Annotated in this window: 101 protein-coding genes, 1 tRNA gene, 5 pseudogenes and 1 riboswitch (1 of these 108 cut by a window edge); of the genes and pseudogenes, 53 read left to right on the top strand and 54 right to left on the bottom strand. The window is 62.3% G+C overall.

The genetic code is table 11. The annotated features are described in order from the left end of the window. Positions 1–1,955 carry the 3' portion of a ligase-associated DNA damage response DEXH box helicase gene (locus FJW08_RS15635; RefSeq protein ID WP_140811351.1) on the top strand. Its footprint begins 580 nt before the window's first position, so the window shows 1,955 of its 2,535 coding nt (coding positions 581–2,535); its start codon lies beyond the left edge, outside the window; the stop codon is at positions 1,953–1,955. Further along, entirely contained in the window at positions 1,952–2,668 is a 717-nt protein-coding gene (gene pdeM / locus FJW08_RS15630; RefSeq protein ID WP_140811350.1) for a ligase-associated DNA damage response endonuclease PdeM, read from the top strand. Before FJW08_RS15635 ends, pdeM begins: the two co-directional genes overlap by 4 nt. 3 nt (positions 2,669–2,671) lie before the next feature. On the opposite strand, the gene FJW08_RS15625 is transcribed toward pdeM, so the two are convergent. From FJW08_RS15625 to FJW08_RS15615, 3 genes are read right to left on the bottom strand one after another with little or no spacing between them, the layout of a single operon-like run. Continuing rightward, complete coding sequence (locus FJW08_RS15625) at positions 2,672–3,607, bottom strand: DmsC/YnfH family molybdoenzyme membrane anchor subunit (protein ID WP_140811349.1); 936 nt, start codon at positions 3,605–3,607, stop codon at positions 2,672–2,674. Positions 3,608–3,613: 6 nt separating this feature from the next. After that, complete coding sequence (locus FJW08_RS15620; protein ID WP_140811347.1) at positions 3,614–4,348, bottom strand: 4Fe-4S dicluster domain-containing protein; 735 nt, start codon at positions 4,346–4,348, stop codon at positions 3,614–3,616. After that, on the bottom strand, positions 4,345–7,275 hold the full coding sequence (locus FJW08_RS15615) for a molybdopterin oxidoreductase family protein (RefSeq protein WP_181182941.1): 2,931 nt from the start codon (positions 7,273–7,275) through the stop codon (positions 4,345–4,347). Before FJW08_RS15615 ends, FJW08_RS15620 begins: the two co-directional genes overlap by 4 nt. 278 nt (positions 7,276–7,553) lie before the next feature. On the opposite strand from FJW08_RS15615, the gene FJW08_RS15605 reads away from it, so the two are divergent. Next, a complete protein-coding gene (locus FJW08_RS15605; RefSeq protein ID WP_140811345.1) occupies positions 7,554–8,450 on the top strand; it encodes a LysR family transcriptional regulator in 897 nt (298 codons plus the stop codon). Between the two features lie 2 nt (positions 8,451–8,452). Here FJW08_RS15605 and FJW08_RS15600 read toward each other — a convergent pair whose 3' ends face one another. From FJW08_RS15600 to FJW08_RS15585, 4 genes are all read right to left on the bottom strand, one after another. Further along, positions 8,453–9,709 carry an Hsp70 family protein gene (locus FJW08_RS15600; protein WP_140811344.1) on the bottom strand — a complete coding sequence of 419 codons (1,257 nt, stop codon included), beginning with the start codon at positions 9,707–9,709 and terminating at the stop codon, positions 8,453–8,455. A 170-nt stretch (positions 9,710–9,879) separates the two neighbouring features. After that, complete coding sequence (locus FJW08_RS15595; protein ID WP_140757841.1) at positions 9,880–10,668, bottom strand: TIGR02186 family protein; 789 nt, start codon at positions 10,666–10,668, stop codon at positions 9,880–9,882. Then, a complete protein-coding gene (locus FJW08_RS15590) occupies positions 10,668–11,591 on the bottom strand; it encodes a sulfite exporter TauE/SafE family protein (RefSeq protein ID WP_140757840.1) in 924 nt (307 codons plus the stop codon). The genes FJW08_RS15595 and FJW08_RS15590 overlap by 1 nt, the downstream gene beginning before the upstream one ends. A 192-nt stretch (positions 11,592–11,783) precedes the next feature. Then, positions 11,784–15,803 (bottom strand): peptidoglycan-binding protein, encoded by a 4,020-nt coding sequence (locus tag FJW08_RS15585; protein WP_140811343.1) that lies wholly within the window; start codon positions 15,801–15,803, stop codon positions 11,784–11,786. Between the two features lie 455 nt (positions 15,804–16,258). On the opposite strand from FJW08_RS15585, the gene FJW08_RS15580 reads away from it, so the two are divergent. The 8 genes from FJW08_RS15580 to FJW08_RS15545 all read left to right on the top strand — a co-directional run bounded on the left by FJW08_RS15580 (position 16,259) and on the right by FJW08_RS15545 (position 25,719). After that, the gene (locus tag FJW08_RS15580; protein WP_140757838.1) at positions 16,259–16,720 is read left to right on the top strand and encodes a MerR family DNA-binding transcriptional regulator; all 462 of its coding nucleotides are present in this window, start codon (positions 16,259–16,261) and stop codon (positions 16,718–16,720) included. Between the two features lie 267 nt (positions 16,721–16,987). Then, positions 16,988–18,778, top strand: coding sequence for an acyl-CoA dehydrogenase (locus FJW08_RS15575; protein ID WP_140811342.1), 1,791 nt, complete (start codon positions 16,988–16,990; stop codon positions 18,776–18,778). Between the two features lie 46 nt (positions 18,779–18,824). Continuing rightward, positions 18,825–19,997 carry an acyl-CoA dehydrogenase family protein gene (locus FJW08_RS15570; RefSeq protein WP_140811340.1) on the top strand — a complete coding sequence of 391 codons (1,173 nt, stop codon included), beginning with the start codon at positions 18,825–18,827 and terminating at the stop codon, positions 19,995–19,997. Positions 19,998–20,029: 32 nt separating this feature from the next. After that, a complete protein-coding gene (locus tag FJW08_RS15565; protein ID WP_140811339.1) occupies positions 20,030–21,238 on the top strand; it encodes an acetyl-CoA C-acetyltransferase in 1,209 nt (402 codons plus the stop codon). Between the two features lie 13 nt (positions 21,239–21,251). Then, on the top strand, positions 21,252–23,534 hold the full coding sequence (locus tag FJW08_RS15560; RefSeq protein WP_140811338.1) for a 3-hydroxyacyl-CoA dehydrogenase NAD-binding domain-containing protein: 2,283 nt from the start codon (positions 21,252–21,254) through the stop codon (positions 23,532–23,534). 9 nt (positions 23,535–23,543) lie between these two features. Further along, positions 23,544–24,089 (top strand): thioesterase family protein, encoded by a 546-nt coding sequence (locus FJW08_RS15555; protein WP_140811337.1) that lies wholly within the window; start codon positions 23,544–23,546, stop codon positions 24,087–24,089. A 124-nt stretch (positions 24,090–24,213) separates the two neighbouring features. After that, positions 24,214–24,858 (top strand): helix-turn-helix transcriptional regulator, encoded by a 645-nt coding sequence (locus tag FJW08_RS15550; protein WP_140811336.1) that lies wholly within the window; start codon positions 24,214–24,216, stop codon positions 24,856–24,858. A 9-nt stretch (positions 24,859–24,867) separates the two neighbouring features. Continuing rightward, entirely contained in the window at positions 24,868–25,719 is an 852-nt protein-coding gene (locus FJW08_RS15545; RefSeq protein WP_348642674.1) for a thermonuclease family protein, read from the top strand. Here the strand turns inward: FJW08_RS15545 and FJW08_RS15540 are convergent. Further along, positions 25,685–27,331, bottom strand: coding sequence for a lysine--tRNA ligase (locus FJW08_RS15540; protein WP_140811335.1), 1,647 nt, complete (start codon positions 27,329–27,331; stop codon positions 25,685–25,687). The genes FJW08_RS15545 and FJW08_RS15540 overlap by 35 nt on opposite strands. A 157-nt stretch (positions 27,332–27,488) precedes the next feature. On the opposite strand from FJW08_RS15540, the gene FJW08_RS15535 reads away from it, so the two are divergent. After that, positions 27,489–27,902 carry a tellurite resistance TerB family protein gene (locus tag FJW08_RS15535; protein WP_140811334.1) on the top strand — a complete coding sequence of 138 codons (414 nt, stop codon included), beginning with the start codon at positions 27,489–27,491 and terminating at the stop codon, positions 27,900–27,902. A gap of 43 nt (positions 27,903–27,945) precedes the next feature. Here the strand turns inward: FJW08_RS15535 and FJW08_RS15530 are convergent, their stop codons facing one another. Continuing rightward, positions 27,946–28,797 carry a transporter substrate-binding domain-containing protein gene (locus FJW08_RS15530; RefSeq protein WP_140811332.1) on the bottom strand — a complete coding sequence of 284 codons (852 nt, stop codon included), beginning with the start codon at positions 28,795–28,797 and terminating at the stop codon, positions 27,946–27,948. 259 nt (positions 28,798–29,056) lie between these two features. Between FJW08_RS15530 and FJW08_RS15525 the strand changes: the two genes are divergently transcribed. The 3 genes from FJW08_RS15525 (at position 29,057) to FJW08_RS15515 (ending at position 31,271) form a co-directional block, all read left to right on the top strand. Then, entirely contained in the window at positions 29,057–29,788 is a 732-nt protein-coding gene (locus tag FJW08_RS15525; protein WP_140757830.1) for a LuxR family transcriptional regulator, read from the top strand. 98 nt (positions 29,789–29,886) lie between these two features. Continuing rightward, positions 29,887–30,525, top strand: a complete 639-nt coding sequence (locus FJW08_RS15520; RefSeq protein ID WP_140757829.1) for an acyl-homoserine-lactone synthase — start codon at positions 29,887–29,889, stop codon at positions 30,523–30,525. Continuing rightward, positions 30,522–31,271 (top strand): enoyl-CoA hydratase-related protein, encoded by a 750-nt coding sequence (locus FJW08_RS15515; RefSeq protein WP_140811331.1) that lies wholly within the window; start codon positions 30,522–30,524, stop codon positions 31,269–31,271. Before FJW08_RS15520 ends, FJW08_RS15515 begins: the two co-directional genes overlap by 4 nt. A gap of 98 nt (positions 31,272–31,369) precedes the next feature. Here FJW08_RS15515 and ppk2 read toward each other — a convergent pair whose 3' ends face one another. Continuing rightward, positions 31,370–32,275, bottom strand: coding sequence for a polyphosphate kinase 2 (gene ppk2, locus FJW08_RS15510; RefSeq protein ID WP_140811330.1), 906 nt, complete (start codon positions 32,273–32,275; stop codon positions 31,370–31,372). 156 nt (positions 32,276–32,431) lie between these two features. Between ppk2 and FJW08_RS15505 the strand changes: the two genes are divergently transcribed. The 3 genes from FJW08_RS15505 (at position 32,432) to FJW08_RS15495 (ending at position 35,645) form a co-directional block, all read left to right on the top strand. Continuing rightward, entirely contained in the window at positions 32,432–33,697 is a 1,266-nt protein-coding gene (locus tag FJW08_RS15505) for an ATP-binding protein (protein WP_140811329.1), read from the top strand. A 116-nt stretch (positions 33,698–33,813) separates the two neighbouring features. After that, on the top strand, positions 33,814–34,539 hold the full coding sequence (phoU, locus tag FJW08_RS15500) for a phosphate signaling complex protein PhoU (RefSeq protein ID WP_140757825.1): 726 nt from the start codon (positions 33,814–33,816) through the stop codon (positions 34,537–34,539). Positions 34,540–34,637: 98 nt separating this feature from the next. After that, on the top strand, positions 34,638–35,645 hold the full coding sequence (locus tag FJW08_RS15495; RefSeq protein ID WP_140811328.1) for a magnesium and cobalt transport protein CorA: 1,008 nt from the start codon (positions 34,638–34,640) through the stop codon (positions 35,643–35,645). A 64-nt stretch (positions 35,646–35,709) separates the two neighbouring features. On the opposite strand, the gene FJW08_RS15490 is transcribed toward FJW08_RS15495, so the two are convergent. After that, positions 35,710–36,228 carry a GcrA family cell cycle regulator gene (locus FJW08_RS15490; RefSeq protein WP_140614743.1) on the bottom strand — a complete coding sequence of 173 codons (519 nt, stop codon included), beginning with the start codon at positions 36,226–36,228 and terminating at the stop codon, positions 35,710–35,712. 356 nt (positions 36,229–36,584) lie between these two features. Here FJW08_RS15490 and FJW08_RS15485 point away from each other — a divergent pair, with 356 nt between their 5' ends. From FJW08_RS15485 to FJW08_RS15475, 3 genes are all read left to right on the top strand, one after another. Then, positions 36,585–37,784: an aspartate aminotransferase family protein gene (locus FJW08_RS15485; protein ID WP_140811327.1), complete on the top strand. Its 1,200-nt coding sequence runs from the start codon at positions 36,585–36,587 to the stop codon at positions 37,782–37,784. A gap of 16 nt (positions 37,785–37,800) precedes the next feature. Then, positions 37,801–38,712, top strand: coding sequence for an ornithine carbamoyltransferase (argF, locus tag FJW08_RS15480; protein ID WP_140757822.1), 912 nt, complete (start codon positions 37,801–37,803; stop codon positions 38,710–38,712). A gap of 129 nt (positions 38,713–38,841) precedes the next feature. Beyond that, positions 38,842–39,873, top strand: coding sequence for an Hsp33 family molecular chaperone (locus FJW08_RS15475; RefSeq protein ID WP_140811325.1), 1,032 nt, complete (start codon positions 38,842–38,844; stop codon positions 39,871–39,873). 75 nt (positions 39,874–39,948) lie between these two features. Here FJW08_RS15475 and apaG read toward each other — a convergent pair whose 3' ends face one another. Continuing rightward, entirely contained in the window at positions 39,949–40,341 is a 393-nt protein-coding gene (gene apaG, locus FJW08_RS15470) for a Co2+/Mg2+ efflux protein ApaG (protein ID WP_010913396.1), read from the bottom strand. Positions 40,342–40,561: 220 nt separating this feature from the next. Between apaG and FJW08_RS15465 the strand changes: the two genes are divergently transcribed. Then, positions 40,562–41,713, top strand: a complete 1,152-nt coding sequence (locus FJW08_RS15465; RefSeq protein WP_140811324.1) for a ceramide glucosyltransferase — start codon at positions 40,562–40,564, stop codon at positions 41,711–41,713. Between the two features lie 27 nt (positions 41,714–41,740). Here the strand turns inward: FJW08_RS15465 and FJW08_RS15460 are convergent, their stop codons facing one another. Next, entirely contained in the window at positions 41,741–42,931 is a 1,191-nt protein-coding gene (locus tag FJW08_RS15460; RefSeq protein WP_140811323.1) for an O-succinylhomoserine sulfhydrylase, read from the bottom strand. 57 nt (positions 42,932–42,988) lie between these two features. Continuing rightward, positions 42,989–43,066, bottom strand: a riboswitch (SAM riboswitch). Between the two features lie 78 nt (positions 43,067–43,144). On the opposite strand from FJW08_RS15460, the gene FJW08_RS15455 reads away from it, so the two are divergent. After that, complete coding sequence (locus tag FJW08_RS15455) at positions 43,145–44,239, top strand: 2'-deoxycytidine 5'-triphosphate deaminase (RefSeq protein ID WP_140811322.1); 1,095 nt, start codon at positions 43,145–43,147, stop codon at positions 44,237–44,239. An 82-nt stretch (positions 44,240–44,321) separates the two neighbouring features. Here the strand turns inward: FJW08_RS15455 and FJW08_RS15450 are convergent, their stop codons facing one another. From FJW08_RS15450 to chvE, 5 genes are all read right to left on the bottom strand, one after another. After that, on the bottom strand, positions 44,322–44,645 hold the full coding sequence (locus FJW08_RS15450; protein ID WP_140811321.1) for a hypothetical protein: 324 nt from the start codon (positions 44,643–44,645) through the stop codon (positions 44,322–44,324). 179 nt (positions 44,646–44,824) lie between these two features. Beyond that, positions 44,825–45,817, bottom strand: a complete 993-nt coding sequence (gene araD1 / locus FJW08_RS15445) for an AraD1 family protein (RefSeq protein WP_140811320.1) — start codon at positions 45,815–45,817, stop codon at positions 44,825–44,827. Positions 45,818–46,020: 203 nt separating this feature from the next. Beyond that, entirely contained in the window at positions 46,021–47,313 is a 1,293-nt protein-coding gene (mmsB, locus tag FJW08_RS15440; RefSeq protein WP_140811318.1) for a multiple monosaccharide ABC transporter permease, read from the bottom strand. Next, complete coding sequence (mmsA, locus tag FJW08_RS15435; RefSeq protein WP_140811317.1) at positions 47,310–48,842, bottom strand: multiple monosaccharide ABC transporter ATP-binding protein; 1,533 nt, start codon at positions 48,840–48,842, stop codon at positions 47,310–47,312. Before mmsA ends, mmsB begins: the two co-directional genes overlap by 4 nt. A 165-nt stretch (positions 48,843–49,007) precedes the next feature. Beyond that, on the bottom strand, positions 49,008–50,078 hold the full coding sequence (gene chvE / locus FJW08_RS15430) for a multiple monosaccharide ABC transporter substrate-binding protein (protein ID WP_140765083.1): 1,071 nt from the start codon (positions 50,076–50,078) through the stop codon (positions 49,008–49,010). A 291-nt stretch (positions 50,079–50,369) separates the two neighbouring features. Here chvE and FJW08_RS15425 point away from each other — a divergent pair, with 291 nt between their 5' ends. Beyond that, a complete protein-coding gene (locus FJW08_RS15425; RefSeq protein WP_015319281.1) occupies positions 50,370–51,359 on the top strand; it encodes a LysR family transcriptional regulator in 990 nt (329 codons plus the stop codon). Positions 51,360–51,444: 85 nt separating this feature from the next. Here FJW08_RS15425 and FJW08_RS32390 read toward each other — a convergent pair whose 3' ends face one another. Then, positions 51,445–51,711 carry a hypothetical protein gene (locus FJW08_RS32390; protein WP_181182935.1) on the bottom strand — a complete coding sequence of 89 codons (267 nt, stop codon included), beginning with the start codon at positions 51,709–51,711 and terminating at the stop codon, positions 51,445–51,447. Between the two features lie 330 nt (positions 51,712–52,041). Between FJW08_RS32390 and FJW08_RS15415 the strand changes: the two genes are divergently transcribed. Continuing rightward, positions 52,042–52,794: a Stf0 family sulfotransferase gene (locus FJW08_RS15415; RefSeq protein ID WP_246682358.1), complete on the top strand. Its 753-nt coding sequence runs from the start codon at positions 52,042–52,044 to the stop codon at positions 52,792–52,794. Positions 52,795–53,025: 231 nt separating this feature from the next. On the opposite strand, the gene FJW08_RS15410 is transcribed toward FJW08_RS15415, so the two are convergent. Then, a complete protein-coding gene (locus tag FJW08_RS15410; protein ID WP_181182934.1) occupies positions 53,026–53,859 on the bottom strand; it encodes an FkbM family methyltransferase in 834 nt (277 codons plus the stop codon). Between the two features lie 75 nt (positions 53,860–53,934). Between FJW08_RS15410 and FJW08_RS15405 the strand changes: the two genes are divergently transcribed. Further along, a complete protein-coding gene (locus FJW08_RS15405) occupies positions 53,935–54,240 on the top strand; it encodes a hypothetical protein (protein ID WP_140811314.1) in 306 nt (101 codons plus the stop codon). Between the two features lie 233 nt (positions 54,241–54,473). On the opposite strand, the gene FJW08_RS15400 is transcribed toward FJW08_RS15405, so the two are convergent. The 9 genes from FJW08_RS15400 to FJW08_RS15355 form a co-directional block, all read right to left on the bottom strand. Beyond that, positions 54,474–54,547 (bottom strand) — tRNA-Gly (locus FJW08_RS15400). A gap of 52 nt (positions 54,548–54,599) precedes the next feature. After that, the gene (locus FJW08_RS15395) at positions 54,600–56,531 is read right to left on the bottom strand and encodes an acyltransferase family protein (RefSeq protein WP_140811312.1); all 1,932 of its coding nucleotides are present in this window, start codon (positions 56,529–56,531) and stop codon (positions 54,600–54,602) included. Between the two features lie 188 nt (positions 56,532–56,719). Next, complete coding sequence (locus FJW08_RS15390; protein WP_140811311.1) at positions 56,720–58,210, bottom strand: hypothetical protein; 1,491 nt, start codon at positions 58,208–58,210, stop codon at positions 56,720–56,722. Positions 58,211–58,440: 230 nt separating this feature from the next. Next, positions 58,441–59,142 (bottom strand): class I SAM-dependent methyltransferase, encoded by a 702-nt coding sequence (locus FJW08_RS15380; RefSeq protein ID WP_140811310.1) that lies wholly within the window; start codon positions 59,140–59,142, stop codon positions 58,441–58,443. Beyond that, a complete protein-coding gene (locus FJW08_RS15375; protein ID WP_210241194.1) occupies positions 59,135–60,160 on the bottom strand; it encodes a glycosyltransferase family 2 protein in 1,026 nt (341 codons plus the stop codon). The genes FJW08_RS15380 and FJW08_RS15375 overlap by 8 nt, the downstream gene beginning before the upstream one ends. Before the next feature lie 124 nt (positions 60,161–60,284). Then, complete coding sequence (locus tag FJW08_RS15370; RefSeq protein WP_140811309.1) at positions 60,285–61,715, bottom strand: HAMP domain-containing sensor histidine kinase; 1,431 nt, start codon at positions 61,713–61,715, stop codon at positions 60,285–60,287. Beyond that, the gene (locus FJW08_RS15365; protein ID WP_140811308.1) at positions 61,712–62,386 is read right to left on the bottom strand and encodes a response regulator transcription factor; all 675 of its coding nucleotides are present in this window, start codon (positions 62,384–62,386) and stop codon (positions 61,712–61,714) included. Before FJW08_RS15365 ends, FJW08_RS15370 begins: the two co-directional genes overlap by 4 nt. Before the next feature lie 46 nt (positions 62,387–62,432). Beyond that, positions 62,433–62,828, bottom strand: a complete 396-nt coding sequence (locus FJW08_RS15360) for a hypothetical protein (RefSeq protein ID WP_140811307.1) — start codon at positions 62,826–62,828, stop codon at positions 62,433–62,435. 186 nt (positions 62,829–63,014) lie between these two features. After that, complete coding sequence (locus FJW08_RS15355) at positions 63,015–63,632, bottom strand: outer membrane protein (protein ID WP_140811305.1); 618 nt, start codon at positions 63,630–63,632, stop codon at positions 63,015–63,017. Between the two features lie 475 nt (positions 63,633–64,107). Here FJW08_RS15355 and FJW08_RS15350 point away from each other — a divergent pair, with 475 nt between their 5' ends. Further along, positions 64,108–64,371, top strand: coding sequence for a DUF6460 domain-containing protein (locus tag FJW08_RS15350; RefSeq protein ID WP_140765107.1), 264 nt, complete (start codon positions 64,108–64,110; stop codon positions 64,369–64,371). A gap of 3 nt (positions 64,372–64,374) precedes the next feature. Here the strand turns inward: FJW08_RS15350 and FJW08_RS15345 are convergent, their stop codons facing one another. Beyond that, positions 64,375–65,277 (bottom strand): histone deacetylase, encoded by a 903-nt coding sequence (locus tag FJW08_RS15345; RefSeq protein ID WP_140811304.1) that lies wholly within the window; start codon positions 65,275–65,277, stop codon positions 64,375–64,377. Positions 65,278–65,407: 130 nt separating this feature from the next. Between FJW08_RS15345 and FJW08_RS15340 the strand changes: the two genes are divergently transcribed. Both FJW08_RS15340 and FJW08_RS15335 read left to right on the top strand, forming a co-directional pair. After that, the gene (locus FJW08_RS15340) at positions 65,408–66,745 is read left to right on the top strand and encodes an MATE family efflux transporter (RefSeq protein ID WP_140811303.1); all 1,338 of its coding nucleotides are present in this window, start codon (positions 65,408–65,410) and stop codon (positions 66,743–66,745) included. 86 nt (positions 66,746–66,831) lie between these two features. Next, positions 66,832–67,650, top strand: coding sequence for an isocitrate lyase/phosphoenolpyruvate mutase family protein (locus tag FJW08_RS15335; protein WP_181182933.1), 819 nt, complete (start codon positions 66,832–66,834; stop codon positions 67,648–67,650). 29 nt (positions 67,651–67,679) lie between these two features. Here the strand turns inward: FJW08_RS15335 and FJW08_RS15330 are convergent, their stop codons facing one another. Both FJW08_RS15330 and FJW08_RS15325 read right to left on the bottom strand, forming a co-directional pair. Next, positions 67,680–68,756 (bottom strand): quinone-dependent dihydroorotate dehydrogenase, encoded by a 1,077-nt coding sequence (locus tag FJW08_RS15330; protein WP_140811301.1) that lies wholly within the window; start codon positions 68,754–68,756, stop codon positions 67,680–67,682. After that, positions 68,756–69,103 carry a DUF952 domain-containing protein gene (locus FJW08_RS15325; RefSeq protein ID WP_140811299.1) on the bottom strand — a complete coding sequence of 116 codons (348 nt, stop codon included), beginning with the start codon at positions 69,101–69,103 and terminating at the stop codon, positions 68,756–68,758. The genes FJW08_RS15330 and FJW08_RS15325 overlap by 1 nt, the downstream gene beginning before the upstream one ends. A gap of 107 nt (positions 69,104–69,210) precedes the next feature. On the opposite strand from FJW08_RS15325, the gene FJW08_RS15320 reads away from it, so the two are divergent. Further along, positions 69,211–69,642 (top strand): hypothetical protein, encoded by a 432-nt coding sequence (locus FJW08_RS15320; protein ID WP_140811298.1) that lies wholly within the window; start codon positions 69,211–69,213, stop codon positions 69,640–69,642. 123 nt (positions 69,643–69,765) lie between these two features. Continuing rightward, positions 69,766–70,425, top strand: coding sequence for a response regulator transcription factor (locus FJW08_RS15315; protein WP_140811297.1), 660 nt, complete (start codon positions 69,766–69,768; stop codon positions 70,423–70,425). 66 nt (positions 70,426–70,491) lie between these two features. On the opposite strand, the gene FJW08_RS15310 is transcribed toward FJW08_RS15315, so the two are convergent. Beyond that, on the bottom strand, positions 70,492–74,001 hold the full coding sequence (locus FJW08_RS15310) for a PAS domain-containing hybrid sensor histidine kinase/response regulator (protein WP_140811296.1): 3,510 nt from the start codon (positions 73,999–74,001) through the stop codon (positions 70,492–70,494). Between the two features lie 249 nt (positions 74,002–74,250). Here FJW08_RS15310 and mscL point away from each other — a divergent pair, with 249 nt between their 5' ends. Both mscL and FJW08_RS15300 read left to right on the top strand, forming a co-directional pair. Continuing rightward, positions 74,251–74,673, top strand: coding sequence for a large conductance mechanosensitive channel protein MscL (mscL, locus tag FJW08_RS15305; protein WP_140811295.1), 423 nt, complete (start codon positions 74,251–74,253; stop codon positions 74,671–74,673). Between the two features lie 108 nt (positions 74,674–74,781). Beyond that, positions 74,782–75,948 (top strand): pyridoxal phosphate-dependent aminotransferase, encoded by a 1,167-nt coding sequence (locus FJW08_RS15300; protein ID WP_140811294.1) that lies wholly within the window; start codon positions 74,782–74,784, stop codon positions 75,946–75,948. A gap of 13 nt (positions 75,949–75,961) precedes the next feature. Here the strand turns inward: FJW08_RS15300 and hemA are convergent, their stop codons facing one another. After that, on the bottom strand, positions 75,962–77,239 hold the full coding sequence (gene hemA / locus FJW08_RS15295; protein WP_140811292.1) for a 5-aminolevulinate synthase: 1,278 nt from the start codon (positions 77,237–77,239) through the stop codon (positions 75,962–75,964). Positions 77,240–77,517: 278 nt separating this feature from the next. Between hemA and galE the strand changes: the two genes are divergently transcribed. From galE to FJW08_RS33365, 3 genes are all read left to right on the top strand, one after another. Beyond that, positions 77,518–78,513, top strand: coding sequence for a UDP-glucose 4-epimerase GalE (gene galE, locus FJW08_RS15290; RefSeq protein ID WP_140811291.1), 996 nt, complete (start codon positions 77,518–77,520; stop codon positions 78,511–78,513). Positions 78,514–78,633: 120 nt separating this feature from the next. Beyond that, positions 78,634–79,884, top strand: a complete 1,251-nt coding sequence (locus FJW08_RS15285) for a D-amino acid dehydrogenase (protein ID WP_140811290.1) — start codon at positions 78,634–78,636, stop codon at positions 79,882–79,884. Then, on the top strand, positions 79,781–80,101 hold the full coding sequence (locus FJW08_RS33365; protein WP_348642672.1) for an alanine racemase: 321 nt from the start codon (positions 79,781–79,783) through the stop codon (positions 80,099–80,101). Before FJW08_RS15285 ends, FJW08_RS33365 begins: the two co-directional genes overlap by 104 nt. Here FJW08_RS33365 and FJW08_RS33265 read toward each other — a convergent pair. Next, entirely contained in the window at positions 80,089–80,220 is a 132-nt protein-coding gene (locus tag FJW08_RS33265) for a hypothetical protein (RefSeq protein ID WP_281408443.1), read from the bottom strand. The two genes, FJW08_RS33365 and FJW08_RS33265, sit on opposite strands and share 13 nt — an antisense overlap. Before the next feature lie 113 nt (positions 80,221–80,333). Between FJW08_RS33265 and FJW08_RS15280 the strand changes: the two genes are divergently transcribed. Further along, entirely contained in the window at positions 80,334–81,137 is an 804-nt protein-coding gene (locus FJW08_RS15280) for an arginase family protein (protein WP_246682356.1), read from the top strand. On the opposite strand, the gene FJW08_RS15275 is transcribed toward FJW08_RS15280, so the two are convergent. The 7 genes from FJW08_RS15275 to FJW08_RS15245 all read right to left on the bottom strand — a co-directional run bounded on the left by FJW08_RS15275 (position 81,138) and on the right by FJW08_RS15245 (position 88,281). Then, positions 81,138–82,514, bottom strand: coding sequence for an FGGY-family carbohydrate kinase (locus tag FJW08_RS15275; RefSeq protein WP_140811289.1), 1,377 nt, complete (start codon positions 82,512–82,514; stop codon positions 81,138–81,140). Beyond that, on the bottom strand, positions 82,511–82,828 hold the full coding sequence (locus FJW08_RS15270; protein ID WP_140811288.1) for an L-rhamnose mutarotase: 318 nt from the start codon (positions 82,826–82,828) through the stop codon (positions 82,511–82,513). Before FJW08_RS15270 ends, FJW08_RS15275 begins: the two co-directional genes overlap by 4 nt. Continuing rightward, positions 82,828–83,829 carry an ABC transporter permease gene (locus FJW08_RS15265; RefSeq protein WP_140811287.1) on the bottom strand — a complete coding sequence of 334 codons (1,002 nt, stop codon included), beginning with the start codon at positions 83,827–83,829 and terminating at the stop codon, positions 82,828–82,830. Before FJW08_RS15265 ends, FJW08_RS15270 begins: the two co-directional genes overlap by 1 nt. After that, positions 83,826–84,806: an ABC transporter permease gene (locus FJW08_RS15260; protein ID WP_140811286.1), complete on the bottom strand. Its 981-nt coding sequence runs from the start codon at positions 84,804–84,806 to the stop codon at positions 83,826–83,828. The genes FJW08_RS15265 and FJW08_RS15260 overlap by 4 nt, the downstream gene beginning before the upstream one ends. Then, positions 84,803–86,344: a sugar ABC transporter ATP-binding protein gene (locus tag FJW08_RS15255; RefSeq protein ID WP_140811285.1), complete on the bottom strand. Its 1,542-nt coding sequence runs from the start codon at positions 86,342–86,344 to the stop codon at positions 84,803–84,805. The genes FJW08_RS15260 and FJW08_RS15255 overlap by 4 nt, the downstream gene beginning before the upstream one ends. Before the next feature lie 83 nt (positions 86,345–86,427). Further along, the gene (rhaS, locus tag FJW08_RS15250) at positions 86,428–87,423 is read right to left on the bottom strand and encodes a rhamnose ABC transporter substrate-binding protein (RefSeq protein WP_140758869.1); all 996 of its coding nucleotides are present in this window, start codon (positions 87,421–87,423) and stop codon (positions 86,428–86,430) included. Positions 87,424–87,477: 54 nt separating this feature from the next. Beyond that, positions 87,478–88,281, bottom strand: coding sequence for a DeoR/GlpR family DNA-binding transcription regulator (locus tag FJW08_RS15245; RefSeq protein ID WP_140758870.1), 804 nt, complete (start codon positions 88,279–88,281; stop codon positions 87,478–87,480). A gap of 187 nt (positions 88,282–88,468) precedes the next feature. Here FJW08_RS15245 and FJW08_RS15240 point away from each other — a divergent pair, with 187 nt between their 5' ends. From FJW08_RS15240 to ggt, 3 genes are all read left to right on the top strand, one after another. Next, positions 88,469–90,571, top strand: a complete 2,103-nt coding sequence (locus FJW08_RS15240) for a bifunctional rhamnulose-1-phosphate aldolase/short-chain dehydrogenase (protein WP_140811284.1) — start codon at positions 88,469–88,471, stop codon at positions 90,569–90,571. 92 nt (positions 90,572–90,663) lie between these two features. Next, positions 90,664–91,956, top strand: a complete 1,293-nt coding sequence (gene rhaI / locus FJW08_RS15235) for an L-rhamnose catabolism isomerase (protein ID WP_140811283.1) — start codon at positions 90,664–90,666, stop codon at positions 91,954–91,956. Between the two features lie 116 nt (positions 91,957–92,072). Continuing rightward, a complete protein-coding gene (gene ggt, locus FJW08_RS15230) occupies positions 92,073–93,812 on the top strand; it encodes a gamma-glutamyltransferase (protein WP_140811281.1) in 1,740 nt (579 codons plus the stop codon). A gap of 84 nt (positions 93,813–93,896) precedes the next feature. Here the strand turns inward: ggt and FJW08_RS33360 are convergent, their stop codons facing one another. After that, the gene (locus FJW08_RS33360; protein ID WP_031240466.1) at positions 93,897–94,148 is read right to left on the bottom strand and encodes a hypothetical protein; all 252 of its coding nucleotides are present in this window, start codon (positions 94,146–94,148) and stop codon (positions 93,897–93,899) included. Between the two features lie 396 nt (positions 94,149–94,544). Between FJW08_RS33360 and FJW08_RS15220 the strand changes: the two are divergent. Beyond that, positions 94,545–94,733, top strand: a pseudogene (locus tag FJW08_RS15220) (hypothetical protein); the annotation flags it as partial. Here the strand turns inward: FJW08_RS15220 and FJW08_RS15215 are convergent. From FJW08_RS15215 to FJW08_RS15195, 5 genes and pseudogenes are all read right to left on the bottom strand, one after another. Then, complete coding sequence (locus FJW08_RS15215; protein WP_224598164.1) at positions 94,722–95,210, bottom strand: hypothetical protein; 489 nt, start codon at positions 95,208–95,210, stop codon at positions 94,722–94,724. The pseudogene FJW08_RS15220 and the gene FJW08_RS15215 overlap by 12 nt on opposite strands. 254 nt (positions 95,211–95,464) lie before the next feature. Continuing rightward, positions 95,465–95,905 (bottom strand): hypothetical protein, encoded by a 441-nt coding sequence (locus FJW08_RS15210; protein WP_140758874.1) that lies wholly within the window; start codon positions 95,903–95,905, stop codon positions 95,465–95,467. A 328-nt stretch (positions 95,906–96,233) separates the two neighbouring features. Beyond that, complete coding sequence (locus tag FJW08_RS15205) at positions 96,234–96,530, bottom strand: adenylate cyclase (RefSeq protein ID WP_140811280.1); 297 nt, start codon at positions 96,528–96,530, stop codon at positions 96,234–96,236. A gap of 533 nt (positions 96,531–97,063) precedes the next feature. Then, a pseudogene (locus FJW08_RS15200) lies at positions 97,064–97,216 on the bottom strand (L-rhamnose mutarotase); the annotation flags it as partial. Between the two features lie 35 nt (positions 97,217–97,251). After that, positions 97,252–97,926, bottom strand: coding sequence for a GntR family transcriptional regulator (locus tag FJW08_RS15195; protein ID WP_140811279.1), 675 nt, complete (start codon positions 97,924–97,926; stop codon positions 97,252–97,254). 172 nt (positions 97,927–98,098) lie between these two features. On the opposite strand from FJW08_RS15195, the gene FJW08_RS32385 reads away from it, so the two are divergent. Further along, positions 98,099–98,380: a hypothetical protein gene (locus FJW08_RS32385; protein WP_181182932.1), complete on the top strand. Its 282-nt coding sequence runs from the start codon at positions 98,099–98,101 to the stop codon at positions 98,378–98,380. Positions 98,381–98,611: 231 nt separating this feature from the next. Further along, on the top strand, positions 98,612–98,821 hold the full coding sequence (locus tag FJW08_RS15185; protein WP_181182931.1) for a hypothetical protein: 210 nt from the start codon (positions 98,612–98,614) through the stop codon (positions 98,819–98,821). 20 nt (positions 98,822–98,841) lie between these two features. Here FJW08_RS15185 and FJW08_RS15180 read toward each other — a convergent pair whose 3' ends face one another. Next, on the bottom strand, positions 98,842–101,544 hold the full coding sequence (locus FJW08_RS15180; RefSeq protein WP_140811277.1) for an EAL domain-containing protein: 2,703 nt from the start codon (positions 101,542–101,544) through the stop codon (positions 98,842–98,844). 271 nt (positions 101,545–101,815) lie between these two features. On the opposite strand from FJW08_RS15180, the pseudogene FJW08_RS15175 reads away from it, so the two are divergent. After that, positions 101,816–102,042, top strand: a pseudogene (locus tag FJW08_RS15175) (transposase); the annotation flags it as partial. A gap of 749 nt (positions 102,043–102,791) precedes the next feature. Here the strand turns inward: FJW08_RS15175 and FJW08_RS15170 are convergent. The 3 genes and pseudogenes from FJW08_RS15170 to FJW08_RS15160 form a co-directional block, all read right to left on the bottom strand. Beyond that, on the bottom strand, positions 102,792–103,562 hold the full coding sequence (locus FJW08_RS15170; protein ID WP_140811276.1) for a hypothetical protein: 771 nt from the start codon (positions 103,560–103,562) through the stop codon (positions 102,792–102,794). Beyond that, positions 103,513–103,881 (bottom strand): hypothetical protein, encoded by a 369-nt coding sequence (locus FJW08_RS15165; protein WP_140811274.1) that lies wholly within the window; start codon positions 103,879–103,881, stop codon positions 103,513–103,515. The genes FJW08_RS15170 and FJW08_RS15165 overlap by 50 nt, the downstream gene beginning before the upstream one ends. Before the next feature lie 635 nt (positions 103,882–104,516). After that, a pseudogene (locus FJW08_RS15160) lies at positions 104,517–104,627 on the bottom strand (MucR family transcriptional regulator); the annotation flags it as partial. 605 nt (positions 104,628–105,232) lie between these two features. Here FJW08_RS15160 and FJW08_RS15155 point away from each other — a divergent pair. The 6 genes and pseudogenes from FJW08_RS15155 to FJW08_RS15130 form a co-directional block, all read left to right on the top strand. After that, entirely contained in the window at positions 105,233–106,630 is a 1,398-nt protein-coding gene (locus FJW08_RS15155) for a hypothetical protein (RefSeq protein ID WP_140811273.1), read from the top strand. Between the two features lie 46 nt (positions 106,631–106,676). Further along, entirely contained in the window at positions 106,677–107,114 is a 438-nt protein-coding gene (locus FJW08_RS15150) for a hypothetical protein (RefSeq protein WP_140811272.1), read from the top strand. After that, on the top strand, positions 107,111–107,494 hold the full coding sequence (locus FJW08_RS15145) for a hypothetical protein (protein ID WP_140811271.1): 384 nt from the start codon (positions 107,111–107,113) through the stop codon (positions 107,492–107,494). Before FJW08_RS15150 ends, FJW08_RS15145 begins: the two co-directional genes overlap by 4 nt. A gap of 121 nt (positions 107,495–107,615) precedes the next feature. After that, positions 107,616–108,599, top strand: a complete 984-nt coding sequence (locus FJW08_RS15140; RefSeq protein ID WP_140811270.1) for a hypothetical protein — start codon at positions 107,616–107,618, stop codon at positions 108,597–108,599. Positions 108,600–108,736: 137 nt separating this feature from the next. Further along, positions 108,737–108,901, top strand: a complete 165-nt coding sequence (locus FJW08_RS15135) for a hypothetical protein (protein ID WP_348642670.1) — start codon at positions 108,737–108,739, stop codon at positions 108,899–108,901. Between the two features lie 108 nt (positions 108,902–109,009). Beyond that, positions 109,010–109,240 (top strand): annotated as a pseudogene (locus tag FJW08_RS15130) (hypothetical protein); the annotation flags it as partial. 22 nt (positions 109,241–109,262) lie between these two features. On the opposite strand, the gene FJW08_RS15125 reads toward FJW08_RS15130, so the two are convergent. Both FJW08_RS15125 and traA read right to left on the bottom strand, forming a co-directional pair. Then, positions 109,263–109,469: an AlpA family phage regulatory protein gene (locus FJW08_RS15125; protein ID WP_140811269.1), complete on the bottom strand. Its 207-nt coding sequence runs from the start codon at positions 109,467–109,469 to the stop codon at positions 109,263–109,265. Between the two features lie 128 nt (positions 109,470–109,597). Next, positions 109,598–112,651 (bottom strand): Ti-type conjugative transfer relaxase TraA, encoded by a 3,054-nt coding sequence (gene traA, locus FJW08_RS15120; protein ID WP_140811368.1) that lies wholly within the window; start codon positions 112,649–112,651, stop codon positions 109,598–109,600. 160 nt (positions 112,652–112,811) lie between these two features. Between traA and FJW08_RS15115 the strand changes: the two genes are divergently transcribed. The 3 genes from FJW08_RS15115 (at position 112,812) to FJW08_RS15105 (ending at position 114,486) form a co-directional block, all read left to right on the top strand. Then, positions 112,812–113,150, top strand: a complete 339-nt coding sequence (locus tag FJW08_RS15115; RefSeq protein ID WP_140811267.1) for a conjugal transfer protein TraD — start codon at positions 112,812–112,814, stop codon at positions 113,148–113,150. 1 nt (position 113,151) lies between these two features. Further along, positions 113,152–113,373: a conjugal transfer protein TraD gene (locus FJW08_RS15110; protein WP_140811266.1), complete on the top strand. Its 222-nt coding sequence runs from the start codon at positions 113,152–113,154 to the stop codon at positions 113,371–113,373. Positions 113,374–113,940: 567 nt separating this feature from the next. Then, positions 113,941–114,486 carry an MBL fold metallo-hydrolase gene (locus tag FJW08_RS15105; protein WP_140811265.1) on the top strand — a complete coding sequence of 182 codons (546 nt, stop codon included), beginning with the start codon at positions 113,941–113,943 and terminating at the stop codon, positions 114,484–114,486. The last annotated feature ends 55 nt before the right edge of the window (positions 114,487–114,541 follow it).

Here is a 114,541-nt window from a genome sequence, read left to right as displayed (position 1 = left end):
TCCCTGGCCTTCAGACGATCGGGCTGTCGGCGACTGTTGCCGAGCCGGACGAATTGCGGCGCTGGCTGGTCAGCCAGAACCCGCCGGGTGGCATGGCGGAATTGATCATTGTGACGGGCGGCGCGAAGCCCGAAATCTCGATCCTCGATTCCGAGGAGCGGGTACCTTGGGCGGGGCACTCGGCGCGCTACGCCACGCCGGAAATCTACCGCGAGATCAAGCGCCACAAGACGACCTTGCTGTTCGTCAACACACGCAGCCAGGCGGAGCTGCTGTTCCAGGAGTTGTGGCGGGTCAACGAGGACACCTTGCCGATCGCCCTGCATCACGGCTCGCTCGATGTCGCCCAGCGCCGGCGCGTCGAGAAGGCGATGGGCGAGAACGCGCTGCGCGCCATCGTCGCCACCTCGACGCTCGATCTCGGCATCGACTGGGGCGATGTCGATCTGGTCGTGCATGTCGGTGCGCCGAAGGGCGCCAGCCGGCTGGCGCAGCGCATCGGCCGTGCCAACCACCGCATGGATGAGCCGTCGAAGGCGATCCTGATCCCCGCCAACCGTTTCGAGGTGCTGGAATGCCGGGCAGCACTCGACGCCAATTATCTCGGCGCGCAGGATACGCCGCCGCTGGTCGATGGCGGGCTCGACGTGCTGGCCCAGCATGTCCTGGGTTGTGCCTGCGGGGCGCCATTCCGCGCCGATGACCTGTATGAAGAGGTGCGAACGGCGGCACCCTATACCGGCCTCGATCGTCCGACATTCGACCGCGTCGTCGATTTCGTCGCCACCGGCGGTTACGCGCTGAAGAATTACGAGCGCTATGCACGCATCCGCCTGAACAAGGATGGACTGTGGCGCGTATCCAATCCGCGTGTCGCCCAGCAATACAGGCTGAATGTCGGCACCATCATCGAGGTGCCGGCGCTCAACGTCCGTTACGTCAAGGCCGGCAGCAAAGGCTCGGCGTCGCACGGCGGCCGCGTGCTCGGCAAGATCGAGGAGGCGTTCCTCGAAACCTTGACACATGGCGATACCTTCATGTTCGCCGGCAAGGTGCTGCGCTTCGAAGGCATCCGCGAAAATGAATGCTTCGTCTCGAACGCGCCGGGCAGTGACGCCAAGGTGCCCTATTATGGCGGCGGCAAGTTTCCGCTCTCGACCTACCTTGCCGAGCAGGTCCGCATCATGCTGGACGATCCGCAGCGCTGGAAGAAGCTGCCGGAGCAGGTGGCCGACTGGCTGCGGTTCCAGTCGGACAAATCGATGCTGCCCAAGCGCGACGATTTGCTGATCGAGACCTTTCCGCGCGGCAACCGCCACTATCTGGTCGCCTATCCCTTCGAGGGCAGGCTCGCGCACCAGACGCTTGGCATGCTGCTCACCCGTCGCCTCGACAGGGCCGGCGCCAGGCCGCTCGGCTTCGTCGCCACCGACTATGCGCTCGCCATATGGTCACTGGGCGACATGGGCGCGATGTTCAAAGCGAGGAAACCGTCGCTCGGCGCGCTGTTCGACCAGGATATGCTGGGCGACGATCTCGAAGCCTGGCTGGCCGACAGCTGGCTTCTCAAGCGCACTTTCCGCAATTGCGCGCTGATCTCCGGCCTGATCGAAAAACGCCACCCCGGCCAGGAGAAGAGCGGCCGGCAGGTCACGGTGTCGACCGACCTGATCTACGATGTGCTGCGCAGCCATGAGCCGGACCACATCCTGCTTCAGGCGACGCGTGCCGACGCGGCGACCGGCCTGCTCGATGTCAGCAGACTTGCCGACATGCTCTCGCGCATCCAGGGTCGAATCATGCATAAGGCGCTCGAACAGATTTCGCCGCTTGCCGTGCCGATCATGCTCGAGATCGGCAAGATGCCGGTCAATGGCGAGGCCGATGAAACGCTGCTGATGGATGCGGCGACGCTGGTCGAAGAGGCCATGGGCCCGGGGATGGTTGACGAATGAACTTTTCGCTGGCGCGCGCATCGCTGATCGGCGAGGCCGACCTTGTCGGCATCGCGGGCGAGCGCGCGGTCTGCGATCCGCGCGGCGTGCTCTATTTTCCCGAGCTCAGGCTGCTGACAGTATCGGACCTGCATCTGGAGAAGGGGTCGTCGCTGGCAAGGCGCGGTACGCTGATCCCGCCCTACGATACCGGCGCGACCCTGCTACGGCTGCAGGCGGTCATATCAGACTATCAGCCGTCGATCGTCATCAGCTTAGGTGACTCCTTCCATGACGGCGGCGGCGCCGAGCGCATGCATCAAAGCTTCCGCGAACGGCTGGAAGCGCTGATGGCAGGCCGTGACTGGTTCTGGGTCGCCGGCAATCACGACCCGGAAGCGCCCGCGGACCTGCCCGGCGAGACCGTGCGGGAACTGGCCATAGGTTCGCTGCTGTTCCGGCACGAGCCGTCGAAGGTGCGGGTCGAGGGCGAAATATCCGGCCACCTCCATCCCTGCGCCCGCATCGTGCAGCAAGGCCGTTCGGTGCGGCGGCGCTGCTTTGCCGGCGACGGCGGCCGCATGATCATGCCGGCCTTCGGCGCCTATACCGGTTCGCTCAACGTGCTCGACCGAGCCTATGCCGGCCTGTTCCGGCTGGAATCGTTGATGGCCTACATGCTGGGTACCGACCGCATCTTCGCCATCTCCCGCTCGATGCTGCGGCCAGGCTGAGATCTATCGTCCATAATAGAGCATGACGGTGTGCTTCGCCTCGGCGAAGAACAGCCAGCGCTCGACCAGCATGCCGGCGAGCTGGACGATCGCGGCGAGCGCCGACAACACCGCCGCAAACGGCCACGGCGAGGCGAAGGCGGCGATCAGCAACAGGATCGGCAAGCCGAAGGCCAGCGCCTGCGCGATCCGACGCAGCTTCGCACTGTGCTTGCGCGCAATGCGGAAGCCCATTTCCTTGAGCAGGTAGTTTTCCTCGGTATGCGGCCATTCCAGGGATTGCACCGTGCCGCCGGAGAGCCCGGTCGCGGTGTTGGCGTTGGTCTGGATTTCAAGCTGGTCGTTATAACGCCAGGTCGCCAGCTTCCAGCCCCAGCCTAGCAAGATGAGCATTACCGAAGCTGCGAGGAGATTAGTCGAGCCGAGCGCAAAACCTTGCAGCAGGGCATTCACAAGAACGCAGCCGCTCATCGCCGAGAAGATGAGATAGCCGGGCAAGGTATAGGGACTGTGCCACTGCGCAATCGGCTTCAGCGAAGCATAGATCATGCCGGTCATGCAGACCGTAGCGATGGCGCCTAAGGTGGACAGAAGCCCCGCGGCCGCCACCCAGCCGTCGAGGCGGCCAAGGAAGACCCAGCCGATCCCGAAAAGGCCTGCGGGAACGAAGGTTGCGACCGAGGCGATGCCTTCGCGTGACAGCCATGAACTGGGCCATTGCGAGAACGCCCGCCATGCACGTTCGGGTCGGCCGAGGTGGCTGGTCGACGACAGCAGGCCGGCCGCGATCATGCCGAGCGCCAGTCCCATTCCGACGAAGCCCAACCAGAAATCGGGCGCGATGAAGCCGAGCGGGCCGAGCACGCCGAGCAGTGCGAGCAGCCCATAGCCGGCACCCGTGGCGGTGGTGAAGAAGACGACCGAAAAAGCTGGATGCATGGATGGTCAGCTCGAAAGCATGCGGTCGACCCAGCCCAGGAAACCGCCTTCGGCCCGCACCGGCTCCAATGCCTTCGCGGGCACCGATGCGGCGCGTTGCGTGTGAGCGCGCGGCGGCAGATATTTGTTGGTCGGGTGATAGCCGAGTTCGGGCATCAGGTCGACACCGCCCCGCTCCGCCACCAGTTGCGAAACGGGGGATTGGGGATCGCCGAGGTCGCCGAAATGCCGGGCGCTGGTCGGGCAGGCGGCGACGCAGGCCGGCACGCGGTCCTCTTCGGCCAGATTGTCGTTGTAGATGCGGTCGACGCAGAGCGTGCATTTCTTCATCACGCCGACATCCGTATCGAACTCGCGCGCGCCGTAAGGGCAGGCCCAGCTGCACAGTTTGCAACCGATGCACTTGTCCTCGTCGATCAGCACGATGCCGTCGGAGGCGCGTTTGTAGGAGGCGCCCGTCGGGCAGACGGTGACGCAGGCCGGCGTCTCGCAATGCAGGCAGGAGCGCGGGAAGTTCACCGTGCGCCCTCCCATCTCGGTGATGTGCTCGTAGCTGTGCACGCGGTTGAACCAGACCCCGTCGACATGGCTGCCATAAGGGTGGATGTCGGTCAGCGGCGCCATGTGGCCGCCGGTGTTCCACTCCTTGCAGGCGGTGACGCAGGCCTGGCAGCCGACACAGGTGTCGAGGTCGATGACGAGGCCAAGCTTCTTGCCGCCTGGACTGGGAAGACAGGTCATTCGGCCGCCTCTCTTGCCTGCCGGAACCCGGCGCCGAAAGTGAGCTTGTCGGGCGAGGGTTCGAAATGCGGCGGCTGGTGAAAACGCTCGAATTGCGGTTCGGTGAAGCCGGCCTCTTCAGCCGCGCATTTGACGATGCGGACGCGCAGATCGAACCACGCCGCTTGTCCCGTGACCGGATCGGAATTCGAATAGCGTTTGCCGCTGGCGTCAGCAGAAGTCTGGTCACCGATGATGTGGTTGAGCAGGAAGCCGCGATTGCTCTCGGCGGCATCGTCCTTCAGCCCCCAGCTGCCGCGCCTTTTGCCGATCGCGTTCCAGGTCCAGACCGTGCTCTCGTTCACCCCGTCGACCAGCTTGATCTGCCCCTTCACCTTGCCGTTGACGCTCTCGATCCACACCCAGTCGTCGTCGGCTAGGCCGAGGCCGGCCGCCGTCCGGTGATGTACGAACAGGCGGTTCTGGCTGGTGATCTGCCGCAACCACGCGTTCTGCGAACCCCAGGAATGGTACATGTGCATCGGCCGCTGCGTCAGCGCATGCAGCGGATATTTCTGCAGATCGACGGCCGCTTCCTCGAAGGGCACGTACCAGAACGGCAGCGGGTCCATGTAGGTCTCGATGCGGTTGCGCTCTGTCTCGGGTGGTTGCACCGGACCATGGCCGCGCGCGGCGAGGCGGAAGCGTTGCAATGGTTCGCAATAGAGCTGGAAGACGATCGGCTCGGCCTGGGGGATGAAGCCCAGTTGCACCGCGAAATCGAGATAGGAGCGGTTGGCCATCTTGTAGTAGCGCTGGTCGTCGGCGAAGTCGTGGTGCCAGAAACCGCCATTGTCGATGTAGCGTTGCAACTGGTTGGGGTTGACGTCGCCCTTGCCGATCGAGGTTTCGTCCTTGCCGCGCCAGCCGGCGAGCGGGCCGATGCCGGGCGTGCGTTCATGATTGACGATGTAGTCGGCATAGTCGCGGTACTTCGCCGAGCCGTCGTCATCGACGAAGCCGGGCAAGGCGAGCCGCGCGCCGAGTTCGATCAGCACCGACTGGAACGGCCTCACGTCGCGGTCGGGCTCGACGACAGGATGGCGAATGGCGTCGCCCGGCCCGTCGGCATGGCTGATCGGCCGGTCGAGCAGGCTGATGCAGTCGTGACGCTCGAGATACGTGGTGTCGGGCAGGACGAGGTCCGCGAACGGCACGGTCTCGGAATAATAGGCGTCGGAGTAGATGATGAAGGGGATCCTGTAGTTGCCCGCTTCGTCATGGTCCGTGAGCATGGCCATGGTCTCGACGGTGTTCATCGAGGAATTCCAGGCCATGTTCGACATGTACATCATCAGCGTGTCGATCGGGTATGGATCGCCGGCCCAGGCATTGCGGATGACCGTGTGCATCAAACCGTGCGCCGCAAGCGGCGAATCCCAGGAATAGGCCTTGTCGATGCGCAGCGGCGTGCCCGCTTCGTCGACCAGTAGATCATGGGGTCCACAGACGAAACCGAGCGGCATGCCGTCGAGCGGCGTCATCGGCCTTACGTCCTTGCCGCAGGGCTTCGGGCCCGGCGGCGCCGACCTGGGGTACGGCGGCTTGAAGCGGAAGCCGCCGGGAACATCCACCGTGCCCAGAAGAACCTGCAGCAGATGGATGGCACGGCAGGTGTGAAAGCCGTTGGAATGGGCCGAGATGCCGCGCATCGCGTGCATCGAAACGGGCCGTCCCTTGATCGTCTCATGCCGGCGCCCGGCCCAGTCGGTCCACGCGATCGGCAGTTCGATCGCCTGTTCGAAGGCGACATGGGCAAGTTCGGCGGCGATCCGGCGGATCGTTCCGGCAGAGATGCCGCAACGCTCCGCGACCGCATCTGGTGCGTATCCCTCGTCGAGGTAGCGGTCCGCAATGAGCTGGAATACAGGCACACAGCGGCGGCCATGGGCAGCGTAGGTGCCGGTCAGTGCCGGTTTGGCGTCGGCATCGGTGGCGCTCACCGGACGCTTCGCCACTCTGTCCCATGCCAGCGGATTGCCGTCGCTGTCGCGCGCGAACAGCCCGTCATCGGCCGCGCCCGGTTCCTGAATGACCAGGACATGCGCGTTGGTGTAGCGGAGCAGATAGTCGAGATCGACGCAGCCCGCCTTCAACAATTCGTGGATCAGCGCGAACACGAACAGGCCGTCCGTGCCCGGCCGGATGCCGATCCAGTCGTCGGCGATCGCATTGTAGCCGGTCCGGCACGGATTGATCGACACAACCTTGGCGCCGCGTGCCTTGAGCTTGCCCAGCCCGATCTTGATCGGGTTGGAATCATGGTCCTCGGCGACGCCGAACAGCATGAAGTATTTCGTGTTGTCCCAATCGGGCTCGCCGAACTCCCAGAACGAGCCGCCGATCGTGTAAAGGCCCCCGGCCGCCATGTTCACCGAACAAAAGCCGCCATGGGCGGCGAAGTTCGGCGTGCCGAACTGGCTCGCCCACCAGCCCGTCAAGGATTGCGACTGGTCACGACCGGTAAAGAAGGCAAGTTTTTTAGGATCGGTCCGGCGGATCTTCGACAGCCGCTCGGTGGCGATCGAGAAGGCTTCCTCCCACTCGATCTCGCGGAACTCGCCCGAGCCGCGCGGGCCGGTGCGCAGCAATGGTTTCTTCAGCCTGGCCGGGCTGTAGTGCTGCATGATGCCGGAACTGCCCTTGCCGCAGATCACGCCGCGATTGACCGGATGATCCTTGTTGCCGTTGATGTAGCGGACCTTGCCGTCCTTGATATGCACGTCGATGCCGCAGCGACAGGCGCACATGTAGCAGGTGGTCTTGGCGATGCTGTCGGAAACATCTGGCGAGGTGTCGACGCCATCGCCTTCATCGGGCGCGCGCGTGTCGGCAAGCTGGCGTTGCGAGGGGGCTGAATTGGCGCCGCGTGGCGGTCCGTGCATCATCATCCCGTGCTGCTCGCGCGGCCGGCGGATTTGGCTCGCGTCTTCGGCCCGGGGCCGCGCATGTAATGCTCTTCCGGGTGATATCGATCACCGGCCAACCGGCGCCGGATGCCGCGGGTCCAATGCGCAAGCAGGGATCTGAACCGCCCGATCATTTTGATCTCTGCGACCTGCAGGCTAATTTTTTCTAACTTCGCCCGAAAAAGTAGGATAAAGCTATCGACCGGTCTAATCAGTTGTTCTTGTAAATTCGATCGATATTGGTTCTTAATACGCGCATGACCCTGGATCAGTTGCGCATTTTCGTCGCCGTCGCCGAGCGCGGCCACATGACCAAGGCAGCCGAGCTCCTGGGCATTTCCCAGTCGGCCGCGTCGGCGGCCATTCGCGCGCTGGAAGAGCAGCACGGTGTGCATCTGTTCAACCGCGTCGGCCGCAATATCGAGCTCGCTCAGACCGGGCACCGTTTCCTGCCCGAGGCCAAGGCCGTGCTGGAGAGGGCCGCCGCCGCCCGCAATGTACTGGAACATGTTTCGCAGACGGTCGCCGGCAGCCTCTCCATCGCCGCCAGCCTGACCATTGCCAGCTACTGGCTGCCGCGCCGGCTGGCCTCCTTCCACGAGGCCTATCCGGCCGTCAGGCTGAGCGTCACCATCGGCAACACGAGGCAGGTCGAAGCCAGCGTGCTCGATGGCACCGCCGATCTCGGCCTGGTCGAAGGGCGCACCGAGTCCGACTTGTTGCGCCGGGCCAAGGTCGACACCGACCGGCTGATGCTGGTCGTCGCCAGCTCGCATCCCAAGATCGCCGAAACCGCACCGGGCCGCCCCGACATCACCGGTCTGCGCTGGATTATCCGCGAAGGCGGCTCCGGCACGCGCGAGGTGCTGGAGGACCTGGCGCGCCGCGAGGGGATTTCACTTGCCGACTTGCAGATATTTCTGGTGCTGCCCAGCAACGAGGCGGTTCGCCAGGCGGTCGAGGCGGGTGCCGGCGCGACCATCATTTCGGAGCTCGTCGTCGGGCGGGCCGTCGCCGAGGGGAGCCTGAGAGCCGTGCCGATCGAATTGCCGAAGCGCGACTTCGCCATGATCACCCATCGCGACCGTCAGGCAAGCCTGGCCCAGATGGCGCTGAAGGCGCATCTGGCTGCGGAGATGAACGGGTCAGGGTAGGATCAGCCGAACTTCCGCTGCGCATCGAGCGCCAGGCCAAGCCCGACCGATCCGAACATATCGCCTTCTATGACGGAAGCCTGCGGCACCAGCGACAGGATTTCCCGCCTTGCCAGCGGGATCGCCGTCGATCCGCCGGTCAGGAACACCGCGGTGATGTCGGATGGCTTGACTCCGGCGTCGCGGATGGTCTGCGCCACCGTCTCGGTGACCCGCTCGATTTCCCGGGCGATCGTTGCCTCCAGCCCGTCGCGCGTGATCCCGGCGGCGAACGCCGCGTCAGGCAGCTTCACCGCCACGTCCGCCGATGACCTGTCGGTCAGCTCTATCTTGGCTTTCTCGACCAACGCTGCCAGAGCGTGCCCGTAGCGGTGCTCGACGATATGGATGAAGCGGTCGACCAGGTCGGCGCGCGCGGCCTCGTAGCGGATTTGGCGCAGATGCGTCATCGCCTTGGCGGTGTAGACCAGATTGATGCGCTGCCATGTGGCGAGATCGATGAAGTAGCTGGCCGGCAGATTGCGCTTGCCGTCCTTGGTCGCGGAGAGATAGCCGAGCTGCGGCATGACATGGGCGATGCTCAGCAGCCGGTCGAAATCGGTGCCGCCGATATGGATGCCGCGGCTGGCGAGGATGTCGTCCTTGCGGTCGGTCGATCGCGAGCGCTCCGGCGAGACCCGCACGATCGAGAAGTCGGACGTGCCGCCGCCCATGTCGATGATCAGCGCCAGTTCTTCGCGCGTCACCTTCTGCTCGTAGTCGAGCGCCGCTGCGATCGGCTCGAACTGGAAAGCGATGTGCTTGAAGCCCTGGGCACGGGCAGCCTTTTCAAGCTCGCCTTGCGCCTCCGCGTCGGCTTGCGCGTCATCATCGACGAACTGCACCGGGCGGCCGAGCACCACGCTCTCCACCACGCCGCCGGCGTCCTCCTCCAGCCGCGTCCTCAGATGACCGATGAACAGGCCGATAATGTCGATGAAGCCGATCTGGCGCGCCTTGATACGCGTCTTCTCGTGGGCGAGCGAACTGCCGAGCACGCTCTTCAACGAGCGCATCAGGCGGCCTTCGATGCTGTCGGTATAATCGCCGATCGCGCGACGGCCGAAATAGGTATGGCCGTCCTCGAAATTGAAGAACACGGCACTTGGCAGAGTGGGCTGTTCGCCCTCCAGCGGGACCAGCCGCGCCTTGCCGTTCCGGATCACGCCCACCGTGGAATTGGACGTGCCGAAGTCGATGCCGCCGAATGCCTGATGCATTGCAGCCTCCTGTCATTGTTTCGTGGCGGCAAAACAGCGGCGACGCATCGCGCTGTCATCCGGATGGCCGGACCGCTTCGGCGAATTGTATGTGCGTGTTTGCCCCTGGGCTGGGAGGCGGCGGTTTATCGCATGGCCGGGAAAAGGGGAACCCCTCTTTTCCCGGAGCATCAATCTTTGCGGAACACCAGCCGGCCGAGCCAGCCCGTCACCATGGCCAGCGATATGGCGAACACGCCGTAGAGGAACGAATAGTCGTGGGCGACGCGGAAGATCGATTGTTCGAAGCCCGATTTGCGGATTTCGAGCTGCGCCGAACTCTCCTTGACGAACAGGCCGCTCTTGAACAGGAACGCGCGCGCCTTGTGCGTGCCGACCGGCACATTCGGCGCCAGCCTGACCGTGGCGCGAAACAGGTTCTGCGACAGGAATTGCACGCCGCCGACATTCTCGCTGTAGAGGCCGGTCGCCGTCTTGCGCTCGCGCAACGCCGCGGTGAATTCCTCGATCGTCGCGGGGCTGTCGCCGGCATCGGCGGGCTGCATGTAGAGGTTGGAGGCGCCGAGCGATAATTGCCTGTAGCTGTTGGGTTCGGTGATGTCCTGCAGAGGCCGCGTCGTCGCCACCGAGTAGGATACCGGCACGTTCTCGAAGGTCTCGGAGTCCAGATTGACCCAGACGCCGAGCACCCGGTCCTTGCGGCGCACCACCACCGGCTTGGGGGGCCCTTCGAGCACGACGATGACGTCGTAACGGCCCTGTCGTGCCACCAGGGGGTCGGGATTTTCCAGCGAACCGAAAATGGTCAGGTCGGCGCCGGAAAAGCCGGCGGTGATCGACACGGCGTCGGTGGAGAGACCGATCTGGATGCTTTCCGTCAGCGGCGTCTGCGCCTTCGCCGGCGCGGCGGCGGTCAGTGACAGGAGAGCGACGGCTGCGAACGCTTTCAGGCCTTTCATCAGTTGAGGCCCACGCCGGACAGCGAATAAAGGTTGGGCGGAGTGACGAACAGATCGGTGGCGAGCCGGATCGCCACCGCCAGCACCAGCAGCGCCAGCAGGGCTCTCAATTGCTCGCCGCGCAGCCGCTGCCCGGCCTTGGCGCCATATTGCGCCCCGGCTACGCCGCCTGCCATCAGAAGGAAGGCCAACATCACATCGACCGTCTGGTTGGTGGTGGCATGGACGAGCGTGGTAAAGGCCGAGGTGAAGATGATCTGGAACAGCGAGGTGCCGATGACGACATTTGTCGGCACCTTCAGCAGATAGATCAGTGCAGGGACCATGATGAAGCCGCCGCCGACACCGGTGACTGACGACAAAAAGCCGATGCTCGCGCCAAGGCCAAGCACTGGAATGACACTGACGAACAGCTTCGAGGCCCTGAACCGCATCTTCAGCGGCAGGCGATGGATCCAATTGTGCTGGCCAGACTTCTTCAGCACCGGTGCGGCGCCGCTTCGCGTGGCGCGCAGCACGCTGACGCTCTCGATCAGCATGATCGTTCCAACGGTGCCGAGCAGGGCGACGTATGAGAGCGAGATGAACAGGTCGAGTTGGCCTAGCTTGCGCAGGAAGCCGAACACGAAGATGCCGGCGGTGGAACCCACGATGCCGCCGGCCAGGAGCACGCCACCGAGCTTGAAGTCGAGCGTGCCTCGCTTCATGTGCGAAAGGACGCCGGAGACGGAAGAGGCGATGACCTGGTTGGCGCCGGTGGCGACCGCGATCGCCGGGGGGATGTTGTAGAAGATCAGCAACGGCGTGATCAGGAAGCCGCCGCCCACCCCGAACATGCCCGACAGGAAACCCACCGCGGCGCCCATGGCCAGCAGCACGAAGACGTTTACGGAAATTTCCGCGATCGGGAGATAGATGCCCACCCGTCAGTCTCGATCAGTTTGCCTGTCGGCGAATAAAGCCGTTGCGGACAGTATCGCATCGAAAAGCCAATTTTCTCTTGCGCCGACGCGGCAGCGTGGTCAACCCCGCCGCCGCGCCGAAACAAAAAGACAACTCAAGCAGTTAACAGGCAAATGTATGGCAAGAGCGTCGTGGAAACGACGCTTCTGCCGTTATTTGCGCGCCAGCAATGCCTTGACCAGTTGCTCGTCGACCGCGCCGGTCGCCGGCAGCTTGTTGGCGGTCTGGAAAGCGATGATCGCGTTCTTGGTCTTGTCGCCCATCACGCCGTCGGCGCCGCCGGCGTCATAGCCGTTCTTGTTGAGGATGAGCTGGATGTTCTTGACCGCCTTCTTCATGTCGATGCCGGCGGTCGTCTGCGGCGTGCCTTCCTGCCAGGATTCGGGAATATCCACCGAATTAGCTGTCGCGTTGAGCGGCTTGGCCTTCCACAATTCGGTCGCGGCGCGCGCCCGCTCGAGCTGCTCGGGCCGCAGCGCATTGGCGATCTCGTCGCGCTTGGCCGCGGCGTCCTTGTCGCCGGTCTTGGCGACGAGTGCGAACCATTTGTAGGATTCTTCCAGATTCTGCTTCATGCCGACGCCCTTGGCGGCGAGGATGCCGAGATTGAACTGGCTGTCCTTGACGCCGAGGTCGGCGGCCTCCTGGAACCAGTGCGCGGCCGATTCATTGTCGGTCACGCCATCCGCGGCCATGGCGAACAGCACCGCCAGATTGTGCATGGCGCTGGCGTTGCCCTGCGCGGCGGCGAGTTGGTACCAGGTCTTCGACTTCTTGATGTCGCGCGCGACGCCGATGCCCTTCTCGTAGAAATTGCCGATGCGGTATTCGGCTGGTGCGAAGCCGAGTTCCGCCGACCTCTCGTACCATTTGGCGGCAGCCGGCATGTCTTCCTTGACACCGCGCGACTCGGCGTAGCGCGAGCCCACCTCGAACAGTGCCTTGGCGTCGCCACCAGCGGCGGCGTCACGCAAGGCGGCAGGGCCGGCATCGGCCGGGATGTCGAACTTGGTCGCGGCCGTCGCCGCCGCCTTGTCCATGGGCGCAACGGCGCCAGTCGTGTCGTTGGCCGTTGCCGCTGTTGGCGCAGCAGGGGCCGGATCCGTCACGGTGGGAGCAGCGGTCATCGGAGCAACAGGCGCGGCCGATGCCATAGAGTCGGGAGCGGTTGTGCTCGGGCCGGAAGTCATGGTCGACGCAACCGGTGCCGGAGCGGGCGCGGCGGGCGCCCTATCCGGCGTCGCATCCGTATCAGACGGCATGGCCATGACGGTCTGCGCCGCCATGTCGTCCTTGCTTGCCGGCGCGGATTGTTCGGCCTGCCTGACGGCACGGGCCGGCGCGCTGTCCGTCGCCGCCGGCTGGATTTCGGTTTTCGGCTGGCTTGCGGTATCGACAGATGCCGTCTTTACCGGCTGCGAGGCGGCGATCGGGGCCCCGTCGTTATTTGCCACCTGGGCGGGATCCGAAAGAAAGGCCTTGCCGAGCTGCAGGCCGGCAAGCGCCAGCATGATCGCTGCCGCCGCCATCAGGATCGGCTTGCGCCGCGCCTTGAGGAGGTCGCCTATCCTAAGGGCCTTGACCGGGCCTTTCATCGTCGACTGGCGCTTGAGGGCGTCGGCCTCGGCCGCGGCCGCCTGCGCCGCGCGCCGGGCAGCGGCGATGAAATCCGATTTCGCTGCGTCGCTCTCCCCGAGCTTTGCCGGCTGTCCCCGCTCGTCGCGCACGCGCTTCATGATGGCGTTGAGGTCGGGCGCGCCAGAGCCGGGTTCCAGCGGGCGGTTGGCGACTTTCGGGTCGAGCGGCTCGTCGAGATCGGCACTCGGGAAATCAACGCTCGGCGCCGAGCCGGCCAGCGGCGGAACATCCGCCGCCTTCTTGCCCTTGAAGACGCGCGCCAGCCCGCCGAACATCGACTTGCGGCCTGCCGGCTGGTCCTCTCCGGCGACGATGTCGGAACCGAGTGCGGCCATCGCGGCGGCGGCGGCGGCTTCCGCGGGCGAGCGCGCGCCCGGCCGGGCAGACAAGCCCGATTCGACGTGCAGCGCCGGCTCGCCTGATGCCGGGTCGGCGCGCAATATGGCCATGGCACGCGCGTCGAGATCGGCCATGCCGGTCAGCGGCTGCGGCTCGTCCATGGCCATCGACGGTGCGTTCACGGCCATCTTGGGCCGCCGCGCGCCACGCCAGCCGCTCGGTTCGGTTGGAGCCACGTCGAGGAGTTCGCTCACCGCTTCGGACGATTCGCTGGTTTCCAGCGAACCCAGCCTGTCGACGATCTTGAGCAATGTATCGTGAATGGCTTCGAAGGTGCGCGAATTGCGCTCGTCGGAACGCCGCGTCAATGTCTCCAGCGTCTTCAGGTCCTGGGCAAGGCCAGATACCGCGGCCGTATTGGTGCTCGTTCCGGCCAGCGAGCGCACCGCGTTCTCAGCCGCTTCGCGTGCGGCGCCGAGGATGGAATCGCGGGTCCCGGCCAGTGCTTTCTCGATTTCGTCGAGGCGCGGGCTGATGTCCTCGAAGTCCGGCAATGGCGTACTGGGCTTGGAAAGATGCGCCGACAGGCCGGCGACCTGCGCCTCCAGGCTGCGGATCAGCGCCGGATCGATGCCGGCGACTTGGGCCGCCGAAGCGTCCAGCCGGCTTGAAATATCCTCGAGCCGGCTTTCCAGCCCGCGGATCGCCGCCTCGCCGGCGGGATCGGGAGCGCGCGTTTCCATACGCTTGGCCAGTGCGGTGAAGCGGGCATCGATGGCGTCCATGATGCCGGCGCTGTCGACCTGCGCCATGCTGCGCTGGTCCAGCCGGTCGGCAACCTCGTCCAGCCGGCGCTCGAGATCGCGAAACAGCATGTTGCCCTGTTCGATGGCGTCGCCCTGCCGACGCTCCATCATGCCCGACAGCACGTCGAAGCGCTGTTCAAGCCCGTGGAAGATGTAGTCGGCGTCAGGCATGGCCGGCGCCTGGTCGATCTTGTCGGCGATCAGCGCGATCTGTTTGGCGAGCCGTTCCATTGCCTGCTCGGGCAGGTTGGCGCGGCCGGCGAGGTCATCGACCCGGCTCGACAGCGTGTTCAGCCGGTCGATCACGACATTGCCGGGACGGTCCTGCGCCACTTCCTCGATCTGCTGGGCGAGCGAGTCGATCCGCTTCTCGATGCGCTCGAAGGCTTCATGGTCGATTGAATTCGCCTGTGCGGCGACTGTCGAGGCTACGATGGCGCGGGAAATCTCGTCCAGCCGCTCGTCGATCATGGCCAGCGTGCCGCCGCCGCGATTGTCCTGCTGGCTGGCGAAATGGTCGACCGCCCCGGCCAGTGTGCGGACCTTTTCCTCCAGCGAACGCAGCGACAGCGATTCCGGCAGGTTGTTGACGGCGTTGCTGATCTGCTCCAGCCGGTCGGTCAGGGCCGCAAGGGCTGGATCGTCGGAGCGCTTGCGCTGGTCGGCGTCGACGCGGTCTTCGAAAGCCGTCCAGCGGCGGTCGAAATCGTCCCAGCGGCGGTCGACCTTCTGCACGCTCTCCTCACGCGCCAGCGTGTCGAGCGCGGCCTTGACCTGCTCGAGTTCCAGTCGCAGCAGATTGACGCTCCTGTCGTCACTCTTCTCCGAGAGCGATTTGATGGCGCCGGAAAGCCGCTCGAATTCCAAGCCGAGTTCGGCGCTGCCCTTGCCTGTCGCGCCGGGCTTGGCATTCGCCTGGAAGGCGCGATCGATGTCCTTGCGCAGCGCGTCGAATTCGCGCTGCAGGCCCGAGGTCACCTGGTGGCGCAGTTCCTCGCGCATGCCGCGCAGCTCGCCCGCGATCTTGCCGACCATGGCGACGCTGTCTTCCTGGCCGCGCACACGGTCGATGTCGCGCGCGATCGCCTGATAATTCTGGTCGAAGGCAGGGGAGGGCGCCGGGTTGTGCGCACGCGGTGCCGGCTGCGGATCCTCATACCAGTGCTGCTGGGGCGTCGGCTGCGCGGCGGGATAACGCGGTTCGGCGGCGGGGTAACGCGGGTCGGCGCCATATTGGCGAGGAGCGGGGCGTGCCGTCGCGTCCTCGCGCGTCTGCCCCAGGCGCTGTTCCAGGGTCTCCAGCGAGCGGTTCAACTGCTCGAGCGTGGTCTGCGGCTTGCGCTGCCTGCCGGCATTGAGTGTATCGAGGTAGGACCGCTTGCTGTTCATCGGTGCGTCCGTCTTTCAGATTGGCCGGCTTGCGACCAGCTCCCCAAGTCCCTGCCGGAACGAGGCGACCGCGCTTCCATGCCACGGTGGAAGACTAGCTTCCCGGGTTTCACCCGCGCTCCGAAAAACCGTGAAAAATTCGATACAGGATAACCACGGGTAGCCGACATGCGCACATTTCGCCCAACGTGGTAAACAACGCGTTAACCAAGCTTAAGAAATTGCGAGGAAGTTGGCTGTCGCGACGTCCGGTGCGGCATAAAGCACCGTTTTCAGAACGCCCTTGCGTCATGAGGCGGCTATCGGTATAGAATTGACGTAAACGTAAATGGCGCGTCAACCGTGCTGTTTTGCGATTTGTTTGTCGAAACCACGGCCGGAAGCACGCCCCCGCTTCCAGTCAGGCGACGCCTGGTCCAGGACCGCGACGCCGCCAAACGGGGAAGCCAGTGACCATGAAACTTATCTCGGCCGGCGAGACCGCGGCCAATACCAATAATGCATCTGTCGAAGCCGGCGAGGATCTCTCGCGAATCGGCGAAATGGCCAAAAAGTACGGCGTGACGCTGCGCACGCTGCGCTTCTATGAAGATAAGGGCCTGCTCAACCCGCAGCGCGACGGTTCGACCCGTCTCTATACGCGCCGCGACAAGGCCAGGCTGAAGCTGATCCTGCTCGGCCGCAAGGTTGGGTTCTCGCTGCGCGACGTCAAGCAGATGATGGACCTCTACGATCCGACCGGTTCCAACACCAAGCAGTTGCGGCTGGCGCTGGACAAGTCGGAGAAGCAGCTCGCTCGCCTGCAGAAGCAGCGGACACTGATCGACGACGCCATCAATGAGCTCAGCGGCTCGATGTCTGCGGTGCGCAAGATGTTGGCCGAGCGTACGGCACCGCAGGCTAGCGTCGCGAGCTAAGCCACTCTCCGACACTGTCGGATCCCTTCACCGTCAAAGCCGCGTGGCCATGCCGCGCGGCTTTTTGCTATCTTTGGCCTGCTGTTTCCAGCTGCCTCGCGCAATGCCGCAACGCCAGGCGCCGGGCGCATGGCGGCGGAAATCTTGTCGCATCGAAAATATTGACGTTTACGCAAACGTCAATATTTGCTATTGCGGCTTCGACATTGGCCCGCTTGCCGCGCACGGCTTGATTTCGGGGCCTAATCCGCATGGTGGAGGAAAAGCATGCCGATCTACAGGGCCCCGGTCCAGGACACGCTGTTCGTGCTCAACGAAGTTCTGGGCTATCAGCGCTATTCGAACCTTCCCGGATTCGCCGACGCGACGCCCGACGTGCTGGAGGCAATTCTCGCCGAAGGTGCCAAGCTCGCCGAGAACGTCATGCATCCGCTCAACCGTGTCGGCGACATGGAAGGCTGCGTGCGCCACGACGACGGCTCGGTGACCACGCCCAAGGGCTTCAAGGAAGCGTTCGACCAGTATCGCGAAGGCGGCTGGATGGGCCTTGCGGCTCCCGTCGAGTTCGGCGGCCAGGGCCTGCCTTACACCGTCCACCAGGCAGTGTCGGAATACATGGTGTCGGCCAATATGGCGCTGATGATGTATCCGGGCCTGACGCAAGGCGCGATTGCCGCCATCATCACCCACGGCACCGACGAGCAGAAGGCGACCTGGCTGCCCAGGATGGTCGAGGGCACCTGGACCGGCACCATGAACCTGACCGAGCCGCATTGCGGCACCGATCTCGGCCTGTTGCGCACCAAGGCGGTGCCGAACGGCGATGGCACCTACAAGATTTCAGGCCAGAAGATTTTCATCTCGGCCGGTGAGCATGACATGTCGGACAACATCGTCCATCTGGTGCTGGCCCGTATCGAAGGCGCACCGGAAGGCGTCAAGGGCATCTCGCTGTTCATCGTGCCGAAGCTCAAGCTCGACGCGTCGGGCAATCCAGAGACGAGCAACACCGTTTCCTGCGGTTCCATCGAGGAGAAGATGGGCATCCACGGCAACTCGACCTGCGTCATGAATTATGACGAGGCCGAAGGCACGCTGCTGGGTGAGGCCAATGGCGGCCTGAAGGCCATGTTCACGATGATGAACGAGGCGCGGCTTGGCGTCGGCCTGCAGGGCCTGTCGCTGTCGGAGATCGCCTACCAGAACGCCGTCGCCTACGCCAAGGACCGCTTGCAGGGCCGTTCGCTGTCGGGTCCGAAGGCACCGGATAAGAAGGCCGATCCGATCATCGTCCATCCCGACATCCGCCGCTCGCTGATGACCATGAAGGCTTTCAACGAGGCCGGCCGCGCGCTGGCGCTGTGGACGGCGATCAAGTCCGACATCGCGCACCGCTCCGCCGACGACAAGGATCGCCAGGCGGCCGACGATTACACCGGCCTGATGACGCCGGTGGTCAAGGGCGTGCTGACCGACAAGGGCTTCGACCACGCCGTGATGGCGCAGCAGGTCTTCGGCGGCCACGGCTACATCGAAGAGCACGGCATGAGCCAGTTCGTGCGCGATGCCCGCATCGCCATGATCTATGAAGGCGCCAACGGCATTCAGGCGCTCGACCTCGTCGGCCGCAAGCTCGGCTTGAACGGCGGCCGCGCCATACAGGCCTTCTTCAAGGAGGTCGGCGAATTCTGCGAGGAGAACCGCGCGGACGAGAAGATGGCGCCCTTCACAAAGGGTCTGAAGAAGGGCCTCAACGATTTGCAGGCGGCCACCATGTGGCTGCTGCAGAACGGCATGGCGAAGCCCGACAATGCGGGTGCGGCCTCGACCGACTACATGCATCTCTTCGGCCTCGTGGCGCTGGGTTACATGTGGGCCCAGATGGCCAAGGCGGCACAGGGCAAGACGGGCGCCAATGGTTCCCAGCCCTTCTATGACAACAAGGTCGTGACGGCGCGCTTCTTCATGGAACGGATCATGCCGGAAACCTCGGCGCACCTCGCCCGTATTTCGAGCGGCGCCGATACGCTGATGGCCCTGCCGGCGGAAGCGTTCTAAACTCGGTCTTGCTAGCCTTTCTGCCTGTCGATACGCGGAGGAAATCGTGGCGACAAATCCCGCCGAAGTGCTCTCTTTGCCGAAACCAGCCTGGGCGGCCGACGAGGTCGGCATGCTCTACGACATGGCTACCCGTTTCATGTGGGAGGAGATCGCGCCGCGTTACGACGAGTTCGAGAAGAACGAGATGGTCGACCGCGAAAGCTGGCTGAAGGCAGGTTCCGCCGGCCTGCTCTGCGCGTCCATGCCGGAGGAATATGGCGGCTCGGGCGGCACGTTCGCGCATGAGAGCGCCATCATCGAGGCGATCGGCCATGTCGGCGTCGACGGTTTCGGCATCGGCCTGCACAATTCGATCGTAGCACCCTACATCCTCCATTACGGCTCGGAAGAGCAGAAGAAGAAATGGCTGCCCAGGCTAGCCACCGGCGAACTGATTGGCGCCATCGCCATGACGGAGCCCGGCGCCGGTTCCGACCTGCAGGGTGTCAAGACCCGTGCCGAGAAGGACGGCAACCAGTACAAGATCAACGGCTCCAAGACCTTCATCACCAACGGCCAGCTCGCCAACTTCATCATCATCGTCACCAAGACCGATCCGGAGAAGGGCGCCAAGGGGACCTCGCTGATGATCGTCGAGACCGATGAGGTCGAAGGCTTCCAGCGCGGCCGCAACCTCGACAAGATCGGGCTGAAGGCCAACGACACGTCGGAACTGTTCTTCAACGACGTGCGTGTGCCGACCTCCAACCTGCTCGGCCATGAAGAGGGACAAGGCTTCGTCCAGCTCATGCAGCAATTGCCGCAGGAGCGGCTTCAGATCGGCACCGGGGCGATCGCCATGATCGAGCGGGCGCTGGCGCTGACGATCGATTACGTCAAGGAGCGCAAGGCCTTCGGCAAGGCGATCATCGACTTCCAGAACACCCAGTTCAAACTGGCTGAATTGAAGACCGAGGCCACCATCGGCCGGGTCTTCTACAATGACTGCGTCACCCGCCACATCGATGGCGGGCTGGATCCGGTAACGGCCTCGATGGCCAAGTACTGGCTCTCCGACCTGCAGGGCAAAGTCGTCGACGAATGCCTTCAATTGCATGGCGGCTATGGCTACATGAATGAATATCCGATCGCCCGCATGTTCCGCGACGCTCGCGTCCAGCGCATCTATGGCGGCACCAACGAGATCATGAAATTGCTGATCGGACGCTCGCTCTGAGCAGCTTTTCAGCGAACCCAAGGAGCATGAAAATGGCCGAAGCTTATGTCTATGACGCCGTGCGCACGCCGCGCGGCAAGGGCAAGAAGGACGGATCGCTGCACGAGGTGCCGGCGGTGCGGCTCGCCGCCAGGACGCTCGAGGCACTGCGCGACCGCAACGGGCTGGACACCGGCAACGTCGACGACATCATCTTCGGCTGCGTCGATCCTGTCGGCGAGGCGGGTTCCGTCATTCCGCGTGCCGCCGCCTTCGAGGCCGGCTACGACACCAAGGCACCCGGCATGCAGATCTCGCGCTTCTGCGCCTCCGGCTTGGACGCCATCAATTTCGGCGCCGCCAAGATCGCCCAGGGCGCCGATGAAATCGTCATCGCCGGCGGCGTCGAATCGATGTCGCGCGTCGGCATGGGCATGTCCGGCGGCGCCTGGTTCATGGATCCTTCGGTAGGCCTTCCCGGCTGGTTCGTACCGCAAGGCATTTCGGCCGACCTGATCGCCACCAAATACGGTTTCTCGCGCGACGACGTCGACGCCTACGCGGTCGAGAGCCAGAAGCGCGCCGCGAAATCCTGGGCCGATGGCCGCTTCAAGAATTCGGTCATCCCGATCAAGGACCAGAACGGTCTCACCATTCTCGACCATGACGAGCACATGCGGCCGTCGACCGACATGCAGTCGCTCGCCTCGCTCAACCCGTCCTTCGTCATGCCTGGCGAAATGGGCGGCTTCGATGCGGTGGCGGTGCAGAAGCATCCCGAGGTCGAGGAGGTCAACCACGTCCACCACGCCGGCAACTCGTCCGGCATCGTCGATGGCGCGGCGGCCGTGCTGCTCGGCTCGAAGAAGGCCGGCAAGGCGATGGGTCTCAAGCCGCGCGCCCGCATCCGCACCTTCGCCAACATCGGCTCCGAGCCGGTGCTGATGCTGACCGGCCCGGTCGACGTCACCGAAAAGCTGTTGAAGCGCGCCAAGATGAAGCTGTCGGATATCGACCTGTTCGAGCTCAACGAGGCCTTCGCTTCCGTCGTGCTTCGCTACATGCAGGCTTTCGAGATCCCGCACGACAAGATCAACGTCAATGGCGGCGCCATCGCCATGGGCCATCCGCTCGGCGCCACCGGCGCGATGATCTTCGGCACGGTGCTGGACGAACTCGAGCGCCGCGACTTGAACACCGCGCTGGTGACACTGTGCATCGGCGCCGGCATGGGCACCGCAACCATCATCGAACGCGTCTGACGGGGAGAGAACGATGAGCTACACCAATTTCACCCTCGACACCGACGCCGACGGCATCGCGCTGGTCACCTGGAACAGCCCTGACCGCTCGATGAACGTCTTCACCGAAGAGGTGATGCGCGAGCTGAACGCCATCGTCGACAAGGTGGCCGGCGATGCCGCCATCAAGGGCGCGGTGATCACTTCCGGCAAGGACAGCTTCTCCGGCGGGGCCGACATCACCTTGCTGCAGAAGATGCTGACCAGCTTCGCAACGGACAAGGTCAAGGATGTCGAAAAGGCGACCAAGGCGCTGTTCGACAATGCCGGCATCATGACCGGCCTGTTCCGCAAGCTGGAAACCTGCGGCAAGCCATGGGTCTCGGCGATCAACGGCACCTGCATGGGCGGCGCCTTCGAAATGTCGCTGGCCTGCCATGGCCGCGTCGCGGCCGATTCCGACAAGGTCAGGATGGCGCTCCCCGAGGTGAAGATCGGCATCTTCCCCGGTGCCGGCGGCACCCAGCGCGTGCCGCGGCTGACCGACCAGCAACAGGCGTTGCAGATGCTGACCTCCGGCCAGACGCTGTCGCCGCAGAAGGCGAAGGCGATGGGCCTGATCCATGAGATCGCCGAACCGGCGAAACTGGTCGAGACCGCCAAGGCGATGATCAGGAACGGCCTCAAGCCGGTGGCGCCGTGGGACGAGAAGGGCTTCAGGCTGCCCGGTGGTCCGATCTATTCGGCGGCGGGCGCCAATCTGTGGCCGCCGGCCATCGCCATCCTGCGTCGCGAGACCCATGGCAATTACCCGGCCGCCGCGGCGATCCTCAAATGTGTCTATGAGGGCCTCCTGGTGCCCTTCGACACCGCGCTCAGGATCGAGCAGCGCTATTTCACCGAGATCATGCAGAGCAAGGAAGCGGCGGCGATGATCCGTTCGCTGTTCGTGTCGCTGCAGGAGCTGAACAAGGGCGCGCGCCGCCCGGCCGGCGTGCCGGACACCAAGTTCAAGAAGATCGGCATCCTCGGTGCCGGCTTCATGGGCGCGGGCATTGCCTATGTCACCGCCAAGGCCGGCATTCCGGTGGTGCTGCTCGACCGAGATATGAACTCGGCCCAGAAGGGCAAGGCGCATTCCGAAAAACTGCTTTCGGAAAAACTGAGAAAGGTGGGCTTTGGGGGCGGTCACGCTGGCCCATCAGAAGACCAGGCAAAGCGAGCCGAAGCAGCACGGCAAGCAGTTCAGCTTGAAATCGATAAGGTACTCTCCCTGATCACGCCGACCGCGGACTATGCCGACCTCGCCGGCTGCGACCTCGTCGTCGAAGCGGTTTTCGAGGATTCCGCTGTCAAGAAGAACGCCACCGAACAGGCCGAGGCCGTGCTGAAGTCGTCGGCGATCTTCGCTTCCAACACCTCGACCATCCCAATCACGGGCCTCGCCAAAAACTCGGCGCGGCCGAAGAATTTCATCGGTATCCACTTCTTCTCGCCGGTCGACAAGATGATGCTGGTCGAGATCATCCTGGGCAAGAAGACCGGCGACAAGGCGCTGGCCACTGCGATCGACTTCGTGCGCGCCATCAAGAAGACGCCGATCGTCGTCAACGACACGCGCGGCTTCTACGTCAACCGCTGTGTGCTGCGTTACATGTCTGAAGCCTACAAGATGCTGATCGAAGGTGTGCCCGCTCCAATGATCGAGAATGCGGCGAAGGCCGCCGGCATGCCTGTCGGCCCGCTGGCGCTGACCGACGAGACAGCGATCGACCTTGCCCAGAAGATCATGAAGCAGACCATCGGGGATCTTGGTCACAAGGCCGTCGACCCCAGACAGATGGCGCTGATCAACATCATGGTCGACGACCACGGGCGCTTCGGCCGCAAGAATGGCAAGGGTTTTTACGACTATCCGGCCAAGCCCGCGAAGAAGAAGCTGTGGCCGGGGTTGAAGGACCTCTATCCGCAGCTCGCGGCCGAGAAGGTCGACTATGAGGAACTGCAGCAGCGCCTGCTGGTCACCATCGCGCTCGAAGCGGCACGCGTGATGGAAGAGGGTATCGTCACCGATCCACGCGAGGCCGATGTCGGCTCGATCCTGGCCTTCGGCTTCGCGCCCTACACCGGTGGCGCGCTGTCCTACATCGACGGGATCGGCGCCAAGCAATTCGTCAAGATCGCCAAGGGCCTGCAGAAGAAGTATGGCGCCGAGTTCAAGGCGCCCAAGCTGCTCATCGACATGGCCGAGAAAGGTGAGACCTTCTACGAACGCTTCGATCCCTATGCCAAGGGCGACGTGAAGCAGGCAGCCTGACATAGCGTCATGTATGTCTGGGCGCGCATGGCGCGCATGCTGGCCACGGCGCGCGGCCGTGGTCCCTATATGATGGGCGGCGAAGGCCGGCTGGCCTTTCGCTGCCTGCCGACCGACATCGATTTCAACGTCCATCTCAACAATGCGCGCTACATGATGCCGGCCGACCTTGGCCGCATAGACCTGTTTGTCCGCGCTGGTCTCATCACGCTGGCTAGGAAGAATGGCTGGGCGCCGATGATGGGCGGGCTGCAGGCCGTCTACGCCCGCGAGATCCGTCTGTGGCGGCGCTTCGAAGTGGTGTCCTCGATCGAGACCTGGGAAGGTACCCAGGTCATCGGCAAACACCGTTTCGTCCTCGACAATGGCGAGACGGCCGCCGTGATCATGACGACGGCCGGTGTCTACGACCGCAAGGCGCGCCGCTTCCTCGACATTGACGAGGTAGTCGCCGCACTTGGCCGTGCGGTGAACCCGCGGCCACCGACCGAGGCGGAACGCATTTTCATGACCTCGCATCGGGGTTTGCGCGCCTTGGCCAAGGGAACAGGCTGATCCCGGAAATTGTAATCTCTTCGGCCTTCACGGTGCATGGCGTGGGCCCGCGCCTGGTAGACAAACCGGTATGCAGGGACTAGAAGGAACAGGCATTTTTTCCTGTCTCGAAGGAGCGCGCAAAATGCTCTCGCACGACCGCGTGTGGGCCGCCATAGACGCTCTGGCCGAGCGCTATTCCCTCTCGGCCTCGGGTTTGGCGAGGCGCGCCGGTCTCGATTCGACCGCCTTCAACAAATCGAAGCGCCTGTCGTCGGATGGCCGCCCGCGCTGGCCCTCGACCGAATCGCTGGCCAAGATCATCGAGGCGACGGGCGCTTCGCTGGACGAATTCACCGGGCTGATCGAAGGTCGCGGTGAGGTCGTCGTCGCGACGTCCCGCCGGCGCGCCGTGCCGTTGCTCGGCTTTGCCCAGGCAGGCGCCGGCGGCTTCTTCGACGATGCCGGCTTTCCGGCGGGGCAGGGCTGGGATCTCGTCGAATTGCCGGCGCAATCGACCGAAAGTTCCTATGCGCTGCAGGTGCAAGGAGATTCCATGCTGCCCCTCTACCGCAACGGCGACGTCCTCATCGTCGAGCCGGGCGCCGCCACCCGCAAGGGCGATCGCGTCGTCGTCAAGACCACGTCAGGCGAGGTGATGGCCAAGGTGCTTGAGCGCCAGACCGTCAAGTCGATCGCGCTGGTCTCGCTCAATCCGGAGCATCCCGACCGCGACATCCCCATGCGCGAGGTCGAATGGGTGGCGCGGATCGTCTGGGCAAGCCAATAGGTGCAACGGGTGCGACTTCCTCATCTCGTCCTGGCGGTTCTGATGGTTCCGGTGATGGCGGCGTTGGTCGTTGCCGGCGGACGCACGCTGAAAGGCAGCACGAGGACTGTTGCGGTGGATCAGATCGATCCCGGCGCCGATACGATCCCGCTGGCCGACACCGGGACGGTGCCAGAAGAACCTGCCACCTCCGCCATACCTGCTCCCCAGCCGCCAAAGCCGGCGGCGCATTCGAGGGCGATCGATCCGCAGGTCGTCGCACCGCCGGAACTGCCCGCCGGAGAGCTCGAGCGGGTCGAGCCGCGCGAACCGCTGAGCACGCTGGCGCTGGCCGTGCCGCCCAAGCCGAAGATGCCCGACGACTGGAACGGCACGAAGCTGTTCCAGCCGGTCGCGCCGGCTGCCGGCCTGATCGAGGCGAAAGGCTATTCGGTCGCCGTTTCCGGCATCGATGTCGTCGGGCAGGACGAGACCTGTACCACAGACGGCAAATCCTGGCCGTGCGGTATCCGTGCTCGCACGGCGTTCCGCGCCTTCTTGCGCGGCCGCGCCGTGGTCTGCTTGGTGCCGCCGGAAGGTGGTCGCGACCGGATCGCGGCGGAGTGCCGGATCGGCAAGCTGGATGTCGGTCAATGGCTGGTCGAAAACGGCTGGGCGCGCGCCGCCAAGGGCGGGCCCTATGTCGAGGCCGGCGACAAGGCGCAGAGCGCGAAGAAAGGCATTTTCGGACCGGCGCCGAACCTCGCCGGCATCTCGGCGGCGCCTGCCGCCACGGCCCCGGCGCCCCAGGCGCCGGGTTCGATCCTGGAAGAGGACGGCGGCGTCCTCAAGCCAGCTGACCAGCCAACGCCTTCTGAATGAGCGAGCGGGTCTCGGGGACGCCGTAGAGGGCGGCGAAGGATCCGAAGCGTGGGCCGCGTTCCTGACCGATCAGTACCTGATAGATCATCTGGAAGAAGGCGCCCGAAACGCCGGGGCCGCCTTCCGGACTCTGCTTGGAATGATCCTGATAGCGTTCGATCTTGCGCGCCACATTGAGCGAAGCGTTCTGGATCGCCTCGCCGCTGGCGCCCGCCGGCAAGTCGCCAAGTGCCTTTTCGAGAGCCACCAGCGCTTCGCGCTCGACCTCGTCGGCCGGTCGAAACGTTTTCGTCGGCTTCACGAAATCGTCGAAATAGCGGATCGCATAGGCCGTCAGCCGGTCGAGCTCGGGATGGGTGGCCGGCGTCACGCCCTGTACATGGCGCGAGATGAAGCCCCACAGCACGTCCTTGTTTTGCGCATTGGAGGCACTGACCAGGTTGAGCAGCAGCGAGAATGGCACCGGCATGTCGATGGCGGGCGGATTGCCGTCATGCATATGCCAGACCGGGTTGCCCAGCCGCTCCTTCCAGTCCTGACGGGGATAGGCGGCGAGGAAGGTGTAATATTCGTCCACCGCCCGCGGTATGACGTCGAAATACAGTTTCTTGGCCTGCCGCGGCCGCTGGTACATGTAGAGCCCCAGGCTCTCGGTCGGTGCATAGGCCAGCCATTCGTCGATGGTCAGGCCATTGCCCTTCGACTTGGAAATCTTCTGGCCGTTCTCGTCGAGGAACAGCTCGTAGACGAAATGGTCCGGCGCCCGCCCGCCCAGGATGTTGCAGATGCGGTCATAGACCACCGCATTGGTCTGGTGGTCCTTGCCGAACATCTCGAAGTCGACGCCGAGCGCCGCCCAGCGCATGCCGAAATCCGGCTTCCACTGCAGCTTCACCCGGCCACCGGTGACCGGCAGCGTGGTTTCGGTGCCTTCATCGTCGAAGGTGATGGTGCCGGCCTTGGCGTCCACATGCTTCATGGGAACGTAAAGCACGCGCCCGCTCTTCGGCGAGATAGGCAGGAAGGGGCTGTAGGTCGCCTGTCGCTCAGGTCCGAGCGTCGGCAGCATGACCGCCATGATCTGGTCGTAGCGTTCGGCGGCGCGCAACAGCATCGCATCGAAGCGGCCGGCCTTGTAGTACTGCGTCGCGCTGGCGAATTCGTAGTCGAAGCCGAACGTGTCGAGGAAGCGGCAGAGCATCGCATTGTTGTGGTCGGCGAAGCTCGCATAGTCGCCGCCGAAGGGGTTGGGCACCGATGACAGCGGCTTGTGCAGATACGGCTCGAGCGCTGCGCGATCCGGCACGCTGTCGGGTATCTTGCGCATGCCGTCCATGTCGTCGGAAAAGCACAGCAGCTTGGTGGCGACTTTGTCCCGCGTCAGCACGCGGAACGCATGGCGCACCATCGAGGTGCGCGCCACTTCGCCGAACGTGCCGATATGCGGCAGGCCCGACGGTCCATAGCCGGTCTCGAACAGGATCGTTTCTGGAAAGTCGGCGCCCTTGTAGCGCTCGATGATCTTTTTGGCTTCCTCGAACGGCCATGCCTTGCTCTCGACCGCAGCCGTCAGCAGTTCGGGATTGAGATCGATGATGTTTGATCCCGCCATGGTCCTGTTTTCCAAAATTATTCGCCGTTCTGGCTGCAAGTGTCGATTTTCAACCGGTCTCTAGGCGCGCGTGGCCGGAGCGTCAACGCGTGGAGCGCTTTTTCCTTGCGGCCTCGGGCTCCCCTTCCTACCTTCGGAGCCCGTCAAGGAGTAAAGAATGCCGTCGCCGACCCCACATGAAGCCCTGATCTATCTGATGGTCATCACATCGGCCTCAGACCGGGACATGACCGACATCGAACTGGCCAGGATCGGCGAGGTCGTCCGCTCGTGGCCGGTGTTCGAGGATTTCAGGCAGGACCGGCTGGTTTCCGTGGCCCAGGCCTGCCAAAAGATGCTCCAGGAAAAGGGTGGGCTGGAGGGGACCCTGACCCAGGTTGCGGAGGCGCTGCCGGAGCGGCTGCACGACACCGCCTACGCCGCCGCCTTCGAGGTCGCCGCCGTCGATCTGGAGATGCGGATGGAGGAGGTGCGCGTGCTGCAACTGATCCGCCGTCAGCTCGATCTCGACACGTTGACCGTGGCGGCCATCGGCCGTGCGGCCAAGGCAAGGCTTCGCACGCTCACCTGAAGAGAGCGTTATGCCGACTCAGAAAAAACTGACCGGGACCGGATCAGAAAAAACTGACCGGGAAATAGCGCAGGTAGAATTCGGCGAAAGTGCCTTTCATCGAAATCTCCTGCAATGCGTAGTCGAGTGCTGCGGCCAGCGCCGGATTGTCGGCGCGCGTGGCGATTGCCATGCCGGTGCCCAGATATTCGGGCGCCAGGTAGGGGCCGCCGGCAAAGCGGCAGCAGCCGGCCGCATCGGAGCCGCCGAGCCAGAAGGCGAAGCGCATGCCGTCGCCGAAGGCCGCGTCGATCTTGCCAGCCTTGAGGTCGCCGTAGAGCGCTTCCGGCCCGTCGAAGGGGACGACCTGGACCGTGCTGAAATAGTCGCGCAGCATGCGTTCATGCGCTGAGCCTGATATCACGCCGACGCGCTTACTGCGTAATTTGTCGAAGATCGGTTCCGCCAGCGCCTTGTTCTTGGGCATGATGAAGCGTGCCGGAAACTGCAGGTAGGCGCGCGAGAAGGCGTATGTCTGGCGTGACTGCGGCGTTGCGGCAATGCCGGCGATGATCGCTTCGCCTTCGCCTTTCTCGAGCGCGCCTTGAAGCTCCGCCCACGGCAAGGCTTGGATCTGGCATTTGTCGACGATGCCGAGTTCCGCGCAGATGGCGCGCGCCATGTCGATATGGAAACCGGACAGCTTTCCCGCACCGTCGAGGAAATTGAAGGGCGGAAAATCCGTGGTCGTCAGGAACCGCAGCCGCGGCAGTGCCGAAAGGTCCGGCTTGGGCAGCCGCTCCTTGGCGTCCCATAGCACCGGTACCTGCGGCTCCGCCGCGCGCGCTCCGGGAACCCAAGCCAGGGCCGCGATGAGCGCCGCTGCCAGGACCTGGAACCTCCATTGGAACGCCAAGATAGAACTCCGCCGCACTCGTTCTCGTGCCGGTTTTGGTACGAAAATGGTACAGGCACAATGCTTTTTGATTTCAACGCTTCGATTTCAGGATATGGTTCGGTGGGTTTGCAAACAGCGGTGGCTGCCCTGGTGGGGTACCAGGGTCGAGAACCACAACCGGAAGCGGGCGCTTTGCAATTCCTGGTCGGTGGCGAAGTGCCGGCAAGGCGTGGACCATGGACTTTAATGCATAAGGCAACATGGGGTTGATGTTGCGATGGGTCAGTTCGATCGGACGCTGGAATACATAGACCAGCTGCAGCACGCCGCAACGGCGGCCGCGGTCTGCGAGAAACTGTTGGGCGTAACATCGGAGTTCGGCCTGACCGCGCTGATGGCCGGAACCGTTCCGAAGCCGCGCACGCCCACGGGTCAGCAAAAGCAGCATGTGCTGCTTTGCGACTGGCCGGTCGAATGGCTCGAGCGCTATGTGACGCGCAACTATGTCGATCACGATCCCGTCGTCAGTCACATGAAACAGCTGCAGGCGCCGTTCCAGTGGCGGGAAGCCGCCCAGGGGCTTCGCATCGACAAGGGCAGTGGCGAAGTGATGGGCGACGCCGGCGCCTTCAAGCTTCGCGATGGGCTGGCCTTTCCGCTGATCACGCTCGACGGCGAAATCGTCATGGTGTCGCTGGGTGGCGAGGCCGTGGAACTGTCGGCGGCCGAGTTCGGCCTGGTCTCGCTGGTCTCGACCTATGCCGTTGGCCGCGCCATGCAACTCCACACCATGGCGGCCACGACCATCGATCACATCGAACTGACGCCGCGCGAACGCGAGTGCCTGCAATGGGCCGCCGTCGGCAAGTCCGAATGGGAGATTTCGCAAATCCTCGGCATCTCCGAACACACGTCGGAGAAACATCTTCTTAACGCCAAAAGCAAACTCGGTGCCGTCAACCGGGTGCAGGCAGTCGCCGAGGCGATAAGGCGGGGATACATTAGCTAGGTCGGCCGTGCCGGCCTAGAACTTCTCGCCTACGTGATCACGCAATTTTCGCATCGAAGCACGGCCGTATCTTCCCCTGAAACACAGGAGACTACGGAATGCTTTTTTGTCTTTCGACCAAAGAATTGATGGAACGCCCCGACCTCTGGGAGGCCGTCCATCGGCTGCGCTATCGGATATTCGTCGAGGAAATGGGATGGGAGGACCTGCGTCGCCCCGACGGGTTCGAGGTCGACCAGTTCGATCATGACGAGGCGGTGCATCAGATCGTCATCAGGGGCAATGAAGTCGCGGGTTATCAGCGGATGTTGCCGACCACGCGGCCGCATCTCTTGACCGAGGTGTTGACCGATCTCTCCGAAGGAACGCCGCCGGCGGGTCCCAACATCTGGGAGTTGACCCGCTATGCGGTGGCTCCGGGTTTTCGCGATGGCCGGCGCGGCGTCTCGACCGTCGGCACGGAATTGATAGCCGGTTTCGTCGAGTGGGGTCTGAAGCGCGGCGTCGACAAGGTGATCATCGAGTTCGAGCCGATGTGGGTGCTGCGCGCACTGCAGTTGCACTTCCTGGCGACGCCGCTGGGCTATCAGCGCACCTATGGCAACCAGCAGGTCGTGGCGACGCTGCTCACCTTCAACGAGCACACGCTGGACGTGGTGCGTTCGCGCCGCAAACATCATGCACCCGTCCTGGCCAGGGGATATCCCGACATGTTCGGCCAAAGGAGGGCGTCATGAACGCGCATCCGCAGCCTGAACTGCGCAACCACGCGCTGATCGTCACCGTATCGTCGAATGACGGCCGGCCGGTGCTCGACAGACGGGCCTATGAGAGCCTTGCCAGGACGTTCCACGAAGCCGCCGAGAACGACGAGGTGCGGGTCGTCGTGCTGCGCGGCCTGGCGGGCTGCTTCTGTCTTGGCGGCGACTTTTCCGAATTCCTGGATGCCACCAAGCATCAGAAGCTGATCGCCGCCGTCACCGACATGTTCCGCATGCTGGCGACGTTTCCAAAGCCCATCCTGGCCTGTGTCGACGGCGATGCCGTCGGCGTCGGCTGCACCATCCTGTTCCATTGCGACATGGTGATCGCGTCGGAAAAAAGCACGTTCCGGGTGCCGTTCGTCGATTTCGGCCTTGTGCCGGACGCGGCGACCAGCATCCTGGCGCCGCAGAAGCTCGGCTATGCCGGCGCTTTCCGCTTCTTCTGCCTCGGCGACACGCTTCGTGCCGAGGACGCCAGGGCGCTCGGCCTCGTCGCCGAGATCGTCCCGGAGGGCAGCGTCGAGGAGGCGACGCTCGGCCGGGCCAGGCAGCTCGTCAAAAAGCCGGTTGCGGCGTTGCTGCAGACGCGCGGCCTGCTCAAGGGCAACACCACGGCACTTTGCGAGCGCATCGATGAGGAGATATCGCTGTTCCAGCAGGCGCTGCAAGACGACGCGACGCTGCGACGGTTGCAGCGGATCGCGCGCCTGGCGGCCTAGAGTCGGATGGTTTCAGGTCGAATCGGCCTGAAACCTGAATCGGTAGTGCGTCTATCAAATTGCGCCGCGCTCCCTTTGGCTGCGCGGCACCAAAAGCGTCAGTCCTGCTTGCCGAGGAATGATGGTCCCTCGCCGATGATCTTCCTGTCTTCCTTGCCGATGACATCGAGATCGCGCCCCTCATAGGGCAGCGACAGGAGGATGCGACGCATCACCGCCAGCCGCGCGCGGCGCTTGTCGTTGGCCCGCACGATGATCCATGGCGCGAACTCCTTGTGGGTGTGCTCGAGCATGCTGTCGCGCGCCTTGGTGTAATCGTCCCACTTGGTGATGCCGGCAATGTCGATCGGCGAGAACTTCCAGCTCTTCAGGGGGCTGTAGCGGCGATCGTGAAAGCGCTCGAGCTGCGTCTCCTGGCCGATGTTCAGCCAGAATTTGAAGAAATGCATGCCGTCATTGACGATCATTCGTTCGAAATGCGGCGTCTCGTCGAGAAACTTCTCGTGCTGTTCGGGGGTGCAAAAACCCATCACCGGCTCGACGCCGGCGCGGTTGTACCAGGAGCGGTCGAAGGTGACGAATTCGCCCGACGTCGGGAAATGATCGGCATAGCGCTGGTAATACCATTGCCCCAACTCCGTCGGGGTCGGCTTGGTCAGCGCGACGTTGCGCGCCGTGCGCGGGTTGAGGTACTGGCGCAGCACGAAGATCGTGCCACCCTTGCCGGCAGCGTCGCGCCCCTCGAACAGCGCCATCACCCGTTTGCCGGTAGCCTGCAGCCATGCTTGCGCCTTGACCAGCTCGATCTGCAATTGCTCGAGCGTTTCGTCATACTCCTCGCCTTTCATCTTCTTGTCGTAGGGATACCCGCCTGCGGTCAGCTTGTTCTCCTCGACCCAGTCCGGAAGCGCGGGATTCTCGATGTCGAACTCCCGTTCCTTGCCGCCGATCCGGATTTTCAGCGGACCTGTTGGCGTGGCGGAATTTTCCTTGGCCTTATTCATGCAGACGAACCCTTTTAAGTGTCTGGACTCATGCTATTGGGAGCCACTACAGCGCCGCGCGTCCATTTGGACACGCGAAGGACGCTGTAGCACTTTTGATTTGCGGTCCAGCGGAAGTTTTCGCCGCCGTGTGACCGGTGGAGGCTGGGCGCGCGAATGACTGACCTGGGCGCGGAGCAGAAAGGCACGGGGCAAGCGATCGCCGGCCGGCTGTGGAACAGCCGCTGGCTGCTCGCGGCCAGTGTCCTGGCGGTCCTGATCACCTATGGCTTCGCGGGTATTTCCGCCTACGTGCTGGTACCGGCGCTGCTCCTGCTGCTGGCGGCGGCAATATTGCCGGTGGCGGGTGCGCGCCATTCCGCCGAGGGCGCTGTGGCAATCGAGGCGATGGGCTTGCAGCGCCTGTCCGGCGAATATCTGGCGGCCGCCGTCGCCGATCCGCTCATCATCTTCGACCATGCCGCCACCATCGTCCACGCCAACGCCGCCGCCTTTGCCGCCTTTGGCGGCATCGCGCCCGGCATATCGCTGCCGCTGAAATTCCGGGCGCCGGAAATGCAGGCGCTGCTGGACAGTGTCCTGTCGGGCACCATCGCCTCGGATGTTGTCGACTACACCGAGAAACTGCCCGTCGAAAGGGCCTACCGGGTCAGCGCGTCCTCGGTCGGGCATGGCACCGACCTCTATGTGCTGGTCTTCAAGGACCAGAGCGAGGCGCGGCGCATAGACCGCATGCGCGCGGACTTCATCGCCAATGCCAGTCATGAGTTGCGCACCCCGCTGGCTTCGATCGCGGGCTTCATCGAAACGCTGCGCGGACCGGCCCGCAACGATCCGGCGGCGCGCGCGCAGTTCCTGCAGATCATGCAGAACCAGACCGGCCGCATGGCGCGCCTGATCGACGACCTGCTGTCGCTGTCGCGGCTGGAGATGAAGCCCTATCTGAAGCCGGGAACCGAAGTCGATCTGCGCCAGACCGTGGACGGCGTCATCGATTCGCTCGGACCGCTCGCCCGGGAAAACAATGTCGTCATCGAGCGCGATTTCGCCGAGGGGTCGCTCGATGTGCCGGGCGATCGCGACGAACTGTTCCAGGTGTTCGAGAACCTTTTGGAAAATGCCTGCAAATACGGCCAGTCGGGCGGGCGGGTTGTGGTGTCGATCGCGCGCGGCGAAGATGGTGCCGAACCGGGCATCGACGTGACGATCAGGGATTTTGGCCCCGGCATTCCCGAGGAGCATATCCCGCGCATCACCGAGCGCTTCTATCGCATCGATGTCGAGACCAGCCGCACGCAGAAAGGCACGGGTCTTGGCCTGTCGATCGTCAAGCACATCCTGACGCGTCACAACGCCAGGCTGACGATCAGGTCCGAGGTCGGCAAGGGCGCCGCCTTCTCGGTCCATTTGCCGGCGCACTGATACTGCCCTAGTTTTCCACGGGACCGTTTCTTTTTTCTGTCATCCGGTTAGCGTATCAGCGGGGATTCGAGGAAACGACTCAAAGACAAGACACCCCGTGGGAAGGCATTTCGTCCATGCAATCCGTTCACACAATGAGCGCCTTTGACGAGGAACTGAAAGATCTCTCCAAGCGCATCGCGGCGATGGGCGGCCATGCCGAGCGCATGGTCGAGCAGGCGGTCGCCGCCTTGGTCAATGCCGATCCGGGATTGGCCCAGAAAGTCATTCGCGATGACGCCGTGCTGGATGAGGGGCAGCGTGAGATCGACGACAAGGCGATCATAATCATCGCCAAGCGCCAGCCGATGGCGACGGACCTGCGCGAGATCGTCGGCGCCATCCGCATTTCGGCCGACCTCGAGCGGGTCGGAGACCTCGGCAAGAACGTCGCCAAGCGGGTGGCTGCCGTCACCGACGGCCGCCAGCCGACCAGCCTTTTCCGCGGCCTGGAAGCTCTGGCCAACCTGGCGCTGACCCAGTTGAAGGAAGTGCTCGACGTCTATGCGTCGCGTTCGGTCGACAAGATCGGCTTCGTGCGCGACCGTGACGACCAGATCGATGCCATGTACACGTCGCTGTTTCGCGAATTGCTGACCTACATGATGGAAGATCCGCGCAACATCACGCCCTGTACGCATCTGCTGTTCTGCGCCAAGAACATCGAGCGTATCGGCGATCACGCCACCAACATCGCCGAGACCATCTACTACATCGTCACCGGCGACCAGATGCCGGCCGAGCGGCCGAAGAGCGACAAGACGGACAAGATCGGCCTCCCCGCGGCGCTGCCAGTGAAGTGAACGCACGTCCTCTCGAACGCTTAATCATATTGCGCTAAACTATCCCCGAGATAAACTTGCTGGTTCCCCAGGGAAGGCAACGCTTTCGGGAGGCTGCGATGGAATATGTCCGCGAGTTCAAGCCCTCGCCGCCGTCATCGGGCATCATCGCCTGCGGTGTCTATACCGCCGGGCGCCGGATCGCCGATATTCCGATCGAGGAAGCCGGCGAATGGGCCAAGAAATCGGGGCATGTCGTCTGGATCGGGCTGCTTGAACCTGACCGCGAACTTCTGTTGCGCGTCAAGGCGCAGTTTCATCTTCATGAGCTGGCGATCGAGGATGCCGAGCATCCGCACCAGCGGCCAAAGATCGAGCAATATGGCGATGCGCTGTTCATCGTTGCTCGCACGGCGCAATTGATCGAAGGGCGCGTCACCTTCGGCGAGACACATCTGTTTGTCGGCTCAGGCTACATCGTCAGCGTCAGGCACGGCCCGTCGACATCCTATGCCGCCGTGCGCCAGCACTGGGAAAGCTGCCCGCATTCGCTGGCCAAGGGCGAGGATTTCGTCCTCTACGCCATTCTCGACTTCATCGTCGACAATTACATGCCCGTGCTCGAGCAGATCGAGGACGAGGTCGAGGCGATCGAGGACAAGGTCCTGCTGAAGCCGATGACCGGTCCCGACATCGAACGCCTCTACATGCTGCGCCGCGACCTCCTGCGCCTGCGCAACGCGGCATTGCCATTGGTGGAAGTCTGCCGCCGGCTGACCAGCGCCGAGCTGCCGCAGATCCATTCGGCCATGCACCCGCTGTTCCGCGACGTGACGGATCATATCCGTACCGTCCAGGAGAAGATCGACAGCCTGCGCGAGGTGCTGGCCTTCGCCTTCGAGGCCAGTCTTCTGGTCGGTCAGAGCCAGGAAACGGCGATCTCGAAGAAACTCGCCTCATGGGCGGCCATCCTGGCGGTGCCAACCGCATTCGCCGGCATCTATGGCATGAACTTTACCGACATGCCGGAGCTGAAGATGGAATATGGCTACCCGATGGTGCTGGCCATCATCGCGCTGATCTGCTCTTTTTTGTACTGGCGGTTTCGCAAGAATGGATGGTTGTGAAGTAGTCAGTAGTCAGTAGTCAGTAGTGATTGGTGGGATCACCGCTACTCACTACTCACTCCGCTCAGCGATTCCGCCGCCGCTCCGCCGCTGGCTGGAACGCCACCCGGGCATGGTATTTGCAGTAAGGACCGGTTTCGGCGGCTTCGTTGCCGCAGAAATTGAAGTCCTCCGAAAGCGGATCGCCATTCGGCCATTTGCAGGTGCGCTCGGTCAGTTCGACGAGTTGCAGATGCCGTGAGATCGGGACCACGACGTTCTCGACCGGGCGGATGTAGTGTCTTGCCACGGGTTCGGCGTCGAACTGCGTCTGAAGGGCCGTCGCGCCGATCGAAGTCGTGACATGGCGTGCCGTGCTCGCGGCGCGCGCCACCGACTTCTGGACGGTCGATCCCTGCGTCGCCTTCTTCTGGCGTGCCGGCGTCGCTGTCGCACGGCCGCGGCCTGACAGCTTCAGCCGGTGCACCTTGCCGATGACCGCGTTGCGGCTGACCCCTCCGAGCTGCGCGGCAATCTGGCTTGCGCTCAGACCCTCCGACCACAGTTTTCTCAAGAGTTCTACCCGCTCGTCAGTCCAGTTCATGACCGCGCTCCTTATAAGCGTGCGGCAACCAGAATCCATTCCCGACCCAGCACCACTGCTGGGGCAGACACCACATATATCTGGTGATTAGGTCCGCCGCACGAAATCTAGTTATTTCTCGACTACAACTACTCTATACGCTGACTCGGTGACAAGAGTCCCAAGTGCAACACGAATCGGTTTTTTCGGTTTTCCCCAACTTGCCCGGTCGCTCATGAGCCGGCGTTGCGTCAGGGGGCTTGCCGCGCGCCACTACGCGACGTTTTCGTTGACTTCATGACCGAAAAACACGATAAGCCGCAGAAGGCCGCCGCTTTGGCGGCTTTTTTGATTTTCCGGTACCGGAGACGCATATAATGAGCGGTTCGGCGCTTTACGAGACCTTTGCTCGCGCACCCCTGGCCTTCGACCATGGGGAAGGCACTTGGCTGGTTACCGACAAGGGCGAGCGATATCTCGATTTCGCCGGCGGCATAGCGGTCAATTCGCTTGGCCACGGCCATCCGCATCTGGTCGCGGCCCTCACCGAACAGGCGGCGAAACTCTGGCACGTCTCCAATCTCTACGAGATCCCGGGGCAGAGCAGGCTCGGCGAGCGGCTGGCAGATGCCACCTTCGCCGACAAGGTGTTCTTCACCAATTCCGGCGCCGAGGCGCTGGAATGTGCGATCAAGACGGCGCGGCGCTACCACTTCGTCAAGGGACATCCCGAGCGCTTCCGCATCATCACCTTCGAGGGCGCCTTCCATGGCCGCACGCTGGCGACCATCGCGGCCGGCGGCCAGTACAAATACCTCGAAGGCTTCGGACCCAAGGTCGAAGGCTTCGACCAGGTCGGTTTCGACGACATCGACGCCGCTGAAAAGGCGATCACGCCCGAGACCGCCGCGATCCTGATCGAGCCGGTGCAAGGCGAGGGCGGCATCCGCCCGGTGCCGACACAGTCGCTGAAGCGGCTGCGGCAGCTCTGCGAGCAGCATGGCCTGCTGTTGATCTACGACGAGGTCCAGTGCGGCATTGGCCGTACCGGCAAGCTGTTCGCGCATGAGTGGTCTGCGGTGACGCCCGACATCATGGCAATCGCCAAGGGCATTGGCGGCGGCTTCCCGATGGGCGCCTGCCTCGCCACCGACGAGGCGGCCGTCGGCATGACCGCCGGCGTGCACGGCACCACCTTCGGCGGCAATCCGCTGGCAATGGCGGTCGGCAACGCCGTCCTCGACGTCGTGCTGGAAGACGGCTTCCTGGAGGATGTCCAGCGCAAGGCGCTACTGATGAAGCAGGGGCTGGCGTCGATAGCCGACGAATTCCCCGAGGTGATCGAGGATATCAGGGGCACCGGGCTGATGCTCGGCCTCAAATGCGCGATGCCCAACGGCAAGGTGAACATGGCGCTGCGCGACCAGCATTTGCTGGCCGTTCCGGCGGGCGACAACGTCATTCGCCTGCTGCCACCGCTCACCGTCACCGACGCCGAGATTCACGAAGCGCTCAACCGCATCCGCGCTGGCGCCAAGGTCCTGTCGGAGGCGATCGCCTCCGCCGCCGCGAAGTAATCCGGAACCATTCCTGATGTCAGTTCGCCATTTTACCGATCTTTCCACCGTTTCCGAAGGCGATTTGCGCTTCATGCTGGATGATGCGGTGACGCGAAAGGCGCGTCTCAAGGCCGGCGAGCGGACCAAGCCGCTCGAAGGCAAGGTGCTGGCCATGATCTTCGACAAACCGTCGACGCGCACGCGCGTTTCTTTCGATGTCGGCATGCGCCAGCTTGGCGGCGAGACCATCATGTTGACCGGCACCGAGATGCAGCTCGGTCGCTCCGAGACCATCGCCGATACAGCCAAGGTGCTGTCGCGCTATGTCGACGCGATCATGATCCGCACCACCTCGCATGAGCGGCTGCTGGAGCTAACCGAGAATGCCACCGTTCCGGTGATCAACGGGCTGACCGACGACACCCATCCCTGCCAGCTGATGGCCGACATCATGACATTCGAGGAGCATCGCGGTCCGGTGGCCGGCAAGACGATTGCCTGGACCGGCGACGGCAACAATGTGCTGCACTCGCTGCTCGAGGCCTCGGCCCGGTTCCGCTTCAACCTCAACGTCGCCGTGCCCGAAGGCAGCGAACCGGCGCAGAAGCATGTCGACTGGTCCAAGGCGCATGGCGGCAAGCTGCATTTCACCCGCTCGCCCGAGGAAGCCGTCGACCAGGCCGACTGCATCGTCACCGACTGCTGGGTGTCGATGGGCCAGGAACACCGTGCCCGCGGCCACAATGTCTTCTCGCCCTACCAGGTCAATGCGGCGCTGATGGCCAGGGCGAAGCCCGACGCCCTGTTCATGCATTGCCTGCCGGCGCATCGCGGCGAGGAGGTGACCGACGAGGTCATCGACGGGCCGCATTCGGTGGTGTTCGACGAGGCCGAGAACCGGCTCCACGCCCAGAAGGCCGTGCTTGCCTGGTGCCTCGGTGCTTGATGTGTCTGAGCGCATGACGTGTCTGGGCGCTTGAAATGCCCAGGCGCTTGATCCGCGGGGGTGCGATGCCTATCTGCGCCGCATCACGCAAATCAAGCGCGTTTGGACGCATGTGCCCACCAGGGCCGCATGGTCGCGCCCTGGAGCCTTGTCATGTTGGAAAGCCATCAAGTGACTGAACATCACCCCAAACTCGGCGAGTTCGGCTACGCCGGCGACGATCACGTCGTTCCCTTCGAGGTCGGTCCGCTCGACGTGCGTGGCCGCACGGTGCAGCTCGGGCCGATGCTCGACGCCATCCTTGGCCGCCACGACTATCCCGAGCCGGTCGCCCGCCTGCTGGCGGAAGCCTGTGTGCTGACGGTGCTGCTCGGCACCTCGCTCAAGTTCGAAGGCAAGTTCATTCTGCAGACCCGTACCGACGGGCCTGTCGACATGCTGGTCGCGGACTTTTCCACGCCCTCGGCGCTGCGCGCCTATGCACGTTTCGACGCCGACCGGCTGGAGGCCCTGATTGCGGCCGGAGAGACCTCGCAGCAAACGCTGCTTGGCAGCGGCGTGCTGGCGCTGACCATCGACCAGGGCGCCCATACGCAGCGCTATCAGGGCATCGTCCAGCTCGACGGCGAGACGCTGGAAGATGCGGCGCGCACCTATTTCCGCCAGTCGGAACAGATCCCGACGGATATCAGGCTCTCGGTCGCCAAGCTGCTGACGCCCGGCGTCGGCGGGGCGCGCGAGCAGTGGCGCGCCGGTGGTATCCTGGCGCAGTTCCTGCCGCAGGCCTCCGAGCGCATGCGCATTCCGGACTTGCCGGGCGGGGATGGCGATCCGCGCGAGGAGATCCATGATCCCACGGACAATTCCTGGCAGGAGTTGCTGGCCTTGCTCGGCACTATCGAGCCGACCGAATTGATCGATCCGACCATCGGCGCCGAGCGGCTGCTCTATCGCCTGTTCCACGAGCATGGCGTGCGCGTCTTCGGAGGCGTTCCCGTCACCGACCAGTGCTCATGCTCCCGAGACAAGATCCGTGGCATCCTCGAGGGCTTCTCCGCGCAAGAGATCAAGGACAGCACCGAGGATGGCGGCATCCATGTCGCCTGCGAGTTCTGTTCTACGCAGTACGACTTCGATCCGGCGGAATTTGCGGCTCAGTGAGGTATCTTTCCTTCTCCCCGTTCACGGGGAGAAGGTGCCCGAAGGGCGGATGAGGGGCAGCGCGACCGTCGGCGCTCAGTTCACCGTGCGCCTTGTTCCCGGCAGATCGAGCGAGAAGGCGGGGATGGCGATGTCGAACGTCTCGCCGCGCTTGTTGCGCATCGTGTAGTGCCCGACCATGATCCCGGACGGCGTCGAGAGCGGGCAGCCGGACGTGTATTGATAGCTGTCGCCGGGATTGAGTTCCGGCTGGTCGCCGACAACGCCCGGGCCGCGTACTTCCTCGACCCGGCCGGCACCATCGGTGATGTGCCAGTAGCGCGACAACAACTGCACGAACTCGTCCGACTGGTTGTCGATCGTTATCTGATAGCCCCAGACATAGCGGTTTTCCGAGGGATCCGAACGGTCCTCGAGATAGAACGGCCTGACCTGCACTTCGATGTTGCGCGTCACGGCGCGATACATGAGCGGCTCCAAAACAATCCGACGACTTTCGGCGCTCCCGGTGAGCAGGTCAACGTGCGCGTCTTGTCGCGCCCGACCTTGAACCGCAGGTGCCGGCAAAGAATGTCATTTAAGTGACACACGACAATGGTGGTGTGCACGAACCGGGCGACTCGGCGCTCTGTCGAACTGTTGAAAACGGCCACGATGCGGGCCGCCTTTCCGGAGTGACCAGATCTCGATGGAACTCACCTTTATAGCCGCCTCGCTTTCGACCGCACTCATCCTTTCAAACGCCGCCAGCATTTCGCTCGCCGCCTCACAGCTGAAACGGCGCGGCACGATCGCCCCGCCGGCCGGCAAGTCGCAACCGGTGTCGATCATCGTCCCGTCGCGTGGCGTCGAGCCGTTCACGCACGAGACGCTGGAACGCGCCTTCGCGCTCGACTGGCCTCGCTACGAACTGATTTTCTGCGTCGCCCATACCGACGACCCGGTGGTCAAACTGATAAACAGGGCGATTGCCCGGTTTCCCGAGGTGCCGGCCCGGCTGCTGATCGGTGACGACCGTGTCAGCGCCAATCCAAAGCTCAACAATTGCGTCAAGGGCTGGGAAGCGGCGCGCCATGACTGGGTCATCCTTGCCGATTCCAACGTCTTGATGCCGAGGGACTATGTCGAGCACATGATGGCGGCATGGCGGCCCGACACCGGCCTTGTCTGCTCGACGCCGATCGGCTCGCGACCAGAGGGTTTCTGGGCCGATGTAGAATGCGCCTTCCTCAACACATTGCAGGCCCGCTGGCAGTATGCCGGCGAGGCGCTCGGCCTCGGCTTTGCCCAGGGCAAGAGCATGCTGTGGAACAAGCCGATGCTGGACGCAAATGGCGGCATTCGCGCGCTGGCCGCCGAGATCGCCGAGGACGCCGCCGCGACCAAGCTGGTCAACGGCCTCGGCCTGCGCGTCAATCTCGTTGCGGCGCCCTTCGAGCAGCCGCTCGGCCAGCGCACGCTTGGCGAGATCTGGTCGCGCCAGGCCCGCTGGGCGCGCCTGCGCCGCGTTACCTTCCCGCTGTTCTTCGCGCCCGAAATCCTGACTGGCGCGGCGGTGCCTCTGGCGCTTGCGCTGGTTGCGGCGGCGAGCGCGGGCGTCAGCCTCTGGGCAACCGCGATTGCCGTCTTGGCGGCCTTCTACCTTCCGGAGTGCGCGCTGGCCTTGTCCAAGGGCTGGCACCTGTCGCCGCGCATGGTCGCGGCGATGCTCGCGCGCGACGTGATGCTCCCGTTCATCTGGGCGCGCGGCTGGCTCGGCGGCGCCGTCGACTGGCGCGGCAACGCCATGACCATCCGCACCAAGGCAGCCGAACTGGAGGAGACGCCGTCGCGCGCCTGATCGCCGCGGACGACGCTCCTGGACAGCCTATTTGGCCGCCTTCAGCGCCTGCGCGATGTCTTCCAGCAGGTCGTCGGCGTCCTCCAGGCCGACAGACAGCCTGAGCGTGCCAGGCCCGATGCCAAGTTCGGCGCGGGCCTCGTCGCTCAGGTTCTTGTGCGTCGTCGTCGCCGGATGGGTGATCAGGCTCTTGGCATCGCCGAGATTGTTCGAGATCAGCACGATGTCGAGGGCGTTCTGCAGGGCGAAGGCCGCCGGCTTGCCGCCCTTGACGTCAAGGCAGATCAGCGTCGAGCCGCCCGACATCTGCTTCTTGACGATGGCGGCCTGCGGGTGGTCGGCGCGGCCCGGATAGATGACGCGGGCGATCTGCGGCTGCTCGGCCAGGAAGTCGGCGATCCTGCCGGCACTTTCCGTCTGCTGGCGCACGCGCAGCGGCAGCGTCTCGAGACCCTTCAGCAAGGTCCAGGCATTGAACGGCGACAGGCTGGGGCCGGTGTGGCGGAAGTAGTCGTGCAGATTTTCGTCGATCCACTTCTTGTCCGACAGGATGACGCCGCCCAGGCAGCGACCCTGGCCGTCGATGTGCTTGGTGGCCGAGTAGACGACGATGTGCGCACCAAGCTGCAACGGCTTCTGCTGTAGCGGCGTGGCGAAGACATTGTCGACGACAAGCCTCGCGCCGATCGAATTGGCAAGCGAAGCGACGGCGGCGATGTCGACGACTTCCAGCGTCGGGTTGGTGGGGCTTTCCAGGAAGAACAGCTTGGTGTTCGGCCTGACCGCCTTTTCCCAGTTGGCGATATCGGTGCCGTCGACCAAAGTAGCCTCGATGCCATAGCGCGGCGCCAGCGTCTCGACCACCCAGCGGCAGGAACCGAACAGCGCGCGCGCCGCCACGATATGGTCGCCGGCCTTGACGCTGCACAGAAGGGCCGCCGTCACCGCAGCCATGCCCGACGCCGTGGCGCGCGCGTCCTCGGCGCCTTCGAGAGCGCACATGCGCTTTTCGAACATGTCGACGGTCGGGTTGGCGTAACGCGAATAGATGAAGCCAGGCTCTTCGCCCTTGAAGCGGGCTTCCGCCGCCTCGGCGGTCTTGTAGACATAGCCTTGGGTCAGGTACATCGCCTCGGAGGTTTCGCCGAATTGGGAACGCAGGGTTCCGCCATGCACGAGTGCGGTTTGAGGCTTCCAATTGCGCGTCTTGCTCGTCATCGTCCTATCCAAACACAAAAAAACCGGCCGCGAAAAAGTCGCAACCGGTCCATACGGCCTTGCGGCCCGACGGTCCTTTAGCGACTTGTTTAACGTGGCTGCAAGCCGACCGGCCAAATCACCACGGGATAACGACCCTTTAGACCCGCGCCACGCTTGCGTCAATTGCCGGCTTCATTAAGAGGTTTGTATCAAAGGCCCAGGAGCCAGACTTTGCGGCAGACAGGCATTCTTCCCGATCAGGACATTTCGGCGCTGTTCCAGTCCGGCGCGCTGAAGTCGCCGCGTGCGCTCGATGCCGATCAGATCCAGCCGGCGAGCCTTGATCTGAGATTGGGCGAAAAGGCCTGGCGGGTGCGGGCCTCGTTCCTACCCGGTCCCAACCATAAGGTCTCGGAAAAACTCGATCGGCTGCAGCTGCACGAGATTAATCTGACCGAAGGCGCGGTTCTCGAAACCGGCTGCGTCTATATTGTGCCGCTGCTCGAAAGCCTGGCCCTGCCGGCTGACATTTCGGCTTCGGCCAATCCGAAGAGCTCGACCGGTCGGCTCGACATCTTCACCCGCGTCATGACCGACCGGGGCCATGAGTTCGACAAGATCGCCGCTGGCTATCAGGGTCCGCTCTATCTCGAAGTCAGCCCCCGCACCTTCCCGATTGTTGCACGCACCGGTTCGCGCCTGTCTCAAATCCGCTTTCGCACCGGCAACGCGCTGCTTTCGGAAGCCGAACTGCATGAATTGCACCGCGCCGAGATGCTGGTCGCCACCGAGCCGCCGAACATTTCGGGCGGCGGCATCGCGCTGTCGATCGATCTCAACGGCGACAAGGATGGGCTGGTCGGCTATCGCGGCAAGCACCACACTGGCCTCGTCGATGTCGACAAGCGTGCCGCCCAGGATGTCGTCGACTTCTGGGAGCCGATCCACAAGAGCGGCGCCGGCGAACTGGTGCTCGATCCCGACGAGTTCTACATCCTCGTCAGCCAGGAGGCGGTGCATGTGCCGCCGCTCTACGCCGCCGAGATGACGCCCTTCGATCCGCTGGTCGGCGAGTTCCGTGTCCACTATGCCGGGTTTTTCGATCCGGGGTTCGGCCATTCGGCGGCCGGCGGCACCGGCAGCCGGGCGGTGCTCGAAGTGCGCAGCCACGAAGTCCCGTTCATCCTCGACCATGGCCAGATCGTCGGCCGGCTGGTCTACGAGCACATGCTGAAGCGCCCGCAGGCGCTTTACGGGACCGACCTGGGCTCGAACTACCAGGCGCAGGGCCTGAAGCTGTCCAAACATTTCCGCGCCGCGCGCTGATCCTGACGCCATGAGGCCATGCAGAGCTTTAGCCGACCTCTCCAGCCCGACGAGTTCAGCATCCGTTTGACGTTTGACTATTCTAGCCGTGAAACATGCGCTTTCTCGCAGTGCCGAGACACGCATTGAAGCTGCCGATGAACAGCAGTTCGCGCCGTGCGAGTTGCGTTTTACCCCAGATGCGTGTCTGCCTTGCAGCGTCAAGCGAAGCCTTTGATCCTTCCAAGGGGAACAGGACTTTGTCCAGGCAGCCGAGGACATGGGCTCGGGCTGTGTCTATCCCGCATGGCTTGGCCGCCTCGTTCAGTTTCGCACCGCCAAGCGTGGACATTCGCTGGTCAGCGTTTTGCATCAGAAATTCGACCTGAGGACTTGAGTAACCGGACGTCAGAAGCCGGTTCTTCATAAGCCCGAGTGCTTCGCCATAGGATTTGGGACTGCACTGCGCGGCTCCATAAGCCACGGACGACGCGTGCGCGAGCAAGAGCACGAAGCCAAGGCTTCGTACGGCGCCTGGCAAATACCTCAAGACCATATGTCAAAGCCTGTCATAGGACCATCTATGACGTCCTGATGTCTGGCGCATCACAGCGCCTTCACCGCCACCTTCACCGGCTTTTCGATTTCCAGCGGGTTGCGCAGCGGCAGACCAAAATCCCCTGCCTCGATCTCGAACACGTCGCCGGCCTCGGTATTGATGCCGTCGGCGAAGGACAGCGTCGCGGTGCCGAACATATGCACATGTACGTCGCCCGGCTGGCGGAACGCCGAATATTTGAAGTGGTGGTGCTCGAGATTGGCGATGGTGTGCGACATGTTCGCTTCGCCCGACAGGAACGGCTTCTCCCACAATGTCTTGCCGTCGCGCAGGATCCGCGACGTGCCGCGGATGTCCGAAGGCAGGTCGCCGATCAGAATTTCGGGCCCGAACGAGGCATTGCGCAGCTTGGAGTGGGCAAGGAACAGATAGTTCACGCGCTCGGTCACATGGTCCGAGAATTCGTTCGACAGCGTGAAGCCGACTCGGAATGGCGCGCCGTCATCGCCGATGACGTAGATCCCGGCGACCTCCGGTTCTTCGCCGGCGTCCTTGGCGAAGGCCGGCGACATGAGCGCCGCGCCAGGCGCGACCGCCATGGTGCCGTTGCCCTTGTAGAACCATTCGGGCTGCACGCCGACCTGGCCTTTCGCGGGCTTGCCGCCTTCCAGCCCCATGCGGAACATCTTCATGGAATCGGTGAGTTGCTCCTCCCCGTCGGTGCTGAGCTTCTTGTGCATGGAATCGCGCGTCGCGGCCGACCCGAGATGCGTCAGCCCCGTGCCGGTCAGATGCAGATGCGCCGGGTCGGGGTGATTGATCGGCGACAGGAGGCGCCCCCTCTTGTAGGCGGCGTCCAGATCGATTGTCTCGCCAAGTCCCTTGCGTTCGATCAGGGCGGCCAGGCCGACGCCGGTGCGGGCGGCCTCCATCGCCAGCGAATAGACGCTGCGCGCGCCGTTGATGATCCGGGTCTTCCCGCCGCTGCGGGCAACGACACGGATCGTCTCGGCGTCGTCGAGAATCTGCGAGATCAGCATGATCAGTCCTCTCTCATTTATCTGTATCCGGCTGCCAATGGGCAAACCCTGACCGGCGCGGCGCGGAAACGCGCCACGGTTGAAACGCTTCGTCCGGATTGCGTTCGCGAGCCTGGTCCTTCCCCGGACTTCTTGGTGCCGACGGGCCGCCGGCAGCTTCGCGATCTAGAACCCGTATGCCTCCTAGTCCTCGCCCCCGGCCCTTAAGCCTTGTTCTTGTTGTAGACGTCGAAGATGACGGCCCCGAGCAGGACCAGTCCCTTGACCACCTGCTGCCAGTCGACATTGACGCCCATGATCGACATTCCGTTGTTCATCACGCCCATGATGAAGCCGCCGACCACCGCGCCGATGACCTGGCCGACGCCGCCCATCGCCGAGGCGCCGCCGATGAAGACGGCCGCGATCACGTCGAGCTCGCTGCCGAGGCCCGCGGCCGGCACGGCCTGGCCGAGACGCGCGGCGATGATGAGGCCGCCGAGTGCCGACAGCACGCCCATATTGACGAACACCAGGAGCGTCAGCCGTTCGGTGTTGATGCCCGACAGTTGCGCCGCCTTGGCGTTGCCGCCCATGGCGTAGATGCGGCGGCCGATGGTCATGCGCTTGGTGACGAAGACGAACAATGAAATCAACACGCCCATCACCAGGAGCACGATCGGCAGGCCCCGATAGGTCGCGAACTGGAAGACCAGGAACAGCGCCAGCGCGCTGCCTACCAGGGTCTTGATGACGAACAGCGTGAAAGGCTCGGCCTCATAACCGTGGCGTTCGCGCTTGCGCCGCCCCCTGAAGCCGAAATAGGCGTAGGCGAGCACCGCGATCAGGCCCAGCACGATCGTCGTCATGTGCAGCGTGAGCCCGCTGCCGACAATGGTCTTGCCGGCGGCATTCACCGTCGGTGGGATCAGCGTCAGCGGGCCGATCACGTCCGGTATGAAGCCGGAACTCAGCGCCTTGAAACTGTCGGGAAGCGGACCGACCGAGGAGCCGCCGCCAAGCAGCGCCTGGCAGATGCCGCGGAAGATCAGCATGCCGGCGAGCGTCACGATGAAGCTTGGTATGCGGTGATAGGCGATCCAGTAGCCTTGCGCCCCACCGATCAACCCACCGACGACTAGGCAGACGATCGAGACCACGAGCGGGTTGCTGAACATGCCGAGCGGCCAGATGACCATCATCATGGCGGCAAGTGCGCCGATGAAGCCGGCGACCGATCCTACGCTGAGATCGATATAGCCGGCGACGATGACCAGCAGCATGCCGAGCGCCATCACGATGATGAACGAGTTCTGCTGCACTAGGTTGCTGAGGTTGACCGGTTTGAACAGCGTTCCCGACGTCGTGTACTGGAAGAACAGCATGATGACGATCAGCGCGATGATCAGGCCGTATTCGCGCAGGTTCGTCGTCAGCGCCGAGACGGCGATGCGAGGACCCTGCTTGACGTCCTCGGCGGTGCCGCTTTGCGGCGCGGGAGCGCTGTCTGTGCTCATGATGCTTTTCCTTCTCCGCGAACAATGGCGCGCATGATTTTTTCCTGGCTGGCTTCGCTTGCCGCCATCTCGCCGACCATGCGCCCTTCGTTCATGACATATATTCTGTCGGAGATGCCGAGCAGTTCCGGCATTTCCGATGAGATGACGATGATCGCCTTGCCCTCGGCGGCGAGGCGAGCGATGATTGTATAGATTTCGTACTTGGCACCGACGTCAATGCCGCGCGTCGGCTCGTCGAGGATCAGAACTTCCGGGTCGGCGAACAGCCATTTCGACAACACCACCTTCTGCTGGTTGCCGCCCGAGAGATTGCCGGTCAGCTGATAGACGCTGGATGCGCGGATATTGGTCTTTTTGCGATAGTCGTTGGCGACGCTCATTTCGCGCATATCGTCGATGACGCCGCCATTGGAAACGCCGGCGAGGTTGGCCAGCGTCACATTGTGCTTGATGTGGTCAATGAGGTTAAGCCCATAGGTTTTGCGGTCTTCGGTGACGTAGGCGATGCCGTTCTGCACTGCCTTGCCCACTGTCGAAAGGTCTGCGGGCTTGCCGTTGAGCAGCACCTCCCCGCTGATGTGCCGGCCATAGGAGCGACCGAACAGGCTCATGGCGAATTCGGTGCGGCCGGCGCCCATCAGCCCGGCGATGCCGACAACTTCGCCCTTGCGCACCTTGAGGTCGATGCTCTTGATTACTTGCCGTTCGGCATGGATCGGGTGGTAGACGGACCAGTCCTTGACCTCGAAAATGACGTCGCCGATATCAGGCTCGCGCGGCGGGTAGCGATCGTCGAGGGACCGGCCGACCATGGAGGTGATGATCCGGTCCTCGCTGATCTCCTTCCGCGGCAATGTCTCGATCGTGCGCCCGTCGCGGATCACCGTCACCTTGTCGGCGACGCGGTTCACCTCGTTGAGCTTGTGGGAGATCAGGATCGAGGTCATGCCCTGCCGCTTGAACTCAAGCAAAAGATCGAGCAGCGCCTGGCTGTCCTTCTCACTGAGCGATGCCGTCGGCTCGTCGAGGATCAGGAGCTTGACTTCCTTGCTGAGCGCCTTGGCGATCTCGACCAGCTGCTGCTTGCCGACGCCGATATTGGTGATCAGCGTCTTGGGGTCTTCCCTGAGACCGACTTTCTTCAAAAGCTCGGACGTGCGCGCCTCGTTGGCGTGCCAGTCGATGACGCCGTATCTGGCGTGTTCGTTGCCGAGGAAAATGTTTTCGGCGATCGACAGCATCGGCACCAGCGCAAGTTCCTGGTGGATGATGACAATGCCCTTGTGTTCGCTGTCATGGATGCCTCTGAAATGGCATTCCTGGCCCTGAAAGATGATTTGGCCATCATAGGTGCCGGAGGGATAGACGCCCGACAGCACCTTCATCAGCGTCGACTTGCCGGCGCCATTCTCGCCGACCACGGCGTGGATCTCGCCTTCCTCTACGCTGAGGTTGACGTTCGAGAGCGCCTTCACGCCGGGGAACGTCTTGGTGATGTCGCGCATCTCCAAAATCGTCGAGGTCATCAGGGCAAGCTCCTCCTAGACTTTCTTGTTTTTACGCAATTCCTGACGGAAAACCGCTACGCACTTTTCCTGGAATTGCTCTAGGCCGGCAGAAACAATACCGGGGTCGCTTCTGAACGAAAAGGGGTCCTGCGTTGCGCAGGACCCCTGATTTTATAACCGGAATTACTTCAGGTCTTCGGCCTTGATGTAACCGGAGTCGACGACCAGCTTCTGGTAGTTCGACTTGTCGACCTCATGCGGCGTCAACAGGATCGAGGGAACGACCTTGACGTCGTTGTTGTAGGTCTTGGTGTCGAGGCCGTCAGGCTTGCCGCCCGAGAGCACCTTGTCGACCAGTCCGACAGTGGCCTTGGCCAGGTCGCGGGTGTCCTTGAACACGGTCGAGTACTGCTCACCCGAGATGATCAGCTTGACCGAGGCGGTCTCGGCGTCCTGACCGGTCACGATCGGCCAGGGCTGAGCGGCCGTGCCGTAGCCCACCGCGCGCAGCGATGCGGTGATACCGCGCGACAGGCCGTCATAGGGCGACAGAACGCCATCGACGCGGCTGCCGTCCGAGTAGTTCGCCGACAGGAGGTTGTCCATGCGGGCCTGGGCGGTTGCCGCCAGCCAGCGCAGCGTGCCGACCTTGTCCATGCCCATCTGACCGGACTTGATCTTGATCGAGCCGTCGTCGATCAACGGCTGCAGGACCGAAATCGCACCGTTGTAGAAGAAGAAGGCGTTGTTGTCGTCCGGCGAGCCGCCGAACAGTTCGACGTTCCACGGCTTGGTGTTCGGAAAGCGCTCCTTGAGACCCTTGACCAGCGAATTCGCCTGGATCACGCCGACGCCGAAATTGTCGAAGGTGGTATAATAGTCGACATTGGGAGTCTTCTTGATCAGGCGGTCATAGGCGACGACGACGACGCCCGCGTCGTTGGCCTTCTGCAGCGCGTCCGACAAAGTGGTGCCGTCGATCGAGGCGATGATCAGCGCCTTCGGGCCCTTGGTGATTTCGTTTTCCAGCTGGCTGAGCTGGTTGGGGATGTCGTCCTGCGCATACTGCAGGTCGACAGTGTAGCCGAGAGCCTCGAGCTGGGATTTGACGGCGTCGCCGTCGTTGATCCAGCGCTGCGAGGTCTTGGTCGGCATCAGCACGCCGACAAGACCCTTGTCGGCCGCGTGCGCCTGATAGCTCATGGCAGCGATGCCAAGGGCCGCCACGGCGGCCAGCGTCTTGATAATCTTCACATTACTCTCCCTGGTTGATGGACGCGACACCTCGGGGCTTCGCGGGTCGCGCAACCGGACAGGAGCGCAAACGCGCCGCTGTCGGCTTTATCGATCTCCGGTATCCTCCCAATCGGCTCCGCGACGCAGTTTCAATCGATACGATTTTGTTCGTTACCGACCCCTGCACCTCGGAACGCGCGGAGGGTGGGTCGCTTTGCCATAACTGTCAAATGCGATCTTTGGTGGTTGCTATACCGAAACCGGTATGGTCTAGCATCCGAGAAGAATCGACGGAAAGGCTGGAAGATCATGGCGGCGTTGCGCGATCCCGATGCAATTCCGGTAAGTTACGAGAAGCTCCCGGGAGACGGGGAAACACTCCTGCGCAGTGGCTTGAGCTTGCGCCACATGCGCATGATAGCCGCCCTCGACGATCACGGACGGGTGAGCGCCGCAGCCCAGGTCATGAACATTTCCCAGCCGGCCGCCTCGCGCATGATCGCCGAGATGGAGGCGGTGCTCGACGTCAAGCTGTGCGAACGGCTGCCGCGCGGCGTAACCCTCACCCCCTATGGCCAGGCACTTGCCAGGCGGGCGCGCTCGATCCTGCTCGAGATGCGCGAAGCCGATCGCGAGATTGCCGAGCTCAAGGCCGGCAAGGGCGGCTCGGTGTTCCTCGGCGCCGTGACCGCGCCGGCGATCGAATTGGCCGTGCCGGCGATTCGCGAGATCCGCCGCATCTACCCGCGCATCGAGATCACCATGCAGGTCGAAACGTCGAACGTGCTCGCCCGCGAGCTGATCGCGTCGCGCCACGACTTCATCATCGCCCGCATTCCCGATGACCTCAATCCGCGGCTGTTCGAATCCCGTGTGATCGGCGTCGAGAAGGCCTGCCTGATCGTACGCCGCGGCCACCCGCTCGCCGGGGGCAATGTGGTGCGGCTGGAAGACACCGCCGCCTATGACTGGGTCTTCCAGTCGGGCGGTTCGCCCTTGCGCCAGGCGATGGAGAGCAACTTCCTGAACCGCAACATCGCGCTGCCGGACCGGATCTTGAACACCAGCTCGCTGCTGCTCACGCTGGTCATGGTCGCGCAATCCGATGCCATCGCGCCGGTATCGGTGCAGGTGGCGAAGTTCATCCAGAACCCAGACGGGCTTGCCGGCGCCATCGACGTCGTCCAGACCGAATTCGACATTGAGGTCAGGCCCTACAGCCTGATCACGGTCAGGAATCGCGTACTGTCGCCGGCGGCCAAGATGCTGCATGATTTCATCCTGCGCGAAGTGGGCTGATGGAACGAGAATCGCCGTCGCGCGTTCAAAAAAATCGGCATGCGCGCTGGAGCCTGTTTCGGGCGAGGGAACGAGGTGTCGGTGGTCAACAACTCGGGAGGTTTTCATGGAACGTCGGTTGTTTCTTACTGGAATGCTTGGCGTTGCGGGGGCAGTGGCGTTTGCGAGCGTGGCCGGACCTGGCCGCGCGCTTGCCGGTGTTCCCCAAGGCAATGGAATTCTCGATGAATTGGACAAGCCGGATCCGGCTGTCTTCGAAGGGGACGATCAGGTCGAACTGGAGCAGGTCTCCGATCGCCGCTGGCGTCGCTGGAGACATCGCGGTCCCGATGGCTACTGGCGTCGCCGCCATGGACGCCGCCGCGGCTGGAGACGGGTTTGCCGCAGCTACTGGCGCCACGGCCGCCGCCGCGTCCGCTGCCGGCGCGAGCGCGTCTGGCTCCGCGTCTGGCTGTAATCGCTTCTGGTTGACGGCCACCACAGCGTGGCCGATCACCTGACCGTGACGGATTAAGTAATTTAGCTTATTCTAATATCGAATCGACGGAGCATGCCAGCCCATCTCCGTTGCGGAGTTGTCGAGCGGAGCTGCGACCATGCCGAGGGGCGACCAAGAAGAACCGTATTCTAGAATTGTGATCAAGCGTCTACAATCTGGAGGCACTCGGCACGCATGAGGGGCGTGGCAATATTGACCGAAGCCCGCAGCGGTTCTGAATGGCTTGGCAGCCTCACGAACAGCACGGGATTATTCGGCAAGTCAGCCGAATGGCTCGACACGGCCAATCTGGGCTGCAAGCCGAAATCCTTTGATGATCTGCTATCCGCCGTGATCGATCGCGGCGGAACCGCGAACGGCACGTTCGCCGTGAAGCTGTTTCCACGGCATCTTCACTGGTCGCAGGCCAAATATGGAGCCGACTTCCTGGCGGAATGCAGCCGGCGCCATGCCATGGGTTTGATCCTGCTGGAACGGCGGGACCGTCTTCGCCAAGCGATTTCCTATTGCCGGGCGAAGGCGTCAGGCCATTGGAGAAGCACGATGGAGGGCGCGGACCTGGTTCCGCAATACGACTTCGCCGGCATCTGCCAAGCCTATTTCCTGATCGAGCAGAGCTATGCCTTCTGGGAGGCTTACCTGCGGTTGGCCGATCTGCGTTATGATCACTTTTTCTACGAGGATCTGCTGGACGATCCTCGTCCCTACGTCGCGTCGGTGGCCCGGCAGTTGTCGATGGAAATGCCGGACGGAGAGTTCGAGACGAATTTGCGCCTGCAGCGGGACGACCTCACCGAAGATTGGGCGGAGCGGTTCCGCAGCGACGTCAAATCGGAAGACCTGCTGGCGCATCTGCCCAAGAAGGTGGCGCCGCGGAATATCAACAACCTCGCCCGGTTCCTCCTCAAGAAGGAGATGCGAATCGGCCAGGCTTAGGCATTCCTGACAGCCCTGCCAGTTGGACAGGTTCTGACGTAGACCAGCAGTAGACGAACGTATAGGCGATTGCGCCGATCAGACCCCACGCGCCGATCGAGGGGCCGTTGCTCGTCCAGTGCATCTGCGCGGCAGTGCCTGAAACGGCGAGCATCACCAGCATCTGAGTGATGCGTAAGAATTTCTGCTCCATCTCGCGCATATGGCACTCACAAGGAAACGATTGAAGGCCTACGGCAAAAGTAGGATATCGTAGGTATCTTCTGGCAGTTCGCGGATATCGGCCTGTTTCTCGGACTTGCCGTCGAACACGATGCATCGTCGATAGGAGCGGGCCAGGTATTCCGTCATTTCGGAGACTTTGGCTCGATCGTAACGGCCGGGCACGTATTCCATGAGAATCGGAACACCTTGATCCACAATCTCCCCCATGGATCTGATCGCATCGGGTTCGGCGCCTTCGATATCCATCCATACAAGCCCGATCTCTTCCGGGCTGACGTCGAGGTCTTGCAGTATGCCGTCCACGCGGCGCAGTGGGACTTGAACCGATGTTCCGCCGTGATCAGTTATGCTGCTGGCCCCAAAATTCTTCTCGTCAAAATAGAAATCGACTGTCCCATCCCTGTCCCCAACCGCACACTCGATGACCGAGGTTTTCTCAGCCAGCCCGTTCAAGGCAAGGTTCTGCTTCAGCAGGTGGATATTGTTCGGCGCCGGCTCGACGCAGATCAGCCGGTCAAAATGCCCTTGCCTGGTGAGATAGACGCTATGTGTCCCGATGTTTGCGCCTAGCTCCAACAGCGTTTTCCCAAAGGGCTGGCCGATTATCTCAAGTACCCTGTCAGCCAAGGCTCGCTGATATTGGCCATTCCTGAAAAGGTGCCGGCCTACTAGTTCATGAGGCGAGAAAACAAGCCTGTGGTCAGCGAACTGCCTTGTGACCAAAACTATGTCTTCATTGATCGTCAGCAGGCTGAAGTACCGAAACCCGTCAAAGGCACGGAGTCCGGCGAACAATTTGTCGCGCGAGCGCTTTAGCGCCCTGTCGAATGGTCGAAACATTTTTAGCCCCATGCGGTAGTACTAGCGGTAAGTCCGCTTTCTAACAACACTGCAAAATTGATTTTGAAGAAACCTATGTCCATTCTCTGGGAACGGAGTCTAGTGCCGCGGCTTAACGCCAGCGCCACGCCGTACGGCGCACAGGCGTATTTCTATGATGCCGGTACGCTGACGCCGCACTGTGATCCCGAACGATTTCCGGTGGTCGCCAACTCGGGCGGCATGTTCCCGCCAGTCTTCCTGGCAGAGCAGATCCACTATCATTTGAGGATCGAGGACGCCGGCGTCTCGACCATCTGGGTTGTAGACAATATCTCGGCGCCGACAACCGTTGTCCCGGACCCGCCCAGCGGGGCACCGACACGCAATATCTGGTGCTGACGGGGGATCTGAAGCAGACATGGCGGGCCTCGACCCCGACCGGGTATGTGGACGCACCACAGGCAATGCTCGTCAGGCGCCGCGGAACGGGCAAACGCCGACACCAGCGCTCTCTTCCAGTTCCTGTGGACCGAAGATGCAACATTCGAGCATGGACGATGCCGGAACCGATGGTGTAAAACCGCCGGAATCTCGGCCAACCCCGATCAGCCGCGACGCCTTGTGTGGCCTGCTGGAGCGGGTAGCGGGAATCGAACCCGCGCGTTCAGCTTGGGAAGCTGACAGGCTACCATTACATCATACCCGCGCTGCAGCCTCGTTATCATGACCGCATGGCCTCGGGCAATCGCAAACCGGTCTCACAATGAGGGCTTCGCCAGTTCACCAGTGACGGTCGGCGCCTCTTCCCTGACCTTTGCGACTTCGCCGCCGGCGGCGAAGCTCGGCCAGTATTTCGAGACGGCCAGCGTCGCGCCGGCGGAAGAGAAATGACCATAGTCGAAATAGAGAAACTGCTTGCTGGTGGCATCCGCATAGGAACAGCCGATGGCGTCGCACAGATAGGTGAGCGGGTCGATGAAGGTCGCGCCCTTGGCGAAGAGCTGCACCTGCTTGTTGATGTCGGCATCCATGGCCATAGGCCAGGATGTACTCACGGCGCCTTCGTGTTTTGCAAAGAAAGCGATCTTCTGGACGTCGGCGATGAACTCCGGAGACTGGCCGATGACATAGACCTTGACACCCATGTCACGCAGCCGGTCGATCGTCGTCTGCAGTCCGCCGAAGCCCCTGGCCTGGTAGTCCGTCCATCGGCCGCTCAGGATCACCGCCTGGATATTGGCATCGCGGATGATCGACAGCGCCCGTTCGTTGAAGCGGGTGCAGTTCGGCCTGGCATAGGAAAAGTAGGACAGGTTGGGTGGGCAGCCGGCATAGGTATATTGGATGACGTTGGCCTGGATTTTCTGCGCGTTGGCCTCCAGCCCCGAAACGTAGTGAGCCGCGAAGGAATCGCCCCACAGCAGCACATTGGTGGGAAAGCCATGCGTGCGCGTGCAGTCGGCAAGGTTCCAATCCTCGATCCGGCTCGCACCCTCGTTGAAGCAGACGCCGTTGCGCCAGTCACCCACCACGATCGGTTGCGTCGAGAAATCGGGGAACCGCTGCGGAAAGCCGTTGCCGAGCATACCGGCCAGACCGCCGACGCACAGCAGGGCGATCGCCGTCGCCGAAAAGGCGAAAATCGGCAGCGGGGCGGTGAAGGCCCGCTTCCGCCGGAAAGGCTGCTCGACATATCTCCAGGAGAAGGTCGCCAGGGCGAAGCTGGCCACCGTCATTGCGACGATCGTCGGCACCGAGACGGCTTTCAGCGAGAGATAATGGACGAAGGAATTGATCGGCCAGTGAACAAGGTAGAGCGAATAGGAGATGAGGCCGATCCAGACCATCGGAGCGAATTGAAGCACGCGCGTGGCGACAGGCACGGGGCGGTTCGCGTGGTTCTGGCCCGCGTAGATGAGCAGGGCCGTTCCGATACAGGGAAACAGGGCATTGTAGCCGGGAAACGGATCGCTCTCCGAAATCGTCAGGAAGCCGAACGCGAGCAGGGCAAAGCCGGCCAAGCCGAGCAGTTCCGTTGCCGCCCGGCTGGCAAGTGGCGGCGGCCTCTTCAGCATCAGCACGGCGCCCAGCGCCAGTTCCCAGATGCGTGTCGGCAAGAGGTAGAAGCCGGCGGTCGGCGCCAGAGTGGTCGCCATGACCGCCAGGGCAAAACTGCCGATGGCGATCGGCAGAAGTATCGTCAGCCAGCGCTTCGAGGCATACCGGTAGATCAGATACACAAGGATCGGCGCGAAGATGTAATACTGCTCCTCGACCGAGAGCGACCATGTGTGCAGCAGCGGCCGCAGTTCGGCGTCGATCGAAAAATAGTTTGTCGTCTTCCAGAAATAGATGTTCGACCAAAAGGTCGAGGCCGCGATCACGCTGAGGCTGAATTCGTGCAGGTCCGACGGCAACAGGATGAACCAGGCGGCAATGCTTGCAAGCAGGATGACGAAGGTCAGCGCCGGCAGGATGCGCCGCGCACGGCGCCAGTAGAAGCGCCCGATCGAGAACTGACCGCGCTCGAGATCATCCAGCAGGCTGCCGCTGATCAGATAGCCCGATATGACAAAGAAAATATCGACGCCGGTGAAGCCACCGGGAATGGCGGACACGCCGAAATGGAAAAGCACGACCGGCAGCACCGCAACTGCCCGAAGGCCGTCGATGTCGCGCCTGTAGTTCATTCGACCGGTCCGTATGCCGTAGCCTGCGAAGGCCATGCGGCGGCGCCTGGCATGCCCTTCATACGGCGATCCCCTTTGTACGGTCCCACGGACTGTGCTCTGCAGCATGACTTTGCTGCACTGCAATATCCGTGTCAAGGTGAATGCCTTCGAACGCTGGCCACGCCGGTTTTGCGGGATCGGGTGAATCAGGCGCCGGGCAGGTAGATCACGGCATAGTCGTCGGCATAGGCCCGCTTCCAGCCCAGTTCATTGAAGAAGGGGATGCGGGTGTCATCGGCCGTAAGCAGTGCCCAGCCGATGGCGTATTTCTTCAACTGGGCCTCGAGCAGCGGTTTTCCGCCGGTTTGCCCCGTTGCGTCGTCGGCTTTCATAAAACCGCCGAGAAACAGCTGGTCCGTCCTGCCGTCGACGTAGGTCTTGATGCCATGGAAAACCAGCGTGCCGCCGAAATTGTAGGAATTCAAGACATTGCCGGACAGGTGGTGATCCCAGGCGAATGCAAGGGCACCGCTGGCCGACGTCTTCGGGCTCGGCGCGACCTGGTAGGCGTTGTTGAGCGCAAGCGACGCGCCAACCAGCAACACCGCCGTCGCGCCGCAGAGCAGATGGAATTGGCCGGCGAAGAATTTTTCCAGTCCGTCACGCTTTTCGTTCAGCCAGACGCTGGCTGACAGGGCGGGGTACTGGCGCGCGACTTCGACCGCAACCACCAGCGGAACAAGCAGGAAGAACAGATAGACGAAGCGCTGATGCGACAGGTAGACATGCAAGGTGAAGACGATGAACAACGCCTTGGCCCAGCCGATCCGCAACCTTGACGTCATAAGCCCGAAAAGCGCCACCAGTATCGCGGCTTCCTGCATGTCCTGTTCCGGGGCATTGAACGGCCGCCACTCCAGGATCAGCGGCACCGCCTCATTGCCATGGGCAACGGTGAGCGTGGCCAGGATGGCTTGCACACCATAGGGATGGATGAGGCAGACCAGCGGACAGAGCAGGCCAAACGCCACCCACTTCGCCAAGAGAGCGGGTTTCGACAGGCCGATGCGCGCCAGGAGATCGAGACCGGCGAAGGCGGTGATGACGAAGCTCAAGGTGAAGGTAGCGTGGAGGTTGGCCCAGAGCACAACCAGCGCGAGGAGCCACCAGGGCGGAGCCCGCTCCTCTGCCGATGCACGAAACAACACCGCCGTCCAGATGACGATGATCGGCAAGGTGAAGACGTGGGGACGCGCCGTATAGATAGGGGCGATCAGGAAGGCCAGGATGAATGTCAGCGCTACCGCCACTATCGGCCTCAGCCACGCGCTGAGGAACCATGCCGTCACGAAGACTGTCAGCCCTATCGCGGCGATGATCAGCGCGGCCACACCATTCCATCCGCCGATACTATAGGCAACGCTCAGAAAGACCTGCCCCAGCCATTCCTTTGCGATCCACGGATGCCCGGCAAAAGTGTAGGAATAGGGATCGACCGTTGGAAATGTCCGGTTTGCCAGGAAATCCAGCCCGACTTTCACTTGCCACCAGCTGTCGGGGTCCTTGAGGGTCGAGCCCGCGAATGGGGCCAATCCAGCAGCTATGATGGAGGCTGCGAACAGGCAGAATACCAGCTTGATGCGCTGCGCATCCTCGAGCCGCGACGTGGTCGGAACGATTGCCTCAACCTGGTTCATGTCGCGCTCCAGGCCATTTCGCCTCTATTCTTGTCGACCGATCGGGGGCATCCGCGCCACCGACGAACGAAATGGGCCTAGCCGGGATGAAAAACGGCAGCGAAGAGCCGGTTTCCCGCCAGATGGACAAACGGGTTTTCGGTGAGAGCGCCAACCGCGCTGGAATGACCGCGCATCCCAGCGTCGTGTTCAACAGGCCGACGGCGCCAGATGGCAGCATCCTCGGACAGTCAAACGAGCGGCTTGACCACATGCGCAAAATATTGGGCTCCAACAGGTATCTTGGTCAGGAAACGCTCAAGCGGCCGCAGCTTTGCAAGCAGTCTGGGAAAGAAAATCCGATAGACGATCCGAGTGCCGGAAAGGCCCGCCGCGGCCATTCGCCTGCGCATCTGCGGCGAGCTTATCAGGACCGCGTTCTCATCGAAGGCGCAATTCCTTACCGCGTGGGTGGTGAGTGGATTCCACGGGTTGTGCTCGAAGACAAAGAAACTGCCGCCATTGGCCAGCACCCTGCCTAGCTCCGCGAACAATCCGATCTGAAGGTTCTCGGGGATGTGATGGAAAACGCAAGCCGCGAAGGCAAGGTCGAAGCTATGGTCGGCGAAGGGAATTGTCTGGCCGTTGAAATGCGTGAACGCGGCCTGATCGGGGAAGCGCTTGCTGGCGATGTCGAGCGATTCCCGCGAAGGATCGAGCAGGACGATCTCGCTGTCGGGAAACGCTGCGCGCATGTAGCCGAGCGAATTGCCGACGCCGGCACCGAAGTCGAGTATGCGCCTGGGTTTCACGCCGGCCCGTCCCAGTGACGCCGCGACGTCGTCGATCTTGTATTTCGCGAAGAAGTCCGGCGTCTCGCCACTAAGCCTTATGCTCGCGGCATGCTGCTCCTGGTACTCGCGCGCAAACTGGTCGAATTCGGCCTCAAGCACGGGCCGCCCTCTTTGCCATCTCCTGCAGGCGATGGACCGGGAGATCGCTGTCCTTGGCCGACTGGCCACGCGAAACGATCTCGTTGACGAAATAGAGCGGCCGCCGCTTCGTCTCCATGTACATGCGGCCGAGATACTCGCCGAAGATGCCGAGCACCAGAAGCTGGACGCTGCCCAGGATGAGCATGATCGCGGCAAGGCTCGTCCAGCCGGGCAGCACATTGCCGACAGACCATTCCAACAGCGTATAGCCAAGCACGAGCAGGCCGAGCAGGCCGGACATCATCCCCAGCAGCGAGGCAAAGCGCAAAGGCACGATCGAAAAGCTGGTCATCGCGTCGACCGCCAGGAGAACCATCTTCTTCAGCGGGTAATGCGTGGTGCCGGCAAAGCGCCGGTGCCGTTCATAAGGGAAGGCGACCTGCCTCAGCCCGATCCAACTCACCATGCCGCGAATGAACCTGTAGCGTTCGGGCATCGCGATCAGATGGTCCAGCGCACGGCGGCTCATCAACCGGAAATCTCCGGAGTCCGGCGCGATCTCGACATCGACCATCCTGCCGAGCAGACGGTAGAACATCGAGGCGGAGGCCAGCTTGAACCAGCTTTCGCCGTCCCGTTTCACCCTTTGGCCGTAGACGACGTCGAAGCCTTCATCCATCCTGGCCATCATCGCGCCCAGCAGTTCGGGCGGATCCTGGAGATCGGCGTCGAGAATGAGAATGCGCTGGCCGCGGCAGAATTCCAGCCCCGCGCTCAAGGCGATCTGGTGGCCGTAGTTGCGTGCAAGATCGATGGCGACCACATGGTCGTCCTTTTCGGCCAGTTCGAAAATGGCCTCGCGGGTGCCGTCGGTCGCCCCATCGATGACGAGCACGACCTCGTAGGAGAGGCTTTGCTCGAGGCATACCGCGCTGACGCGTCGGTGAAGCTCCGCCACGCCGTCGCGTTCATTGTAGCAAGGCACGACGACCGACAACATGGGTGCGCGGTGCGCGTCGATTTTTCCCGTTCCCACCAAAGCCTGGCTCCCGCTTTGGAAATGGCAATAGCGGCAATTGGTTAGAAAACAGATAAATCAGCGATCGGCGCGGCCGCTGGCTGGCCGGCTGCCATGCGTTTGGCGCCTTCAACGGCCCGGGTCACGAACGAACCGGCAGTTCCATGCGGATGCGGGCACCGCGCCATGAGCCCGCCAGGATCCTGATCGTTCCCTCGTGCAGCAGCGCGATCTGCCGGGCGAGGTTCAGGCCCAAGCCGGCCCCACGCGACTGCGGCTGCAGGCGATAGAAGGGCTCGAAGACATTCTCTCGCTCTTCCTCGGGAATGCCCGGGCCTTCGTCGCGCACTTCGATGCCGCCCGTCCTGTCGATCGCAATCGTGATGGTACCGCCACCGCCGCCATGCTCGATGGCGTTGCGCATGAGGTTGGCGAGTGCCCGCTCGATCTGCAGCACGTTGACTTCGACGCGTGTCATGTCGGTCGAAGGCTCGAAGGCAAGGTCGTAGCCGGCCTCGATGGCGAGTGGCGCGAAGTCGGCCGCCACCCGGCTGACCAGATCGTCGAGATCGACGATCTCGCGCTGGTCGGATGGACGGTCGAGCAGTTGATGGTCGAGCAGTTGCTGGGCAAGATGCGACAGGCGCTCGATATCATGCAGCAGCCGCGCGCTTTGCGGCTCCTGTCGCAGCAGCTCGGCGCGCGTGCGTAGGATGGCGATCGGCGTGCGCAATTCGTGCGCCGCGTCGGTGAGGAAACGGTTGTGCCGGTCGTATCCCTGAGCGAGGCGGGCCAAAGCCTCGTTGAAGGCATGCACCAGCGGCGCGATTTCCTGCGGCACGTGCTTGACCGGCAACTGCATCGCGCGGGTACCGATATCGATGCGGGCAGCCTGGCGGACGGTTTCGACAAGGCCGGCAAAGGAGCGCCGGACCACGGCCGGCGTCGTCACCAGCGTGGTGGCGCCCATGACGAGGACGATGGGCAGCAACAGGATCGCGATGACGAGCGCAAGCGCCGGCAGGGCGCGCTCCCAGTTCCTGCTGCCGTCCGGGTACCGGGCGACCTCCACCGTCGCCGAAATGTTGATCTCGAGCCCGTCGGTCTCCTGGCGCGACGACTGCGTCGCGGCGATGATCTGTACCGCGCCGGCTTTGGTCGAAGCGTTTTCGATATAGGCTTCCGGCCGCGTGTCCTTGTCGGAGAATCCGATCGTGGCGTGATCTGCTTGGCCGAGCAGGCCACCAAGGTCCTTGGTGTAGACATCCGGTATCGTGCCGGAACGGACGGTTCGCCCGCTACTGTCGCGAACGATGTACCAGACATTGGGGAAGCTCTGGCGAAACGCGGCGAGGTCTTGCGTTTCACGGACAATCAGCCTGCCGTCCTTGTCGCGGTCGACGGCATCCTTGACGGCCGCGACGGCAGCCTCGTTGTCGATGAGCAGCCTCGGATTGGCGATCCAGAGGGCTGCCGCGCACAAAACGATGAAGAGGAGCAGCGTCGCCGCCTGGAGCAGGATCAGCCGGCGGACCAGGATCCATTGCAGCGAGCGCGCGCGCAGCTTCTTCACGAGGCTGCCCGCAGGAGATAGCCAAGATTGCGGATCGCTCGTATCTCGATGCCGGCGGCGACATCGTCGAGCTTGCGGCGCAGCCGCGAGACATGTGCGTCGAGCGCATTCGAGCCGATCTCGTCGTCCAGGGCGTAGACGGCTTCCTCGAGAGCGCTGCGCATGATCGTCCGGCCCGGCCGGCGGATGAGCGTTTCAAGCACCAGCCTTTCACGTCGCGGCAAATCGAGCGCCTGATCCTCGACCAGCGCCTCGCGATGGCGGAAATCATAGGTGAGGCGCCCGACCATTGTCTGGTTGGCGCGTGAGGTGAACGAGCGGCGATGCAGGGCGTGGAGCCGCGCGACGAGTTCCACCGTGGCGAAAGGCTTGACCATGTAGTCGTCGGCGCCGGCATCGAGCCCGGCGACCCGGTCGTCCAGCCCGCTCATCGCCGTCAGCGCGATCACCGGCGCATCCAGATGCAGGGCGCGCAGGCGCGGGATCAGACTGAGGCCGTCGCCATCCGGCAGCCGGCGGTCCAGCACCACGGCGTCGTGATAGCCCAGACGAGCTACCGCCTCGGCGTCGGCCAAGGTCGCGGCATGGTCGACGATGATGTCCAGACGCTCCAGGGCGGTCTTCAGCACGGAGGCCATTTCCGGTTCGTCCTCGATCAGCAGGACGCGCATTGGCGTTCTCCTTCACCCGCTGCCGCAGGATTTGCGGTTCGGCGGTTCATTCGCATTCCAGCTTTGGCCGGCGGAAATCGGTGATGAACCAGCGGCCGCCGGAAGCGCGGGCGTAAAATGTGTAGAAGCATTCCTGACGCTCGATATAGCCGGGCGTTTCGGTCTCTTCATAGACGGTTCCGTGTTTTGTGTGGCGGACTTCGCCACTCGATGTCCCGGAAACCGCTGACGTCGAGACCTGGCGCCACTGATAGGCGCGCTCTCCCCGGCCGAGGTCTACGATCGCCGTCGGCGGACCGTAATCCACAACGACCGATTCGACCGGTTGTCCGACATAATTCTTCATGATGTCGGAGGCGCAACCCGCCAATGCGAGTGCGATCGCAATGAACGATAGCAACGATAGCTTGGACGTCCGTCGGCCGGAGCGATGCTTGGACATTGCTGATTCCCATGGTGAAAATTCACGCAGGGGACCTAGATTGCGAAGATTACATCGACATTGCGACAAGCATCGATTGCTCTTTCCTCGAGGGAACGTCCGCGTCCGGGCATCGATGCATCGACGACAAGATCGCGCGATGCCGTTGCGGCCATCGCGCGATCGGGGTCCGCCCACTTGCTGTTTCTAGAACCGGTAGTTGATGCCGGCTTTCAACTCATGGCTGCCGATCGTCTCCTTGGAGCTGCCTAGGGCCGATGTCGTTTCCACGCCGGGGGTGCGGACATAGTCGTACTCGACCTTGGCCGAGAGGCCGCCGGCGAAACCCTGCTCGATGCCGGCGCCGACGAGGTAACCGACCTTCCATCCGTCGCTGCTCCTCACGCCGTCGCCCTTGTCGAACCTGGTCATGGCCACGCCGCCGGTTCCGAACAGCAACGTCTGGTCGAAGCTCACACCGGCCTTCGCCTTGGCCGCGCCGCGCCATTTCTCCTTGATCTTGCCGCCCCGGACATCGTGTTCGGCGCCGCCCAGATAGGAACCTTCGATCTCGGCGCCGAGAACCGCCGGGCCCATCTGCTGGTTGTAGCCGGCCTGGACGCCGCCGCTGAACCCGTTTCGACCGGCGAACGGGTTCGGCATCCCCGTGAACGCCGTACCGCCATGGACGCCGACATAGGCGCCGCTCCACTGGAAGGCAGGGGGATCATTGTAGGCAGGCGAGAGGTCGGCGGCCATCGCCGGCCCGAGAAGACACAGGGCGAGGGCACTCGCCGTCAGGACGATCTTTGCTTGAGGGGACACTGCATTACTCCAACACAAACGCGCATCCGCACCCGATACGCTGGTTAATTGCCGAGGAGCCTGACCGTTGAGGCGGTCAGCTCCGATGGGTGTCTTTCAGGGATGGTCGCGCGGTTCTGGGGACCGGCTTTCACCGGCGGTGGTAGGGGCGGAGCGCCGCGCGGTCCGTCACCTGAAAGACGCCTGGTATCTCGCAAGTGAAAATTGCACGCACATTGCGCAAAACCGGAAAATGACGGTTTTGTGCTTTATTTTCAATAAATTAAAATGAAATTGTTTACCTATATTTAAGAATTGCGGCTCGCGGAAGCCGCTCTGCCAGACGCTCGAGTGATCCGGGCTTTCGATGGCGTTCAACATCTGGCTGCGACTTATCAGTTTCTCCGTACAGACCGCGCCGGCTTGATGGATGATCGCCAAGCACGTATCTCTGGGCCGTGCCCACGAGTCCGGGCATCTCAATCGGGAGACGGCCTTGTCCGCACTGACGCGCTTTCTCGGCGACTCGCCGCTCAGGGTTGTCCTGAAGCTGCTGGTGGTATCCTTTCTCGTCGGCCTGGTCATGAACGCCTTCGGCTGGTCGCCGATGGATGTGTTCTACGGCATCCGGAAGTTCTTCATCGATCTCTGGAATCTCGGCTTCCATGCCATCGACCGCTTCCTCGGCTATATCCTGCTTGGCGGCGCGATCGTCGTGCCGGCCTTCATCCTACTCAGGATCGCCAACTATCGGAAGTGACTTTCACGCGTAGCCCGACGCCACCTCGAACAGGATGGCGTGACGCGCGGCAAGTGCCGGCACATCGGTGGAATAGCCGCCGCCGATGACACCGCAGACAGGAATGCCGAGCGCCCGAGAATGGCCGATGACCATCTCGTCGCGAGCGCGCAGGCCGTTGTCGGAAAGCGCCAGCCTGCCGAGCCGGTCCTCGGCATGGACGTCGACGCCGGCATTGTAGAAGACGATATCCCAATGCGCCCGCGTGGAGAGGTCCCGCAGGATGGTATCAAGCCTTTCGACATAGGCCGCGTCGCCCGTGCCGTCGGGCAGGGCGATGTCGAGGTCCGAGGCGATCTTGCGTGTGGGATAGTTGCGCTCGCCATGCATGGAGAAGGTGAACACGCGTGGCTCATCGCCTAGAATATCCGCCGTGCCGTCGCCCTGATGCACGTCGAGGTCGACCACCAGGACCTTCTGCGCCGCACCCTCCGCGAGCAGCACCAGCGAGGCGACGGCGACATCGTTGAAGGTGCAGAAGCCGGCGCCCTGCGCGCGCCGCGCGTGATGGCTGCCGCCGGCGGTGTTGCAGGCAATGCCGTGGCGCAAGGCAAGCCGGGCCGCCAGCACAGTGCCGCCGGTGGCAAGCTGCGCGCGCAGCGAAACGCGCGGGTCGACCGGGAAGCCGATCTCGCGCTCGATTTTTTCCGGCACGGAGCAGGAGAGGACCTGGTCGACATAGGCGGCCGCATGGGCAAGCTTCAGCCACGGCGCCGGCGCGGGTTCAGGAGTGTTGAGCGCGCCGGGTCCGGCCAGTCCGCGTGCGCGCAAGGCCTCCATCAGCAGCGGATATTTGCTCATCGGAAAGCGATGGTTGGTGGCGAAGCCGGCGTCGTAGTCGGGATGATGGACGATCTGCAGGGGCATGAGACTGGTCCGGCGGCTTCGCGCCAGAGCGGGATTTCGGTTGGTCGTCGCGGACGGGCGATTGCGTGGTGGCCGGAAAATGAGGCACATCGGTTCCCCGATCAAGCCGCAATCAGCAAGGCAGCAATCTTTGGACAAGGGTGCCATCGCAATCGACGCCAGAGCCTTTTCCGTCACCAACCGCTCGGTGCTTGCCATCGCCGTGCCGATGACGCTCGCCTATCTGACGACGCCGCTGCTTGGCCTCGTCGATACGGCTGTTGTCGGCCAGTTCGGTGATGCCGCCTTGCTTGGCGGCCTGGCAGCCGGCGCATTGGCTTTCGATGTCGTCTTCACCAGCTTCAATTTCCTGCGTTCGGGCACCACCGGCCTCGTCGCCCAGGCTTTCGGGCGTGGTGACGCTCTCGAGGAACAGGCGGTGTTCTGGCGCGCCGTTCTGATCGCGGTCGTTGCCGGCGCCATGCTGGCAGCGCTTTCGCCGCTCATCGCCGTTGGCGGCCAGTGGTTCATGGATGCCGGGCCACGCGTCAGCGAGGCGATGGGCGTTTATGTCAGGATCAGGCTGCTCGCCGCCCCGTTCTCGCTGATCAACTACGCCATCCTTGGCTATGTCCTGGGGCGTGGCGAGGGCGGGCTCGGGCTTGTCCTGCAACTGGTGCTCAACGGCATCAACATCGCGCTCTGCTTCCTGCTCGGCCTTGAACTTGGCTGGGGCGTTTCCGGTGTCGCCTGGGCGACCGTCACCGGCGAATTCCTCGCCATGCTGCTTGGTCTCGCGATCGTGGTGCGCCGGTTCCGATCCAGCCCGCCCTTGCCTCGCCACCGCCTGCTCGACATGGGCGCCTTCCTGCGCATGCTGTCGCTCAACCGCGACATCATGATCCGCTCGTTCTCGCTGCTTGCCGCCTTCGCGCTGTTCACCCGCCAAGGCGCACAGTTCGGAACGGTGACGCTCGCCGCCAATGCGGTGCTGATGAATTTCTTCCTCGTCGCCGGTTATTTCCTCGACGGTTTCGCCACGGCCGCCGAACAGCTCGCCGGCCGCGCCATCGGCGCTCGTGCGGCGCAACCGTTCCGGCAGGCGGTCCGCCTGACCCTGTTCTGGGGCTTCGGCTTGGCCGGTGGCGCGACATTGGTGCTGTTGCTGGCCGGCGCTAATCTGGTCGCTGTCGTCACGACGTCGCAGGATGTCCGCGCAGTAGCCGATGCCTACCTGCCTTGGGCAGCGTTCACCGCGCTGAGCGGCGTGCTTGCCTTCCAGATGGATGGTGTCTTCATCGGCGCGACATGGTCGCGCGACATGCGCAACATGATGCTCTTGTCGTTCCTCGTCTTTGCCGCCGCGCTGATCACGCTGGCGCCCGCCTTCGGCAATCACGGCCTGTGGGCCGCGCTGCACGTTTTCCTGCTGGTGCGGGGACTGAGTTTGCTGACGATTCTGCGGGTCAGGGTGCGAACGGCATTTTGATTTGAGCAATGGGGTTGGCATACACCGGTGGCAGTTTGTACCATCTGTGTCCAACTGCATAACTAGTCGTCCAATTCGAGGATATTGTGATTTCCCGGTCCGAGAAGGTTGAGCAATTTCGTATCCTTCACAAATCGGGCTGTTTCCTGGTTCCTAATCCCTGGGACGTAGCCGGCGCCCAGATGATGGTAGGTCTGGGCTTTGGCGCGCTGGCGACAACCTCGTCAGGCTATGCCTTTTCGAGAGGGAAGAGGGATGGGGCAAGGGAGGTAAGCCGCGACGAAAGTTTGGCATATGCCGCCGAGATAGCGACGGCGAGCCATGTCCCGGTCACCGCCGATTTTGAGGATTGCTATGAAGACACCCCGGGCGGGATCGCCGAGACTGTTCGGCTCGCGGCCGAGGCAGGATTGGCGGGACTCTCGATCGAAGACAGGCGGCCGGATCCCGACCAGCCGATCCGCGAATTTGACGATGCGGTTGCACGTGTTGCCGCTGCGGCGAAAGCTGCGCGAAGGTACGACATTGTACTTACTGCTCGCGCCGATGGAATCGGCAAGGGAGTTTATGATGTTGAAGAAGCAGTTCGGCGCCTCAGGGCGTTCGAGGCACTTGGTGCTGAGGTTCTGTACGTGCCCGGCGTGCCGGATCTGGTATCCCTCGAGAGGATATGCCGGTCAGTCAGTTCTCCGGTGAATCATGTCCTCGGGCAAGGCGTGTCCGGGCTGACGTTCGACCAGATTTCCAAGGCCGGTGTGCGGCGGATAAGCCTTGGCGGCTCGCTTGCGCGCGCGGCAGGCGGCGCACTTTTGGGGATTTGCCAGGAGATCGCCAGGGGAGACTTTACTGCTTTGGAGACTGCTCCAAGCTGGAACCGTCTTCGCAGTCCTGATTCCGCCACGTAAGTTGGCACGGAATCCCCTGTTGAGCTACCTCAGAGTGCCCTAACGGCCCAATAATCGAGGCGGCTGTCACGGAGGTCACCGATCGACTTCAGCTCGTACTTGTCCGCGAGGCGCGCCATTCCTGAAATTATGCGGCCCGGCAGCGCCGGCCCGGCATAGATCATGCCGGTGTAGAGCTGGACGAGATCGGCGCCCGCGCACATTTTCTCCAGCGCCGTCTCCGCTGAATCGACGCCGCCGACGCCGATGATGGCCATTTCCGGCCCGAGCAGCTTGCGCATCTTGGCCAGCACGATGGTCGAGCGCTCGAACAGCGGCTTTCCCGAAAGCCCGCCCGTCTCCCGCGCGACGTCACCGCTACGCAGCGCCGGGCGGGAAATGGTGGTGTTGGAAACGATGATGCCATCGATCCGTTTTTCCATGACTTCGGCGGCGATATCCTCCAGCTCGGCCTCGACCAGATCCGGGGCGATCTTGAGAAAGATCGGCGGCTGCGCGGTTGCCGCGGCACGCGCGGCCATGACGCGCGACAGGAGCTCACCAAGCTGTTCGCGCGCCTGCAGGGTGCGCAGGCCCGGCGTGTTGGGTGAGGAAATGTTGACGGTGAGATAGCTGGCGTGGGGCGCGAAGCGGGCGACGCCGCGCTCATAGTCGCTGACGCGGTCGGTGCTGTCCTTGTTGGCGCCGATGTTGACGCCGACGATACCGCCGCGCCCCTTGCGCGCCGCAAGGCGTCTTTCAGCGGCGGCATGGCCTTCATTGTTGAAGCCCAGCCGGTTGATGACGGCTTCATCCGATGTCAGCCGAAAGATGCGCGGCTTCGGGTTGCCGGATTGCGGCAGGGGCGTGATGGTGCCGACCTCGGCAAAGCCGAAACCGAGGCCAAGCAGCGCATCGGGGACTTCGGCGTTCTTGTCGTAGCCAGCCGCCATGCCAAGCGGATTGGGGAAATCGAGACCGCAAAGGCTGACCTTCAGCCTTGTATCGTGTACCGTCCGCGCGCCGACCGGCAGGCCACAGCGCAGTGCCGCGATCGACAGGCCGTGCGCGGTTTCCGGATCGAAGGTGAACAGCAGCTTCTGGCCGATCCGGTCGAGCACGCTCATTACCCCTCCAGGGCCGGGAACTGGTGAGTGCCGTCGGCACCGAGCGGCAGCGGCTTGACCCACAGCACCGACTTCAGGTCGAGCACGCCGTAGAGATGCGGAAACAGCGCGCCGCCGCGCGAGACTTCGTATTTCAGCGCATCGCCCAGGCCGGTTCCGTCGATGGCGACCAGCAGAAGGTCGGTCTGGCCGGAAAAATGCTTGGCCGCGGTTTCCTCGACCTGCTCTGCCGTCGAAAAATGGATGAAGCCGTCGGCGACGTCGATTGGCGCGCCGGTAAAGCGGCCATTGGCTTCGGCGTCGCGCCAAGGCGCTTGCGGAGTTATCTTGTAGATAATCTGTGACATGGTTGCGCTATAATCCGAACCAGTCGCGCGGGGAAGGCCACGCCAAGGGTCTTCCCCATTTCCGGCGCAAACATGCGATATTTCAGGCTTTGGCCATGGAGGACAACATGCGTCTGCAGCACATCTTGATCCCCGCCGCGCTCGTTTCACTGGTCGCGGCCTCAGCTTATTCGGAAGAAGCCGACCGCTACCGGCTGGAAAAGTCTGATAACGGCTATGTCCGCATGGATACGCAGACCGGCGCGATGTCGATCTGCGAGGAGCATTCGGGCCAGCTCGTCTGCAAGATGGCCGCCGATGAACGCGCCGCCTACCAGGACGAGGTCGATCGCTTGCAGACCTCGATGAAGGCGATGGACGAGCGTGTCACCAGGCTGGAGAATTCGCTCTCCGCCCGCCTCGAATCGAACCTGCCGAGCGAGGAGGATTTCAACAAGACGATGAGCTACATGGAGCGCTTCCTGAGGAGTTTCATGGGCATCGTCAAGGATATGGACAAGGACAGCGGCGGCGCCCAGCCCAACTCGCAGAAGACCTGAGCGCTAGTGACGAGGGAAAACGCGGCGCGCTGGCTTTGCCGCTTGAAAACAGCGCGCGGCCCCTCATAATCGTCCGACTGATCCCGCAAAAAGCAGTAAATCGGGGATTCGGGGAGGGACATCTTGCCGTCAGGCTATACTTTCGTCATCGCCGACGACCACCCGCTGTTTCGCGGCGCCCTGCGCGAGGCGCTTGCCGGCATCGGCAATGTCACCGCCATCCACGAGGCGGGCGATTTCGAAAGCGCCAAGGCGCTGGTCGTGGCCAATGAAGATGTCGATCTCGTGCTGCTGGACCTGTCGATGCCTGGCGCCAGCGGCCTCTCCGGCCTGATCTCGTTGCGCGGCATCCATCCGGCGGTGCCGCTGATCGTGGTGTCGGCGCATGACGACCCGGCGACCATCCGGCGCGCTCTCGATCTCGGCGCCTCCGGTTTCATCTCGAAGTCGGCCAGCATGGAAGAAATCCGCGGCGCCGTGCAGTCGGTGCTTGCCGGCGATATCGCGGCACCTGTCGGCGTCGATCTCGGCGTCGAACGCGATCCCGAAATATCGGACCTGATCAAACGGCTGCAGGCGTTGACCCCGCAGCAGACCCGCGTGCTCGGCATGCTGGCCGAGGGCCTGCTCAACAAGCAGATCGCTTATGAGCTCGGCGTCTCCGAAGCCACGATCAAGGCACATGTCTCGGCCATATTGCAGAAGCTCGGCGTCGACAGCCGCACCCAGGCGGTGATCCTGCTGTCCAAGATCGGCAGCGACCCGCTGCAGCCGGCGGGCTGATGGCCAGGCGCCTGGTGCTCGCGACTTTTCTCGCTGAGACAGGTGATGGGCCTGGGCGCTTCGACGTCACTCCGCCGCCCGCACCATCGGCCTGAACCTGGCCATCATCGAACGCAGGACCGCCGGCTTCAGCGGCTTGTTGATCATCGGGATGTCGAGCCCTGCCGCCGCTGCTCGCACCTCGTTGGAGCGGTCGGCCGTGACCAGCACGGCCGGCAGGTCGTCACCGTGGGTCGCGCGCAGCCTGATGATAATGTCGAGACCGGTTTCGCGGTCGAGATGGTAGTCGGCAAGCACGATGTCCGGACGGTGGATCGCGGCCCTGTCCAGATCCCCCGAGCCGGTCGCCGTGGCGACATTGCAGCCCCAGCCTTCGAGCAGCAGCCGCATGCCATCGAGGATGCGGATGTCGTTGTCGATGCACAGCACATGCAGCCCCGACAACGAAGCCGCCGCGCGGGCCGGCGCCCTGGTCTCGACCTCGTGTCGCGGCTCCTGCGCGGCCGCCACCGGCAGGATGACGGAAAAGCGCGTGCCCTTGCCCGGATTGGAGAAGATGCGGATTTCGAGCCTGAGCACTCGGGCGATGCGGTCGACAATGGAGAGGCCGAGGCCAAGACCTTCGGCTTCGCGCGCGCCTTCGTCGAGCCGGGTGAACTCATGGAAGACGGTGTTCAGCTTGTCGCCGGCAATGCCGATGCCGGTGTCGATGACCTGGATCTCCGCCAAGTCGCCACGCCGCCGCACACCGACAAGGATGCGGCCCCGGCGGGTGTATTTGATGGCGTTGGAAACAAGGTTCTGGATCAGGCGACGCAGCAAGTTGCGATCCGTCGTCACCGTCAGCGACGACGGCATGATCGTCAGGCCAAGCTTCTTCTCCGCGGCCAGTGGCCGAAAATCATTGCCGATCTGGCGCAGCAGGCCATCAAGGCTGAAGGCGGTGTCATCAGGCTTCATCGCGCCGGCATCGAGGCGCGAAATGTCGAGCACGGCGCCCAGAATGGTCTCCACCGATTCCAGCGAGGATTCGATGTTGATGGCCGCCTTGCCGGCCGGCCCCTTGCCGGCCTTCTCGATCAGCGAGGAGCAATAGAGCCGGGCGGCATTCAAGGGTTGCAGGATGTCGTGACCGGCGGCGGCAAGGAAGCGTGTCTTGCCGAGATTGGCCTCCTCGGCGAGCATCTGTGCCTGCGCCAACTCCTCGTTGACCCGGGTCAATTCCTCGTTGACCCTAGTCAGTTCGATGGTGCGGGTCTTGACGCGCTGCTCCAGCGATTCATTGGCGCGCTTCAACGCCAGGTCCTGCTCGACGCGGCCGGAGATGTCAGCATAGGTGGCGACGATGCCGCCGTCGGGCATCGGGTTGGAGCGCAGTTCCAGGATGCGGCCGCTGGTCTTCAGTTCCATCTGCCAGGGGCTGACGAAGCTGGTCAGCCGGTTGAGCATCGTCACGCGCTGGTCGCCAGGAATGTCGCCGCGCTCGGCGAGATGGCGAAGAATCTGGTCGAGCGAAACGCCGACCTGGCCCATCTCGTCGGGCAGGTCGAACAGCGCCCGGTACTGGCGGTTCCAGCAGATCAGCCGGAAGTCGCGGTCGAAGACGGTGATGCCTTGCTCCATTTGGTCGAGCGCGATCTGCAGCAGGTCGCGGTTGTGCTGCAGCGCTTCCGTGGCGTCGTCGAGCAAGCGGAAGGCGTCGCGGGATTCGCGGTCGTGGCGTCTGAACAGCAGCGACAGGATCAGCCGCGCCGAGGAGGAGCCGACGGCGCTGGCCAAAAGCTGCTCGGAAAAGCGGATGACGTCCATGCTGGCCTGTTCGTTGCCATGCAGCGAGGTGCCGTTGCTCTTCTCGAAGGATTGAAAGGACCGCTCGGTGCGTTCGACACCGAGATAGCGTGCGATCGTATCCTTGAGGTCGTTGACGGTGATGGCGGTGCGGAAACGGCGCAGGCTCGGCATCGGGCCGGCTTCGCGCGGCACGAAGATCGATGCCTGAATGCGCTCCAGCGGCACCGACGCGCGCGACAGCGATCCGAAGACGAAGAACAGCGCGTTGACCGACAGGCTCCACAGCACGCCATGGTTCAGCGGTTCGGCGACGGTGCCGAACAGGGCCTGCGGCCGCAACGCCTCGAAGCCGAACAACCCGTGCACGATGATGCCGGTATTGGGCGCGACGAGCGACGGCACCAGCAGCGTGTAGCCCCAGACCAGGATGCCGGCGACCATGCCGAGCGCCGCGCCCCGGCCGTTGGCGCCGCGCCAGATCAATCCGCCGATTAGGGCCGGCGCGAACTGCGCGATCGCCGCGAAGGACATCAGGCCGATCGAGGACAGCCGGGCGCTGTTGGTGCTCTCGCGATAGTAGAGAAAGGCAATGAACAGAAGGATGAAGATCGACGCCCGCCGTACATTGAGGATGAGCGTCGACCAATCCTCGTTCTCGGAGGTGGTCGTGCGCAACAGCCGGCGCACGAACAACGGGATGACCAGGTCGTTCGAGATCATGATCGACAGCGCCACGCTCTCGACGATGACCATTGCGGTTGCCGCCGACAGGCCGCCGATGAAGGCGGCCATGGCCAGGAAATCGTGGCCGCTGAACAGCGGCAGCGACAGCACATAAAGGTCGCTGCTCGTCCTTGTGCCGACCAGCGTCAGGCCGGCAAAGGCGATCGGCAGCACGAACAGGTTGATCGCCACGAGGTAGAGCGGGAACACCCAAGTCGCCGTGCGCAGTTCGGCCTCGCTGCGGTTCTCGACGATGGTGACGTAGAACTGCCGCGGCAAAAGGATGATGGCGAAGCCGCTGAGACACGTCAGCACCAGCCAGGTGGCGAGCGACGTCGAATAGCCCATTGCCTGCCGCACCTGGCCATTCTCGGCCAGCCGGTCGAACATGTCGCCCGGCCCGCCGAAGATCAGGAAGGTGACCATCAGGCCGATGGCCAGGAAGGCGGCGAGCTTGACCACGGTCTCGACCGCGACCGCCAGCACCAGCCCGTCCTGGTGCTCGGTGGCGTCGGCATGGCGCGTGCCGAACAGGACCGCAAACAGCGCAAGCAGCATGGCGACGACCAGCGAGATGTCGCTGACGAAGGGATCGAACGAGGGCGGCGAGCCCGTATAGTGCTCGACCATCAGGCTGACCGAGCCGGAGATCGCCTTCAATTGCAGCGCGATATAGGGCACGGCGCCGATCGTGGCGATCAGCGTGGCGATCGCGGCCACGGTGAAACTCTTGCCGTAACGCGCGCCGAGGAAGTCGGCGACCGAGGTGATCTTCTCGGTCTTGGCCAGCCGCACGATGCGGTTGAGCAGCGGAAAGCCGAACACAAACACCAGCACCGGACCTGTATAGATGCCGAGGAATTCGAGGCCGCGTTCCGAGGAAAGGCCGACCGAGCCGAAGAAGGTCCAGGACGTGCAGTAAATGGCAAGACTGAGCGCATAGATGAAAGGCCGTGCCCGGCCGGGCCCCGAAATCGCCGAGCGGCGGTCGCCCAGGCTGGCGATGGCGAACAGCAGCGTCACATAGGCGATAGCAATGATGACGATGAACAAGCCCTGCACGCCGGCAAGATCCTCCCTGTGCCGATTTTAACCTGGCCGGGTCAGACGCAATCACAGCTTGGCGCCCGAGTCCATCACGGCTTTGGGCGCATGCGGGCGATGATTTCCGGCGGCTGCCCGAGGTAAGGAGAAAGCGGTTGTTTTCTTCTTTTAGCCGATGCTGCAACCCAAGGTTTTTGTTATGGTGTCGCCGGGTCGGTGCCGCAGGAATGGGACGGCTGCGCGGCCCGCCATGATAAGGAGGGTCGAATGCTGAAAGAATTCCAGGAATTCATTTCCAAAGGCAATGTGATGGACTTGGCCGTCGGCGTCATCATCGGCGCTGCCTTCGGCAAGATTGTCGATTCGCTGGTCAACGACATCATCATGCCGATCGTCGGAGCCATCTTCGGCGGGTTGGACTTCAACAATTACTTCTTTGGGCTTTCCTCGGCCGTCAACGCCACCTCATTGGCGGACGCTAAAAAGCAAGGCGCCGTTTTTGCCTATGGCAGCTTCATCACCGTGGTGCTGAACTTTCTCATCCTCGCCTTCATCATCTTCCTCATGGTCAAGGCCGTGAACAATATGCGCAGGCGCGTGGAAAAGGAAAAGCCCGCCACAGCGACAGCTCCTCCGCCGGCCGATGTACAGCTTTTGACCGAAATCCGCGATCTGCTGGCCAGGCGATAGACGGATAGGGTTCTTCTGGACCAAAACCCCGGTCGTTCGCGGCCGGGGTTTTCTGTTTTCGTATCTGGTAAGCAGCGCTTACGAACGCCCGAGACAACGGACCCACCGATGACCCTGATCCAGACCCTGCGCCCCGAGGCCCTGGCCGCACCTGAAAGCGGTATCGTCGCCGTCGTCAACTACGGCAGGCTGCGCGAAGGCCTGATCCCGCTCTGGGCCGGCGAGGGCGACCTGCCGACGCCGTCCTTCATCGCCGATGCCGCGTCGAAGGCGCTGGCCGGCGGCGAGACGTTCTACACCTGGCAGAGGGGCCTCCCTGATCTCAGGCAGGCGCTTGCCCGCTACTATTCCAGGCATTTCGCCAAGACCTTCCCCGAGGAGCAATTCATCGTCACCGGCTCAGGCATGCATGCCATCCAGCTGGCACTCGATGCGCTTGCGAGGGCCGGCGACGAAGTGATCTACCTGTCACCTGCTTGGCCGAATTTCGACGCCGCCGCCGCGATAGCGGGTGCCGTGCCGGTGCCCGTCACGCTCGACCATTCCGGAAATGGCTGGTCCTGCGACGTCGAGAAGATAGCGGCGGCGGTCACGCCGCGCACGAAGGCGCTGTTCATCAACACTCCGTCCAATCCGACCGGCTGGACCGCCGACCACGAGACCTTGCGGGCGATCCTCGATCTCGCGCGTGCGAAGAACCTTTGGATCATCGCCGACGAGATCTATTCGCTGTTCCACTATGGTCATGGCCGCGCGCCATCCTTCCTCGACATCGCGGAGGCGGAAGACCGTATCCTGTTCGTCAACAGTTTTTCCAAGAACTGGGCGATGACCGGCTGGCGCGTCGGCTGGATCAAGACGCATCCAAGCCTGCAGCAGGTGTTCGAGAACCTGATCCAGTATTCGAACTCGGGCGTCGCCCAGTTCATGCAGCGCGGCGCGGTCGCGGCGCTCGACGAAGGCGATGGCTTCGTCGCCGAACAGGTGGAGCGAGCGAGGAAGGCCCGTGACCTGGTCTGCGGCATTCTCGGCGAAACCGGCAAGGCGCGCTTCACCGTGCCGCAAGGCGCCTTTTATCTGTTCTTCACCGTCGACGGCATCACGGATTCGCGCAGCGCTGCCTTCGACATTGTCGACAAGGCCAATGTCGGCCTGGCGCCCGGGACCGCCTTTGGCCCCGGTGGCGAGGCGTTCCTGCGGCTGTGCTTCCACCGCCGCCTCGACCAGCTCGAGGAAGCGGCAAGCCGGCTGGCAAGGTGGATAAAGACTGTTTGAGCAGGTGGCGGACTTAACCGCCCGACTTGGGCACCAAGAGCGGGATGATGCGGTCGCTCTTGGCCACTGAAGGCCGTCCCGCCGAACCGTAGGGAATGCCCAGCGCGTCCCAGGTCTCGACCAGCGCGTCCTGCAACTCGGCGATCAACGCGTCCGAATGGAACGGCGTCGGCGTGATGCGCAGCCGCTCGGTGCCGCGCGGCACCGTCGGGTAGTTGATCGGCTGGATATAGATGCCGTGCACGCCGAGCAGGCGGTCGCTGGCCATCTTGCAAAGTTCCGGATCGCCGACCAGCACCGGCACGATATGGGTGGCGGACTCCATCACCGGCAGGCCGGCGGCGGAAAGAATCTGCTTGGTTCGGCTCGCCTGCTGCTGCTGGGCGTCGCGCTCGGCCTGCGAGCGCTTGAGATGCCGGATCGACGTTGTGGCCGCGGCGGCGATCGCCGGCGGCAACGCGGTGGTGAAGATGAAGCCGGGCGCATAGGAGCGCACCGCGTCGATGACGGCGCTGGTGCCGGTGATGTAGCCGCCGAGCGTGCCGAAGGCCTTGGCCAGCGTGCCTTCGATGATGTCGATACGGTCGGCCAGGCCCTCGCGTTCGGTGATGCCACCGCCGCGCGGACCGTACATGCCCACCGCATGGACCTCGTCGATATAGGTCATGGCATTGTAGCGCTCGGCGAGTTCGACGATCTCCTTGATCGGCGCGATGTCGCCATCCATCGAATAGACGCTTTCGAAGACGATCAGCTTGGCGCGTTCGCGTCCGGCCGTCTGCAACAGGCTTTCCAGATGCGCGACGTCGTTGTGGCGGAAGATCTTCTTCTCGGCGCCCGAGCGCCTGACACCTTCGATCATCGAGGCATGGTTCAGCTCGTCCGAGATGATCAGGCAGTTGGGCAAGAGCCGCGCGATGGTCGAGATCGAGGCTTCGTTGGAGACGAAGCCGGAGGTGAAGACCAGGGCGGCTTCCTTGCCGTGCAGGTCGGCAAGCTCATGCTCGAGCTCGACCAGCGGGTTGGACGTGCCCGAGATGTTGCGGGTGCCGCCGGCGCCAGAACCCATCTTGCCTGCCGCGTTCTGGAACGCGGCGATGACATCGGGATGCTGGCCCATGCCGAGATAGTCGTTGGAACACCAGACGGTGATTTCCTCGGCGCGGCCATTGGCACGCCAGATGGCGCGCGGAAATTTGCCCGCGATGCGCTCGAGGTCGGCGAAGACGCGGTAGCGACGCTCTGCATGCAGCTGGTCGATCGCCTCCTCGAAGAAACGCTGGTAATTCATGTCGGCTTCCCAATTTTGCGCGGGATCATAATCATTGCCCTATTGGTCGTCCACCGGGCCGATTTGGTCAAAATGCCACGCCTCGGACCTGTTCCTAACGACGGCGGATCGTGGCCTATTCCCAATCCTGGCACACTCTTTGGTTCACTTTTGTTTCAGCACGATGCCACATCAAGTGAACGCTGGTTACCTTGGGTTTTAATGGGCAGACGGCAGACTTTCCAGTAAGGCGGTTGTTGAGACAGTTTCCGATAAATCTTGGGTAAGCGAGGATTTGGATGACGGTTTTGGTGACAGGCGGCGCCGGCTATGTCGGCAGCCATATGGTCTGGGAATTGCTGGATGCGGGCGAAAGCGTGGTCGTTCTCGACCGGCTTTCGACCGGCTTCGAATGGGCGGTGGCGCCGGAGGCAAGGCTGATCGTCGGCGACGTCGCCGACAAGGAATTGGTGAGCTCGGTCATCAGGGAGAACAAGGTCGACGCGATCATCCATTTCGCCGGTTCCATCGTCGTCCCGGAATCGGTCGCCGACCCGCTCGCCTACTACGAGAACAACACCTCGAAGACACGCACGCTGATCGAAACCGCGGTGCGCGAAGGCGTGCCGAATTTCATCTTCTCCTCGACAGCCGCCGTCTATGGCGGCGCCGGACTGGAACCGGTGCGCGAGGATGCCCGCCTGGCGCCGGAATCGCCTTATGGCCTGTCCAAGCTGATGAGCGAATGGATGCTGCGCGACGCGGCAATGGCCCATGACCTGCGCTACACGGCGCTGCGCTATTTCAACGTCGCCGGCGCCGACCCGAAGGGGCGCACCGGCCAGTCGACGCCGGGCGCCACCCATCTGATCAAGGTCGCCTGCGAAACCGCGCTCGGCAAGCGCCCGTTCATGCAGGTCTTCGGCACCGACTATCCGACGCCCGACGGCACCTGCATGCGCGACTATATCCATGTCAGCGATCTGGCCGCCGCGCATCGTCTGGCGCTGCAACGGCTGCGCGCCGGCGGCGCCAGCCTCGTCGCCAATTGCGGCTACAGCCACGGCTATTCGGTGCTCGAGGTCATCGACAGCGTGCGGCGCGCCTTTGGCCATGATTTCGAGGTCAGGATGGGGGACCGGCGTCCCGGCGATGCCGCGGCGGTGGTTGCCAATTCCGATCTCGCCCGGTCGGAACTCGGCTGGACCCCGCAGCGTGACGATCTCGACCAGATCGTCAACGATGCGCTGGCCTGGGAGCGCATCCTGACCAGCAAGAACTCCGCGCGGAGCTGAGGCGCTTTCCCCAGGGGCTTACAAGTTCCCAGGGGCTCGCAAGGCGCGCGGCGAAGCGCTATGGAAGCATTCGCGACACGGCGTGGAGGCGCGGTGCCGCGAAGAGCTTTGGGGGATGGCATGAAGATAACGGTGCTTGGAGCCGGCGTCGTCGGTACGGCGGCGGCCTATTACCTGGCCGCCGACGGTCACGAAGTCACGGTGATCGAGCGTCATCCGGCGCCGGCGCGGGGCACCAGCCAGTCGAATGCCGGGCTGGTGTCTCCCGGCGACGCCACCGCGTGGGCCTCGCCGGCGGCACTTAGGACGTTCCTGCGCGGGCTCTACAACCATGATCTCGGCATCAAGGTGCGGCTGCGCTTCGATCCCTACTTCCTCGCCTGGAGCCTGCGCTTCCTGCGCCAGTGCACGGTGGCCCGCCTGCGTGCCAACAGCCAGGTCAAGCTGCGCCTCGCGCTCTATTCGCGCGACTGCGTCAACGCCATTTCAGCCGATGCCGGCATCCACTACGACGAGCGCAAGAAGGGCATCCTCTACTTCTTCCGCTCGCAGCACAGTCTCGACACCGGCACCGACAATTACCGCTATCTGGCCGAGCATGGCCTGCCGATCGAGATCGTCGGCCGCGACCGGCTGGTCGAGCTTGAACCAGGTCTTGCCGGCGTGAAGGAAAAGATCGCCGGTGGCGTCTACTCGCCGATCGACCAGACCGGCGATTCCCGGCAGTTCGTGGAAAAGCTCGCTGCTTATGCCGCCGAAAAGCTTGGCGTGAGGTTTCGCTACGGCACCACGGTCGAGGGCCTCGATATCGAGGGCGACCGGATCCGCGCGGTGATGACGTCGGCCGGACCGGTCACCGGCGACGCCGTCGTCATATCGATGGGTCCCCAAAGCGGTCTGCTCGGCCGGCGCTACGGCATCGACCTGCCAGTCTATCCGGTGAAGGGCTATACGGCGACGATTCCGCTGGAGGATGAGAGCAAGGGCCCGACCATGGGCGGCGCCGACGAGGATCAGCTGATGGCCTATTCGCGCCTCGGCAATCGATTGCGGTTGGCTTCGACCGCCGAATTCACCGGCTTCGACCGTACCCACAAGCCCAGCGACTTCGCCACCATGTTCAGGACCGGCAAGGACCTGTTCCCCGGCGCCTTCGATGAGAAAAAAGCCGAGCTGTGGGCAGGTTTGCGGCCAATGATGCCGAACTCGGTGCCGGTCATCGGCCAGGCGAAATACCGCAACCTCTACCTCGACACCGGCCACGGCCATGTCGGCTGGACCATGGCCTGCGGCTCGGGAAAATTCCTCGCCGACCTCGTCGCCGGCCGCAAGCCGGAGATCGACCCGCAGGGCCTGGTCTACAGGGGATAAGAGGTCGGGACCGCAAGTCGCCATCGACCTTGGCCACATCGAGCGCAACGCTCGCACCGTCGTTGACCGCTGCGCACTTTCGGGCATCAAGGTGTTCGGCGTCACCAAGGGCACTTGCGGCATGCCGCAGGTGGCGCGCGCCATGCTGCGCGGCGGCGTCGCCGGGATCGCCGAATCGCGCTTCGAGAACATCCGCCGTCTACGTCACGGCCGATAGGCACCTCCGGCTACGACGCCTTCGGCAACCAGCCTGTCTTTCCCGACGAAGGCGACAGGCTGCGCGCCATCGCCAATATCGGCCGCGAGGGCGTGCTGGTCGTTGGCGCCGATCGCCAAGGGGATACGGGTCCCGGGGGGCGTCGAGCGACCATCTGCTGCTCGATGTCCAGGACGCCGATCCGCCGCTCGCCGTTGGCGATCGCGTCGCCTTCCGCATGAGCTATGGCGCCATGCTTTTGGCAATGACCTCGGAATATGTGGAAAAAGCACCGACGCACGATGTCGCGGATTTCTCCGGCCGCAAGATGGTGTCGATCTCGGCCGAAGCGGAAGCGGCTCGCATCCTCGCGCGCGAAGCAACCGGTGCCCGGCTGGAGGCAATGAATTTCGACGTCGTCGAACTGGCCGACATCGACCGGCCGCCCTCGGGCCTGATCCGGCTTGCCGCGGGCGCCGATCGACGCATTGCGCACAAGGCGCTGACGGCGACGGCCCGTGCGACGCATTCCTTCGGCCTGATCTGGATCGATTCCATCGCCGCGCTGATGCCGGAGGAAGAGGACGGCATCGACCTGCCGGAAGTGTCGGTGCTGGCGCGCGCGCTTGGCCTCGACCACAAGGCCGGCGCGCTGCATCCGCAGCTGTCGCCGGAAAACGTCGTCATCATCGGACTGCGCCATGCCGACCCGGCCGAAGTGCGGGTGCTGAAGGATTCGCGCGTCTCGGCCTTCACCATGACCGACATCGACGCCATGGGCATGCGCGACCTGATGCATGAGGCGATCCGCATCGCCACCTCGGGCACGCAAGGCTTTCACGTCAGCTACTCGGCTGATGTGACCGAATTCGCCGGCTGGGCGGCTGGTTCCGGCGGCCTCACCGTGCGCGAGACGCATCAGGCGATGGAGGCGATCGCGCTTTCCGGCGGATTGCTGTCGATGAGCGTTTCGGGGCTGACTGCCGAGTTGGAGCCCAGGATCGGCACCGACGCGGTCAACTTCGTCATGTCGGCCTTCGGCAAGCGGATCCTCTGATCAGCCAATAGCCTTGACCGCGGCTCGCCATGCGCGCGCATACTCCGCCAAGGCCGGATCGGCCGGCGGCTCTTGTGTCTGGCCCTTGCCATGCACGGCCCGCTGATCCGACGCCAACAGGGCGGCCCCGATGCTGGTGCCGGTAGCGGCTTCCGATGCGATGACCGGGCGGCCGCTGCTCGCGGCAAGCATCCGCGTGAACAACCGGTTGCGCGCGAAAGGTCCCTCGACGGTCGTCGGGCCATCGCCGCCGATCAGGTCGAGGCAGGTGGCGGTCATCAGCGCCAGGTAGAAGGAGATGGCGGCAAAGCGCTGGCCGGGAGGGATCGCCTCGCCCTTGCGCCATGCGGCGGTGTGATGCGGAAATGGCCCCGAGCCGTGCTGGATCGAAGGCAAAAGCAATGTCTTGCGCGCCAGCACCGCAGTGACGTCGCTATCGTTCCAGTTCTGCGCCGAGCCTTCGGTTAGTAGCGAGAATTCGCGGCCGCCCATGAACCGCGCCGAGGGCACGGGGTTGCCGAGTGCATTGACATTGACGAGCGTATCCCTTGCCGGATCGAGTGCGACCGCCTTGCCGCCGACCGCCATCGACACCACCCAGGTGCCGGTCGAGACCACCGAGAAGGGCGGCGCGTCGGACAGGAGATGCGGCAGTAGGGAGGCATTGGAATCATGCAGGCCGCAAAGGACCGGCGTTTGTGGGTCGAGGCCGGTGCGCTGCGCAAGCTCGGGCAGGATCGGGCCAAGACGATCCCTGGCCGGCCGCACGGGCGCCATCAGGTCGCGCCAGCCCATGCGGTCGACAAGCGCCGAAAAATCCGCCGTCCATGGGTTCCACAAATCGGTGTGGCAGCCGAGCGAGGTGACCTCGTTGGCGGCGACACCAGTCAGGCGCAGCGCCCAGTATTGCGGGTACATCAGCATCGCGGCGGCCCTGGCGAACTCCGTCGGGAAGCTTTGCTGCTGCCAGAAGAATTGCGCCCCGAGATTGAGGCCGAGCGGCAGGCGCGGCGTGCCGGTCTCGGCGAAGGGCGGGCGGATCGCGTCATAGCCTTCCGCAAGCTCGTCGGGCCCGTCGAATTCATAGTCGAGAACAGGCAGCACGAGTTCGCCGGAGTCATCTACCAGCACGCCTGTCGCGCCATGGGTGGTGATCGAAATCGCGTCGATGCGCTGTTCGCGGTTGAGGACGGCAAGGCTGTCGAGGATGAACGCCCACAGCGCTTCGACATCGTGATGCGGGTAGGGCGCCTGTCGCACCGGTGCGTTCGCCATGCGGCGCAGCGCCACCTCGCTCAATGTGGCGAGATCGACCAGCGCCACCTTGGCGTTGGTCTTGCCGATATCGATGACGGCGATGTGGCGGATCGCGCTCATTCCATATGGAACATTATTTCCAGAGGCACCGCCACCGGCTCGTTATCAGGCCTGGTCTCCATGATGTCGGCCATTTCAGCCCACCAGCGCTGCATCACCGGATGCTTCGGCAGATCGGCCATGCCGTGACCATTGCGCCGCCACAGCACGCTGAACAGGATGTTGGTCTCCTCGTCGAGATGGATCGAATAGTCGGACACACCGGCCTGTCTCAGCAATGCGACCAGCGCCGGCCAGATCTCGTCGTGGCGCTTTTTGTACTCGGACTTCATGCCGGGCTTGAGCATCATCTTGAATGCGTATTTCTCGGGCATCAGGCCAGGCGTCCCCCGCGCAACCGCCGCCAGATGATCGGCAGCGCGATGACGATGATCAGGAGCAGGCCGATGAAGATCGACATGACGATGCCGGGCACGTTGAGCAGGCCGAGGCCGAAGGTCACCAGTCCCATGATGAAGGCGGCGAGCACGACGCCCAGAATGCTGCCGGCGCCACCCAGGATGCTGACGCCGCCGAGCACCACCATGGTGATGACTTCGAGTTCATAGCCCTGCGCGATCGACGGCCGCGTTGAGCCGAGCCGCGAGGTGATCAGCACCGAGGCGATGCCCGACATCAGGCCGGTCAGGCAAAACAGGATGAATTTTATGCGGCCGACTCGCACGCCGGAAAACTGTGCCGCGACCGGGTTGTTGCCGATGGCGAAGACGCGGCGGCCGAAACTCGTACGATGCAGCACTGACCAATAGACGACAGCCGCGATGAGGAAGAGCACCAGTTCGAACGACACCACCCACCAGACGTAACCCTGGCCGAAGAAGGCGAAACTTTCGGGATAGCCCTTGTAAGCTTGGTCGCCGAGAATGATGAAGGCGATGCCGCGAAACAGGCTCATCGTGCCTATGGTGACGACGATCGACGGCAAGCCGAGCCGCGTGACCAGCAGCCCGTTGAAGGCGCCGCAGCCGAGGCCGACGACGATGCCGATCAGGACAAGCACTGGCGTGCCGGCGCCGGCCTGCACCGCCATGCCCATCATGGTCGATGCCAGCGCGATGATGGCGGCCACCGACAGATCGATCTCGCCGGAGATGATCAGCAATGCCATTGCAAAGGCGATCAGACCCTTCTCGGTGAAGTTGAAGGTGAGATCGGACAGCGAATACGGATCGAGGAAATAGGGCGAGGCAAAACTGTTGATGGCAAAGATCGCGATGGCCACCACGACCAGCAGCGCTTCCCAGGAAAAGATCGCCGAAGAGAGCGGCTTGTCGAGTCGGTCGGGAATGTGGCGCGGGGCAGGGACGTCGGTCATGTCACCGCTTCCACTTTCTTGAGGATGATGCGGCCCTGCTGGCGTTCGCCGCGCGCGTTGAGCACGACGGCCAGGATGATGGCACTGCCCGAAATCGCCATCTGCCAGAAGGGCGAGATGTTGATGACCGGCAACGCGTTGGAGATGATGCCGAGGAACAGCGCACCGAGCACGGCACCCCCGACCGAACCGATGCCGCCGGCGATCGAGATGCCGCCGATGACGCAGGCGGCGATGATGTTGAGCTCATAGCCGTTGGCGACCTCGACCGACGCGATGACGTACCGCGAAATCCAGAGATAACCGCAGAGGCCACCGATCATGCCGGAGATGCAGAAGACGATGAATTTCGTGCGGCCGACATCGATGCCGGTATAGACAGATGCCGTCGGATTGACGCCGATGGCATAGATCGAGCGGCCGAGCGGCGTGCGTGTCATCAGCACGAAGAACAGCGCGATGACCAGGATGGCGATCCAGGACAAAACTGGAATGCCGAGGAAAGCCGCGCGCTGGAAGCCGATGAAATCCGGGCTCATCTTGTCGGCATTGACCCAGGCGCCGCCGGACAGGACGAAAGTGGCGCCGCGATAGATGGTCAGCGTGCCCAGCGTCACCACGATCGAGGGGATATTCAGCCGCCACACCAGCAGGCCGTTGATGGCCCCGAGCACCAGCCCGACCGCCAGCGCGATGACGATCAGCAGCGGGATCGGGATCGCCGGATGCGCGGCGTTCAGCATCGCCACCACCATGCCGGTGAAGCAAAGATTGGACGCCATCGACAGGTCGATGGAGCGTGTCAGGATGACGACCATCTGGCCGAGTGCCAGGATCATCAGGATCGAGGTGTCGTTGAACACCTGGCGCAGGTTGCCAGCATCGGCAAAGGCGGGAAAGCGCGTCGAGATCAGCCCGATCAGCACGACGATGGCCGCGAGCAGCCAGATTTCGCGGTATTTCAGGAAAGCCTTCATGCCGCGATCCCCGCTGCTGTCCTGACCAGCGTCTCGGCGTCCAGTCCCTTGTTATCGTAGATTGCCGCGACGAGACCTTCGCGCATGACGACGACGCGGTCGGACATACCGAGAATTTCGGGCAGTTCCGACGACACCATGATCACCGACAGGCCCTGTGCGACGAGCTCCGCCATGAAGCCGTGCACGGCGGCCTTGGAGCCGATGTCGATGCCTTTGGTCGGCTCGTCCAGGATGATCACCTTGGGTGTCGTCGCCAGCCATTTGGCGATAACCACCTTCTGCTGGTTTCCCCCTGAAAGCGTGCCGACATCCTGGCTGAGCGAGGAAGCCCTGAGGTCAAGCCTCTCTGTAAAGGAACGGGCCAGCGAAAATTCCTCCGCCAGCCGAAGCATGCCGGATTTGGAGGTGCGGGCGAGCGATGGGAGAGAAACATTCTGGAAGATCGGCAGGCCGATCACCACCCCTTGCTTGCCGCGTTCCTCCGGCACGTAGACGATGCCGGCCTCGATTGCTTCAGCCGCCGATTTTGGCGCGATCGCCTTGCCTTCCAGCGTGATCGTGCCGCCGCTAGTGCGGGTGATGCCTGAAATCGCCTGCATGACCTCGCTGCGACCGGCGCCGACCAGGCCGTAGAAGCCGAGGATTTCGCCCTTGTGCAGTTCGAAACCGATGTCGTTGAACTCGGTCGGATGCGACAGGCCGGAAACGGAAAGCACCGGCGCGCCGATCTCGGCCTTGCGTTGCGGAAAGATGTGGTCAACCGAACGGCCGACCATCATGCGAACGATCTGGCTCTGGCCGGCATCCCTGATCAGGCCTTCGCCGACCATCTCGCCGTCGCGGAACACGGTATAGCGGTCGGCAATGCGATAGATCTCGTCGAACTTGTGGCTGATGAACAGGATCGCCTTGCCCTGCTCCTTGAGGAATTCGATCAAGAGGAAAAGCTCTTCGATCTCCTTCATCGAAAGCGCGGCCGTCGGCTCGTCCATGATGACGATCTGAGAGTCGATCGACATGGCGCGCGCGACGGCGACCAGATGCTTGTTGGCGATGCCGAGGTCCCTGAGCCGCGCATCGGCGTCGATATGGCCGGCATGCATGGTGTCGAGCACTTCGCGCGCATTCTTGCGCATCGTGCGCCAATCGATGGTGCCGAAGCGCGTGCGCGGCGCATGGCCGAGGAAGATGTTTTCGGCGACGCTGAGATCGTCGAACAGCACGGTCTCCTGATGGATGGCGGTGACGCCAATTCCGAAGGCCGCATGCGCGCTGGGCAGCGTAACGGCCTGGCCGTCAATGCTGATGGTACCTGCGTCGGGCTGGTAGATGCCGGTCATGATCTTGACCAGCGTCGACTTGCCGGCGCCGTTCTCGCCGATCAGCGCGGTTACCTGGCCTGGATAGAGCGACAAGTTGACATTGTGCAGCGCCCGCACGCCGGGAAAGCTCTTGGAGATGCCGGACAGCGTCAGGCGTGGAGCAGAAGCTGGAGGCCGCTCCTTCGTCTCGCTGTGTTGGGCCGTCGTGTCCATATCGTATCAAGCCCTGAAACTAGGTCCGTTTGAAGTCGCGGCGGGACCAAAGCCCCGCCGCGTCTGCTTGAAAGGCTCAGAGATCAATAGATCTTGGAGAACTTCTCGATGTTGCTCTTGTCGAACTTGAAGGGCGGAGCCATTGCGGCCGAATTGGTGTCGTCGAGCGTCACCTTGCCGACGCGGCCGATCGACAGCGTGGCGCCCGGCTTGGCTTCTTCCTTCTTCACCGCCAGGTCATGGGCGAGGTAGACGGCGGAGTAGCCGAGGTCGATCGGGTTCCACAGCGCAACCGCCTGGCTGGCGCCGTTGTCGATGAACTTCTTGAACTCCGACGGCAGCGCGAGTCCCGTGACGTTGACCTTGCCGATCAGGTTCTCGTCGGTGACGACCTGCGCGGCGGCGACGACGCCGACGGTGGTCGGCGCGATGATCGCCTTCAGGTTCGGATAGGACTTGAGCAGGCCCTTGGCTTCGTCCGTGCTCTTGGCCGAGTCGTCATCGCCATAGACCGTGGCGACCAGCTTGATCTTGGGGAACTTCTCCGGCAGCACCTTCTTGGCCGCTTCGATCCAGGAATTCTGGTTGGTCGCGGTCGAGGAGGCCGACAGGATGGCGACGTCGCCGCCTTCCGGCAGATAGTCGGCGGCAAGCTTGATGATGGTCTCGCCGATCAGGCCGGTATCGGACGGGTTGAGGTGAAGCTGGCGGCCTTCCTTGGCGACGCCCGAATCCCAGGAGATGACGGTGATGCCGCGCTCCATGGCCTTCTTCAGCACCGGCACCAGCGCGTCGGCGTCATTGGCGGAAATCGCGATGGCGTTGACCTTCTGCGCGATCAGCGAATTGACCACTTCGATCTGCGCCTCGGCGGTCGCCTTGGTCGGGCCGGTGTAGATGATATCGACATCGCCGAGTTCCTTGGCTGCCTCTTCGGCACCCTTGTTGGCGGCATCGAAGAAGCCGTTGCCGAGCGACTTCACCACCAGCGCGATCTTGACGTTTTCCGCGTAGGCGGCATTCACGAACATGGCGGCCGAGAAGGCCGCCGTGACCATCAATTTCTTCAAGAAGCTCATCGAATTTCCTCCCTTGAGCGTTGCATTCCATCGCCGCTGCGGCGTGAGTTCGTCTCAGGCCTGCAGTGAAGATTCTTCCCTTGTCGACTTGCGGGCGACGATCAGCGTCACCCCCGCGGTTTCCAGCATCTTGGCTTCGCGGTCCTCGATGCCGTCGTCGGTGATGACGGTGGCGATGCGCGAAAGACCGCACAGGATCAGGCTGGAGCGTTTGCGGAATTTCGAGGAATCGACCAGCACCACCAGTTCGTCGGCCTGGTCGATCAGCTTCTGCTCCGCCTGGATCAGCAGCGGATCGCCCTCCATCAGGCCGAGCGGCCCCAACCCCTGCGCGCCCATGAACATGCGGCGCGCATAGAAATTGCGCGTCACGTCATTGTCGAAGGGCGACAGGATGATGTTCTGCTCGCGGTAGATCGTGCCGCCCGACAGCATCACCGTGTTCTTGGAGTGCTTGAGCAGATGCTCGGCGATCGGGAACGAGTTGGTGAAGATCGGCATGCGGCGGCCGGTCAGGAAATGCACCATCTGGAAGGTGGTGGTGCCGCCATTGATGATGATCGGCTCGCCGTCCTTGCATAATTCCACGGCTTCGCGTGCGATGGCTCGCTTCTGCGCGGCGTTGAGCGTTTCGTTGACGGAGAAGGGGCGGCCCGCCAGCCCGATGAACTGCGGCGGCGAGATCGCCTCGGCGCCGCCGCGCACCCGGCGCAGGCGCTTCTGGACATGGAGAGCCGCGATGTCGCGCCGGATCGTCGCTTCGGACGACTCCGTCAGATCGACCATCTCCTGCACCGTCACCACAGGTTTTTCCTGGACGGCGGACAGAATGATCCTGTGGCGCTCTTTTTCGTGCATGGTTCCTCCCTGCCTCGGCATCTAGGCACTCAAAACGAGCAGTGTCAATCATTTCCGATCATATAATTTCATTGTGCACTGCAATATGATTGATATTGATCGTTTGTGATTGACAAGCTCGCCTCTTGCGTAGACATTCCCGGGCGAAAAAGGGGCGCATCGTCCGCGCTCCAAGGGAGGATTACCTATGCTCGACAAGCGCTCCGGCTCGCGCCTCGCCAATCTGTGGGATGATGCGAAGGCGAAGGGGATGAGCGAGCCCGAGCTTCTGGTCTATCGCTCGAACACGCTCGGCTCCGACAAGCGCGTCACCAACTATGGCGGCGGCAACACATCCTCGAAGATATGGCAGAAGGATCCCCTCACCGGCGAGAATGTCGAGGTGCTATGGGTCAAGGGCTCGGGCGGCGACAGCGCCTCGATCAAACTGGACGGCTTCGCCACCCTCTACATGGACAAGCTGCGGGCGCTGAAGGGGCTTTATCGCGGCGTCAAGCACGAGGACGAGATGGTGGGCTATCTGCCTCACTGCACCTTCAACCTCAATCCACGCGCGGCCTCGATCGACACGCCGCTGCACGCCTACGTGCCGAAGCCCTTCGTCGACCACATGCATCCCGATGCCATAATCGCCATCGCCGCGGCGAAGGATTCCAGGGCGCTGACCAATGAAATCTTCGGCGATGCCATAGGCTGGCTGCCGTGGAAACGGCCGGGCTTCGAACTCGGCCTGTGGCTGGAGAAATTCTGCCTCGAACACCCCACCGCCAAGGGCGTCATCCTCGAAAGCCACGGCCTGTTCACCTGGGGGGACACGCCAAAGGAGTGCTACGAGACGACGATTTCGGTGATCAACCAGGCGATCGAATGGTTCGAGCGCCGCTCCGAAGGCGTGGCGATCTTCGGAGGCGAGGTGGTGAAGTCGCTCGACGCCGCCGATCGCCGTGCCATTGCGGCCAAGCTGATGCCGAAAATCCGCGGCCTGATCTCGGAAAAGAGCCACAAGCTCGGCCATTTCGACGATTCTTCCGCCGTCCTCGAATTCGTCAACTCCAGGGATCTGCGCCCGCTGGCCGCACTCGGCACATCGTGCCCGGACCACTTCCTGCGCACCAAGATCCGCCCGCTGGTCATCGAATTCGATCCGGCAAAGCCTGATGTCGATGCCGTCATAGCGCGCCTCGCAGACGACATTGCCGAATATCGTGTCGGCTACCAGGCCTATTACGACAGCTGCAAGCATGCGGATTCGCCGGCCATCCGCGACCCCAACGCGGTAGTCTATCTGATGCCCGGCGTCGGCATGTTCACCTTCGCCGGCGACAAGGCGACGGCGCGCATCTCGGGCGAGTTCTACGTCAACGCCATCAACGTCATGCGCGGCGCCTCGACCGTCTCGTCCTATGTCGGCCTGCCCGCGCAGGAAGCCTTCGACATCGAATACTGGCTGCTCGAGGATTTGAAGCTGCAGCGCATGCCGAAGCCGAAGTCTCTCGCCGGCCAGATCGCGCTGGTCACCGGCGGCGCCGGCGGCATCGGCCGGGCCACGGCCAACCGCCTGCTGCGCGAAGGCGCCTGCGTGGTGCTGGCCGATATCGACGAGGCGGCGCTCGCCGGCGCCAATGAGGAACTGGCCAAGGCCTATGGCAAGGATTTCGTCCGGGCGGCTCTCATCAACGTCACCTCTGAAGATCAGGTCGTCGCCGGCTTCGCCGAGACGGCAGTCGAGTTCGGCGGCATTGACATTCTGGTCTCCAATGCTGGCCTTGCCTCCTCGGCGCCGATCGAGGAGACGACGCTGGCGCTGTGGAACAAGAACATGGACATCCTGTCGACCGGCTATTTCCTGGTCTCGCGCGAAGCGTTCCGGCTTTTCCGGGTGCAGAAGATCGGCGGCAACGTCGTCTTCGTCGCCTCCAAGAACGGCCTTGCCGCGTCACCCAATGCCGCTGCCTACTGCACGGCCAAGGCGGCCGAGATTCATCTGGCCCGCTGTCTCGCGCTGGAAGGCGCGGAAGCGCAGATCAGGGTGAATGTCGTCAACCCGGATGCCGTGTTGCGCGGCTCGAAGATCTGGACCGGCGAGTGGAAGGAACAACGCGCCGCCGCCTACAAGATGTCGACCGACGATCTGGAAGAGCATTACCGCTCACGCTCGATGCTGAAGCGCTCGGTCTTCCCGGAAGACATCGCCGAGGCGATCTATTTCCTGGCCTCCGACATGTCGGCCAAGTCGACCGGCAACATCATCAATGTCGACGCCGGCAACGCACAGAGCTTTACACGCTAAGGACCCTTCCTTCTCCCCGTTTCACGGGGAGAAGGTGCCCGAAGGGCGGATGAGGGGCGGCGCCAGCCGAACGAGTATTGGGAGGAACAGCAGTGTCCGAAACCATCATTTCCGCCGACATCGTCGATAAGAACAATGCCGCGCGCAAGGCCGACCTCGAGCGCGACTATGCCTCGCTCGGCGAGCGGCTGGACCGGCGCGGCATCGCCATCGATGCCATCAGGGACAAGGTCGAGAAATTCGCTGTCGCGATTCCCTCCTGGGGCGTCGGCACCGGTGGCACGCGCTTTGCCCGCTTCCCCCGTGCCGGCGAGCCGCGTGACATCTTCGACAAGATCGAGGATTGCGCCGTCATCAGCCAACTGACGCAGGCGACACCGACCGTCTCCCTGCACATCCCCTGGGACAAGGCCGATCCGAACCGGCTGAAGCAAGCGGCCTCCCGCTTCGGCCTCGGTTTCGATGCCATGAATTCCAACACCTTCTCGGACGCGAAGGACCAGAAGCTCTCCTACAAGTTCGGCTCGCTGTCGCATGCCGATGCCGGTACGCGTCGCCAGGCAATCGAGCACAATCTCGAATGCATCGAGATCGGCAAGACGCTGGGCTCCAAAGCGCTGACGGTGTGGATCGGTGACGGCTCGAATTTCCCTGGCCAGGTCAATTTCGCCAAGGCGTTCGAGCGCTATCTCGATGCCATGCGGCAAGTCTATGCCGGCCTACCCGCCGACTGGAAGCTGTTCACCGAACACAAGATGTACGAGCCCGCCTTCTATTCCACCGTCGTGCAGGACTGGGGCACCAACTACATCATCGCCAAGGAATTGGGCGACAAGGCGTTCTGCCTCGTCGACCTCGGCCACCACGCACCCAACGTCAACATCGAGATGATCGTGTCGCGGCTGATCCAGTTCAAGAAACTCGGCGGCTTCCATTTCAACGATTCCAAATATGGCGATGATGACCTCGACGCCGGTTCGATCGACCCCTACCGGCTGTTCCTGGTCTTCAACGAACTGGTCGATGCCGAGCTTTCCGGCGCCGAGGGTTTCGACCCGGCGCACATGCTCGACCAAAGCCACAACGTCACCGACCCGATCGAAAGCCTGATGTTGTCGGCGGTCGAAGTGCAGCGCGCCTATGCGCAGGCGCTGCTGGTCGACCGCAAGGCGCTCGAAGGTTTTCAGGACGGCAATGACGCGCTGATGGCGACGCAGACGCTGAAGGCAGCTTACCGCACCGACGTCGAGCCGATCCTGGCCATGGCGCGGCTGAAAACCGGCGGCGCCATCGATCCTGTCGCCGCCTACCGGTCAGCGGGCTACCGCGCCAAGGTCGCGGCGGAACGCCCGGCGGTCGCCGGCGGCTCCGGCGGGATTGTGTGAAGGCGGATTCGACTGCGGATGTTCCCCTCACGACGTGCTTCGTGGGAGCCTATTTTTGTGAATGGACTCGGTCTCTCCGAGAGGGTTTTCTAGGTGTCCCCGCCCGGAGACCTGCCATGCATTTCACCCGTCGCACACTGATCGCCGCCAGCCTTTCGCTGACCTTCGCCCTTGCGCCCCTGTCGGCCGTTTTTGCTGCCTCTCCAGCACCCGCCAAGGGCGAGAACGGCATGGTCGTCACGGCACAGCATCTGGCTTCCGAAGTTGGCGTCGAGGTGTTGAAGAAGGGTGGCAACGCCGTCGATGCCGCGGTCGCCGTCGGCTATGCCTTGGCCGTGGTCTACCCCAATGCCGGCAATATCGGCGGCGGCGGCTTCATGACCATCCGTTTCAAGGACGGTAAATCGACCTTCCTCGATTTCCGCGAGCGGGCGCCGCTTGCCGCGACCAAGACCATGTATCTCGACAAGGACGGCAACCCGGTGAAGGGCGCCAGCCTCGACGGCTATCTTGCGGTCGGCGTCCCCGGTTCCGTCGCCGGTTTCGAAATGGCGCGCCAGAAATACGGCACCTTGTCCAGGCAGGACCTGATGGCGCCGGCGATCGCCTATGCCAAGGAGGGGTTCATCCTCAATCAGGGCGATGCGGCTTCATTTGCCGGCGGCGCCGAAAGGTTGGCGAAGAACCCAGCGGCGACCGCCATCTTCCTCAAACCGGACGGCAAGCCCTATGGCATTGGCGAGAAGCTGGTTCAGCCCGACCTTGCCGCGTCGCTCTCGGCCATTTCGGAGAGAGGTGCCGATGCCTTCTACAAAGGCGCCATCGCCGACGCCATCGTCAAGGCGAGCGGCGCCAAGGGTGGTATCCTAGCCAAGAGTGATTTCGAGCAATATACGGTGCGCGAACTGAAGCCCGTCACCTGCTCCTATCGCGGCTACGAAATCATCTCTTCGCCGCCACCGAGCTCGGGCGGCATCATCATCTGCGAAATCCTCAACGTGCTGGAGGGCTATCCGCTCTCCTATCTTGGCGCTGGTTCGGCCGAGACCGTGCATGTCATGGTCGAGGCGATGCGCCACGCCTATGTCGACCGCAACTCGGCGCTCGGCGATCCCGATTTCGTCGACAACCCGGTCTCCAAGCTGCTGGATAAAGCCTACGCCAAGGACATCCGCGACAAGATCGATCCGTTCCGCGCCGGCGTGTCGCAGGACCTCATGCCGAAGGGCTTCGGCGAATCGAAGGAGACGACCCACTATTCGATCATCGACAAGGACGGCAACGCGGTCGCGGTCACCTACACGCTGAACGGCTCGTTCGGCGCTGGCGTCGTCGCCGACGGCACTGGCATCCTGCTCAACAACGAAATGGACGACTTCACCCAGAAACCCGGCGTGCCCAACCTCTATGGCCTCGTCCAGGGCGAAGCGAATGCCATCCAGCCGAGGAAGACACCGCTGTCCTCCATGAGCCCGACAGTCGTGGCCAAGGACGGCAAGCCGTTCATGGTCATCGGCAGCCCCGGCGGTTCGCGCATCATCACCATCACGCTGGAGGCGATCGTCAACGTCATCGATCACGGCATGAACATCCAGCAAGCGATCGACGCGCCGCGTATCCATCATCAATGGTTGCCCGACACCGTCTATGTCGAGCCGTTCGGACTTTCGCCCGACACCGAAAGGCTGCTGGCCGGCATGGGCTATCACCTCGATCTCGCTGACCAGACCTGGGGTCAGGCGGCCGGAATCCTGGTCGGTGGCAAGAGCCTGGCGGAAATCGAGAAGGGCGGTGGCGCGCGCTACAATGGCGCCATAGACAGCCGCGCGGCATCGGGCGAAGCGCTTGGATATTGACAGGCCGCAAGCCTGTTCCTTGCCTGACGAGGCCGGATTCCGCCTTTCGGGACCGGCCTCCGCTTCATGGCCCGGCAGCAGCCGTCAGGTCACCAGCGTGATGGTCGATGCAATCAGCATCAAGGCGGCGATGCCGACGAACAGCGCATAGATGCGTGGCCGGTCGAGCAGCAGCGCGTTACCCGATATCCAGGCCGACGTGGCGCCGCCCAGCGCGAAGAGGAAGCCGTTGCGATGGCCGAAAGTCATCGATGCGGCCATCAGGCCGCCGATGATCAGGGCGCCGAACACGATGATCACGGCGACCGCGTATTTCTCGAAGTCGTTGTTGCCGATCCCTGGTCCGATCGCGTTCAGATTCGGCAGGTCGTCGGGATCGAAGGGGCTCGCCGACCCGTATTCGTCTTGACCCATGGATTCTCGCATCACTTGATCTCCGCTGACCGGCAACAAACCATCAACGCCTGCCGAGCGCAACCCGATCGCACGTCCCTCTCCATGTTGACCGACATCTTCAAACACTTTCCGGCCGCACTTGTCACCGTTCTTTCGGCCACCTGGCTCGAATGCAACGGCGTCGCCGCCCGGATGGCACGCCCACCCATATGGCCCGTGTCCGCGGGGAAAAGATAATGCCGCCGATCAATTCGGCTCCGGTAGGCCTAGGCGGCTGCGGCGGGAAGTCGCAGCGCCCGGCAGGTCCCGGCCGGATTGTTCGGCACACTGCCCTCGGCGCAACGCCTCGACGCGCTCCCAGGCCTGTGGGCGAGCTTCGAGCTGCACGCCGGCGAAGACCACACGTCGATCCTGCCGGTGACGGTCAACCGCGCGGTGCGGGCGGCTTTCGCGGTGCGGCAAAGGAATACCGCCTGGCTGAACACCTGCCTGGGTAAGAATCACCTCGCGCCATCATTCCTGTGAAGGGGAGGCGCTCAATCGACGATAGGGGATGCCATCGAATCTTGCCGTCACAAAATCGGTGACGGACATCTTGCGCTTGCGTCCGTCGCTGCAGGCGTAAACCGGCCAACCGGCATCGCTGCATTCGCTGGCTGCGCAAATACGTGCCAGGCAGTTACCGATAGTCAACCGGAAGCCGCCCTTGCCGGCGAAGCCTTGCAACAAGCTGCCGTCCGCCGAGCGCCATGTCCGCGCACGGAATTCCGCTCGCAAAAGCAATGGTTCGAGGGGGATCGCAAGATTGGTTTCGCCGGCATGCCCTGCGAACTGCAGACGGAAGCGCGCCATTGCAGTCGTGTATGCGGTCACAAGATCCGATTCGCGAAAATAGGCGATCGGCAGGTTGGAGCGGTCAAACAGATGAGACATACGCTCGCTTGCCTCTACCGGCGTCAGCAAGGCAACAAAGGTAAGAAAGGCGAAGCAAGCTCGCGACATTTTACAGCAGCCATATCGATCTCGGCCTGCCGGTTTGGCCCCGGTTGCCCTCCGGCAACATCCCGCCAAATCTCGCCCTGCGCAAGCCGCTTGCCGAGGCAGTCCATAAGGCGGCCGAGTGCAGCAATTCGCAAGGCCGCCGAGTTAAAGCGATTGGAGCCGAAGACGGTGATCGCATCAACCAATTTGCGCGGGCGGGCGACATACAGTCGGCGTTCGCGGCAAGGAGGAACACCCGCCGCAGCCGGAGTTCCTCAGCGGAGGCGAGCCGGCGGCAGTTCGAACAGCTTGGCGCCGTTCTCCTGGCCGCGCTCGACATAGCCGATGATGCCGAACCATCTGGCGACATCAGGCCCCTGCAGCCAGCTGCGCGAGTGGATGGGAAGGTTGCCGGCGAGCGCCTGGATATGCCTGATATGCCGCTTGCAGAAACGGACGGTCGAGCCGCGGAAGAAATCCTCCTGCGCGGCAAACAGCGTATCGGCGGCGTCGCTGTTCTCATGCCAGGCGATGATCGCCACGGCCTTCTCGCCCTCGACAAGCGCGTGCGCCCGGCCTTCCTTCAAGTTCATCATCAGATTGTCGTAGGCGATCTTGCTGTCCTTGCCGGCCGCCGCGTATTCCTCCGACATCCGCTTGGACAGGCCATGGAAGACGTCCTCGAGGTCCCCGAGCGTTGCTGCGCGTGCTCTCATTTCACCTCCTGCAGCCCCGCGGGAAGTTTGCCCTACGGTCGATGGATCACCAAGCAAATTGAATCCGACAGAAGCCCGGTGAGCGCAAAGTCGTTCCGTCGATCGATCTTTGTGACGGGCCTTACCAGGCCGACGGACGTGGGCCTGGTCCCGATAATTTCCGAAATCCGAGGGTTGGAAAACGTTCGGGGCAGCAGATTCGCCCCTTTTTCGCGCGGTGCTGAGGAGTTTCCGGCCTGGTCCGCGCCGGCAAGTGATGTCGACTGGTGAATGCATTGGCCCGGCTGCTTCGGCGACCGGGCCAGTGATCCGCGGATCGTGCTGCCACCTAATGATTATGGGACTGCTGGAAGCCGGCCACGTCGTACTGAGATACGCTCTTCGGATTTTTCGAGTTTTGCGGCTGGGTGCCCGCGTAATGTGTTCCGGCATTTCCATCCGGGTTGAAGGCCGAGCCCGGGGCAGAGCTGGCGTGGCCGGGGGTCGCACTTCCTGTTTGAGGGGTTCCGATGGTTTGGCCGGGCTGACCTGTCGTGCCCGTCACCGTGTGGACATTGGTGGCCAGGGCCATGCCAATGGAACCCATCAGTAATCCTGCCATCATCGGAATGAGGAGATGTTTCATGGTCGTTCTCCCAAAAGCATTTGATTTTGGGTGCTCGGGGTCTTGTGAGCACCCGGCGAACTAAAGTTAGAACGCTCTTCGGACCACCATTCATCCCGACTATCGCAAACCTGTGATCTGTTTATTTCACCGTGACACGTTTTGGCCCGGCGGCTTCGGCCTCCCGTCTGTTAAGTAAGATATAATGGAACAGGGACCGATGGATTCCGGTTAACTGGATATGCCAGCCAAGATCAAGGAACCACAGCCGAAGCCCGGCCCGCAGCCGCCCGTCAGTCGGCCGGACAAGGAAGCACTGTCGGAGCTTGAGCATATCGATCCACCACCGCGAGACGTGCGAGAGGCGCCGGTACCAAACCCCAATGGCGACAAGAAAACCTAAGCGACGCCACGCGAACACGCCTGCAACAGCGCATGCGGTACGAGAGCGATCGAGCGTTTCCTCCCAGTCGAATGTCCGCGCGGAGTCCGAAGAGGAACGCGCTCTCGATGCGCCGGAACAGGTTGCCATCAGGGCTTCGATCCGACTTGGCGAAAAGAAGGTTCTCGGGCTCGCGCACGAAAATCGAATGGATGTCGGCGCGGCTGATGACCGCCAGCACCTCCGGCCAGGCCGCGGCGTGGACGCGCTTGTATTCCGCGATCGCCTCCGCCTTCAGGCCGATACAAAGCCCCATTCTTCGCATGTGACGATCCGGTTCGGTTGCCCGTGGCGGCGGCTTCAGCCGAGCAGGTCGGCGGCGACTTCGAGCGTGTTGCGGAACGACGTCTCGAGATGGTGCTCCATTGCCTTCGCGGCGCCTTCGGCGTCGTGACGCTTTAGTGCGTTGAGAATGGCTTCATGCTGCTCGATCGTCTGTTCGCCATAGCCGGGTTTGGGGATGGCAAGGTAGCGGCCGCGGTCCATCTGCGCCTTGGAGATGTCGACAGCCCGCCAGATCATCGGCAGGCCGCAGATCTCGGCAATGGTGCGATGAAAGACGTCGTCGAGCTGGATCGCGGTGGCGTATCGGCCGCGCGATATGGCGAGCCGGTGGGCCGCCATATTGTCCTCGAGCAATTCCCCTGACGCCGGCGTGAGCTTGACGGCCGCGCGCTTGGCGCTCTCCATCTCCAGCGCCCGGCGGATGACATAAGCTTCCTCCAGGTCGGCGCGGCTGATCGGCGCGACATAAGTGCCGGTCTGGGCCAGGATCTTCACCAGACCCTCGTCGCTGATGCGCTTGACCGCTTCCCGCACCGGCGTGCGCGAGACGCCGAGCGCTTCGGCGATCGCCACCTCGTTGATCACTTCCCCCGGCTTCATCTGCCCGACGACGATCAGGTTGCGGATCTTCTGATAGATCTGATCGCGGAGCGGCAGAGCCCGATTGAGGGTCGAAGGATCCAGGTCCATGGCAAATCCGTAGCTTCGTTCAGCGGAAATGATCAGGTATATTAGAATGTAAATCGGAATGCACCCAATCCGAGGGTAATCTCTGCCGACGATGGAGTGATTGCTCAGGTCACGGAATCCAGCTTGCATCGTGCCTTCCCCGGTCGAGGATGGCCGCCTGGCGAACATCACCATGGCCGAGATCATGGATGGCAAGGAGGTCAGGGACCGGCTGCCGATCCCGCTGACCGTCGTCACCAAGAACAATGTCGGCTCGGTCGAGCCGGCCGGAACGGACCAAGAGAGGATGGTAGCCCAGAGGCGGAATCTAAAAAGAAAGAAACTCTCCTTCTTTTCAGACGGTTGCGACTGGCAAGGTGACGATGCCAGCCAACAGAAATACCAACAAAATATTTCTGTGGGTTGGTTCTGTTCCCGAATGTCGCACGGGCATTTCCCGTGCCGATGCACCTGAATTATATTCTAGATGCCGATAGTTCTTAGCGCGTAAGCTAGCAAGATCGTCCTCTCCTCCACACGTTTTGGTGCAGGGATCTTTGGAACTCTTACTTGTCCGTAACGATCAAAGACAATTAGTTATCACTAATGTATCGACGGGTGGTTGGCTGATCTGCTAATTTAGGCGGCCGGTAAGCCTGACAGGCTGACGGAGCTTCCGCACACAATCCGTTCGATGCTGGAAACAATGATGCCAAAAGATCCACAGCGGGTCCGTGAGATACAGGATTTCGTTGTCACCGACGTCCTCGAGGAGACCGGATATTCCGATCGAGGAATTGTCATGACTTTGGTGGATGCCCAAGGGAGTCGCCTGCGCCTTCACTTGACCGCGGCGACCGGAGAACTGCTTTGCGAGCGCTTCGCCAACGCGCTGGAAGCGCGGTACGGCAAGTAGGCGGCTTCGCCAAATGAATCTCATTCTGGCGAAGTGTGACCGCCTTGCTCCTTGTCGAGCAGTCTCGCGATCCCCTCGGCCGAGACCGGCTTGCTGAAATGATAGCCCTGCATCTCGTCGCAATTGTTCTTGCGCAGGAACGCCACCTGGTCATCCGTCTCGACGCCTTCGGCGATCACCCTGAGATTGAGCTTCTGGCCAAGCGAGATCACGGCGCTGGCGACGGCTTGGTCGTTCTCGTCGGTAGCGAGATCGTTGATGAAGGATTTGTCGATCTTCAGCCGCGCCACCGGAAAGGTCTTCAGTGCGCTGAGGCTGGAATAGCCGGTGCCGAAATCGTCGATCGAGATCTGCACGCCGAGGCCCTGCAACGCGCTCATCATCGCCACCGCCGTGTCGACATTCTGCATGATCAGGCTTTCGGTCAGCTCAAGCTCGAGATATTTCGCCTCCAGGCCGCTGTCCTCCAGCGCGTCGATCACGTGGCTGATCAGGTTCTTTTCCTTGAACTGCCTTGCCGATACGTTCACGCACACCACCAGCGGCGGTAGGCCTGCGTCCTGCCAGGCCTTGTTCTGTCTGCAGGCTTCGTGCAGCACCCAGTCGCCGATCTGCACGATCAGGCCGGTCTCCTCGGCCATTGGGATAAACTTCATCGGTGCGATCAGTCCGAGGCTCGGATGGTTCCAGCGGATCAATGCCTCGGCAGCAAAGACGTTGCCGGAGCGAAGATCGACCTGCGGCTGGTAGAGCAGTGTGAATTCGCCGCGCGCCAGCGCGTTGCGCAACTCCTCCTGCAGCAGGAATTTCTCGTGGGCCGTCGCGTTGAATTCGGGCGCATAGAACTGGAAATTGTCGCGGCCAAGCTCCTTGGCGCGGTACATCGCGGCATCGGCATTGGCCAGCAACACATCGGCGGTCGCGCCGTCGTCAGGGTAATTGACAACGCCCATGCTGGCTGTTGCCCTGATGTGACGCTCGCCCAGACAAACGGGCTCCGCGATCGCCGTCCGGAGCTTCTGCAAGGTCTCGCCAACCAGGTCGACATCCGGATCCTGGTCGAAGAGCACGACGACGAATTCATCGCCGCCCAGCCGCACGACGGTATCGGTCGCCCTGACGCATCTGACCATGCGGCTGGCGAGGGTCTTCAACAGCATGTCTCCGGCATTGTGGCCGAGCGTATCGTTGACCAGCTTGAAATTGTCCAGATCGATGAACACCACGCTCACCCAGCGGTCGTAGCGCTGCGCATAGAGGATGGCCTGCGAGAGCCTGTCGCCGAGCAGGGCGCGGTTGGGCAGCCCGGTCAGCGTGTCGTGGTTGGCCATGAAATGGATGCGGTCTTCGGCAAGCTTGCGCTCGATGGCGATGCCGGCGATGCGGGTGGTGAAATCGATGAGATTGCTCTCGGCCTTTGTCGGCTCGCGCACCGTCTTCGAATACATGGCAAAGACGCCGAGCACCACGCCGGTATGCGACAGGATCGGCGTCGACCAGCAGGAACGGTAGCCATAGGGCCTCACCAGATCGCGAAAATCTTCCCACAAGGGATCGCTCACAATATCGGTGACGATGACACGCTCGCGCCGGTAGGCGGCGGTGCCGCAGGAGCCGACCTTGGGGCCGATGCGGGTGCCGTCAATGGCGTGGGTGTACTCCTTCGCCAGGCTGGGCGCCGCACCGTGGTGCAGATGAGTGCCGTCCTTGTCGAGCAGCAGCACCGAGCCCACTATACCGCTCAGTTGCGACTCGATGAGGCGCATCAGACGTTCGAGCACCTCGGGAAGCGGCGCACTTGTCGCGATCATTTCCAGGATATGCGCCTGTCCATCCCGCAGATCGTCCGCTTGCCTGCGCGCCGTGATGTCGCGGGCGATGCCAACCAGGCCGAAAATTTCGTCCTCGGCGTTTCGCAGGGGCACTTTCGTCGATGACAGCCATTTGCCGGTGCCCGAAGCATCGACGATGAATTCCTCCTTGTCGACCATCGGCTGGCCGCTGCGCAGCAGGTCCTGCTCGCTGGCACGGAACTGCCGGGCGAGTTCGGGCGCGTGCAGGTCGAAGTCGTTGAGGCCGATCATCTCGCTCGGGTGCTGCCTGCCGTGGTCCGCGGCGAGGGCCTTGTTGGCCACGACGAAACGGCTTTCGGAATCCTTGACCCACAGATAGTCGGGAACCCAATCGATCAGCGTCTGCAGCGAAACGCGTTCGCTGACCATCACGCGGGTGGCGGCGAGTTCGGTGACGTCCTCATGTGTCGACACCCAGCCCCCGCCGGGAATCGGCTGACGGCCGACCTGGATGATACGACCGTCCTTGAGTTCGGCGATCCAGGTCGTCGACTCGGTGCTGGATTTAATCGAGCGGGCGAAAGCCAGATAGGCCTTGGCGTCCATCGTGGATGTCCCCGCAGCGACCAGGTGTTCGACGACATCGGCAAGTGTAATGCCCGCCTGCAGCTTGTCAGGCGCGATGCCGTATATCTGGGCGTAGCGGCGGTTGCACAGGATCAGCCGCTCATCGACGTCGAAGAAGCAGATGCCTTGCGGGATGTTGTCGATTGCCATCTCGAAGCGTCGTGCCTGGGCTTCGAGCACGGCAATCGTGGCCCTGAGCTCGCGCTCCAGGGATTCATAGGAGGCAACGGCCAACCGCGACAGCGCGGCCAGATGGGTCTGACCGGCTGTCTCCACAGCGGTCCTTGACGATTCCGCGACCAAGTAGCGTTCTCCAATTCGGCCTGCCGAGCAAAACAATTTGGCCGGGAATGAGCTAAGATCGTCGCCATGCTAATTGATGTCTACTAATTGTCCGTGAACATCTTCCGCGGATTGACCTCGAGATTGTCTGGTTGGTCATCTGGCCGATCGGCGGCGGAAAATTGAAGCGGTGGTCATCTACAAGACAAAGCGAATTGCGCTATAGAAGTTCGCCGATGTCAGCGCTCGATCAGCAGGTCGGCCATGAGCCTTGCGCGGCGTCTGTTGCCATATGATACGGACACTGCTTCGACAAAAGCGCGTCATGCTTGCCTCAAAGCCAAGAATCTCGCTGGAGCATGATTTTGCTGCGCTGTATTCGCCGATCGGGAGACCGTCGAACCGCCAGGGAAGCTGCTGCGGGCGATCCGGTTGCAGGCATTCCACTCGATCCGCTCGGAGCGGCTTTTGATGGAGCGCCAGGAATATGATTTTCTGTTCCACTGGTTCGTCGGAGTCTGTGCCGTTACCCCGAAAATCGGAATGCCGCGATGCCGCGGCAGGGTGTTGCGGCATTTCACGTCGGAGAGAGCCATTTGTGGACCTCCTGTTGGCGCTTCGATACCAACAGGTTCTCAGATACCAACAAAAATACTAACCTCGCCCCGTTGGACGAAATTTGCCGAACCGCGATGAAACTCGCTCAAGCAGATACTCCGCGCCGAAAATGTCGCCAAAGTCAGCGATTTGCGGAGGCGGAAGCGTAGAAGCTTCGGCGAAAGGGAGTGTCGGGAAAAGAGGTGATGGTGCCCAGAGGCGGATTCCAAATGAACAGGTAAGTTGTTGTTTTTAAATGCATTTTTTGATATCCATTGGATGCATACCGTCAGGGATACCGACACGAATTCATCCGCCAGTTGAAACCTTCAACTGGCGGCCAGTTCATATCAATAGATCGGATTGTTCATTGGAAGGTGCCGACAGAAGTTCTATGTAATCGGCAGACATCAGTCGGCGCTTCGTCCGCTCGCTGCGCGACAACCCCTTGAACGCGGACGCGCGCATCCAGAAGGCCATGTGGCTGAAGGCCCTTTATGGCCTTTGTCTCGGCGCCTATGCTTTGTGCGTACGAATTCCAAAGATCAAGGACAACAGTCGCATCTCATTTTTCACTTCCGGCTTTAATCGCGTTGACAATGGCATCGGTATCCAGACAGATCGAAATACCCATCTTATACTGACTTGTTTCGCCTTCGGATACCCTGTCTTTACAGTATAACTTTCTTTGAGCGTTCTATCACAATTTGAGACCATTCTTCGAAGGTTGTGTGCCCGCGGATTTCATTTAGCCACTCGTTCTCTAATTGATTCAGCAACTTTGCATTCTTAGGCTTGAACATTTCAAATGCGTAACGATGGTTGGCTTCTTCCAGCATGCCAAACATCAGACCAATATGGCCGCAATCCTCTGGCACTGGGAAAATAGCCCCAACATGCTCCGCTATGCGACTGGCAGTGCCTGGGCCGATGAAGCCGATGTTGTTATAACAATCGAAGTAGGTATTCCATAAAGAAGGATCATTGTTTTGCAGATGAACTAGCAATTTGACCGAATCGCTCTCCGTCCACTCGGAGTTGCCGTTCTGTTGCTGGCTTCTTGTTTTAATGAATTCCAGCCACTTTTCCCTCCGCCGGTGGCGGTTTTCAGGCTGCCACATGGCAAAATGGAACCTGCGTTCATTCGCAAAGCGAAAATCGACCGCGCCAGCCCGGTAGTGCATCCGTTTGAGACCGGGAAAAAGCTCTTCGATGTGTGAACAAATGTGATCGTTCATTGCATTCGAAATGAAACCGTCATCATTCTCGGCAGCGATATAGGCCTGCCATTCCCCGGGATAACGCCCTCGGTAGGACGTGATGATAAGATCGGTCTCCTCAGGCGTCCATTCCCGCATCCCCGAGATTCGACCCGGATATGTCGAGCGAACTCTAAACGGAGGAGATGTATCTTCTTCGCCCTGGGGCCTGACTTTTTTCATTCTGAGACGTCCATGTCCGCTGCCATTGCTGGGTCATACAAACGAAGAACCAGTTATTACGATCCGCGTCGCCGCAGCCTGTCAGGTCAAAAACAACATCAATATCCTTTGGAGCGGCCTTGTCACTTGTGAAGCCACCATCAATGAGGCAACTCGCCGGGCGAGGCTGATTATCGGTCGAAATCAGGAACTCCTGGAAACTGGTCCATAGCTCCTGACGTTGGGGTGTTCCGGTATATCGCGCTTGTTTTTCTGCGAGCGTGCAGTCGTGACGGCCAATCGGAAAGACACCAAACTGTGTAAGATCTGGAATCGGCATTCAGGTTACGCCGGAAGGGAAGCCCAGACCCGACAACAAAAAATATCCAAGACGCTCCCCCTCAGAAATTTCGGCGTTTGCCGCGCTAACCCAAGCTTGCAGATTTATGGCATCAGAAGGGCGCCCGGTTCGAGGCACCAATACCTCAAGGAAACAGTCGAGCGTCTCTTGCTTAACTTCCCGTAATTGCCTCGGGCGACGGTTCGATTCCGAGCGCTGGATTCCAACTGAGCCGCGGCTAACCCATTGAAAATCAGCATAAAAGTAAATAAAATCAGCATTTTAGGCTAATTCTATAGAAAAAACCGATTGCCGTCACGCAAATCCGAATACCGTCAAAAATACCGTCAATCCGTCTTGCGCTCATGAGGATCGGCGGTTGTACGAAAAAATTTCGTAGTTAAATCAATGGTTTGGTACCGAAGAAATACAACCAAAGGTTGCTGGTGCCAGAGGCGGAATCGAACTTCCGACTATCCATTTGAATTTATTATTAGAATTTCAGTGTGGATAATGGTTGATACCCAGAAAATTACCCAATCCAAAATCATACCGGTGGTTCGCTTCCGTTTTCCACAGAAAATTGCAATATGCCGTCATTGATTGCGGGTTCCTGCTTAGGCGGCTCAAATGCTTGGCTGACCTAGGCCCGTCAGCGATGTATGGATCGATGCGATGAGTTCCGGTAACCCAGCGACGGGCAGGGGATTTTGGCTAACGTAGGCGGAGACAATGTCAGCAGTCAGCCGACTAGATCGGCCGTCGTGGTTTCATTTTGATCGTTCAAGTATGCGCTCATGGTATGGGGTCCAAGCCCGCTTTCGCCCACCTAGCGTATACATTTAATTTTGAGCGATGCCGAGATACCAATGCCGGCTGTCAGATGGGGCTTTGAGGCGCGGCCAATCCTAAGGGCATCCTAATCGCCTGAGGTTCCTCGAAGCTTTTTCGAAATATCTGTCGCGCGACTCTGAAAATCTGATTTAGCATGTACTCTGCCGGGACCCACTGTCGGCAAACGGCCCAATCCAGACCTTCCCATCGTATAACGCAAAAACCGCCCCCGGTGATCGCAGAAGCCATGAATTGGCTCGACAGTCAAAATTCTTGGCTTCTACGGCCAATTGCACGGCTTAGGGCGGTGGAAGCCGAGGCATATTGAGCATGGCCTCTCGCCGATTTCCTTGTCGCAGGGGCCCTGGCAGTGGTGGCACCGGTTCAATTGGCCGGTGGGCTGGCTCAATATCTTCATCGCGCTTGATTGCTGGGAACACGGCACCAACGACGAGTATTGCTGCTTGGATAATGCTATGCCACAACTGCTATAAAGTGCTGGGGGGAGCGGATCGACGTGGTTGATAACCTTAGTGGGCGGGCCAATGAAGCGAGCGCCGAGGTCGCTTCGTCGGCATCGTCGATTCCGATGGGAAAATCCGCTTACATCGGCCGAGGCTTCAGTACATTCTCTGCCCTATGGAAGGGTGACTGCCTGAAATTTGCAGGCCTGCCTGCCACTCCTGACGTGAATTCCATAAGTACTGACTTCGAAATTAAGGTTATACAAAGCGCGGAAGATTTTGCTCTGATGATGGAAATCTCTCTGTCAGCTGCCATGTCGCTGGGCATATATTCTGGCAGTTTAGCAGCGTCCTATATGAATCGTATCACGGAGTCCAAAACGTCCAGCTTCATCGCTGGAAGAGTAACGGTAAGAACAATTCCATCTAATATGTTTTTTGACGGCTTATCGCCGGTCGGACTTAAAGCGTTGGCAATGAGTCCGAACGCTTTTCATAGCACTTGTGGGAATATATTTGCGACATCGGTTATCTATGGTGCTGATTTCATCTTCATGCTGGAAGTCTCCTCACAGAGTAGGACACAAGCCGAAGCGGTCAGGGCTGACCTAGACGCCCATGTGGGTGTGTTTGGGTCCGCATCTGCGCGTTTTACGGAGTCGATGTCTGCAATCTCAAGCAAATACAGCCTCAGCGGAAAGGTCGTCAGGAATGGTCTCAATGAAGATCTTCCTGATCAAACCCCGCAAGCCCTCCAGGCATACGCCTTGGCATTTCCCAAAAAAGTGACCGATAACGAAGGAAAAGCGATGGCTCCCGTCGAGTTTGGCGCCAGGGAGTATGTCACGGTCGACCCGAAGGCCCCTACTTTTGGTCGAGCCGAGATCGCTTTGGACACATTACTTGCGAAATACATTGCTGCCCATGCAAGTTTCGCTGAGCTTAAAGGCTGGTCAGACAACCCAGATGACTATCTCGGACTGAGCGTGGACGACTCCAACCGCCTAACAGCTGCCATGAAAACGGCGGAACAAATAATGATCCAAGCTAAGGAGAGGGTAGAAGAGCTGTCGACCGCTCCGTTAGAAGCTGCAGTCCAACCGGTAACAGAACTCGAGCCATATTCGTTGCCGGCGCGTTTGGTATGGGTGGAACTCTCAGTCGGCGAAGGGGAGACCTTTCTCGGAGTAGTTCCGCCAGGGGAGACGCGCCGTGTCAAATTCCGGGGGTCCTGGAGTCCGTCGGGTGGGACCACTTGGTGGGAGCCGGCAAACGGACACTGGTGGGTCGACATAACGGGCACAGATGGGGTTGTTCGTAGCTTTCCATCACCAACCGATGTGGTTGCCAAATCAGGCGAAAGCGTATCCGTCCACCTTTTCGACCAACCGGGCAACTATGGGGACAACGTGAAGAGCCCAAGCGATCCAGCGTGTGCCGCTTTGTACTGATACGTTAACCATGCCACGCACACGGATAAAGCACCCAGGATCGAGCTTGGCGGCCATGACAGAAGTTCCTACGGAGCCGGAACCAGAAGCCTCCGATAACGCTTTACCTAAAGCGTTAGCGAAAGGGTCGCGAAGATCATTCACGGCCATTCGACGAGAGCTTAGCGAAGACGATCTGAAGTCGCCTGCTGTCCAGAAAATGCTACTCGACGATACAGATCGATTGGACGAGGAGCTAAAAGAAGCCAAGGGCTTTCGGGAGAGGTTTCATGACGCTGATAAGCAGCGCGCGATCCTGCAAGAGAAGCTGAAGACACACACTGGCTTTGAGGTCATGTCTAGCGGCTGCCTGGCAGTCGGAGGCGCAGCATTTGGCTATGCACCGAACATTTGGACCACTCAACAAACTACCTCCATAATCCTGTTAATTATCGCCGCTATCGTGACGCTGGCCGGTCTGTGGGCGAAGGTGTTACGAGCATGAACTTGAAGCTTCGTTCGATTACCGAGCCCGGCAATCTCCAGCTCGAACGGCTCACCTTGAAAGCCGAGGTAGCGCTAAACATTGGAGATTTCGTAGTCGCTCAAACTGGATGGGCTGGGGAACAGCCCAGCATTCAGATTTTCCACGCCATCTGGTTTCCTTACGAGGAAGTCAAAGCAGGTGACTTAGTTATCATCTATACGCGCCAGGGAAGCCCTTCCAAAAAGCTCCTCAAAACCGGAAAAAACACAGCCCATTTTTTCTACTGGGATTTGAACAAAACCATTTGGGACGCCAATTTCAGGGGGGCGGTGGTGATGAATGCGCCGGAATGGAATGCCCAGCCGACCAACGAGCTTGTCAGGCCCACGATAGCTTGAGAGAGCGGGCGTGGGGGCGATTTCGCCTCGTGCTCGCGCAGAACCGCAATGATCTGTTCGTCCATGAACCGCTTACGCTTCATGTGTCCGTCCTTCAAATGAGGCCAGACTCTAACACCAAGTGGAGGAAAGACTCAGTGGCACGTCAAGGTATGGCAAGCGGCCGGAACAGAATCAAGCATGTGCCGATCTGACTGCCCGCACCTTCGATGTTTCATCCATCGCGGACGGTCCCGCGATCTACACGCTGAACAAAGGCCGGCGCACGGCGGGCTTCTTCTCGTTTTTTGTGGCAACGGAAGACCTCTCGGGCACCTCCGAAATCTATGAGTTGAGGTTCGATGGTGACGCCTGGACGTCAGTTCATCTGCTCTCGCTGACCGGATCCGCTGTCCCGGCCGTCGATGTGATCTGGTTCGATCCGCTGACTGGCTATCTGGTGTTGTTGCACCACCTCAGCGCCGGCACCAAGCGCTTCAAATACATTAACCCCGATACCGGGGATGTCGCCGACTCCTTCGATGTTGCGGACGGCCTGGCGTACTTCAACGTCGCCGCTCTGATACCGATCTTCTACGATCGCCTCATCAGCCAACCCGGCTATGTGCTGATGCTGGCCCCGGGTGACGATTTCGGCATCTACCTGCTCGACGTCGTCGCCAAGTCGATCTCGACTTTCGCGACCGATCTTTCCGCGCCAGACGGCACCCGAATAGCGGAAATCATCGTCGATCAATACAAGACTCGCTACATCTCCGCGACGGGAGCTCATGTTTGGATCGTGCACGGCCAACCTAACAGTGTCCCGGGTACAATCACGCTCCGCAGGGCGATCGAAATGTTGATGTTCCTTGCGGGCATCCCGGCCGAAAAACTGAGGTTCGAAGGCTTCGGCGACGATAGCAGCAGCGGTGGTGGTATCGATCCCGCCGACATCCTTGACGATCTCGGTTTCATTGCCGGCACCTACATGGTTCATGGCGCAGCCGCAGCGGCGGCCGACGTTGTCGACAAGCCGGCGCGGATCGGCGCGAGCGGCCTTCAGATCCTCGACAACGACTCTATGCGGAAGGTCAGCGGATACGCCTGCGATTGGACGGCATAGCGCGGCTGAAGCGACTGGGCAGTTTGAAATTTCAATCGAGCTTCATGATCCGCCCCTTATCGAGGCGGAACACGCCATTGTTGCCACCCTGGCCCTCGAAATCGCTCTGTAGCTCATCCCATGTACCGAGAATATTGATGCCTGTGATCTATATCAGCGGCGACAGTGCGCCTGACTGGGGTGCCGAAGGTGTTCCAGAAACCATCATGATCACCAAGCCGTTCGCTCTGCCCCAGATCATCACAGCCCTGTCCATGCTGCATAATCAGCAACATCCGGCGCCGCCGAGCGAACCGAAGTGATCCTTCGCGATTTCAGGGAAGAATGAGCGAATGGCCTTGCTGGGGGAATAGGGCAAGGATTATATTCCTACCGTTGCGGCGACGCCTTCAACGAAATGGAGATCGCCAATGGTCAGGTCCAAACCATCAAAGCAGCTCTCGCCGGAAGAGATCGAACGCTTCCTGACAGCCGCAGAGGCTCTGCACAAGAGCATCATCAAGCCGTTTGTATCGCCGCATTGCGAGCACTACCGCTCAACGCGGATCTTGCACGAGGTGCTGTTGAAAACCGTGCGGGAAGTGACCGGCAAGGAAGTCGAGTTCATCCAGTGGAACACGACGGGACCGGTGCGGACGCCGACGGCTGGCGGATTTATCGGGTTTAATCACCCTCTCGCCTCGGCCTCCAAGATACCGGATCCTCCACCCACCGATCGATATCGGATTCGCGCCAGCCCGCACCGTTGACGCTGATCTTGATCTGAGCTGGGAACGTGCCTTCGGCGATCTTGCGATACATGGTTGAGCGGGAGAGCCCGGTCCGGGCAAGGACGGTTCTGAGGCGGATGATGCGGTCGGGTTCCGGCATGGCTGGTCTGCTTTCCGCTGGGTGCTTCTGATACCTGATGAGCCCAACAGAACAGGCAGCTACGGGGGTGCAAGAGGGATCGTCGCGGCGTCGTAAGGTGACGTGGAAACGGCGGCAAATCGGATGGGTCAGAGTCCGATGCCGCGCGCCCGTCCCAGACCGATGCCGTGGTTGAAGGCGAGTTCCGCGCCGAGACGCCGCCCGGATTCTACCTGGATGCCAAGCGCTTTCTTATGATTGGCGAGCAGGGATTCAAGCTGAGGATCGCGTTCGAGCCTCTTTGCCATTTCCGACATAGCCGAGCGCGTTGATCTGTAGCCCGACATGTCGCCGGCCTGATATTGGAACTGGCTCGTTCGGTCGAGCTTTTGCCAGCGTTCCACGAAACGGTCTGCGCGGCGACCCGGATCGGTGTCCAGTCCGGTGCGGATTTCCGTTTCAAGCTGGAGAGCCAGCACGACGCGGTTGACGCGGCCGGCTCCCGCTTCACGGACCAGCTCGGGATTCTTGACGTAGGCTGCTTCGGCATCGCGCCACCCATGAGGCCGAACCTTCTCGAACGCGCTGCGGGCGTCCTTCAGTTCGCGCATCTGCTCCGGACTGCCCTGCCCGTCGGCAGTTCCGCTGCGAAGGATCACGTCGATCGCGCGCGCGTGTCGCACAAGGGCCTTCGTGCGAGCGTTGCGCAACGCCGCTTCCGCGTCCACCGGTGCATCCGTATCGCGCTGCGCGCCTCTGGTGGAAGTTTCTATTCCTGGCACGGGGCCGGGATCGCCGTATTGCCTTCCACCGTCTCCCCTTCCCGGTCTTCGGCCACGGTCCTGGCCGGACTCGGCGTCTCCAGGCGAGCGCAACCCGTCGAGCAGCCCGTCGATCCGGTCGCGTAGCTTTTCCGGAACAATCCGGCGCACGATCTCGACCACACGCTGGCGGAAGGTGATGCCACGCCGCTCGGCATAGCTCTGCGCCGGGTCGATTTGCTCATAGTCGGATGCCATATCCTTCGCGCGGTCGCGTGACAGTGTACGGACCAGCCGGTCCCGCGTGGCGAAGTCATCGCTGCCATAATGCAGCTCCAACCCATCTCGATGCCGCGATAGGGCAACGTAGCTCCCGTGTGCGTCCATGCCCGGCGTTGCCAGAACGTGGGTGCGGTCGACCGTCATGCCCTGCGCCTTGTGAATGGTAGCGGCATAGCCGTGGTCGATGTGCGCGTAGTCTTTCAGGTCGAACTGGACCGATCTGCCGTCGTCGGTGCGCACGGCCATGCTCTGTCTGCTGACCTCCTCCACAATGCCAAGCGTGCCGTTCTTGACGCCAAGTCCGCGCTCGTTGCGCAAGAACATGACCCGGTCGCCGCTGGCGAAGGCCCTCGCACCGCGTTCCACATCGACGTGAACCTCGTCGCCGAGGTCTCCGGCAGCGCGCATGCGCTCGCGCGCTGCCTGGTTGAGCGCGCGCACTTCGTCGTTTGTGTGGGTGAGGATGATCCGGCTTGCCTCTGGATGCGCCTGCCTGTCGCGATCCCAGCGCTCGACGAGTTCACCTCGCGCCTCATTGCGCGTTGCAGCCTGATGCACCATCCCTTTGTCGACATAGGCGCTGATCGCTGTGCCGATGCTGCCCGTTGCAAGATCTCGCGTGGCGTCGCGCTGCCAGTCCTCACGCTGCCGGCGCACCTGGCCGATTTCGACGCCGCCATGTCGCTGGTAAATCGAGCGGAATGCAGCGCCGGCCTCGATCGCCTGCAACTGCTGCGGATCGCCGACGAGGACGACTTTCGCGCCAGCGTCCGCGGCATGGGAGAGCACACGCTCCAACTGGCGTGTGCCGACCATGCCGGCCTCATCGATTACCAGGATATCGCGCGTGGTGAGCAGATCCCGGCCCTGTCCCCAGCTATGCTCCAAGCTGGCGATGGTGCGTGACGGGATGCCTGATCCGCCCTCCAGAGTCTCGGCGGCAATGCCGGAGAGTGCGGCGCCTCGAACCTCGCAGCCCGCCGCTGCCCATGCCTGGCGCGCAACGCCAAGCATGGCGCTCTTGCCCGTTCCGGCAAAGCCGACAATGACACCAAGACCGGGACCATCGGTGATATGCGCAAGTGCATCGGTCTGCTCGCCTGACAGGACAAGACCGCGTTGCGCAGCCCGCCCCAATGCTGCCTGGCGATGTGCGTTACTCACCGCGTGGCGCTCGTCCACATCCATACGCTCCGCAGCGCGGTGAAGGCGCTGTTCGGTCTCGATCATCTGCCGGGTGGTGAAGCGATTTTCTCCACGCCCGTCCTTGCCCAGTTCGACAAGGTCGGGCGCGTTGCTGATGGCTCCCATCACCGTGTTGAACTGCTCCACGCCGTCGCTGTGGCGGTGCGCAAACTTCGCGATGTCCTTTCGGGTGAAGGTCGATTGCTGATGCGTGATGGCATCCAACGCCACGGATGGATCGGCAACGATGCGCGCGCCATTGTTGCGCGCAATCTCACGATGCAGTTCGGCGCGATCGGCTTCGATGTCGCCAGCGTCAAGGCCACTGCGTTCAATGCGTTGAGCCGGCGCACCGATCTGGGTCTGCGGCTCCAGTGAAATGCCCTGCGCTTCCAGACTGCGATGCTCGATGCGGGCGTCTATGTCGAGTTCGGCAAGGCGCTCATTGGCAAGCTCCGCCCATCGCTCGCGCCAGCGCTCGACCAAGTCGGTGGCGTTCCAGTCTCGAACCTTCGCCCCAAAACCGTTCTCGTCCACGGACCGCATGGTGAGCATGACATGAGCATGTGGTTTTGGACTGCCATCCTCTGCCCGGTCCCAGTGCACATTGAGGTCGGCGACCATGCCCAGACTGACAAACTCGGCTTGAACAAAGTCGCGCGCCAGCTCGATGCCTTGCGCCGGGCTGAGTTCACGCGGCAAGGCGAACTCGACCTCGCGGGCAAGCTGCGCATCCTTGCGAACCTCGAAGGCTTCGACATCATTCCACAGTCGTTCGCGGTCACTCCAGGCTTCCGGCGCATTCTCCGGCAGCATCACCTCGGAATGGACGACACCGCGCTTGGCGGAGAAGTCTTGACTGCGTTCGATGCGCTCATCGCGCAGCCGCGAGGCCGAGCGGTACGCGGCCGAGGCCACCGCGCTTGACCCAGCCTTGCGGCCAATGACCTTGACGTGAAGATGATAGATCGCCATCGCGACCAGATCATTTGCACATCGAACCGCACGTCGGCACGACGTATAAGCGCGCCCTCCCTCGAAAAAATCTCGGGATGGACCAGCCCGTCCCCGCCTGTCTCGGCAGCCCTGAAGCCTTCCGGCAGACGCGCCCCTATCATCCTCCGATCGACAATCAATGGAGGCAGTGATGCGTAAACCACGTGATTTCGACGCGGAACTGAAGGCGCTGGAAGACAAGGCGCGAGAGCTCAAAACGCGAAAGGTCCAGCAACTTGGCGAATTGGTGATAGCCACCGGTGCCGATGCACTCAGCTCCGACGAACTGGCCGGCGCGCTGGTCGCCATCGCTGAAACGAAAGAGTCCGCCAAGCGTGAGGCATGGGCCAAGCGTGGGGTAATGTTTTTCGAGAGCCGGTCACGGCGAAATGCTCCGGCATCTCAGCGCAACCCTCGCAGCACTCCGGCACAACCGGGCAGCGCGCAATCGCTGGCAGGCGGCACAGGCTCGCAATGACATGCGCGGGTGGCAGGTCGAGCGTCGCAAGCGCACACGGCAGCTCATCGAACTTGGCGGTCTCGTCATCAAGGCAGGCATCGTCGAGGTCACCAATGACGATCGCGCCATCATCTATGGCGCGATGCTTTGGATCGCGGGGAAGCTCCAAAGCGAGGACGCCGAACGCGCACGAGTTCGCTGGGCTCAAAAAGGGAAAGATGCTTTACGCGGGCAGGTATGAACGGCTGAAAAGCTGGCGAACGTAACTCTTTTGGGTCGATCGGCGGGCGACGCGGAGACCTCAAATATCGCAGCGTCGCCCGCTACGCGCCGGTAGTCGACTTGAAGCTCTAGAATCTCAAAGGCCTCGATCGGGAGAGCGAGGATCTGCCAACTAGCGGCGGTATGGCTTCCCAAAGATGCGACCTGAGAAAAGAACTGGACGGGATGTTCTGTTCTTCCGTGAACCGCTTTCGCTTCATCTGTCCGTCCTTCAAATGAGGCCGGACTCTAACTCCAAGTGGAGGAAAAACTCAGTGGCAGGTCACTACGCCGCATCAGGAATCGCGTTCATCTTCAAAATGAGAAGCACGACCTGGAGGATGACGACCTTCACGCTTTCAGTGAAGCGCGCTTGACACTGCCCGAGCGGGCACTGGAATACGTCATGAAAAACGCTCCAAGACAAACACCCGCGGCCGACAAACAAATTCACAAATAAGTTTGAATTACCTTCAGACCCTTACTTCCCTAGCTTCGCAAAACTCTCGGTTCGATGTAAAACGCGCTTCCGACAGGGGGGCAGGATATGCACTGCGAAATTGAGTTCTTACCGGTGGGCGACGGTTCAAAAGCCGGCGACGCCATCGTAGTACGCTACGGATACCCTACTGCCTATCAGTTAATGTTGGTTGACGGCGGACACGCAGAGACCGGGGAAAACGTCGTTGCGCATCTAAAAAAGCACTTTGGTCCATTTCCTGTTTTGGAGCATGTCGTGCTGACTCATTCTGATTCCGATCACGCGTCAGGATTGCGGACTGTTTTGAGCGCGGTTCCTGTAAAAAATCTTTGGATGCACATCCCCTGGCTTCTTGCGGAAGAGTCCCGGCATCTTTTTTCGGACAAGCGGTGGACCGCAGAGGGCCTAAAGCAGGCTATCAAAGCTGAGTATGGAACGCTCAGCGAAATCTATGATCTGGCCGTTGCCGCAGGCTGCAACATCTTCTTTCCCTTCCAGGGAGCGGACATCGGCCCTTTCCGCGTATGTTCGCCCAGCCGCGACACTTACAACTATTTGCTTCCGCAATTCGAAAAGACTCCGGACCCTAACACTACTTTGGCAGATTTTTAGCGGCGGCGCGTTTTTGGAATTCCCAAGAGAGAGTTTGCGTGATTCATGGGAGGTC

This window comes from Mesorhizobium sp. B3-2-1, from assembly GCF_006439515.1.
Lineage (GTDB): Bacteria > Pseudomonadota > Alphaproteobacteria > Rhizobiales > Rhizobiaceae > Mesorhizobium.
Note: the sequence above shows the minus strand (reverse complement) of the source record. Positions and strands in the feature narration are given on the sequence as shown.

Excerpts from the sequence above, each read along its gene's own strand:
- mmsA (WP_140811317.1), bottom strand. The coding sequence starts at position 48,842 with ATGACCTCGACGATTTTGGAGATGCGCGACATCACCAAGACGTTCCCC.
- FJW08_RS15205 (WP_140811280.1), bottom strand. The coding sequence starts at position 96,530 with ATGAAACATCTCCTCATTCCGATGATGGCAGGATTACTGATGGGTTCC.
- FJW08_RS15360 (WP_140811307.1), bottom strand. The coding sequence starts at position 62,828 with ATGTCCAAGCATCGCTCCGGCCGACGGACGTCCAAGCTATCGTTGCTA.
- argF (WP_140757822.1), top strand. The coding sequence starts at position 37,801 with ATGTCAGTTCGCCATTTTACCGATCTTTCCACCGTTTCCGAAGGCGAT.
- FJW08_RS15540 (WP_140811335.1), bottom strand. The coding sequence starts at position 27,331 with ATGGCGGGATCAAACATCATCGATCTCAATCCCGAACTGCTGACGGCT.
- FJW08_RS15575 (WP_140811342.1), top strand. The coding sequence starts at position 16,988 with ATGCCGATCTACAGGGCCCCGGTCCAGGACACGCTGTTCGTGCTCAAC.
- FJW08_RS15600 (WP_140811344.1), bottom strand. The coding sequence starts at position 9,709 with ATGCATCAGGCATTCGGCGGCATCGACTTCGGCACGTCCAATTCCACG.
- FJW08_RS15125 (WP_140811269.1), bottom strand. The coding sequence starts at position 109,469 with ATGCCGGAACCCGACCGCATCATCCGCCTCAGAACCGTCCTTGCCCGG.
- rhaS (WP_140758869.1), bottom strand. The coding sequence starts at position 87,423 with ATGAGCTTCTTGAAGAAATTGATGGTCACGGCGGCCTTCTCGGCCGCC.
- FJW08_RS15195 (WP_140811279.1), bottom strand. The coding sequence starts at position 97,926 with ATGGACCTGGATCCTTCGACCCTCAATCGGGCTCTGCCGCTCCGCGAT.
- FJW08_RS15390 (WP_140811311.1), bottom strand. The coding sequence starts at position 58,210 with ATGAACCAGGTTGAGGCAATCGTTCCGACCACGTCGCGGCTCGAGGAT.
- traA (WP_140811368.1), bottom strand. The coding sequence starts at position 112,651 with ATGGCGATCTATCATCTTCACGTCAAGGTCATTGGCCGCAAGGCTGGG.
- FJW08_RS15465 (WP_140811324.1), top strand. The coding sequence starts at position 40,562 with ATGGAACTCACCTTTATAGCCGCCTCGCTTTCGACCGCACTCATCCTT.
- FJW08_RS15135 (WP_348642670.1), top strand. The coding sequence starts at position 108,737 with ATGCCTGTGATCTATATCAGCGGCGACAGTGCGCCTGACTGGGGTGCC.
- FJW08_RS15425 (WP_015319281.1), top strand. The coding sequence starts at position 50,370 with ATGGCGGCGTTGCGCGATCCCGATGCAATTCCGGTAAGTTACGAGAAG.
- FJW08_RS15325 (WP_140811299.1), bottom strand. The coding sequence starts at position 69,103 with ATGTCACAGATTATCTACAAGATAACTCCGCAAGCGCCTTGGCGCGAC.
- hemA (WP_140811292.1), bottom strand. The coding sequence starts at position 77,239 with ATGAATTACCAGCGTTTCTTCGAGGAGGCGATCGACCAGCTGCATGCA.
- FJW08_RS15560 (WP_140811338.1), top strand. The coding sequence starts at position 21,252 with ATGAGCTACACCAATTTCACCCTCGACACCGACGCCGACGGCATCGCG.
- FJW08_RS15170 (WP_140811276.1), bottom strand. The coding sequence starts at position 103,562 with ATGAAAAAAGTCAGGCCCCAGGGCGAAGAAGATACATCTCCTCCGTTT.
- FJW08_RS15215 (WP_224598164.1), bottom strand. The coding sequence starts at position 95,210 with ATGTCGCGAGCTTGCTTCGCCTTTCTTACCTTTGTTGCCTTGCTGACG.
- FJW08_RS15105 (WP_140811265.1), top strand. The coding sequence starts at position 113,941 with ATGCACTGCGAAATTGAGTTCTTACCGGTGGGCGACGGTTCAAAAGCC.
- FJW08_RS15300 (WP_140811294.1), top strand. The coding sequence starts at position 74,782 with ATGACCCTGATCCAGACCCTGCGCCCCGAGGCCCTGGCCGCACCTGAA.
- FJW08_RS15525 (WP_140757830.1), top strand. The coding sequence starts at position 29,057 with ATGGGTCAGTTCGATCGGACGCTGGAATACATAGACCAGCTGCAGCAC.
- FJW08_RS15110 (WP_140811266.1), top strand. The coding sequence starts at position 113,152 with ATGCGCGGGTGGCAGGTCGAGCGTCGCAAGCGCACACGGCAGCTCATC.
- FJW08_RS15405 (WP_140811314.1), top strand. The coding sequence starts at position 53,935 with ATGTCCATTCTCTGGGAACGGAGTCTAGTGCCGCGGCTTAACGCCAGC.
- FJW08_RS32390 (WP_181182935.1), bottom strand. The coding sequence starts at position 51,711 with ATGGCGGCGACGCCAGTAGCCATCGGGACCGCGATGTCTCCAGCGACG.
- FJW08_RS32385 (WP_181182932.1), top strand. The coding sequence starts at position 98,099 with ATGGCCGAGATCATGGATGGCAAGGAGGTCAGGGACCGGCTGCCGATC.
- FJW08_RS15115 (WP_140811267.1), top strand. The coding sequence starts at position 112,812 with ATGGAGGCAGTGATGCGTAAACCACGTGATTTCGACGCGGAACTGAAG.
- FJW08_RS15565 (WP_140811339.1), top strand. The coding sequence starts at position 20,030 with ATGGCCGAAGCTTATGTCTATGACGCCGTGCGCACGCCGCGCGGCAAG.
- FJW08_RS15550 (WP_140811336.1), top strand. The coding sequence starts at position 24,214 with ATGCTCTCGCACGACCGCGTGTGGGCCGCCATAGACGCTCTGGCCGAG.
- FJW08_RS15505 (WP_140811329.1), top strand. The coding sequence starts at position 32,432 with ATGACTGACCTGGGCGCGGAGCAGAAAGGCACGGGGCAAGCGATCGCC.
- FJW08_RS33365 (WP_348642672.1), top strand. The coding sequence starts at position 79,781 with ATGTCGGCTGGACCATGGCCTGCGGCTCGGGAAAATTCCTCGCCGACC.
- FJW08_RS15475 (WP_140811325.1), top strand. The coding sequence starts at position 38,842 with ATGGTCGCGCCCTGGAGCCTTGTCATGTTGGAAAGCCATCAAGTGACT.
- FJW08_RS15275 (WP_140811289.1), bottom strand. The coding sequence starts at position 82,514 with ATGAGCGCGATCCGCCACATCGCCGTCATCGATATCGGCAAGACCAAC.
- FJW08_RS15210 (WP_140758874.1), bottom strand. The coding sequence starts at position 95,905 with ATGAGAGCACGCGCAGCAACGCTCGGGGACCTCGAGGACGTCTTCCAT.
- pdeM (WP_140811350.1), top strand. The coding sequence starts at position 1,952 with ATGAACTTTTCGCTGGCGCGCGCATCGCTGATCGGCGAGGCCGACCTT.
- FJW08_RS15595 (WP_140757841.1), bottom strand. The coding sequence starts at position 10,668 with ATGAAAGGCCTGAAAGCGTTCGCAGCCGTCGCTCTCCTGTCACTGACC.
- FJW08_RS15485 (WP_140811327.1), top strand. The coding sequence starts at position 36,585 with ATGAGCGGTTCGGCGCTTTACGAGACCTTTGCTCGCGCACCCCTGGCC.
- FJW08_RS15460 (WP_140811323.1), bottom strand. The coding sequence starts at position 42,931 with ATGACGAGCAAGACGCGCAATTGGAAGCCTCAAACCGCACTCGTGCAT.
- phoU (WP_140757825.1), top strand. The coding sequence starts at position 33,814 with ATGCAATCCGTTCACACAATGAGCGCCTTTGACGAGGAACTGAAAGAT.
- FJW08_RS15345 (WP_140811304.1), bottom strand. The coding sequence starts at position 65,277 with ATGCCCCTGCAGATCGTCCATCATCCCGACTACGACGCCGGCTTCGCC.
- FJW08_RS15490 (WP_140614743.1), bottom strand. The coding sequence starts at position 36,228 with ATGAACTGGACTGACGAGCGGGTAGAACTCTTGAGAAAACTGTGGTCG.
- FJW08_RS15585 (WP_140811343.1), bottom strand. The coding sequence starts at position 15,803 with ATGAACAGCAAGCGGTCCTACCTCGATACACTCAATGCCGGCAGGCAG.
- FJW08_RS15515 (WP_140811331.1), top strand. The coding sequence starts at position 30,522 with ATGAACGCGCATCCGCAGCCTGAACTGCGCAACCACGCGCTGATCGTC.
- FJW08_RS15395 (WP_140811312.1), bottom strand. The coding sequence starts at position 56,531 with ATGAACTACAGGCGCGACATCGACGGCCTTCGGGCAGTTGCGGTGCTG.
- mscL (WP_140811295.1), top strand. The coding sequence starts at position 74,251 with ATGCTGAAAGAATTCCAGGAATTCATTTCCAAAGGCAATGTGATGGAC.
- FJW08_RS15615 (WP_181182941.1), bottom strand. The coding sequence starts at position 7,275 with ATGATGCACGGACCGCCACGCGGCGCCAATTCAGCCCCCTCGCAACGC.
- FJW08_RS15410 (WP_181182934.1), bottom strand. The coding sequence starts at position 53,859 with ATGTTTCGACCATTCGACAGGGCGCTAAAGCGCTCGCGCGACAAATTG.
- FJW08_RS15280 (WP_246682356.1), top strand. The coding sequence starts at position 80,334 with ATGCTTTTGGCAATGACCTCGGAATATGTGGAAAAAGCACCGACGCAC.
- FJW08_RS15365 (WP_140811308.1), bottom strand. The coding sequence starts at position 62,386 with ATGCGCGTCCTGCTGATCGAGGACGAACCGGAAATGGCCTCCGTGCTG.
- FJW08_RS15255 (WP_140811285.1), bottom strand. The coding sequence starts at position 86,344 with ATGGACACGACGGCCCAACACAGCGAGACGAAGGAGCGGCCTCCAGCT.
- FJW08_RS15320 (WP_140811298.1), top strand. The coding sequence starts at position 69,211 with ATGCGTCTGCAGCACATCTTGATCCCCGCCGCGCTCGTTTCACTGGTC.
- FJW08_RS15245 (WP_140758870.1), bottom strand. The coding sequence starts at position 88,281 with ATGCACGAAAAAGAGCGCCACAGGATCATTCTGTCCGCCGTCCAGGAA.
- FJW08_RS15450 (WP_140811321.1), bottom strand. The coding sequence starts at position 44,645 with ATGAAGAACCGGCTTCTGACGTCCGGTTACTCAAGTCCTCAGGTCGAA.
- ppk2 (WP_140811330.1), bottom strand. The coding sequence starts at position 32,275 with ATGAATAAGGCCAAGGAAAATTCCGCCACGCCAACAGGTCCGCTGAAA.
- FJW08_RS15520 (WP_140757829.1), top strand. The coding sequence starts at position 29,887 with ATGCTTTTTTGTCTTTCGACCAAAGAATTGATGGAACGCCCCGACCTC.
- FJW08_RS15495 (WP_140811328.1), top strand. The coding sequence starts at position 34,638 with ATGGAATATGTCCGCGAGTTCAAGCCCTCGCCGCCGTCATCGGGCATC.
- araD1 (WP_140811320.1), bottom strand. The coding sequence starts at position 45,817 with ATGCTGATCTCGCAGATTCTCGACGACGCCGAGACGATCCGTGTCGTT.
- FJW08_RS15165 (WP_140811274.1), bottom strand. The coding sequence starts at position 103,881 with ATGCCGATTCCAGATCTTACACAGTTTGGTGTCTTTCCGATTGGCCGT.
- FJW08_RS15620 (WP_140811347.1), bottom strand. The coding sequence starts at position 4,348 with ATGACCTGTCTTCCCAGTCCAGGCGGCAAGAAGCTTGGCCTCGTCATC.
- apaG (WP_010913396.1), bottom strand. The coding sequence starts at position 40,341 with ATGTATCGCGCCGTGACGCGCAACATCGAAGTGCAGGTCAGGCCGTTC.
- FJW08_RS15535 (WP_140811334.1), top strand. The coding sequence starts at position 27,489 with ATGCCGTCGCCGACCCCACATGAAGCCCTGATCTATCTGATGGTCATC.
- ggt (WP_140811281.1), top strand. The coding sequence starts at position 92,073 with ATGCATTTCACCCGTCGCACACTGATCGCCGCCAGCCTTTCGCTGACC.
- FJW08_RS15330 (WP_140811301.1), bottom strand. The coding sequence starts at position 68,756 with ATGAGCGTGCTCGACCGGATCGGCCAGAAGCTGCTGTTCACCTTCGAT.
- galE (WP_140811291.1), top strand. The coding sequence starts at position 77,518 with ATGACGGTTTTGGTGACAGGCGGCGCCGGCTATGTCGGCAGCCATATG.
- FJW08_RS15185 (WP_181182931.1), top strand. The coding sequence starts at position 98,612 with ATGATGCCAAAAGATCCACAGCGGGTCCGTGAGATACAGGATTTCGTT.
- FJW08_RS15260 (WP_140811286.1), bottom strand. The coding sequence starts at position 84,806 with ATGAAGGCTTTCCTGAAATACCGCGAAATCTGGCTGCTCGCGGCCATC.
- FJW08_RS15270 (WP_140811288.1), bottom strand. The coding sequence starts at position 82,828 with ATGCCCGAGAAATACGCATTCAAGATGATGCTCAAGCCCGGCATGAAG.
- mmsB (WP_140811318.1), bottom strand. The coding sequence starts at position 47,313 with ATGAGCACAGACAGCGCTCCCGCGCCGCAAAGCGGCACCGCCGAGGAC.
- FJW08_RS15580 (WP_140757838.1), top strand. The coding sequence starts at position 16,259 with ATGAAACTTATCTCGGCCGGCGAGACCGCGGCCAATACCAATAATGCA.
- FJW08_RS15555 (WP_140811337.1), top strand. The coding sequence starts at position 23,544 with ATGTATGTCTGGGCGCGCATGGCGCGCATGCTGGCCACGGCGCGCGGC.
- FJW08_RS15240 (WP_140811284.1), top strand. The coding sequence starts at position 88,469 with ATGCTCGACAAGCGCTCCGGCTCGCGCCTCGCCAATCTGTGGGATGAT.
- FJW08_RS15145 (WP_140811271.1), top strand. The coding sequence starts at position 107,111 with ATGAACTTGAAGCTTCGTTCGATTACCGAGCCCGGCAATCTCCAGCTC.
- FJW08_RS15285 (WP_140811290.1), top strand. The coding sequence starts at position 78,634 with ATGAAGATAACGGTGCTTGGAGCCGGCGTCGTCGGTACGGCGGCGGCC.
- FJW08_RS15625 (WP_140811349.1), bottom strand. The coding sequence starts at position 3,607 with ATGCATCCAGCTTTTTCGGTCGTCTTCTTCACCACCGCCACGGGTGCC.
- FJW08_RS15265 (WP_140811287.1), bottom strand. The coding sequence starts at position 83,829 with ATGACCGACGTCCCTGCCCCGCGCCACATTCCCGACCGACTCGACAAG.
- FJW08_RS15605 (WP_140811345.1), top strand. The coding sequence starts at position 7,554 with ATGACCCTGGATCAGTTGCGCATTTTCGTCGCCGTCGCCGAGCGCGGC.